We start from the raw sequence: 115,343 nt of genomic DNA on the forward strand, positions 1-115,343 counted from the left end.
ACCCGGGGGTCAACTCGCGGTCGAAGAAGGTGGTGGCCTGTTCCCGGGCGGTGCGCATGGCCGTGTCCACCGGGGTGGACCCGGTGGTCGGGGCGGGCACTGCGGGAAAGGGGACCATATTTCAATAGTAGGCTGTTCGGCCTTGGTGGGGCTATATCCGGGTGGTTATAAAAGGCTGACCATTCGCTGTGAGAATAGGCCGATCGTCCATTGTGGATAACCGTTGGAGTGTCGCACTTATGTGCTAGGCCAATCCCCACCTTTGTGCTCGCTGCCGCTTTCTCGTCGCAGACATGGACCAGCCGCGACACCCCCGCCGTTGACCACAGTCCTGGGGGCGCACCCACCCTCGCTGCTGCTTTCGCCACCCACCTAGACCAGCCGTGACACGCCCCGCCGTTGACCACAGACCCTGGGGCCGCTTCATCGGTGTGACCGGGTGCCCCGAACGCCACCGCGTGCCCCGGTCAGGTCAGAGGGACGTGGATTCCCTGACCGGGGCACATCCCCGCCAGCGAACTAGACCACGCCGAAGACGAAGCCCCCGGGGGAGTCGATGTCGTCGCCGAACAGGAACTGCCGGGCCGACAGCACGAACTCCTCACGGCTCATGACGCCGTCCCCGTCGGTGTCCACGTGCGCGAACCGCTCACGGGCATCGTCCTCCCGGGCGCCCAGGGCCTTGGCGTACACGAGGAATTCGCCCTGGCTGATGGTGCCGTCGCCGTCCCCATCCAGTAGGTCGAAGACGGCCTCCGCGACGGCCTCGGCCGTGTTCGACCGGCTCCGGTCCTCCGACGCCTCCTGCATGGCGGCCACGAACTGGTCCCGGTCCAGGCGCACCTCGGCGGAGGTCCGCACCAGCATGCCCCACAGGGACTCGTACGCCTCCTGAACCGCCAGGGCCTGGGGCTCCGACCCCTCCAGGCCGTAGCCGGACAGGTACCGGTTCACGAGCCTCTGGTAGTCGACCCAGGTCACGGCCTGGTCCCGGTTGGTGTCCAGCGCGTCGAAGAGATCTCCGAACCTGGCGGCGATCTGCGGGTCGTTGCTCACGGGGGCCTCCTGTGCGAATGGGGCGGGCCTCTCCCTCCCCGTGACGTCAGAGTCCCGGCCGGAGCAAAAGGTTCCCTGTTCGCCGGGGTGTTCACGCTGGTGGGGGACAAAGGCACGCGAATCGCACCCCGGGGGGCCTGGGGTGGCCGACCCAGCCGAGACGAGCGGACGCCCCCGTAACCGACGTCGCGGTACGGGGGCGTCCCTGGTCCCTGGTCTGGTTCGGTCGGTCAGGAGGTGAGGACGGACTCGATCTGGCCCATGGCCTCCTGCATGCCCTCGGCCATGCCCATGTTGAGCATCTGCTCCATCGCCTCATGGGTCGGGAACGTGGTGCGCAGGGTCATCCGTGAACCGTCGCCGTGCTCCTCGACGTCCAGCCGCATGGTGCCCGCCGGCATGTCCCCGAGGTCGCCCGGGGTCTCCCCGAAACCGTCCGTGAATTCGAGCGAACGCGGTGCGTCCACCCTCTCGATCAGCCACCAGCCGTGGTGCTGGTCGCCCTCGGGGCCGGTCATGAAGTAGGTGACGGCGCCCCCGGGCGTGAGCTCGTGCCGGACCACCGTCGCCGGGTAGGTCGGCGGCCCCCACCAGCGCTCCAGCTGGCGCGGGTCCGACCACAGCTCCCAGGTCCGCTCCACGGTGGAGGGCAGGTCGCAGGTGACCGTGAGGGTCAGGTTCTCGAAGTCCTTGTCAACACTGGTGACAGCCATCGGTGGTTCCCTTCGTGATGGTTCCCCGCGCCTCGCCGGTTCGCGTGCTACGCCCCGGGAGCCTCGGTGACCAGCAGGGCCATGCGGTCCATGCGCCCGATCCACAGCTCCTCGATCCGGTCGAGGGCCGCGCGGGCCCGGCGCAGGGCGTCGGGTTCGGTGCGCACGAGCTGTTCCCTGCCTCGCTGGTGCTTGGTGACCAGACCGGCTCTCTCCAGCACCGCGACGTGCTTCTGCACCGCCGCGAAGCTCATCGGGTAGTCGTCGGCCAACCGCGTCACCGACAGTCCCCCCTCCACCGAACGGTGGAGGATGTCGCGGCGCGTGGCGTCCGACAGGGCGTGGAACACCAGGTCCACGCGCTCGTCCTCGTTGGACGCACTGTGTACAACCATGTGGTTTCAGGTTAGTTCGCACTCCGCTCCGGCGACAAGGGGTGACGAGGTCAAGTCCTGTTTGTCCAGGTTCTAAGGTCGAACCTGACAACGACGTCTAGGAGAAGGACGACTGATGGACGCACGCGCCTACATCGAGGCCCACCGGGACGAGTTCCTCACCTCCCTCAAGGAGTGGCTGGCGATCCCCTCGATCTCCGCGGACCCCGAGCGCCACGACAACGTGCGCCGTTCGGCCCGCTGGCTGGCCGACCACCTCACCTCCACCGGGTTCCCCACTGTGGAGGTCTGGGAGACCCCCGGCCTGCCCGCCGTGTTCGCGGAGTGGCCAGCCGCCGACCCGGCCGCGCCCACCGTGCTCGTCTACGGCCACCACGACGTGCAGCCGGTCGACCCCCTCGACGAGTGGGAGACCGAGCCCTTCGTCCCCACCGAACGCGGAACCTCCCTGTACGCGCGCGGCGCCTCCGACGACAAGGGCCAGGTCCTCTTCCACGCCCTCGGCGTGAGCGCGGCCCTCGCCGCCTCCGGCGAACAGGCCCCGCCGGTCACCATCAAGCTCCTCGTCGAGGGTGAGGAGGAGTCCGGCTCCGTCCACTTCGCCGACCTCATGAAGGCCAACCGCGAGCGCCTGGCCTGCGATGTCGCCGTCATCTCCGACACCACCATGTGGGCCCCGGACACCCCCTCCATGTGCGTGGGCATGCGCGGCGTCACCGACGTCGAGATCAGCCTGCACGGCCCCGAGCGCGACCTCCACAGCGGCTCCTTCGGCGGAGCTGTCCCCAACCCGCTCAAGATCATGAGCGACCTGCTCTCGGGACTGCACGACGCCGACAACCGCGTCGCCGTTCCCGGCTTCTACGACGGTGTCGTCGAGGCCAGCGCGGAGGAGCGCGAACTCATCGCCCGCCTGCCCTTCGACGAGCAGGAGTGGCTCGCCACCGCCGCCTCCACCGCCGCGCGCGGCGAGCAGGGGTACAGCACCCTGGAGCGCGTCTGGCTCCGGCCCACCGCCGAGATCAACGGCATGTGGGGCGGCCACACCGGCGCTGGCGGCAAGACCATCGTCCCCCGCTCCGCCCACGCCAAGATCAGCTTCCGCCTCGTCCCCGGGCAGGAGCCCCTGGAGATCCAGGACCGCGTCCGCGCCTACGTGGAGGCCGCAACTCCCGAGGGCGTCCGCGCTGAGCTGGAGTTCGGCGGCCCCGGCGTGCGCGCCTGCGCCTCCGACCTCTCCTCCACCGCCCTGAAGGCCGCCCGCTCCGCCATGGGACGCGCCTTCGGCAAGGAGGTCCTCTTCACCCGTGAGGGTGGCAGCGGCCCCGAGGCCGACATCGCCGACATCCTCGAGGCGCCGCTGGTGTTCTTGGCCGTGGGCCTCAACGAGGACCGCATCCACGCCCCCAACGAGAAGGTCGAGACGCCCCTCCTGCTGAAGGGCGCCGAGAGCGCCGCGTACCTGTGGGAGGAGCTCGGCGCCGCCAGGGACGCCTGAGCCCGCACGCGGCGGTTCCGCGCCCGCCGTTCGCGGCCGCCGCAGCCAGGGCGGCGGCCGCGCGTGTTTGCCCAACGGGAGTGCACGGGACCCCGGAAGGCGTTACACCTGGTGGATGACCACCACGTCGGAAGGTCCCATGGAAACCGAAGCCACACCCCTGCTCGCCCGATCGACCGTCGACCCCGCCGGACACCGCCGGGGCGACGACGCCTGGCTGGCCGCAGCCTGGGCCGACGCCCGCACCCGGGTCCTGGTACTGGAGGGCGGTGAACCCGGCAGCTACGGCTGGCAGGCGCTCATGGCCAAGCAGTCCCGCGCCCTGGTCACCACCGGGCAGACCCGGGAACTGGTCCTGACCGACCCCCACCACGCGCCCCCGGGCGAGCGCTACCTCCTGGGCAGCGACGGAGACCGCGCCTACTTCGCCGTGCGCTCCCACCAGGAGCTGGAGCCCAACCCCGTGGCCGAACCCGCGTCACTGCGGGAGGTCGGCGCGATCCTCAGCGACCACGACACCGGCCTGTTCACCCGGGCGATCGCCCTCGCCAACTGGAACGCCAGCCACGGCTTCTGCCCCCGATGCGGCTCCCGCACGCGCATCGAGAAGGCGGGACACGTCCGCGTCTGCGAGGAGGAGGGAACCGAGCAGTTCCCCCGCATGGACCCGGCCGTGATCATGCTGGTGCACCGCGAACGCGACGGCCAGGAGGAGTGCCTGCTCGGCAACAACCCCCACTGGGACGCCCGCCGCTTCTCCGTGCTGGCCGGGTTCGTCGACGCCGGGGAGTCCCTCGAACAGGCGGTGATCCGCGAGGTCGCGGAGGAGGCGGGCGTGGTCGTCGAGTCGCCCCGCTACGTGTCCTCGCAGCCGTGGCCGTTTCCGCGGAGCCTCATGATGGGCTACACCGCGCGCGCCGTGGGGGAGACCGAGCGCACCGACGACGAGATCGCCGAGACCCGCTGGTTCAGCCGGGCGGCGCTGGCCGAGGCCGTGCACGCGGAGGAGGTCAGCCTCCCCGGACGGGTGTCCATCGCCCGCACGCTGATCGAGCACTGGTACGGAGCGGAGCTTCCCGGAGGCTGGTGAACAGCGGGGACGTGACCGCCACCGCCCCCACCGGCCCCCGGGCGCCATAGTCCGCCGCCCGCGGAGCGGACCGGAACCGCGGGCCGTCCGTCCCCCCCCGCGCCGGACGCCCGCGGCACACACTCGGGTCCCGTTCCGCCGGGACCCGTCCACCCGGGCCGATTCACCCGGAAACGTTCAACCGGACCCCGTGGTCAGCTCGTCCGGAAGGACGGTCAGCGGACTCGTGCTGCTGTCCACCACGTCCTGGGCCAGGTCGGCGACCTTCCTGCCACGCGACCTGGCCGAGGAGCGCAGTCTTTCGAACGCCTCGCGAGGCGGCATCGTGTGCCGCTCCGCCAGGACCCCGATGGCCTGCTCCACCACGACCCGCGAGTGCAGGGCGTGCTCCAGCTGCGTGATCGTGTGCCGCAGCCGCTCCACTTCGGAAGCCCCCTCCGGGGCCCGTCCGGGCGCCTGGGTGCGAGGACGCCCGGTTCCCGCCTCGGAGGTGAGGAGATCCGCCAGGACCATGGCGCTGACCAGGTCAGGCGCCTCGTGCCCGTGCTGCTCGGTGCCCACGCGCCACCCGCTCGGGGTGCGTCGTACCACTTCGACGGTCACCGTGTCGGTGACCGCTATGTCATGAGGCCTCATATCGTCCCCCACTCAACACTCCCCGTCATCGTCCGCGCTACGGTGCCGACCTCGCCGCCGTACGGAACTCGGGGGTGTCCGCCCCCTGGGGGAGGGGGTCCCGCCGCGCGGACCGCACCAGGGCGGCCCGCGCCGTTCGTCCTCAGGACAGCTCGGCCAACTTCTTCTTCACCTGAGCGAGCGACGGGTTGGTCATCGCGGTCTCGTCGCTGAAGACCACCGTCGGGACCGTCTGGTTCCCGTTGTTGACCTTCATGACGTACTCCGCGGCCTCCGGATTCTCCTCGATGTTCACCTCGCGCACCGCGATGCCCTCACGGGAGAGCTGGCTCTTGAGGCGCTTGCAGTACCCGCACCAGGGGGTGCTGTACATCGTGAATCGTTCGGTGCCCGTACTCGTCATCTCGCTCACGTCTTCCTGGTCGACGGTCATGTTTGGGGATCGGTACCCCCATTCCAACACCAAGGGGGTCCCGCCGCTTCCCATGACCGTGCGACACAACGTGGGACGCCTCACAGGGCCTCCTGGTTCTGGAATGTGTGGCCCGGACTGTTCCCGCAGCTCGCGGGATCGGTGCCGCGGCCGACACCCGCACCCGGCCCATCCGCTCCCGGTGACGACCGATACTTGAGAGACTGTGCGCCCACGGCGAGTCAGCCGCCCCGGCGGACGCAGCCTCCCCAACCAGATTCAGGAGCACCATGGACCCCGACCGCGTCCTGGAGGGACTGGACCCGGAACAGACCGAGGCGGCGCGCGCCCTGCGCGGACCCGTGTGCATCCTCGCCGGTGCCGGGACGGGGAAGACCAGGGCCATCACCCACCGGATCGCGCACGCCGTCGCCGGCGGGGTCGTCTCCGAACAGCAGATCCTCGCGGTCACCTTCACCGCCCGCGCCGCCGGGGAGATGCGCGGTCGGCTCCGCTCCCTGGGCGCCCCCCGGGTCCAGGCCCGCACCTTCCACGCCGCAGCCCTGCGCCAGCTCGGGTTCTTCTGGCCGCAGGTGATCGGCGGGGAGAAGCCCAAGCTCATCGACAGCAAGCTCTCCGTGGTGGCGCGCGCCGCCAACTCGGTGGGACAGCAGCCGGACCGGCTCGGGCTGCGCGACCTCGCCAGCGAGATCGAGTGGGCGAAGGTCACCCAGGTGCGGCCCAGCGACTACGACAAGGCCGTGGCCAAGGCGGGGCGGCAGGCCCCGATGAACGCCGGTGAGGTCGCCCGGGTCTTCGAGGCCTACGAGGAGCTGTGCCGTGAGCACAACCTCCTCGACTTCGAGTCCATGCTCGAACTCACCGCCGGGATGATCACCGAGTACCCGGCCATCGCCCAGCGGGTCCGCGACCAGTACCGGTACTTCGTAGTGGACGAGTTCCAGGACGTCAACCCGCTCCAGAAGCTCCTCCTGGACGCCTGGCTGGGCGACCGCGACGACCTGTGCGTGGTCGGCGACCCCAGCCAGACCATCTACTCGTTCGCGGGGGCCACCCCCAGCTACCTCACCGGGTTCGCCAACCGCTACCCGCACGCCACCGTCGTCCGGCTGGTCCGCGACTACCGCTCCACTCCCCAGGTGGTGAGGGTGGCCAACCACGTCATCGCGCAGGCCCGGGACACCACCTCCGCCAACCACCTCACGCTCCAGGCGCAGCGCCCCGACGGACCGGACCCGCTGTACCAGGAGTACGACGACGAGCCCGCCGAGGCCACCGGGGTCGCCCGCAAGATCAGCGTCCTCCTGGAGGACGGCACCCCGGCCAGCCAGATCGCGGTGCTGGTGCGCACCAACTCCCAGTCGGCCTCCTACGAGCAGGCGCTGGCGGACGAGGGCGTCCCGTTCACGGTGCGCGGCACCACCCGCTTCTTCGAGCGCCCCGAGATCAAGCAGGCCGTGCACACGCTGCGCGGAGCCCGGCACGGCGCCGCCGACGAGGTGGCCGAACCCCTCGTCGCGACGGTGCGGAGTCTGCTCTCCCAGATGGGACTCACCGACAGCGCCCCCGAGGGCCGCCAGGCCCGGGAGCGCTGGGAGTCGCTGTCCGCGCTCGCCCAGCTCGCCGAGGACATGGCGGCCACACCCGGCCCCGACGGACGCGCCGCCACCATGGGCGCGTTCGTCGAGGAGCTGGAGACGCGCATGGCCACCGAGCACGCCCCCGGGTTCGAGGGCGTGACCATCGCCTCCCTGCACTCCGCCAAGGGGCTGGAGTGGGACGCCGTCTTCCTCGTGGGCCTCACCGAGGGCATGATCCCGATCATCTACGCCGAGACCGACGAACAGGTGGAGGAGGAGCGCAGGCTCTTCTACGTGGGGGTCACCCGCGCACGCGCACACCTGGCCATGTCCTGGTCGCTCTCGCGCTCCCCGGGCGGCCGCAAGAGCCGCAAGCCCTCCCGCTTCCTCGACGGACTCCGTCCCGCCTCGCCGTCCACCGCCAACCGCCGCGAGCGCCGCAAGGGCGGTGTGGTGCGCTGCCGGGTCTGCTCCAACGTGGTCTCCGACGCCACCGAACGCAAGCTGGGCCGCTGTCTCGACTGCCCCTCCACCTATGACGAGGCACTCCTGGAGCGGCTGCGCGACTGGCGCAAGCGCACCAGCCAGGAGCAGAAGGTGCCCGCCTACGTGATCTTCACCGACGCCACTCTTCTGGCCATCGCCGAGCAGGAACCCTCCAGCGTCTCCCAGCTCACGGCGGTGTCCGGGGTGGGTCCGACCAAGCTGGACCGTTACGGTGAGGCGGTGCTCGCGCTGGTCGCGGGGAGGGAACCGGCGGGGGAGGCCGGTGACGGAGAGGACGAGGATGAGTGAACACGACGCCGAACTCAGGGGCCAGTCGCTGGCCGACCTGCTGAGGGTCCTGGATCTGGAGCGGATCGAGGTCAACATCTTCCGGGGGATCAGCCCGGCGGAGGGACCGCAGCGGGTCTTCGGCGGTCTGGTCGCCGGTCAGGCGCTCGTGGCGGCGGGCCGGACCGTGCCCGCCGAACGTTACGTGCACTCCCTGCACGCCTACTTCATACGGCCCGGAGACCCGACCGTGCCGATCGTGTACGAGGTCGACCGGGTCCGCGACGGGCGTTCGTTCACCACCCGCCGTGTCGTGGCCGTCCAGCACGGCAAGCCGATCTTCACGCTCTCGGCCTCCTTCCACAAGGAGGAGCCCGGGCTGGACCACCAGACCCCCATGCCGGACGTGCCTCCGCCCGAGGACCTGCTCAGCACCCGGGAACGGCTGCGTGAGGCGTTCGGGAAGGTGCCCAACTTCGTGCAGTGGCACCCCATCGAGATGCGTCCGGTGGGCGCGATGTCGTTCGAGGCCGAACGCGACCCCGAGCTGCGCACGGCCACCAACCCGGTGTGGTTCAAGGTGGACGGCGAACTGCCGGACGACCGCCTCACCCAGGTGTGCCTCATGACGTACGCCTCGGACATGACCCTGCTGGACACGGTGCTGCTGCGGCACGGGAGGTCGTTCGCGGGCATAGCCATGGCCAGCCTCGACCACGCGATGTGGTTCCACCGGCCGTTCCGCGCCGACGAGTGGCTGCTGTACGCGCAGGAGTCGCCGACCGCCCAGGGCGCCCGGGGGCTGGCGCGCGGCCTGGTCTACACCCGTGACGGACATCTCGTCTGCTCCGTGGTGCAGGAGGGCATGATCCGCGTCGTGGACGCGGAGGGCTGGTCCTGAAGGAGTTCACGAAGGGCCCGGGAGCAACGCTCCCGGGCCCTTCGCCATTCCCGTCGGGTTCTGGCCGGATGCGGACGTTTTCCCAGGTCAAAAATAGGTTGCCGATCTTTGTGGGCGGCCCGTAGTGTGTACTCGTCGAACCAACCGCTCTCGGTACAGGTGCGAGACCCTGTACCCGACTTCGAAGGAGGTGCCCGATCAAATGACCACCACGGAGATGAACACGATGACCTCGTTGACCCTCGCTTCCGAGGCTGCTTGGCGTCCGTTCCCGACAGGAGTCGTGTCGGGCATCGGCCTGAGCGGTAGCACCATCGGCGGTCGCCTGCGCGCCCAGAACGGCATCCACGCCCTCGGCATGGTCCAGCTCGTTGGATCTGGCTCCGTGCTCCAGGGGACCGGTGTGTCCGGATCCGGTGTCGTCGGCGAACCGCGCCACGAGTCCGAGCCTGCCCTTGATCGCGGCAAGTTCACCGGTGGCGTCATCGAGGCATCGCACGAAACCCCGCGCTATGGCGCATCGGGGGAGTGTCCACGGAAGATTCCGGCCTAGAGCAGCACAGGCCGAGATCCTCGACCGTGGCCGCGGACCCCGACACAGGGGCCGCGGCTTTCTTTGTATCTCCGTTGGCTCTCCGTCCCCCAGGGACGAGGGAGAAGGCGGCGGCATCGCAAGTCCGAGTCCCTCACCGGACCCGTTCCGGTGACTGAACACCGACCGCGTTGTACGAACGATCAAAGATCTTGGAGGGCACCGATGCTCGCGTCGGTCCTGGAAGCGCCCCAGCTGGGCGAGGTCGAAATCCCCTGCCGTATGGAGCCGGACCTGTTCTTCGCGGAGTCCCCCGCGGAGGTCGAGGCGGCCAAGGCGATCTGCGGTTCCTGCCCCATCAGGGAGCAGTGCCTGGCGGACGCACTCGAACGGCGTGAGCCGTGGGGTGTCTGGGGCGGGCAGCTGCTCGTCTCCGGTCAGGTCGTGGCGCGCAAGCGTCCGCGTGGCCGTCCCCGCAAGAACCCCGCCCCGGTAGCGGCCTGAACCACCTCAAGAACCAACGAAACCGAAGGACTCGAAACGATGATGCAGGAACTCATGCAGATGGTGGAGCGGGCCGACGAGGAGCCGCGCGAGCGTCAGATCAGACGTCTGGGAGCCCGACAGCTGCGCGCCCGTCAGCGCGAGGAGCGTCGTGCGGAGCAGGCGATCATGGAAATCGCGTGGTCACGGCTGTGTTGACGGACTGACAGGTGAGTGAACAGACGAGGCCGAAGGGCGCCAGGAGCGCGCCGTTCGGTCTCGTTTGTGTAACCAAAACCACCTGCGGCCCCCGAATCCAGCCCGGGTATGTGCCGTCTCACCAGGCCTGAAGCCCCCTGGTCAGAGGGGAATCCGTGACGGGACCCCGTTTGGCCCCCCGATCGCCCGGGCCGGACACGGCGCGAAAGAAATCACATATCAGGACAACCCACACCTGTTCGTGAGGGCCTCCCTCGGATACCGTAAACATTGTGCCCTCGAACACCAAAGTCGAGGTACGACGCAGTCCTCGTCGCCGCCGCACCGTGTCGGCCTACAGGGACGGGGACACCACGGTCGTCCTCGTGCCCGCGACGTTCTCCCGCGCAGAGGAAAAGCGCTGGGTGGACCAGATGCTGCAAAAGCTCCAGGCCCGCGAGGGCCGGAGGCACCCCGGTGACCGGGAGCTCCAGGAACGCGCGGTGGAACTGGCCGAACGCTACCTGGACGGGACGCACCTGCCCGACAGCGTCCGCTGGGTCGACAACCAGAACTCCCGCTGGGGTTCGTGCACCCCGGACACCCGTACCATCCGTATCTCCCGCCGCGTCGCGGGGATGCCTTCCTGGGTGGTCGACTACGTCCTCGTCCACGAGCTCGCGCACCTGCGCATCCCGCATCACGGCCGCGACTTCTGGGAGCTGGTCCGGCGCTACCCCAAGGCCGACCGCGCCCGCGGCTACCTGGAGGGGTTCAGCGCGGGCAGCCGCTCGGACTGCGACCACGGGGAGCCCTCCGAGGCCCTCGAACCCGACGAGGTCGCCTTCGAGGAGTAGCGGTCCTGCCTCCGTGCCGTAGTGGCTCGGGACTCCCATGCGGTTCCCGTCCGCTCAGCCGCCCGACGCGTCGAGTTCCTGCTCGGCGGCCCTGACGTCGGCCGCGACGCGCACCAGGACGAGGGCGCTCACCACGAGCAGCACCCCGAACACGGCGGCGTAGTAGAGGGTGGTCCCGCCCCACGCGCCGGAGACGGCGGCCCGCCCCAGGACCGCCACCAGCAGCACTCCCATGAACCCGCAGACCAGCTGGCCCAGCCGCAGCGACCGCCGCTTCTGCTCCACTCGGGCGCGTGCGACCTCACGCGGCCCCACCAGCCCCGAGCGTTCGTCGGCCAGGAGCCGCTCGGCGGCCTTGCGGGCCCGTTTGGCCAGCACGACCAGGACCAGCCCGCCCAGGAGCCCCAGCACGGTGATCAGAGACACTGCGAACGCCTCGCAGCGCGCCGGTGGTTCATGGTCTTCCCCGTCTCGTTGTGGCGTCCACGACCGGTCGGCCGTCATCGGACTCGGTACCCACGAAGGAGGCCCGTCCGGAGCCTTCTCCGGGCGGGCCTCCTCGGCGCGGTTCAGTTCGTGGCGGTGGTCCGCCGGTGCGCGCGGACCGCGAGGACGGCGGCGTCGACCAGGGCCCGGACGGAGTCGTCACTGGGCTCGGGCAGGTCGCCCACCGGGAACCAGTCCAGCCCGGCGGACTCGTCCGGGTCGCGCACCAGCACGGCGTCGGCCGGGGCCACCGCCGCGTACTGCACGTCCAGGTGGAAGCTGCCCCCGCCGCACGGCACCGCGTGGCGATCCAGCCGCACCGGCTCCGGCAGCAGGGTCAGCCCCCTGATCCCGGACTCCTCGGTGGCCTCCCGCATGGCGGCGCCGCCCAGGGTGGCGTCCTCGGACTCGCAGTGACCACCGGTCTGCAACCACATCCGGTGGACCCGGTGCAGCACCAGCGCCACCCGGGAACCGTCGTCGGACACGATCGCCGAACTCGCGGTCAGGTGCCCGGGCAGGCACGAGCGCCACATGGCGTCACCGTGGGCGTCGAGGTGGTCGATGTAGGAGCGGCGCAGCTCCTCCTGCCCGGAGTCGGGCGCGGTCCACGCGTCCAGCACCGAGCGCGCGTCGGAGTGCAGACCCACCTACTTGCCGTCCTCGTCGTCGTTGTCGCCGGGCCGGGGCCGCTCGGAGCCGTCCGGGTCGGTCAGCGACGAGATGTCGAAGTCCGTGCCCTCGAACTCGCCGCGTCCGTTCACGAACGCGTCCGGGTCGTCCAGGTCCTCGGCGGTGGGCATCAGGTCCGGGTGGTGCCACACGGCGTCCCGGCCCTCAACGCCCCGGGCCTCCTCCAGCGCGGCCCACAGCGCCCCCGCCTCACGCAGACGGCGCGGGCGCAGCTCCAGGCCGACCAGGGCGGCGAAGGTGTGCTCGGCCGGTCCACCCGTGGCGCGGCGGCGCCGGGTGGTCTCCGCGAGCGCGCCGGACTGCGGCAGCCGCTCGGACACCGCCGAGGACACCACGGTCGCCACCCAGCCCTCGATCAGGGCGAGGGTGGTCTCCAGGCGCTTCAGCGCGGCCTTCTGCTGCGGGGTGTCCTCCGGCTGGAGCAGCCCTTCGGTGCCCATGCCGCCGGACAGGGCCTCCTGGAGTGCTTCGGGGTTGGAGAGGTCGACTTCGCCGAGCTTGTCCTCCAGGCCGCTGACGTCGAACGACATCCCGGCCGCGTACTCCTCGACCAGCCGCGACACGTGGGAACGCAGCCACGGCACGTGCGCGTACAGCCGGTGCACGGCCGCCTCGCGCGCGGCGAGGTAGAGGCGCACCTCGTCCTCGGGGATCTCGAGGCCCTCGCTGAAGCGGGCCACCCCCGAGGGCAGCAGCGCGGCGTTGCCCTCACCGGCGAGCGGAAGACCGATGTCGGTGGTTCCGATCACTTCCTGGGCGAGCTCACCGATGGCCTGACCGGCCTGCTGGCCGACCATCATGCCGCCCATCTGCTGGATCATCCCCAGCAGCGGACCGGCCATGGAAGCCATCTCCTCAGGGAGGTTCTGCCCCATGGCCTGGACCGTCTTGGCGGTCAGCGGGTCGCACAGCTGCGCCCACGAGTCCATCGTCTTCTCGATCCACTCCGACCGGCTCCAGGCCTGGGCGGTCTGGATCCCCGAGGGCAGGTCGGTAGCCTGGTCGAGCCACAGGTCGGCGAGGCGCAGCGCCTCCTCGATCCGTGCGTAGTCGGCGGGCGGCACACTCGGGTCCCCCTTCTGGGACACCGCGTGCCGCGCGATGTTCTTGGCCATGTCCCAGTTGATGCCGGACGTCGAGGACGTCTGGCCGGCCTCCGGCGCACCGGGGGCGGGCTGGGACGACATCATGTCCGCGAACTGGCGGAGCATGTTGGCCATCTGTTGCGGGTCGCCGAACGGGAATCCGTCCGGCATTCCGGGGTTCCCCCCGCCCGGGCCGCCGCTGCCGGCACCCGAGCCGGAGTCGCCTGAACGGCGTCCGGACTCGTCATCGGGATCGTTCGGCATGCTGAAACCGAAAGGCAGGTCGCTCACAATCAGACCTCAGGCAGGATTAGGTTTGGTCTCCACTGTCACGTTAGCTGGGAGTCGCCCGGAGTGAATACCGAAAGCAGCCAGGTTCGCCCACAGCACAGCCCCTCGGATAGGGCGGGCATGGTGGTGGCGGTCACCGGTGCCGCCTCCGGAGTGGGCCGACTCCTCGTGCAACGCCTGGCCACGCCAGAAGGTTCCATCTCCGCTCGTGAGGTCGTGGCGATCGACGACGAGTTCGCCGACCTGCGCGGCGTGACCTGGCGTATCGCCGACGTCCAGGACCCCGGGCTGGTCTCGCGCCTGCACGGGATCGACGTGCTCGTGCACACCGCGGACGACCGCTCCCTGGAGACCCGGCCGTCCTCGCGCCGGGCCCACAACATCCGGGCCGCGCAGACCGTGCTGACGGCCGCCGCCGCGTCGGGCGTCCCCCGTGTCCTCCTCATCACCAGCACCATGGTCTACGGCGCCGCCCCCGACAACCCGGTGCCGCTGCCCGAGAACGCCACCCGCGTCTCGGACAACAGCGAGGGGCTCATGGGCGACTTCGCCGAGGTCGAGGAACTGGCCGAACGCGCCCGCCGGGCCCACCCGGGCCTGAGCGTCACCGTCGTGCGACCGGCGCCGCTCGTCGGCCCCGAACTGGACACCCTCCTCAGCCGCCACTTCTCGGCGCCCCGGCTCCTCACCGTCAAGGGCCACGAACAGCACTGGCAGTTCTGCCACGAGGACGACCTCGCCTCCGCGCTCGCCTACTGCGCCCTGCACGAAGTGACCGGCACCGACGGTGTGGTCGCCGTGGGCAGCGAGGGCTCCCTCACTCAGGGGGAGGTGGAGGAGATCGCCGGGATGAAGCACTTCGAGGTCCCCGCCAACCTCGCCTTCGGGGCCGTCCGCCGCCTGCACCAGGCCCGCATCACCCCGGCCGCCGCGGGTGAGATCAAGTTCCTCGTCTACCCGTGCGTGGTGGACGGCGCGTCCCTACGTGAGGCCGGGTGGAAGCCCGCCCACGACAACGAGTCCGCGCTGGCCGTCCTGCTGGAGTCCAAGAGCGGCAAGCACGCGATCGCCGGACGCAGCCTCGGCCGCAAGGAGGTCACCATCACGGCCGCCGGTGCGGCCGGAGCGGCGGCCGCGGCCATCGGGACCGCCGCCGCCATCCGCCACCTGCGCAAGCGCGGGAAGTCCTGATCCGACCGCTTGATACGGTTTCCAGGTGGAACAGATCACTCTCGCGGCCGTACGCGACACGCCCCTGTCCGTCGACGAGGTCCTGGCGGCCGTGTCCGATCCCAGGGCGGGCGGCACCGCCGTCTTCATCGGCACCGTGCGCGACCACGACCACGGCCGCGACGTCGCGGCCCTGTCCTACTCGGCACACCCCTCCGTCGAGGCGCAGCTGCGCGTCGTCATGGAGAAGGTGCTGAACGACACCACGGCACCGGGCCGACCGGTCGTGCGGATGGCCGCCACGCACCGCGTCGGGGACCTGGAGATCGGGGACCTCGCCGTGGTCGTCGCGGCCTCCGCCGCCCACCGCGAGGAGGCCTTCGCGGCCTGTCGCAGGCTCATCGACGACCTCAAGGCCCAGGTGCCCATCTGGAAGAACCAGGCCTTCGAGGACGGCGGGACGGAGTGGGTCGGCTCGCCCTGAGTCCACCCTCCAGGTCCCGGAGGGCTCTAAGGTGTCAGCATGGTTCGTCGTGTCATGACCCTTGTAGCCGCTCTCGTCCTGCTTGCCGGGCTCGGGTACGGCAGCCTCTTCCTGCCCATGCCCTACCTCGTCGCGGCCCCGGGCGTCACCCTGGACACCCTGGGACAGCAGGAGGGCGGCGAGCCCGTCATCGGTGTCGAGGGCGCCGAGAACTACGAGCACGACGGATCGCTCTCCATGGTGACCGTCCAGTACGCGGGCGGCCCGGACCACCGGCTCAACCTCTTCACCCTCGTGACGGCCTGGCTCTCACCGAGCCAGGCGGTACTGCCCGAGGAACTCCTGTTCCCCGCGGGGCGGTCCCCCGAGGAGGTCACCGAGCGGCAGTCCCTCCAGATGAACGACTCGCAGACCGACGCCACCGCCGCGGCCCTCAACCAGCTCAACATCGACTACGAGGCGATCCCGCTGGTCGCCGACACCGTCCCGGACATGCCCGCAGACGGGGTCGTCGAGCCTGGTGACCGCATCATCGAGGTGGACGGCGAGAAGGTCCCCACGCACACCAGCGGAACCGACACCGAGGAACTCGTGGGCAGCTCCTACGTGGTGGACCGGGTGGGCGACCGCGCCCCCGGCGAACCGGTCGGGCTCGTCCTGGACCGCGACGGCGACGAGGTCGAGGTCGAGATGGAGACCGTCGAGGGTGACGAGGGCACGGCCGCGGTGGGCGTCCTCATCGCCGACGACATGGACTTCCCCGTCGACGTCTCCATCTCCGTGGGCGAGATCGGCGGCCCCAGCGCGGGCATGATGTTCGCCCTCGGGATCATCGACCGGCTCAGCGAGGAGAGCATCACCGGCGGGGCCAGCATCGCCGGTTCCGGCACCATCTCCTCCGACGGCCAGGTCGGCGGGATCAGCGGCATCCCGCAGAAGATGGTCAGCGCCAAGCGCGACGGCGCCGAGTACTTCTTCGTCGCCGCCGACAGCTGCTCCCAGGTCTTCCAGTCCGCCGCCTACGGCGACCTCGACGTCGTCCGGGTCGAGACCCTCACCGACGCCATGGACGCGCTGGACGTCATCCGAGGCGGAGAGGGCGAACTGCCCCGCTGCGAGTAGCAGTGTCTTCTTTGCATCTCCGCTTCGCTTCGATGCGTGTTCGGCGCCTTTGCAGAGGAACCTTCGGCGTCTTCGGTGTGATGGCTCGTTCCTCGCAATCCCACCTCCACCACCTCCAGAACCCTCTCCGGCACCGAACGGGCAACCCCCCGCGGCCGGGGCGTACAGAGAGGAAGCACGCCTGGGGCTGAGGCGAACATGTGGGCATGAGAGGACCCCCGGACCGTGCGGTCCGGGGGTCCTTTCGTACGGGTGGGGGTCAGCTCTCCTTCTGGGGGAGCTCCTCGTCCAGGTCGAGGGTGAGCGCCAGCGCGGAGGTCAGAGCCGGGATCAGGTCCGGGCCGTTGAGCACCTCGGACTCGGTGTCGTGGCTGCGCATCCGCATGGCGCAGTGCCGCGAACCGTCCCGCAGCACGCCCGCGACCATGCGGATCTCCTCGGTCTCCTTGCCGGAGGCGGAGGGGTCCTCACCGGCGGCCAGGGTCTCGTCCGAGCCCTTCACCACCAGGCGCTCCATGACCAGCGCGCACCCGGCCACGCCCTCGGGCCACAGGATGCGCCCCAGCGCCTCCTCCAGCGGCACGTCCGGAGACAGCGCCTCCTGCTCGACCGGGGTCAGCTCGTCGGGGTCGGCCGGGGAGCCGATCCCCAGCAGACCCGCCAGCGCGGGCTCCGCCGCCAGCAGCTCCGAGGTGGGGACCAGGGCGTACAGCCCCAACGGGCGGTCCCACCCCTGCTCGGCGGCGTGGCGTTCCAGGTCCATGACTGCTTCGCGAATGTTCGACACGTTTCCATGGTCGCCGATGTGGGAACCTCGCCGGGCCCGTTCGGCGGCAGTAGGGTCGCACCGTGCCCTCCGGATGCGACTCCGATACCCCAACGATGCAGCCTTGTCACCGGGTGGAGGGCGATTTCGGGAACCTGGCGGCCACCGATTAAGTTTTCTGTAATGAAGGCGCCACACGCGCAACCAACGCACCTACCAAGCCAGAACGAGGGGGAGGCGTGAGCTTCCGATCGCCCGGCGCACCACCTGCGCGTATGCCTCGCCGATCAAGGTTGCTCGCGCCAGTCGCGGCGACCGTGGTCGTCATCATCGCGGGACTGATGTTCGCCGCGAACTTCTGGACCGACTACAAGTGGTTCAGTTCCGTCGGTTACACCTCGGTCTTCCTGACCGAGCTGTGGACCCGAGTCCTGCTCTTCGCCGTCGCGGCGCTCGTGATGGCCGTCATCGTCGGCGCGAGCATCTTCTTCGCCTACCGGGCCCGGCCCGGTATCAGACCGATGAGCCTGGAACAGCAGGGCCTGGACCGCTACCGGCAGTCCATCGACCCGCACCGCAAGCTCTTCTTCTGGATCGCGGTCGGCGCCCTGGCGCTCCTGGCCGGCGCGGCCGCCAGCGGTGACTGGCGCTCCTACCTCCAGTTCGTCAACGGCGTGGACTTCGGGGTGAGTGACCCCGAGTTCGGCATGGACATCGCGTTCTTCGCGTTCACCTACCCGTTCCTGCGCATCCTGCTCGGCTACCTGTACGCGGCCGTCATCCTGGCGTTCATCGCCGCCGTGATCGTGCACTACCTGTACGGCGGGGTCCGCCTCCAGAACGACTCCGGGCAGCGCGCCACCCCCGCCGCCCGGGTGCACCTGTCGGTGCTGCTGGGCCTGTTCGTGCTCCTGCGCGCGGGCTCCTACTGGCTGGACCGCTACGGGCTGGTGTTCTCCGACCGGGGCTACACCTTCGGTGCCTCCTACACGGACGTGAACGCGGTCAAGACGGCCCTGACCATCCTTACGGTCATCTCGGTGATCTGCGCGGTCCTGTTCTTCGCCAACATCGTCTTCAAGAACACGATGATCCCGGTGGCCTCCCTCGGACTGCTCGTTCTGTCCGGCGTGGTCGTCGGCGTCGCCTACCCCGAGATCGTCCAGAACTTCCAGGTCAGGCCGAACGAGCAGCGCCTGGAGAGCCCGTACATCGAGCGCAACATCGAGAGCACGCGCGAGGCGTACGGGATCGCCGACGCCGAGGTGGAGACCTACGACGCCACCACGGAGCTCACGCCGCAGGAGCTGGCGGCCGAGGCCGACACCATCCCCAGCGTGCGACTGGCCGACCCGGCCGTGGTCTCGCAGACCTTCCAGCAGATGCAGCAGGTCCGAGGCTTCTACCAGTTCCCGGACGTGCTGGAGGTGGACCGCTACCCCGACGCCGACGGCAACCTGATCGACACGATCGTCGCCGTTCGTGAACTCGACGGCCCGCCCGCCGACCAGGACAACTGGCTCAACCGGCACCTGATCTACACCCACGGCTTCGGCATGGTCGCCGCCGCGGGCAACCTGATCGACAACGAGGGCCGCCCGGTCTTCACCGAGTACAACATCCCGCCGCGCGGCGAGCTGAGCGAGGTCGCGGGCGAGTACGAGCCGAGGATCTACTACGGCCGCGAAGGCGCCGACTACGTGATCGTCGAGGCCGAGGAGGAGTACGACTACCCGGTCGACCCCGCCTCGGACGAGCCCGACGTCCCCACGCTCGAGGACGCGGTCGACGCCAGCCCGAGCCCGGACGAGGCGCGCGCGCCCTCGGACGGCCAGGACGGCGGCGAGGAGGCCCCGGCCGAGGACGCCGAGGCCACCGAGGAGAACGCCGAGGGGGACCCGGCGGGTGGTTCGCAGGCCTACAACCGCTACGACGGTGACGGCGGCGTGCCGCTGAACAACTTCTTCGACCGCATCCTGTACGCGATCAAGTACCAGGAAACGAGCATCCTGCTCAACAGCGCGATCACGAGCGACTCGCGGATCATCTACGAGCGCGACCCGCTGGACCGCGTCGAGAAGGTCGCCCCGTTCCTCACCGTCGACAGCCGCCCCTACCCGGCGGTCGTGGACGGCAAGGTCGTGTGGATCGTCGACGGCTACACCACCTCGGACGGCTACCCGTACGCCAACCGGGTCGACTTCACCCAGGCGGTGACCGACACCTTCACCGACGGTTCCGCGCAGCAGGTCGGCGCGCTGCCCGGCAACGAGGTCAACTACATCCGCAACTCGGTGAAGGCCACCGTCGACGCCTACGACGGCACCGTCACCCTGTACGGCTGGGACGACGAGGACCCGGTCCTCAAGACCTGGGAGGGCGCCTTCCCGGGCACGGTGGTCGACAAGGACGAGATGAGCGAGGAGCTCATCCAGCACCTGCGCTACCCGGACGACCTGTTCAAGGTGCAGCGCGAGATCATGCGCGAGTACCACGTGACGGACGCCGCGTCCTACTACGGTGGTCAGGACTTCTGGTCGGTTCCCAACGACCCGACCCGGGAGGGCGAGGTCTCCGAGCCGCCCTACCGCCAGACCATCAACTTCCCCGGTTCGGACGAGCCCAGCTTCTCGCTGACCACCACGTTCGTGCCGAACAACCGTGAGAACCTGGCCGCGTTCATGGCGGTGGACAGCAACCCCGAGTCCGAGGAGTACGGGAAGCTGAAGCTGCTGGAGCTGCCCCGGAGCACGGTGATCTTCGGTCCCGGGCAGGTGCAGAACGCGTTCGACTCGGACGCCGACGTGCGTGAGGTCCTGCTCCCGCTGGAGCAGTCCAACGCCGAAGTGACCCGGGGCAACCTGCTGACCCTGCCGTTCGCCGGCGGTCTGCTCTACGTGGAGCCCCTCTACGTGCAGGCCGGTGGCGGCGGAGCGGCGTCCTTCCCGCTGCTCCAGCAGGTCATGGTCGGATTCGGTGAGGAGGTCGCCATCGGCAGCAACCTCCAGGACGCCCTGAACAACCTGTTCGAGGGCGGCGAGGGTCCGCTGCCGGACCCGGACGCCGAGCAGGGCACCGAGGAGGAGGAGACCTCCGAGGCCGGTTCGGGCGACAGCGAGCCCAGCGACCTCACCGAGGCCCTCAACGAGGCCGTGGAGGCCTGGGAGGAGGCCCAGGAGTCCAACGACGAGGCCAACGAGCGCCTGCGTGAGGCTCTTGAGGCCCTTGAGGAGGCCGCGGGCAACTAGTCCGTAGCCGTACCGACCGCCCCTGGGGCGCCGAGTACGACGGGGCGGGACCTTTCGGGTCCCGCCCCGTTCCCGTGTCCGAAGCCCCTGCGGGCCCCGCCGGGCCGCACCGGAACGGGGCACGGGCGGGGCCGCAGGGCGCCCGCGCAGGTCGATTTGGCTTTCCCGCCGGGGCGCGCTAATCTGAAGACACAACGACGCGGGGTGGAGCAGTTCGGTAGCTCGCTGGGCTCATAACCCAGAGGTCGCAGGTTCAAATCCTGTCCCCGCTACCAAGATCGGACCCGGGAGAAATCCCGGGTCCGGTGCTTTTCCCGGCCCATCCGTTCCGGCGGGTGTTTCGGGAAGCGCATATCGGTGGCTTCTTTGGTCGCCAATGTGTGTGCGCGGCGAAAATGCCGGTGCGGACCGCGAGGAAAGCCTGGTAGAGTAGCCACTAGGCCCGGTCGGGAAGCTGACCAGGACTAACGGGTGGATCTCCGATCGGTTTAGCTCCAAAAAACCGATTTGCCACCTGGGGCGAAAAGCCCTAAAGTAGAGATCACAACGACGCGGGGTGGAGCAGTTCGGTAGCTCGCTGGGCTCATAACCCAGAGGTCGCAGGTTCAAATCCTGTCCCCGCTACCAAGATAAAGAAGCGCCGGGTGGAGAAATCCACCCGGCGCTTCTTCGTGTGTCCGCCGCACGGAATCCGAAACGAATGTTCCCCGGTGCCGCCTGGGGAAGGGGCGGCACCGGGGAACGGTTCAGTGGGTGCGGCCCTCCACGAGCACCACCACGCGGTCGGCCCGCTCGGCGACCTTGGCGTCGTGGGTGACCACGACCACCGCGGCGTCGCGCACCCGCGACTGGTCGATCAGCTGGTCCATGATCATGGTGCTGCTGGCGGCGTCCAGAGCGCCCGTGGGTTCGTCGGCGAGGATCAGTGAGGGTTCACGGCTCAGCGCGCGCGCCAGGGCCACACGCTGCTGCTCACCGCCGGACAGCTGGTGCGGCTGGGAGTGGAGGCGGTGCCCCAGCCCCACCGACTCCAGTAGTTCCCTGGAGCGGCTGCGGCGGCGCAGCGCGGGCACTCCGCCGAGCACCATGGGCACGCTCACGTTGGCCAGGGCCGAGCGTCGCTCCAACAGGTGGAACTGCTGGAACACGAACCCGATCCCGTCCCCTCGCAGCCGCGACATGCGGCCCTCGCGCAGCGGGGCGGTCTCCATGCCGTCGAACACGTAGGAGCCGCTGCTGGGCCTGTCCAGCAGCCCCAGGACGTTCAGCAGGGTCGACTTGCCGGAACCGGACTGGCCCATGATGGCCACGACCTCGCCCCGGGAGACATCGAAGGTGCAGTCGTGCAGCACGTCGATCCGGGTGCCCGACACCATGAAGTGCCTGGTGAGGTTCTTCACCTGGAGGAGCGGGGTGGCGGGCGGGCGTGTGTCCACGACCACGGGAGAGGGAGCGTCGGTGGTCATCTAGCCACCGATCCCGTAGAGCTCTTCGTCGAGATCCTCCTCGGACTCGGCTCCGGGGACGTCGAAGCGCGGGTCCAGCGGCACCGGGTCCATGATGGTGTCGCCCACCTCCAGACCCTCGGTGACCTCGACGAGCTGGCCGTCGGACAGGCCCAGGGTGACCTCACGGGGCTCCTCGGTACCGTCCTCGGCCACCACGATCACCTCGCCCTCCTCGGAGGTGCCGCGCACGGCGGTCACCGGGACGACCACGACGTCCTCGGCCTCCCCGGTGCTCACTGACATCTGGCCCCGCACCCCGTCGAACACCTGGAGGTCGGAGGGGACCCGGCAGGACAACTCGGCGCCGCCACCGCCGCCCTCGGTCTCACCCGAGAACTCGTCCTCCGAGCCCTGCTCGGCGGGAGCGCCGCCCTCGGCCGAACCCAGCGAGAGGAACGCGCACTCGGCGGCGGGCGGGCCCTTGTCGATCTTCAGCATGATGTCGTCGGGGTCGTCGTAGAGCCGGTACAGGTCGTTCGCGGGGACCGTGGCCACCGCGCGGAACCGGTCCGGGGCGACGGTCGCCACGGCCGCGCCGGGCTCCAGGACGTCGCCGACCTGCACCTCGCCCATGCCCTTGATCGTCCCGCCGGCGGGCGCGTACAGGGAGACCTCGGTGAAGGCGGGGGCGGCGTCCCCGCCCTCGTCGTCCGAGACCGCGGCGGTCTCGGACGGCACCCTCACGTTGAGGATCGGGGCGCCCTGTTCCACCTCGTCCCCGTCGTTCAGCCACAGGTGGGTGACGGTGCCGCCCCTGGGGGCCTTGAGCGCCTTGCCCGGCTCCGGCCGCACCGTGGCGTCGAGCACCAGCAGGGAGCTGACCGTGCCCAGCTCCACGTCGATCGGCGCGCCGCCGACGTCCACCGCGGCCTCCCCGAGGAACTCCTCGTCCCCGCCGGAACCGCCGAAGCTGGACAACAGGAAATAGCCGGAACCGACCAGGCCGAGTACCAGGGTGACGGCCGCGCCGATGATGATCCACTTCTTCACTTGTGTCTCCTATTCCCGCAGCCCTGCGACGACGGACGCGCGCAGCGCCCGGATCGCGGGGATGATCCCGGCCAAGAGCCCGACGACGGCCGCACTGCCCAGTCCGACCAGGGCGGCGGAGGGCGGAACGGTCATGTTGATGTCGGGTGGCAGCCACATGAGGTTGCCGATGACGACCGCGGCCACGGCGACCAGCAACCAGGACAGGGCCAGGGCGATCAGGCCCGCCACGACCGCGACCACCACAGCTTCCATCACCACGGCCACGAACAGCGTGAACCGGCTCGCCCCGAGTGCCCGGTAGGTGGCCAGCTCCCGGCGCCGCTCCCGGACGGTGACCAGCCCGACGTTGAGGACGCCGAGCAGTCCGGTGGTGAGGGTGATCACCGCGACACCGATCAGCCCGATGGAGAGGTAACCGATCAGTTCGTCGGTCATCTCCGAGTTGTCGGTGCGGTACGCCATCAGGCTGTCCCGGCTGTCGATCCCCCAACGCCAGCTGGCGGAGGCGAGGCGGTCGGTGAACTCCTCTCCGAAGTCCATCTCCTCGGCGGCGGAGTCAGTGGGGTCGATCCGCGCGACGTAGGTGATCTGCGAGGCGGTCGGCTTCTCGGGGGACCAGGAAGGGCCGAAGAGGATCTCCCCGGTGGCGGGCGCGTTCAGGAGGTAGGCGCTGTGCCAGCCCTGCTGGTACACGGAGCTCTGCGTGACGCCGACGATCCGAACGTCCGACCAGCGGCCGTTGCCGAGTTGGACGCCGGCGAAGTCACCCAACTCCTCGGCCAGGGCCTCGTTGACCACCAGCACCGGGGCGCGCGAGTCCAGGTCGGCCTCGGTGAACCACCGGCCCTGGGTCAGGTTGATCCGGCGGATGTCGCCGAGCGCGACGTCCACTCCGATGATGTCGACGTCCCGGAAGACCTGGTCTCCCTGGCGGAGGGGTGGCGGGGACTCGGTCCTGTTGTGGAGCGAGACCTCCAGCCCGCCCGCCCGGCCCAGGTCCTCCTCGAACGCGCGGAGGTCCGTGACCTTGTCGAAGACGGTGACCTCCATGGTCGCCGCGCGTCCGGCGTTGGCCTCTCCGAAGGCGGTGGCGTAGCGCTGGCCGAGTTCGCCCGCGGTGACCACCATGATCAGGGCGCCGACACCGACGACGATGCCCGCGCAGGACAGGATGGTCCGGGCCACGTTGGCTCGGGAACCGGCGAAGGCCAGCACGATCCCAGCAGTGAGGGAACGCAGCATGGAGCCCCTTCCCGTATGTGTCTGTAGGGCCCGGCGCGGCATCGGGCGGCGCCGGGTCGCCCCGCGATTCGCGGGGGTTTCAACAGACCCATCGCCAGTGCCGGGGTTTTCGGTTCATGCCTGAACGAATATTCCCTTGGCCGCTCCCGGCCACGCGGGGTCACCACAGTGACCGCGCTATCCGACCTCGAAACCGTCGCAGGTGATGGGCGCCCCGGTCCCCGCGTCGGACCACACCACCGTGTGGACGCCCGTGGCGAGTTCCTCGGCGCCGTCGAAGGCGTTCGGATAGACCAGGCGCGCCCAGCCGGCGTCGTCCGGCTCGGCCTCGGCGGTCGCGGTCTCCCCGGCCGGGTCGGTGACGGTGGCCGCGACCGGTCCGGAGTGGTCGCCCTCGGAGTCGGACAGGCCGAGTTCCACGGCCTTCTCGTCCTCCACGGTCTCGCGCGGCGCCTCGCTGCGCCAGCCGCCGGGGAGCGCGGGGTCCACGGCGGGGGAGCACGAGTAGCGGGCGGGGTCGAACAGGGTGTCGGGCACGCCGAGCCCCAGCGGGCCCGACGCGGCGGAGTCACGCACGGTGTCGGCGATCATCTCGCTGAGCTGTTGCGGGCTGTGGCCGTGGCTCTGGGCGCACCCCGTGGCCAGGATGAGGACCGCGCCGCACAGCGCGGCAGCGCGGCGCCGGTGGGTTGTCTTGGTCAGCACACAGCGCACGTTACTACTGAAAGTAATCGCGCAGGTGCTTTTCGTGGCCGCTCGGCGGCTATTCCGGACGGCGCAACGGGGTGGGACCCCCGTTGAGCCAGGTGAGCGCCTGGTCGTGGACGGCTCCGTTGGAGCACACCAGGGGGCCGCCGTCCTCGAAGCCGTCGCCGCGCAGGTTGGTGGCGCGGCCACCCGCCTCCTCCAGAATGATCGGCAGCGGGGCCGCGTCCCACAGCGAGAGCTCGGGCTCGGCGGCGATGTCCACGGTGCCCTCGGCGACCATCACGTGGGACCAGAAGTCACCATAGGCACGGGTCCGCCACACGGACCGCGTCAGCCCCAGGAAGGACTCCAGCCGCCCCTGCTCCTCCCACCCGGTCAGCGAGGAGAAACTCAGCGAGGCGTCCGCGAGGTCCTGCACCTTGGAGACCTGGCAGCGGGAGGCCTTGGAGAGGCTGCGCCCGGTCCAGGCGCCGCTGCCCTTGGAGGCCCACCAGCGGCGGTGCAGCGCCGGGGCCGAGACCACGCCCACCACGGGGCGGTCGCCCTCCAGCAGGGCGATGAGAGTGGCCCACACCGGGACGCCGCGCACGTAGTTCTTGGTGCCGTCGATGGGGTCGATGACCCACACGCGGTTGCTGTTGCCGCTCCGGCCGTACTCCTCTCCCACCACCGCGTCGCGCGGGCGGGCGCGGGAGAGCACGCCCCGCAGGGTCTCCTCGACCATGCGGTCGGCCTCGGTCACCGGGGTCAGATCCGGCTTGGTGTCGACAACCAGGTCGAGGGCGCGGAATCGCTTCATCGCGATGTCGTCGGCAGCGTCGGCGAGCACGTGGGCCAGCCGCAGATCATCGTCATAGGACACCATGGCCGGTAACGCTACCCTCCCGGGCACGAACATGCCCAAAGCGGCGCCCCCGGCGTGACCAGAGTGTTAGGGGGAGGGATATCCGGGGGCGCGAATGCGAGGATGGGGGCGTGAGCACAGACATACGGCCCCGGGAGGGCACCGGGGTTCGCGAACGGCTGATGGACGCCGCCCGCGCCGAGGTGCTGGCGGGGCGGTGGGGTGAGCGGCGGATGATCGACGTCGCCGCCACCGCGGGGGTGTCCAGGCAGACCCTCTACAACGTCTTCGGCAGCAAGGAGGGCCTCCTCCAGGCCGTGGTGGTGCGGGAGGTCACCACGCTCCTGGACACCGCCGAGGCGATGCTGGAGGCGGACGGCCACAACCCCGCGCACGCGGTGAGCCGCACCACCCGGATGGTTCTGCTCGCCGCGAGGGACAACCCGCTGCTGCTCGCCTTGGTCACCGGCGACGAACAGCTCCTCCCTGTGCTCACCACGCGGTCGGCGCCGCTCCTGGACGCCCTGCGGGAACGCATCGCCCGGACCCTGGCGGTGCACTGCCCGCAGGTGCTCCCCGACACCGCCGACGCGGTGGCGGACGTCTCCCTGAGACTCACCGTTTCGTACGCGCTCCAGCCCGTTGACCCCGACCAGGCGGCGCGCCGGGTGGAGATGGTCGTGCACGGCATGCTGCCGGTGGACTGCCAGGAGGCGAGGGTGTCGGAACGGCGTGGACGCACCGAACGTGCCGAGGTGCTGCGCGCGTACATGCCCGGGGGAAGGATCACGTCCGTCCCCGTCCGCCGCCCCGACCGGCTCGTCCTCCTCGACCACATCGCTCGGGCCTTCGAACCCGGGGTCCGCTACACCGAGGAGCAGCTCAACGCGGTCCTGCGCGGGTACAGCGCGGACCACGTGGTGTTGCGTCGCAGCCTCGTGGACGAGGGGTTCATGGAGAGCGACAGGACCCACTACTGGCGCTGCGGCGGCACCGTCGACCTCTAAGCTGGACCGCTGCACCAGCCCGACAACCGTCGGTCAGGAGTGGGGGCCGGGCGGGGGAGCGGTGGTGTCGGTGTCCTCGTCGCCCTCGCGGCTGCTGAGCAGCCTGCGCAGCGAGGCCACCCGCTCGGCGTCCACCTCGCCCCGTTCCAGAGCCGCGCCGATGGCGCACTCCGGTGAGTCGGGCTGGTGGGAGCAGGCGGGCGGGCAGTCGGCGGCGATCTCGGCGAGGTCCTGGAACCCGGACACGATCTCCTCGGGGGAGACGTGCGCCAAGCCGAAGCTCCGCACGCCCGGGGTGTCGATGAGCCAGCCGCCCTCGAACCGCAGCGCGAGCGCCGAGGTCGACGTGTGGCGGCCGCGCCCGGTGACGGCGTTCACGTGACCCACGGCGCGGTCCGTGCCCGGGACCAGCCGGTTCACCAGGGTGGACTTGCCCACGCCGGAGGAGCCCACGAACACCGTGGTCCGGTCCGCCAGGCGGGAGCGCAGCTCGTCGAGGTCACCCTCCGGGCTCAGTACCTCGTAGGGAAGCCCGAGCGGCTTGTAGGTGCCCAGCATCTCGTCGGGCGAGGCGAGGTCGGCCTTGGTCAGGCAGAGCAGCGGCTCCAGCCCGGCGTCGTAGGCGGCCACCAGGCAACGGTCAACAAAGCGCGGCTGCGGAGCCGGGTCCGCGAGGGCGCAGACGATGGCGAGCTGGTCGGCGTTGGCCACGATCACGCGCTCGACCGGGTCGGTGTCGTCGGCGGTACGTCTGAGCACGGAGGCGCGCTCGCGCACCCGGACCACGCGGGCCAGGGTGTCGGGTCTGCCGGTCAGGTCCCCGACCACGTCCACGCGGTCGCCGACCACGATCGACCCCCGGCCGAGCTCGCGGGCCTTCATCGCCACCACGGGGACACCGTTCACCAGGCAGCGGTACCGGCCCCGGTCCACCGCTGTGACGAGGCCCTCCACGGCATCCTCGTGCTTGGGGCGCTTACGGGTGCGGGGCTTGGAACCGCCCCGGGCACGCACGCGGATGTCGTCCTCGTCCAGGTGGCGTCCCCCGCCCCGCGTGCGGCTCATGCCAGGACCTCCGACCACAGGCCGGGGAAGTCGGGCAGGGTCTTGCGTGTGGTGGCGATGTTCTCCACCTCCACCCCGGGCACCGCGAGCCCGATCACCGCGCCGGACGTGGCCATCCGGTGGTCGTCGTAGGAGTGGAACACCCCGCCGTGCAGGGGCCGGGGCCGGATGACCAGCCCGTCGGGCAGCTCCTCCACGTCCCCGCCCAGGCGGTTGATCTCGGCGGCCAGCGCGGCGATGCGGTCGGTCTCGTGGCGGCGCAGGTGGGCGATCCCGGTGAGCCGCGAGGGGGAGTCGGCCAGGGCCGCGACGGCGGCGATGGTGGGGGTGAGTTCGCCCACGTCGCGCAGGTCGGCGGTGATCCCGTGGATCTCCCCGGTTCCGCGCAACGTCAGGTCCTCGCCCGAACGGGAGACCTCCCCGCCCATCCGGGTGAACAGGTCGCGCAGGGCGTCGCCGGGCTGGGTCGTGCTCTCCGGCCACCCCTGCACGGTCACCTCACCCTTGCTGACCAGCGCGGCGGCCAGGAAGGGCGCGGCGTTGGAGAGGTCGGGCTCGACGGTGATCTCCGAGGCGCGGATCGGACCGGGCTCCACGAGCCACGAGTTCTCGCCGGTGGTGACCCGCACACCCACGGCGCGCAGCATCTCGACGGTCATGTCCAGGTGCGGCTGGGAGGGGACGGGCGGGCCCTCGTGCCGCACGTGCACGCCCTCGGTGAATCGGGCGCCGCTGAGCAGGAGCGCCGACACGAACTGCGAGGAGCCCGAGGCGTCCAGGGTGACCTCGCCGCCGCGTACGGCACCGGTCCCGTGGATGGTCAGCGGCAGCGCGCCGCGCCCCTGGTCGTCGATGTCGGCGCCGAGGTCGCGCAGCGCCGCGAGCAGCTCGTCCACCGGCCGCTCACGGGCGCGCGGGTCGCCGTCGAAGTGCACGTCGCCGGTGGCCAGCGCGGCCAGCGGCGGCACGAAACGCATGACGGTGCCCGCGTTGCCGACGTCCACGCTGGCCGGACCGTGCGGGGCCACCGGGGTGACGGACAGGTCAGGGACCTCCGGGTCGTCCGAGGTCAGCTCGCTCACCTGGATGCCCAGGGCGCGCAGGGCCCCCACCATGAGCTCGCTGTCCCGGCTCACCAGGGGACGGCGCACGACGCACGGGGTCTCGGAGAGCGCCGCCAGGATCAGCGCCCGGTTGGTGACGGACTTGGAACCGGGCAGGCTGACACGGGCACGCACCGGCTGCCGCGCGACGGGCGCGGGCCAGTGCTCCCCGGCGGGAGTGGCGGGCGAGGTGGACGGCGTGGGCGCGGAGTCAGGCATGGTCCAAGGTTATCGGTCCGGACCCGGGTCCGGAGGAACGAGTGGTCGGCCTGTGGACGGCGCTGAAGGAGGGGCAGGGGGGTAGGTGCGGATGTGGTCGGACGTATCCTGGAATGCGCCATGGTGTATCTGGATCACGCAGCCACGACCGAGGTCCGCCCCGAGGTGATCGCCGATGTGGCGGCGGAACTCGGCTCCCTCGGTAACCCATCGTCCCTGCACGGCCACGGACGGGCCGCTCGGCGTACCGTCGAGGAGTCCCGAGAACGCGTCGCCGAGGCGGTGGGCTCCACCCCGCACGAGGTGGTGTTCACCGCGGGCGGGACCGAGTCGAACAACATCGCGATCAAGGGCCTGTACTGGTCCCGCAACGCCGAGGATCCCGCGCGCAGACGCATCCTCGTCAGCGCCGTCGAACACCACGCCGCGCTCGACCCCGCGCGCTGGATGGCCGACCACCAGGGCGCGGTCCACGAGGAACTGCCCGTGGACGCCCTGGGCCGGGTGGACCCGGAGACCCTGCGCGCGGCGATCGAGCGAGACCCCGCGTCCGTGGCCGTGGTCTCGGTGATGTGGGCCAACAACGAGATCGGCACCGTGCAGCCGGTGCGTGAGCTGGCCGCGGTCGCCGCCGAGTACGGCGTCCCCTTCCACACGGACGCGGTGCAGGCCGTGGGCGCGGTCGAGGTGGACTTCGCGGCCAGCGGCGTGAGCGCGCTGACGCTGAGCGGCCACAAACTGGGCGGACCGGTGGGCAGCGGGGCCCTGGTGGTCGCCCGAGGCCTCGCCCCGACCCCGGTCCTGCACGGCGGCGGTCAGGAGCGCGACATCCGCTCCGGCACGCTGTCGGCCCCGTTCGCGCGCGGCCTCGCGACCGCGGTGCACGCCGCCGTCCAGGGGCGCGAGGAACACGTCAAACACCTCACGGCGCTCCGCGACGAGCTGGAGTCCCGGGTCCGGGACGTCGTGCCCGACGTGGTGGTGAACGGCGACCCGCGGCTGCGGCTTCCGGGGATCGCCCACCTGTCGTTCCCCGGCTGTGAGGGCGACGCCCTGCTCATGTTGCTGGACGCCAGGGGCATCTCCTGCTCCACCGGCTCGGCGTGCTCGGCGGGCGTGGCCCAGCCCAGCCACGTGCTCCTGGCTACCGGGGCCGACCCCGACAGGGCCCTGAGCAGCCTGCGCCTGTCCCTGGGGCGGACCTCCACCGAAGAGGACGTTGACTGTCTGGCCGAGGCGATCGGCCCGGCCGTCGAACGCGCCCGTGCGGCCATGGCCAAGCGGCGGCGCTGAACCCGCCCCCGCAGGACGACGGCGGGGGTGCCACGGGCACCGCCGCCGTCGTCGTCGTGATTGTCCCCGTGACCGGGGGTGTGGGGGTCAGTCCCCGGAACGCTTGATGGTGACGGACTCCAGCACGATGTCACTGGTGGGGCGGTCGCCGCTGTCCGTCTCGACCGTCGAGATCGCCTCCACGACCGCCATCGAGTCCTCGTCGGCGACCTTGCCGAAGATGGTGTGCATGCCGGTCAGATGCGGAGTGGGGGCCACGGTGACGAAGAACTGGGAGCCGTTGGTGTTGGGGCCGGAGTTGGCCATGGCCAGCAGCCCGGGCTCGTCGAAGCCGTGGTCGGACTCGAACTCGTCCTCGAACTGGTAGCCGGGGCCGCCGCGACCGGTTCCGGTCGGGTCGCCGCCCTGGATCATGAAACCGTCGATCACGCGGTGGAACACCGTACCGTCGTAGAACTCGGCCGCCCCCGTCTCCTCGTTCACCGGGCCGTCGCCCTCGGCGAGCTCGACGAAGTTGGTGACGGTCAACGGGGCGTCCGAGGCGAAGAGCTCCACCTCGATGTCGCCCTCACTGGTGTGCAGCGTGGCCCCGTCGACATCGGGGACCTCCACCTCGGCCTTCTGCTCCGTGTCCGGCGCCTCCGGGTCCGGTGACTCCGGCTCGTCGTTCTGGCACGCGGCCGTGGCGAGGAGGGCGGTGGAGGCGAGGATCGCTACCGGCAGGGTCAAGCGGTTCATCGGTTCACTTCCGGGGTCAGGTTCGCGGCGGGGCGGCACACAGGTTACTGCGGACGATCGGAAACCGGTCGCTTGGGCTGGCCCGATCGCCCCGTCCGGGGCACACCAGGGCCTTCGGGGCCGTGGTCAGGACGACGGGCCGATCGGGTCCTCGTCCCCGTCGCGGTCGCGGCTCGCGTCGCCGGAGCCGGACTCCTCCCCGGGGCCGCCGCGCCCGTGCTCGCGCTCCTGACGCTCCCGGGACTCCCGCTCCTGGATCTCCCTCGCGCGGCGGCGCTGCTCCTCAGCGCGCTCACGACAGCGCCGCAAAAACGCCTCGTCCTCCTCCGGGGAGACCGCGCGGGCGCGCCCGGGGTGCTCGTACTCGGGGAAGGGCGGCGGGGGACCCGCCGGGCCCTGGGCAAGCGCGGGGTCCCGGGGCGGGCGGCCCAGCAGGAACCACAGCGCGGCGCCCACCTTGGGCAGGAGCAGGACGATCACCGCCCACACCGGTTTGGGCAGCAGACGGATCCTCGCGGAGTCGGATCCGATGACGTCGAAGAGCACGTACACCCAGAAGACGAGCGACAAGAGGGCGAGGAAGAGGGCGAAGTAGACCAACGGACCTTCCAATCGGGGGAAACACTCGACAGCGCTGGGGCGACATCATCGACTTTGTACTGACTTATCACGGATGGCCGCACCCGCCCGGTCGCTTGACCAGCCGCCCCGAGCCGGGAGAAGGTCGAACCACAGGGGCTGGGGCGTCGCACAGAGGGTACGTCACCACATGTCCCCACAGGTGTCTGCTGACCGGCCGAGAACGGGAGAGGTTATGGACGTGAACACCGCGTTGCCGTCGGCGATGTGGCTCCCCTTCGGGGCGCGGGTGCTGCGGGCCCGCTCCGACCTGGGACTTTCACGCGCCGAACTCGCCAGGAACGTCGGGGTCACCGACGACAAACTCCGCGAGGTCGAGGACGCGCACTGCCGCCCGGCCAGGTCACTGGTCGAACGGGTCGACACGGCGCTGGGCACCGATCACCAGTTGGTCGACGCCTGGGCGATCACCCTCCAGGCCGAGGCCTTCCCGAGCGAGTTCGGCGACATGAGCGAGCTCGGCACGCACGCCGCGCAGCTGTGGGAGCACCAGCCGATGGCGGTCCCCGTCTTCCTGCGCACCCGCGAGTACTCGCGGGCCATCCTCGAACCCCGCCACCCCAACCTCGACCACGAGGAGATCGAGGCGATGGTGGACGACGAGATGGCCGAACGCGCCGCCACCACGGGCCCCGACGGCCCCGCCCTGCGCGTGGTCCTCAACGAGTCCGTGCTCCAGCGGCCCCAGGGAGGCGCCGAGGTCCTCAACGGCCAGCGCGACTTCCTCGCCGACCTCGTCAAGGCGGGCATCGTCAGCCTCGCGGTGATCCCCGAGGAGACCCCGCACCACCCGGGACTGGGCGGCGCGTTCCGGATCATGGAGTTCGCCGACCGCCCCAGCATGGTCTACGCCTTCGCCGCCCAGGGCGGCGAACTCACCGGGGACACCGAGGACGTCGGCCACTGCCGCATGGTGCGCGACTCCATCGAGGAGTCCAGCGTGGACCTCAGCCCCGAGTCCGAACTCCTCACCGCGCGCTGGCCCCAGGAATGACCATTCGTTGGGTGATCGGTCACGGAACGCCCTTGGGAACGTGACCGTGCATGGGCTAGGTTGCCCGCCATGGATATCGCAATCACTTCCGGATACGTGGTTCCCGTCGACGGCGACCCCATCGACGGGGGCACGGTCCTCATCTCCGACGGGAAGATCGCCGCGGTCGGGCCGGCCGCGGACGTCACGGTCCCCGAGGGCGCGGAGATCGTCGACGCGGCGGGCCAGTGGGTCCTGCCCGGCTTCGTCGAGGCCCACGGCCACGTCGGCATCCACGAGGAGACCATCGGCTGGGCCGGCGACGACACCAACGAGATGACCGACCCCAACGGCGCCCGCATGCGTGCGATCGACGCCATCAACCCCGCTGACCAGGGGTTCGCCGACGCCCTGTCCGGGGGTGTCACCAGCTCGGTGATCAAGCCCGGTTCCGGCAACCCCATCGGCGGTCGCACCGTCGCCCTGAAGATGTGGGGCCGCAGCGTCGAGGACCGGCTGCTCAAGGAGCCCGCCAGCGTCAAGAGCGCTCTCGGTGAGAACCCCAAGCGGGTCTACGGCAAGAAGGACACCCTCCCCTCGACCCGGCAGGGCGTGGCCGCGGTCATCCGCGACGCCTTCACCAAGGCCGAGGACTACAGGACCAAGCGGGACCACGCCGCACAGGAGGGCACGCCCTTCGACCGCGACAACACCCTGGAGACCCTCGTCCAGGTGCTCGACGGCGAGGTGCCCTGGTGCCAGCACGTGCACCGCGCCGACGACATGCACACCGCGATGCGCCTTGCCGACGAGTTCGGCTACCGGCTCATCATCAACCACTGCACCGAGGGCCACCTGCTGGCCGACGAGATCGCCGCGCGCGGCATCCCCGTCATCACCGGTCCGCTGATGACCAGCCGCTCCAAGGTGGAGGTGGGCAACCGCACCCTGGCCAACCCGGGCATCCTGGACCGCGCGGGCGTGAAGGTGGCCCTCACCACCGACGCCCCGGTCATCCCGATCGAGTTCCTCGTCTACCAGGCGATCCTGTGCGTCAAGGAGGGCATGGACCGCGACTCCGCGATCCGCGCGCTCACGGTGAACCCCGCCGAGATCATGGGCCTGGACGACCGGGTCGGTTCCCTGCGCCCCGGGCTGGACGCCGACGTCGTGGTGTGGTCCGGCGACCCGCTCGACATCATGAGCCGCGCCCAGCGCGTGTTCGTGGACGGTCGCGAGGTGTACACCTACGACGAGTCGAAGCGCGCCGGGATCGTCGCCGACGCCTACTACCGGGAGTCCTGAGCCGGTCCGGGAAGCGGGACCCACCACCCCGCGCCGGTCCCTCTGAGGTACCTCAGACGTCCCCGCGCCGTGCCCCGCCTCGCCTGAGGCGGGGCACGGCGCCGCTGTCTGGTGAAGTCTCCCGATGTGCCGCCGGGGGCCTTAGCCGGAGTCTGTAACCAGCCGGGAGCAGCAGCCCCGGCGGACACGGACCACCCAGGGGGACACCATGCACCCGGACTTCGCCGCACAGGCCGCCGACCTCTACCGGGCCGAGACCGAACGGGCCGCCCACGAGGAGCGTGCCGCACGCAGGGCGCAGAAGGAGGCGCGCGAGGCCGCGCGGGTGAGCGCCCGCGCCGAACGGGAGAGGGAGCGTGCCGAGCGCGCCCGGGGCTCGGCGACGGACGAACCGTCCCGCGCGGAGTCGCGCCGGAGCGCGGGACGGTGGACCCCCGCCCACGCGACGTAGGCGGGAATCCTCGCGTTGCCAGGTCCCTCGCCGCGGCGGTGAGGCTGGACGGCCCGACCCGTGCGGGCTCCGCTGTCGCGCGGCTCCACGGAGCCTGCCCCGCGGGGCATCATCTGGGGAGGCGGTAGCTCGCACCGGTGACGGCTCCGCCACCGGCCGAGCATCCAGAAACCACTCCCTAGAGCGCGACCCGGCGGAAGGGCAGGTCGCCGACGGGCTCGGTTCCGTACAGCACGGTGACGCCCTCCGCTCCCATCCGGTCCAGGAACCGCTGGAGGTCGCTCTCCGCGGGCGGCGGGGTCAGCACCAGGGGAACCCCGGAGGCGATCGCGGCGGTGAGCACGGACAGGTCCCCGCTGAACGCGTCCAGCGGGGCGTCGGGCGCCACGACCACCGCGAGCCGGTCCCGTTCGCCCAGGTCCCAGGTCTTGGCCAGCTCCTGTCCGGCCGCCACCACCTCGGCGCCGGTGAGGGTGCGTCCGGCGGATTCCAGGGCGGGTTCGGCGGCGTCCACCGGGTAGGCGGGGAAGTGGTCGCCGTGCCCGCGCACCTCCACGGTGTAGTCGGTCACCATCGGCGGGACCTCGCGCAGCGGCAGGCCCAGCGGGTCCAGGGAGGTGCCCACGACCTCCTCTGCGCCGCTGTCCTGCGCGGCCTCCAGACGGTCCGGACCGGCCACCATGACCTCGGGCGCCGCGCCGTTTTCGGAGAGCACCGCGGTGGCCCCCACCGACCAGCAGGACAGCACCCACGCCACTGACTGCCAGTGCGGCGGCAGGGCGAGCGCGATCCGGTCACCCGGTTGCGTACCGAAACCGTCCACGAGCATGTTCGAGGTCTTGGACACCCAGTTGTCGAGGGTGGCCCGGGACAGTTCGATCCGGTCGCCGAGGTCGTCGTGGGAGGTCACGAACGGGCGTGAGGGATCGGAGGAGACGAGGGCGCGCCAGAGTCGCGCGGGAGAGTCGGACATGGCGCCCATGCTAGGCGCTCCCACCGGCCGCTCCAGTGGGCCCGAACCCTCTTTGTCACGGTCCCGCCATGGTTGGGGACGGAGTGTGCGTAGCGCGGGACGAAGTGCCAGAGTTGCTTCATGCGCCCGCTTCCCGGACGGCTCCTCGCCCGTGTGACCGCGCTCCCCGCGATCGCCCTCTCGGCCTGGCTCCTCGTCGCCTTCCCCCTGCTGGTCCTCGGCCAGTTCACCCCGCTGACCGGACTCGTCCTGGGGCTTCCCGCCGTGGTCGCGGCGTGCGCCCTGGTGCCGCGCCTGCTTCCGGACCCACCGGACGAGGAGGAGGTGCCCTGGTGGCCGGTGGTCGCGGTCCTGCTCATCACCGTGGCCTTCGCCGCTGTGCAGATCGCCTACCACGCCGAGGCCCTGGTGATCCGGCGCGATCCGGCCTCGTACGCCATGTACACGGCCTGGATCGCGGAGAACGGCTTCCTGCCCATCCCGACGCAGGCCGAGCTCATCGCGGGGGACGACCCCGCGCTCAGCTACCAGAGCCTCGCCCACTACCAGCGTGACGACGTCATCTGGCCGCAGTTCATGGCCGGGGCGCCGCTGGTGCTGTCGGTCGGGTACTGGCTCGGCGGGCTGGACGGCATGCTCGTGGCCACCCCGGTGCTGGGCGCACTGGGAGTGCTCACCTTCGCCGGGCTCACCGCCCGCCTGGTCGGCGCGCGCTGGGCTCCCCTGGCCGCCCTGATCCTGGCGGTGTGCCTGCCGCAGCAGTGGGTCAGCCGGTTCACCTACAGCGAGCCCCTCGCCCAGATCCTGCTCCTGGGCGGCATGGTGATCGCCTACGACGCCCTGGCCAGCCGCCGCGCCCTCACCGACCGGTGGCGCGCACCGCAGGCACTGGCGCTGGTGGCCGGGCTGGTGTTCGGTCTCGGCGTGCTGGTGCGCATCGACGCCATCCGCGACCTCCTGCCCGTGGTGGGTTTCGTCGGCCTGCTGCTGGTGGCCCGGCGCGGGCAGGCGCTGCCCCTGCTCGCCGGGCTCTGCGTGGGCGTGGCCTACGGGCTGATCGCCGGATACGGCTACTCGCTGCCGTACCTGGAGTACCTGTCCGACTCCCTGAACCCCCTCCTGCTCATCAGCGCCGCCGTCATCGGCGCCACCGTCGCGCTCACCGCCGCCCTGTGGCGTTTCGGGCTGCCGCACACCGAACGGGTGCGCTGGCTGCCCAACGCGATGGCGCTGGCCGCGCTGCTGGTCATGGTGGGCTTCGCCGTGCGCCCGCTGCTCTGGCCGGACTACGGGCACGGCAGCGACTTCACCGACCAGTGGGTGGCCTCGGTCCAGGAGATCGAGGGGCTGCCGATCGAGGGCAGCCGCACCTACTACGACATGAGCCTGTACTGGGTGGGCTGGTACGTGGGCCTCGGCGCCGTCCTGTTCGCCTCCCTGGGTGTGGCCCTGGTCCTGCGGCGCCTCACCCAGCGGCGCGACCTCCAGTGGCTCTTGCCCGCCATGCTGCTCGTGTGGACGGTCACCACCACGCTGCTGCGACCGGCCATCACCCCGGACCACCCCTGGGCCAGCAGGCGCCTGATCGTGCTGGTGATCCCGGCGTTCGTACTGTTCGCGGTGTGGTTCCTGGCCTGGTTGACCCGCTACTGCGAGAACTCCGTGCGCCACTCCCGGACCACCTCGATGGTCCGGTCGCTCCCCGCCGTGGTGGCCGCCGGGGCTGCGGTCGCCCTCCTCGGGCCCGGTGTGGTCACCTCCGCGTGGGGGATCATGGGGTACCGGCAGGACGTGGGCACGGTGGCGGCCACAGAGGAACTCTGCGCGTCACTGCCACCCGACGCCTCGGTCGTCGTGGTTGACTCCGGGATGGCGGGCAACTACATGCCGCTGCTGCGCAACGTCTGCGGTGTGCCCACCGCCGCCCTGGACGAGGCCTCTCCAGAGGCCGTCGACAGGGTCGTGCACGCCGTGCACCAGCGGGGCCGCGACGCCGTTCTGGCCGCCTCGCACTGGGAGCAGCTCGACGAGCTCACCGACTCCGAGGTGGAACCCGAACGGCACTTCCACGTCGTCGCCCAGATGGACCCGAGTACCCTCATGGAGCCCCCGACCGGACACTGGACCTTCAACGGCAGCGTGTGGACAGCCGTCCTGCCCGCCACGAACGATCCGGCGTGAGACCGCCCCCCTCCCGACCACCCCGCTGAGAAGGACCATGAGCCACCCAGACGCCCAGGACCGAGCCCCGGAGCACGACGCCCCGCCGGTTCGGGTCACGATCGTCCTCCCCTGCTACAACGAGGAGGAGCACGTCGTCGACGAGATCAAACGGATCTGCTCGTCGATGGACGCCTCCGGGTACGGGTACGAGCTGCTCGCCGTGGACGACGCCTCCACCGACGACACCCTGAACAGGCTGCGCGAGGTGGAGGGACTCTTCCCCCACATGAGGGTCGTCCCCTTCGGGCACAACGGCGGCGCGGGCACCGTGCGGCGGATCGGCAGCCAGCGGGCGCGCGGCGAGTTCGTGGCGTGGACCGACGCCGACATGAGCTACCCCAACGAGCGCATCCCCGAGCTCGTCGCCATGCTGGACAACGACCCCGAGATCGACCAGGTCGTGGGGGCGCGCACCCAGGAGATGGGATCGCACAAGGCGCTGCGCGTCCCCGCCAAGTGGATGATCCGCAAGGTCGCCGAACGCCTGACCAACACCCGCATCCCCGACCTCAACTCCGGTCTCCGGGTGTTCCGCAGGGACGTCGCCCGTCCCTACCTCAGGCTGCTGCCGCCGGGGTTCTCCTGCGTCACCACCATCACGCTGGCGTTCCTGTCCAACCAGCACCCCCTCAGGTACGTGCCCATCGAGTACGCCAAGCGGGCGGGCACGTCCAAGTTCCACTTCGTGCGTGACGCCTACCGGTACATCCTCCAGGTGCTGCGCATGGTCATGTACTTCAACCCGCTCAAGGTCCTGATGCCACCCGCCCTGTGGCTGCTGGGGATCGGCACGGCCAAGTTCGTCTACGACCAGGTCCGCAATCCGCTCTACATGCCCAACAACACCGTCATGATCCTCATGACCGGGCTGATCATCGCGGCGATCGCGCTCCTGGCCGACCTCATCGTCCGTTCGAGGGAGCACCCGTGACCGGACGCATCACCCTCGTGGGCCCCGCGCACCCCTACAAGGGCGGCGGGGCCCGGCACACCACCGAGCTCGCGCACCGGCTGAGCGCCCTCGGCCACGAAACGGGCATCGAGTCGTGGCGGGCGCAGTACCCGGCGGCGCTCTACCCGGGCACGCAGACCATCACGGACCCCGAGGGGAAGCCCTACCCGGACACCCGCCACGATCTGGCCTGGTACCGGCCGGACGGCTGGTGGCGCACCGGGAGGCGACTCGCGGACGAGAACGACCTGGTGGTACTCACCCTCTTCTCGCCGGTGCAGGTACCCGCCTACCTCGGCGTCCTCGCCGGGATCCGGTCCCGGCGCGGTTCGGGGACCCGTGTGGTGGCGCTGTGCCACAACGTCCTGCCGCACGAGCGCCGAGCGGTGGACGTGTCCCTGGTCCGGGCGCTGCTGCGCCGCGTGGACGGGGTCCTCACCCACTCGGCCGAACAGGGCCGTCTCGCCGAGGGACTGCTCGGCCCGGCCCGACCTCGGCCCGTCGTCGCGGAGATGCCGCCGCACCTTCCGGAGACCGGGGGAGCACCCGCCGATGGTGCCTCCGAGGAGAGACGCCACCTGCTGTTCTTCGGGATCGTGCGCCCGTACAAGGGCGTGGACGTGCTGCTGCGCGCGCTGGCCGAGGGGGCACCCGACGACGTCACCCTGACCGTGGCCGGTGAGTTCTGGGGAGGCTCCAGTGAACTGGCCGACCTGACCGAGGAGTTGGGGCTGACCGGCCGGGTCCGGTTCCGTGAGGGATACGTGCCCGCTGACGAACTGCCCGAGCTGCTCGCCGGGGCCGACGCCCTGGTGCTGCCCTACCGATCCGCGACCGCCACCCAGAACGTGTGGCTGGCGCACGAGCACGGGCTGCCCGTGATCGCCACCCGGGCGGGCACCCTGGCCGACCACGTGCGCGACGGCGTGGACGGCCTGCTCTGCGAACCGGGGGACACGGCCGACCTCGCCCGCGCGCTGACCGCCTTCTACGAGCCCGGCGTGCCCGCGCGGCTCAGAGCGGGGGTCCGGCCGGTGGAGGCCGAACCGTACTGGAGGGCCTACACCGACCGGCTGCTGTCGGCCTGACCTCAGGAGGCCCGGCGGCGCAGGTGGAGCACGGCGGGCACCAGCAGGCAGACGGCGCCGAGCACACCCACGCCCAGCACGATCCACGGCAGGTACTCGCGCAGGTCGGAGGTATCGTCGCCGGTCGCGCGCTGTTCTTCCAACTCGTGCTCGGTGCCCACCTGGATGCTGCTCACCGGGGTCGCCGCGTTCACCGTGCAGTCGCCGAACCCGGGCAGGGCGAAGGTCTCGGTGGCCACGCGCACCTCGTAGAAGCCCAGCGGGGGCTCCCAGTCCTCCCAGGCCAGGGTGGGCGGATCGTCACCGGTCAGCAGCCTGCCGTCGCTGCCGGAGAGGCTGGCGGTGAGCGTTCCGGCCCGCTCGGCTGCGGACGCCATGTCGTCGGTGCTGATTCCCGGGAGGGGCTCGGGGTTGGGCGCCACGACGAGTTCGAGGTCGGTCGTGGCCTCCTCGTCGGTCTCCTCCTCGGGCTCGAGCTCGGCGGCCAGGGTCAGGGAGAGCTCGGGCTCACCGTCGGAGGAGCCGCTCACCACGGGGAAGAGCTGCCCGACCACGGTGAGGGTGCCGGCGCCCTGGTCACAGGAGACGTCAGCGGGCCTGACGTACGCGTGGGAGGGGCCTTCGGGCGAGGGCTCGGCCGCGCCGAGGGTGGCCGGTGCCAGTACGAGGGTCACGGCGAGGGCGGACAGGACACGTGGGAAGCGGGGGGCCCAGTTCATACGGCATGAGCATAGGCCGCACCCGAGCAAAAAAGAAGGTTTCTTTCCTGTTTTGTTGTGCGAGCGTCCCCGCCGCCAGGCGGGCCGAGTTCCTCCCGGGAACAGGGACCGGCCGTGCCCCCGCCCAGTGCACGACTCTCACCGCGGGGGACCTGACCCGAGATCCTCTTCGAAGTCGGAGCCGGGACGCGCCGTCGTGCTTGCTTCCGGGCCCGGCCCCGACCCGGATCTCGGTCCGGGCTCGGTCTGCGGGGGCTTGGAAAGCAGGAGCGACAACCCCGCCCAACCCACGTCCGCCACCGTCATCACCAGCCGCGACAGCACCGCCACCACCAGGGCCGCACCCGCGTCCACCACCGGGGCCAGCGCCACCACCAGCACCACCTCGCGCACCCCCAGTCCTGCGGGCGCGAACACCACCAGCAGGCCCAGGGTCCAGGCCAGCGCGTAGGCCCCCACCGCCGGACCCACCGATCTCAGCGCCTCGCCGCCCACGGCCCAGGTCAGCAACCACACGTGCGCGCCCAACGGCACCCACGCCACCAGGGTCCAGGCCACCGACGCCGCGACCGAACGCCCACCGATCACCAGCGGACCGGCGTCCGCCACCTCACGGAACCTCGCGAACGGTCGCGCGGCCAACCGCACACCCCACCCCAAGACCCTCGGGTGCAGGCAGGCCAACAGCACCGGCGCGGCCGCCAGCGCCCACCACCACCGTCGGGCCGCCTCGGCGGAGGACAACGGCAGGGCCACCGCCGCGACCGCCAGGCTCACGGCCACCGTCACGGCGATCGCCAGGAGGGTGGCCGCCGCCCCGCGCGACCTCGGAACCCGCCAGTCGCGGGCCAGTTCCACCTGGGCCACGAACGCCCACACCGACCCGGGCAGGTACTTGCCGAGCTGGCCCACGAACATCACCCGGGCGGCCGCCGCCCTCGGCAACGACGACCCCAGCCCGGCCAGCAGGGACCGCCACGCCATCATCTGCGCGGCGAGCCCCAGCATCCCGGCCAGGACCGCGGCGGGCAGTACCCAGAGGGGGAGTTCGGAGACGGCGGTCCGCGCCTGCGTCCAGTTGGCGTACAGGGCGGCGGCCGCGCACGCGCACACCAGCGCGAGCAGGGCCAGGCGCACCCAGGAGTTCCGTCGAAGCCGAGTCAGCACCCCCCAAGCCTATGCCGGACGCGCGGGGCGCTCCCGGTTGTCCACAGGCCGGATCCGGGCGCGGTCACCGGGTGGCGCCCGAGACCCGGTACCGCCGGACGCGTAGGCTGAGCCGTTATGAGTGGTGCGAACGACCCAGCCCCCATTCCCACACCGACGGCGTCCGCCATGCGCAGGGCCCTGGCCCGCGCCCGGGACGGCAAGACCCTCGACGTCACCGAGGCCGAGGTGCTGCTGCACGCCCGGGACGAGGACCTCGACCAACTCCTGGAGTACGCGGGACGGGCCCGCGACGCGGGCCTGGAGGCGGCGGGCCGTCCCGGCGTCATCACCTACAGCCGCAAGGTCTTCGTCCCCCTGACCCGCCTGTGCCGCGACCGCTGTCACTACTGCACCTTCGCCACGGTCCCCGGCCGCCTCGACGCCCCCTTCATGTCCCCGGACGAGGTCCTGGAGATCGCCCGCGAGGGCGCCGCCATGGGCTGCAAGGAAGTCCTCATCACCCTGGGGGACCGGCCCGAGGACCGCTGGAAGCAGGCCGCCGAGTGGCTCAACTCGCGCGGCTACGACGACACCCTCTCCTACGTGCGCGCCATGGCGATCATGGTCCTGGAGGAGACCGGGCTGCTTCCGCACCTCAACCCCGGCGTGCTGACCTGGTCCGACCTCCAGCGGCTCAAGCCCGTCGCCCCCTCCATGGGGATGATGCTGGAGACCACCTCGCGGCGGCTGTTCACCGAGAAGGGGCAGCCCCACTACGGCAGCCCCGACAAGGACCCCGTCGTACGCCTGCGCGCCTTGGAGGACGCCGGGCGTTCCAGCGTTCCCTTCACCACCGGCATCCTGCTCGGGATCGGCGAGACGGTCGCCGACCGCGCCGAGTCCATCTTCGCGATGCGCGGGGTCTCCCGCCGCTACGGCGGCGTCCAGGAGGTCATCGTGCAGAACTTCCGGGCCAAGCCGGACACGGCGATGATGCACCGCCCCGACGCCGAACGCGACATGATGGCCGCCACCATCGCCGTCACCCGCCTCGTCATGGGCCCCAAGGCCCACGTCCAGGCGCCGCCCAACCTCATCGGCGCGGACCAGGGCGGTGTGGACGAGTACGAGCTGATGATCCGCGCGGGCATCGACGACTGGGGCGGGGTCTCCCCGCTCACCGCGGACCACGTCAACCCCGAGCGCCCCTGGCCGCAGATCGACGACCTCGCCGCCCGCACCGCCGCCCGGGGCTTCACCCTGCGGGAACGCCTCACCGTGTACCCGGAGTACATCCGGGCGGGCGAACCCTGGGTCGACCCGCGCCTGCGCGAGCACGTCCACGCGCTCGTGGACCCGGAGACCGGCCTGGCCCGTGAGGACGCGCCCCTGGTGGGACGCCCCTGGCAGGAGCCCGAAGCGGTTCTGACCTCGTCGGGCCGCACCGACCTGCACACGGAGATCGACTCCGAGGGCCGCACCGGCGACCGGCGCGGCGACTTCGACGCGGTCTACGGAGACTGGGACGAACTCGCCCCGGGAGTGGACCGCGAGGGGGCCACACCCCGACGCCTGGACCCCGAGATCGCCGCCGCCCTGCGCAGCGCCGAAAGCGACCCCGCCGGGCTCAGTGACGCCGAGGCGCTGGCCCTGCTGCACGCCGACGGCGACGCCCTGGACGCGCTCACCGGCCTCGCAGACCGGGTCCGCCGCGACACCGTCGGCGACGACGTCACCTACGTGGTGACCAGGAACATCAACTTCACCAACGTCTGCTACACCGGCTGCCGGTTCTGCGCCTTCGCTCAGCGCCGCACCGACGCGGACGCCTACACGCTGTCCCTGGACCAGGTGGCCGACCGCGCCGAGGAGGCCTGGAAGGCCGGTGCCACCGAGGTGTGCATGCAGGGCGGCATCCACCCCGACCTGCCCGGGACCGCGTACTTCGACATCACCAGGGCCGTCCGTGAACGCGTCCCGGACATGCACGTCCACGCCTTCAGCCCGATGGAGGTGGTCAACGGCGCGGCCCGCACCAACCTGCCGGTGCGCGAGTGGCTGACCCGTGCCCGGGAAGCCGGACTGGGGTCGGTCCCGGGGACCGCCGCCGAGATCCTCGACGACGAGGTCCGGTGGGTGCTCACCAAGGGCAAGCTCCCCGCCAGCGAGTGGATCGAGGTCATCACCAACGCCCACGACCTGGGCATCCCCACCACGTCCACGATGATGTACGGGCACGTGGACTCCCCGCACCACTGGGTGGCGCACATCAAGCTGCTGCGCTCACTCCAGGAACGGTCGATGGAGCGCAACGGCAGGCCCGGCTTCACGGAGTTCGTGCCGCTGCCGTTCGTGCACACCAACGCGCCGATCTACCTCGCCGGGCTCGCCCGCACGGGACCGACCGTCCGGGAGAACCGCGCGGTGCACGCGCTGGCCCGTCTCCTCCTGCACGGGAGCATCGACAACATCCAGGGCTCCTGGGTCAAGCTCGCCGAGGACACCTTCCGCCAGCTGCTGCGCGGCGGCGTCAACGACGTCGGCGGCACCCTCATGGAGGAGACCATCAGCCGCATGGCCGGTTCCGGCCAGGGTTCGTACAAGACGATCAGCGACATCAAGGCACTCGTCGAGCCCACGGGCCGCCCGGTCCGCCAGCGCACCACCACCTACGGCGCGGTCCCGGAGGAGCGCCGCCGCGTCGCCGAGGCCAGCGACGGGGTGGCGCCCAGCATCCTGCGCCCCCGTCTCCCTCTGGCCTGACCGGGAACAAGGAGGGGCGGGGCGCCGGAGACCGCGTCCCGCCCCTCCTTCGTCAGCTCCTACGGCGCCCCAAAGCGGTGAGGACCGCCCCGGTCACGGCGCCGCCCACACCGAAGGCCAGAAGGGCGGGAGCGGCCCGGCGCAGCTGGAAGCGGGGCCGAGTGTCGGGGCGTGGGGGTACGTGCCGCGGAGCGGGGATGGGGGCCTCGGCCACCGCGGCCCCGAAGGCCTCGTCGAGGATCTGGTTGAACCTCGCCTCGGCCCTGCTCCCCGGCGCTGACAGACGGCTGACCCGAGCCTGGGCCCAGTAGTCCCGCCCGACCTCGCCCCGGAACATCTCCATGGCGTTGGCGCGGAGCCGGTTCTCCGGTGTCGCCCCGGCCCGGAACGAGGTACCCCACTGCGTGACGATCATGTTCGTGTACATGAGCTGCTTGCGGGCCCTGGCGTCATCGGCGCCGTCCACCGGACCCCAGCACTCGTCGAGGTCGGGGTCGGCCATGGCCATGCGTAGCAGGTCGCCCATGGCCTGACGGCGGCTCTCGTCCGCCGCCCTGCGCAGTTCACGAGCCTGGTAGACGAGGGTCACGATCACACCGAGGAGCGCGAGCACCGCGATCAACGCGGAGATCGCCCCGTAGGTCTGGCCGATGAGACTCAGTCGCTCCCACTCCTTGTTCGTCCCGCCGAAGACGCGCAACCCCAACGGCGAGACGAGGGTCAGCGCGGCTCCGGCGAGCACCACCAGTACGACGATGACCGTTGGGAGGACTCTCGCGGCACCCCGGTCAGCGGCTGACGGCGGAACGGATCCGTTCCGGACGGCCGGCGGAGGGGATGTGCGGATGGACCTCCCTGCGGTAGAAGTCGAGAAGGGGTTCGGACCTTCGGTAGAGCCCGGCGATGACCTCGGAGAGGCCTCGGGCGAGCTCCGGGTCGTCGATCCGCTTGGCTCCGACGGGCGCCCAGCGTTCGTCGTAGCGAACCTGGTAGACGACCTCCCCTCCGTAGACCACGAGTTCCGGGAGGGGGGTCTCCCGCTCGAACTCCCTGACCTGTTCGGCATCCAGAACACCGATCTCGTACCCGCTTTCGACGAAAACGCGGTGGCTCAACATCTCCCACCGAAGATACGGGGTCATGGGGGTCTCGACGATTCGGACCCGGCGGAGGGTCACTCCCTGTCGGGCGTAGCTCCGCCGCTGGCGTTCCAGGTCCGGGCGCTCATTCTCGAAAATCTCGGCCACTCGGGCCCAGTCACCCTCCAGGTAGGCGTCCCAGGCCGGGTCGCCGTCCTCGTGGAAGACCTGCGACCGCTCCAGTTTCCAGGAGTCCCCGCTGATGTCCGGGTCGGCTCGGACACTCGCCGCGTCCGCGTGGTAGGCCCGACGGTCCAACACGCGTCCAGTGGCAGAGCGGAGGCTTTGGAAGAGAGTGTGGTCAGGCATCGGTGATGTCCTTCTTGGCGGATCGGAGCATGCTCCCCGGGATCACCACGAGGCGCTCGTCGCTCCCGACCCTGAGGTCCGCCGGAAGCCGGTCGCGGAAGAGCTCGGTCGCGTCGCGACCGACCACGGCCACGTCGCCGTTGTCGAGCTCCCAGATCTCCGGGCAGTCGTCGTTGATCCTGCTCGCCTTGAGTTCCGCTGCGGTCTTGCCCAGACGCCTCGCGAAGCGTGCTGAGGGGTCGACCTCCCAGAGACGTTCCATGGGTTTCCTTTCAGGCCTGGGGGCGGGGGATTAGATGTGCCCAGGGAAATCCTGATTATGCCGCGATCGAGTGGATGGCAGAAACCGGCCAACAGCATCTTTGTCACAGCACTCTACGTGTTCAACCGGGTGCTCTTGAGCTTTCCGCAGGAACACTCGGGAGAGTTTTACCCGAGGGGCCCCGTGGCGCCTCTGGTGGGTATCGCGAACGCTCTGACCTCGGGTGAGGTGGGATTACGGAGAGGACTCGAACTGCACATGCTTCTGCGTGTGCATTTGTTCCGGAGTCTCGTGATTTGTGTCCTCATTGGAGCTGGGGTATTTCCACTCTTACCAGGACCTGTGTGTTAGGTTCCCATTCCTCTGGGTTTGGGTCCGGGCAACGAAGGAGGGGCGGGACGCCGGGGGGATGGCGTCCCGCCCCTTTTTTCTCGGGGCGGCCCGTCGGGGATGGGAGTGAGGCGACGGGGCGCTGACCGCGGGGTGGGAGTAACCCCGCGGGGTCGGGGTTACTGGAGTCGGGCCGAGATGGTGTTCGCGAAGTCGTAGTTGTTGGTGGCGTCCCAGTTGATGGACCAGGTCATCACGCCGCCGATCTGCCCGTACGGGGTGTCGGGGGAGAAGGAGCCGCAGTCGCTGCCGGTCTCGAGGCAGTCCAGGGCGGAGACGATGCCGCTGGGCGCCAGGTAGCCGCCTCCGGCGGCGGAGGGGACGGCGGGCAGGCCCAGGCCGACCTGGTCGGGGCTCAGGCCCATCTCCAGCTGGATGCAGGCCAGCGCGGCGACGAAGTCGCTCGTGCCCTGCTGGTACACGCTGTCGTCACAACCGAGCATGGAACCCGAGTTGTAGTACTGCATGTTCACGATGGTGAGGATGTCGGAGATGTTGCTGGCCAGCTGGTAGTACCCGGCGCTGGGGCTCTGGAAGTCGATGGTCTGGGGGGCCATCGCGATGATGAGCTCGGACCCGGCCTGGCCGCTGAGGTCCTGGAGGGCGCTCGTCATGTGCTCGGCGTCGATGCCGTGCTCCAGGTCGATGTCCACGCCGTCGAACCCGTAGTCCTGCATGAGTTCGTAGGTGGTGTCGGCGAAGTTCTGCGCCTGGGTGGGGTTGGTGACGTCCACGTGGCCGAGCTCGCCGCCCACGGAGATGATCACCTTGCGGCCCTCGGCCTGGATGGCGGCGATGTCCTCGCGGAACTCCGCGTCGGTGTAACCGTTGAGCTCGTCGCTGGCCAGGTTGAAGGTGATGCCGCCGTCGAGCTCGGGATGGTTGTCGGCGAAGGCCACCGCCACGAGGTTGTACTCGCTGGGGATGTCGGACAGCGGCATCACGGTGGAGCCGTTGTCGAAGTTGTGCCAGTAGCCGGTGAGCCACTGGCTGGTCTGTTGGGTCTCGACCGTTTCGGGGGTGGTTGAGGCCTGTGCGGGTTCCGGGGCCAGTGCGCCGCCTGAGGTGACGAACGCGGTGGCCGCCGCGGCGAGGCCGCTGAGGATCGCGAGCCTGGTGTTCCGGGTGTTGAGCATGGGGAGTGCTCCTTTCGCCGAGCGGGGTGACGAAGGCGTGCTCTGTGAGCCGGTAATTGTTAGGAAACTTTAAAGTTACGGTCCGCGACAGTCAACGGAAACGGTTAGGAAAGTTTGTGGTTTTCTTGGGCACCCGGTACCAGTCACATTCCGTAGTGACCGCTCCCGCTGTCCCGAATGTCCAGGTCACGCGCGAGCTTCGTGAACACGTCGTAGTCGATGTCCCCCGAGCGGTACAGGGACATGAGGGAGTCACGGCGGGCCTGGTTGATCTGGGCCAGCGTCTCCCTGCGGTCCCGGGCGTCCTCCTTGACCTGGGCCAGGTCGGTTCCGTCCCCGTCCAGCAGCCCCTTCACGTGCCCGATCCGCTTGCTGAACCGATCGCGCATGGCGTCCGCTGACTTGTCGTCCAGATCACCCTCGGTGAGCATCTCGTCCACCTTGCGCACGGCCGCGCAGTCCATCTCGTACTCCGCGCGCAGGAACTCCTTGTGTCGGGTGCCCTCGTCGGTCAGTCCCAACTTGCGCAGCAGCCACGGAAGTGTCGTGCCCTGACCCACGAGCGTGCCCATCACGACCACGCCCGCGATGAAGATCAGCGCGCCCCGCTCCGTGAACTCCTGCCCTTGCAGGGTCGCGGGCAACGACAGCGCGATCGCCAGGGACACCGCCCCGCGCATCCCGCTCCAGCCGATCGCCACGCGCTCACGGAAGCTCGACACGTCCAGTTCGGATCTGGTCAGGAAGCGTTGCACTGACGTCAGGATCAACATCAGCACCATGCGCAACACCATCGCGGTGACCATCACCACCAGCGCCACCGCCAGCAACTGGACGAACGCGAAGTTCTCCCGCACCGCCCGCACCACGGAGTCCAGCTGCAACCCCAGGAGCACGAACAGCATCGCCTCCAGCAGGCTCACCAGGGTCCGCCAGACGGTCTGGCCGCTCACCCTCACCCGGGGCGGCAACAGCCCCTCACCGTGGGTGCCCAGGTAGAACCCGGCCACCACGGCCGACAGGACCCCGGAGAACCCCGACATCTCGGAGGGGATGTAGGCCACGAAGGGAGTAATGAGCACCGTCATCAACTGGAGGGAGGGGTCCCGGATACGACTGCGCCCCCACGCGATCACCACCGCGACCACCACGCCGTAGAGCAGCCCGCCCAGCACCACCTTGCCCAGCTCCAGGACGGCGTCCCCCGGCGTGAGCGGTCGCATCATGGCGGTGATGGCCAGACTGAACAGGGTCAGCGCGACCCCGTCGTTGATCAGGGACTCACCCTCGAGGATGGTCAGCACCCGGCGCGGGGTGCCCGCCCTCTTGAGGATCGCCGAGGCCGCCACCGCGTCGGTCGGGGCGATCGCCGCGCCCAGCGCGATCGCGGCGGGCCAGCCCGCGTCGGGGATCAGCAGGTGGATGACGGCGGCCAGACCGAACGCCGTCGCCAGCGTCATCCCCACCGACATCACGATGATGGGCCGCGCCAGGTCCCGCATGTCCCTGGGAGAGGAGAAGAACGCCGCGTTGTAGATCAACGGCGGCAGGAACACCAGGAGGATGACCTCCGGTGCGATGGACATCGAGTTCATCCACGGCACCACCCCGAGGAGCATGCCGAGCATCACCAGGACCACCGCGCCCGGAATCCTGATCCGCCCGGCGACCAGCTGGCCCACGATGACCGCGATCACCACGACCAGCGTGGCGATCACGTAGTGCTCGACGGACATCCCGGCTCCCTCCGACGGCCCAGCCCCCGCCCCAGCATGCCGGGGCGGGGACGGGCCGCGACGGAGGACGCGCCGCCGACGACCCCGGGGTCAGCGCACCACCATGAAGGCGTCCGGGTCCCGGGGCGGACGGTCCTTGGGCGCCTCGGCCGCATAGCCCACGGCCACCGCGCCCATCGGACGCCAGTCCTCGGGTACGTCCAGGACCTCCCGCACCACGTCGGCGCAGAACATCGTGGAGGAGATCCACGCCGAGCCCAGGCCCTCCATGGCCAGGCCCACCAGCAGGCTCTGCACCCCCGCGCCCATGGCCACGAGGAACATCGACCGCTCGGCGTCGGCGCGACGCTCGTCCGGATACGGGTGGGCCCCGTCCGCGACCAGGAACGGCACCACCAGGCTGGGCGCGCCGCGCAGCACGTCGCCGCGCCTGGTCCGCCTCGCGATCTGCTCCTCCGTGAACCCGTCGCCGCGCAGGTCCTCCACCCAGGCCCCGAGCATCGCGTCGAGCAGCCGCTGACGGGTCTGCGCGGACTCCACCAGGACGAACCGCCAGGGAGTGGTGTGGTGCGGCGCCGGGGCGGTCACGGCGGTGGCCACCGCACGGCGCACCAGGGAGGGATCCACCGGCTGTTCGGTGAAGGAGCGCACGGTCCGCCGGGCCGCCACCACGTCCCGGGAGCCGTAGCGGAACAGGTCGTCGTCGGCGGGGCGGATCAGTACCGCCGCCCCGGGGCCGTCCTCCTCGGTGACCAGGTCGCCCAGGCCCGAGACCACGGCCACCGGTACCCCGGCGGTCTTGCCCTTGACCAGCTCACCGGCGGCGGCGACCTCGTCGGCCACCGCGTTGATCGTGGCCTCCATGACGTTGCCCTGGGCGTCGGTGGTGCCGCGCAGGTCCTGGATCGCGGTGATCCCGGCCGCGCCGATGGCCACGTCGGTCTGGCCCATGCGCCAGGGACGGCCGAACGTGTCCGAGACCACCACGCCCACGCGTACGCCCAGGAGTACGGCCAGGCGGGCACGCAGGGCGCGCGCCGAGGCGTCGGAGTCCTCGGGAAGCAGGAGCACGGTGCCGGGAGCGACGTTCGAGGCGTCCACTCCGGCGGCGGCCATGACCAGGCCCGACCGGTGCTGCGCGATCCGGATGTGGCCCATCCGCGCCACCACCCGCTCGGTCTCGGCGTCGATCGCCGCCTCCCGGTCGTCACCCGGCTGGGAACGCCCCTCGGCCTTGCTCACGATCTTGGAGGTGACCACCAGGACGTCGCCGTCCACCAGCGGTTGGCCGGAAGCGGCCACGGCCCCGGCGATCAGCGCGGCGAGGTCGTCGCCCGCGCGCACCTCGGGGATGCCGGGAAGCCCGCGGACCCGCAGCTCGCCCACCCTTGGTTGCGACTCTTGGCCGCGCTCCGAGCGCGTCGGGACGGTCACCGGTTCCGCTCCCCTCGCGCGGACAGCTCGACGGCCAGGTCCACGGCGGCGCGGGCGAGCGCCTCGGTGGACTCCGGGTCGCTCATGTACAGCGGGCGGGACCGCACCTCCACACCGTCCACCTTGGTGTCGGCGTCGGCCTCGTCCACCAGCCAGCCGTCCAGCAGGTCGGAGCCGAGGTGGTCGGCGACCGCGCCCGCGCTGGTCTCCACGCCGATGGCGCTCAGGCAGGCGTCCGCCATCCCGCGCACGGGGGCGCCGCCGATGATCGGTGAGACGCCCACCACGGTCTTGCCCACCATGGCCTCACGGATGCCCTCGATGTTGAGGACGGAGCCCACGCTCACCACGGGGTTGGACGGCGGGATGATCACGGCGTCGGCGTTGCGGATGGCGCGGATCACGCCGGGGGCGGGCTTGGCCTTCTCGGCGCCCATGCTGATGATCTGCTCGGCGGGCAGCGCGGCCCGGTGCCTGATCCACCACTCCTGGAAGTGGATGGCCCGGCGCCCCTCCTCGTCGTTGACGATCACGTGCGTCTCGACCTGGTCGTCGGTCATCGGGATGAGTCGTACTCCCGGTTGCCAGCGGTCGCACAGGGCCGTGGTGATGGCGGAGAGGGGGTACCCGGCGGCGATCATCTGGGCCCGGACGATGTGGGTGGCGGTGTCGCGGTCACCCAGCCCGAACCAGGTGGGCTTCATGCCGTAGGCCGCCAGCTCCTCCTTGACCGTGAAGGTCTCGTCGGTACGGCCCCAGCCCTGCTCCTCGTTGATCCCGCCGCCGAGGGTGTACATGACGGTGTCCAGATCCGGGCAGATCCGGAGACCGAAGAGGGTGATGTCGTCACCGGTGTTGCCGATGACGGTGATCTGGTGGTCTGTGGCCTGGTCGGACTCGGTCGCGGCGCCGATTCCCAGTGTGGCCTTGAGGCCACGGAGGAAGCGCGCGCCGCCGATACCGCCAGCCGGTACGACTATCCGCATGCGTCCAAGTCTGGCAGGCTGGGGGCGAGTATGGGTCGTCTGCCCCTCCGTGGGTACGATCCAGCGTGACCCTTCCGGTACCGACGGTGTGTGAACCATCGGACGGTGGTCGCCATCCCACTTCATCGGCCCCGCGTTCGCTGTCCCCATGTCTCTCGAGCGCGCCCTGGCCGATTCACCCGACAGCCCGACGATATGCCAAGCTTCCTCCGACGCGACGGCGAAGCAGCAGAGGGGAACCTCTCTTGAACAACGAAACACTCGACCGCCTGCGCCTGCCCGGGGCCTGGGTCCTGCTCGGTGCCCTGGGCGTCCACATGCTCGCCGGGCTCATCTCGGTGATCATCAGCTCCAGCGCACAGGGCTACAGCTTCCCGCTGGCGATGGTGGCGAACGGTGGCGACTTCTTCGGATTCACCGTCACTCTCCTGCTCGTGGTCGTGGTCGGCCTGGTGCTGACCAGCGAGCGGACCCGCCCCAACTCCTTCCCCGTGATCCTGACCTCGATGATCCTGGTCGGTGTCGGTCTGCTCTTCTGCCTGATCGCGTTGATCAGCGGCTTCATCGACATCCGTCCGGGTGAGGGCGGCATGGCGTTCGCCGGGTTCCTGGGCCGTGCGGCCCAGGGTGCGGTGCTGGGCTTCTTCGGGTTCTACCTGATCAAGATCTTCAACGACCCGACCGTGGTGCCCCGGGCGCAGCCGCAGCAGCAGATGTACAACCAGCAGCCGTTCCCGCCCGCGACCGGCGCGCAGCAGTCCTTCGCTCCGGCGGGCTACCCGTCCACCGACCCGGCCGTCGCCCAGCAGCAGGCCTACGGTTACGACGCCGCCGCCCAGCAGCAGGCCGCGTACGGTCAGGATGCCGCCGCTCAGCAGCAGGCCGCCTACGGTTACGACGTCGCGGGTCAGCAGGCCGCCTATGGTCAGGACGCCGCCGCTCAGCAGCAGGCGTACGGGACCGGCGCCCAGCAGGCCTACGGTCAGGACGCCGCTGCCCAGCAGCAGGCCGCCTACGGCTATGACGCCTCGGGTCAGCAGGCCGCCTATGGTCAGGACGCTGCCGCTCAGCAGCAGGCGTACGGGACCGGCGCCCAGCAGGCCTACGGTCAGGACGCCGCTGCGCAGCAGCAGGCCGCCTACGGCTATGACGCCTCGGGTCAGCAGGCCGCCTACGGTCAGGACGCCGCGGCCCAGCAGCAGGCCTACGGTTACGACACCTCCGGTCAGCCGCAGGCGTACAACTATGACGCCTCGGGTCAGCAGGCCGCCTACGGCCAGGACGCCGCCGCTCAGCAGCAGGCGTACGGGACCGGAGCCCAGCAGGCCTACGGCCAGGCCTACGACCCGTCGCAGTACGCGCCGCAGCCCGCCGTGGACCAGCAGGCCCAGGACGCCATCGCCAACGGCTGGTACCAGGACCAGGGCCAGCAGGGGCAGGAAGCCCAGGCCGAGCCCGGAGTTGAACCATTCTTTAACTCCGGGGAGAAGAGTGGGGCCGAGGCGGCCGACCAGAGCGGCGGCGCCTACGGCAACCAGTACGGCTCCGGCTCCGGATACGGCTCTGACCAGCAAGGACAGGGCGGAACCGACGGCCAGCAGAACTGGTACGGCAACGACGGCCAGCGCTGAACCGACTCGGTTCGCCACGCTCTCCACGCCTTGGGAAGGTACGTGAATTGCGTGGTAATCCACAAGACGGACATCGCGGGCCTGCCGTTGGAGGCGGGTTACATGATATTCAGTGGATTACCACGCAGCGCGCTTGACTCACAGTGATGCGCGCGCGTGTAATTCCAATGTGGGATTTTCGCCCGACCCGGGGGACGAAAAGGGTCGGGGACATCTATTGGGGGGCAACAGGAGGTGCGCATGAGCGAGGTCATCCCGCTGGCGCACGGCTCGGACGAAGATCTGGGCTGGCAGGAACGTGCCCTGTGCGCGCAGACCGACCCGGAGGCGTTCTTCCCCGAGAAGGGCGGCTCGACCCGGGAGGCTAAGAAGGTCTGCCAGTCGTGCGAGGTACGTGCGGAGTGCCTGGAATACGCGCTGGAGCACGACGAACGCTTCGGCATCTGGGGGGGACTCTCCGAGCGCGAGCGCCGAAGGCTGAAGAAGGCCGCCGGGGGAGATTTCGATTTCCTGGCGGACATGCTGTAGGGGTACGCGTCACGGCGCGTCCGGGCCACGAGCCCGGGCGCGCCTTTTTCATGTTTCATACCCTTCGGGCCCTTGGACAGGATTGGTCCGGCAGGTCCGCTGGGTGTCGAATGCGCCACTATGGGAGACCCTCGCGTCCCCGACCAAAATGATCCGTAATGGTGCGGGGTGGCGTATCGTGATGTCCCGCGTTCGCGTCCGCGAACCGCCCCGGCGCGCACAGGCGCCCACCGACCGTCCCGGTCGGCACATCCCGGGCCCGCGCACGGGCCCGCCCCTTCTCCCGGAGAGAACCGACCACAGCCGTGCTTGACCTGGATTCCGCCCGCCACGTCGTCACCGCGGTCATCGTGTCCCACGACGGCTCACGATGGCTGCCGGAAACCCTGTCCGCGCTCCGTGCCCAGACCCGCGCCGTACAGCGGGTCGTGGCCGCCGACACGGGCAGCACCGACGGCAGCCCCGACGTCCTCGCCGACCACCTCCCGGCCGACGCCGTCATCGACCTGCCCGCCCGCACCGGCTACGGCGACGCCGTCAAGGCCGCGCTGGACCTGCCCAGGTCCACCACCGAGGTGCACGGGTTCGAGGACGACGCCACCGAGTGGATCTGGCTGATCCACGACGACCTCACCCCGGAGAAGGACGCCCTCGAACACCTGCTCGCCGCCGCCGAACAGGACCCCCGCAGCGCGGTCCTCGGGCCCAAGCTGCGCGACTGGTTCGATCGCCGCCTCCTCGTTGAGGCGGGCGTCACCATCGACGGCGCGGGCCGCCGCGAGACCGGCCTGGAACAGCGCGAGTTCGACCACGGCCAGCACGACGGCACCCGCCAGGTCCTGGCGGTCTCCAGCGCGGGCATGCTGGTCCGCCGCGACGTGTGGGAACGCCTCGGCGGGTTCGACCCGGCGCTCCCGCTGTTTCGCGACGACATCGACTTCTGCTGGCGCGTGGGCGGGGCCGGGCTCCGGGTGCGCCTGGTCACCGACGCCGTCGCCTACCACGCGGAGGCCTCCGCACGCCGCCGCAGGCGGATCACCGCCACCCGCAACCACCCCCGCCGTGTGGACCGCAGGCACGCCGTGTTCGTGCTGCTCGCCAACCTGCCCGTCGGCGGCATGGTGTTCGCGTTGCTGCGCAACTCCGTCGGCTCGCTGCTGCGCGTGGTCATGTACCTGCTCATCAAACAACCGGCCAACGCGCTGGACGAGGCGGCCGCGATCACCCTCGTCTACGGCCGGCCGTTCCGCCTGGCCCGGGCCCGGTTCCGTCGCCGCCGCGACCGCCGCCGCACCTACAGCGCCATCCGGCCGTTCCTGGCCCGGGGGGTGGCCATGCGGCAGTTCGCCGACGCGGTCACCGGGATCCTCACCGGGGAGCGGATGACCGACACCGCGGGGCGGCACCAGGCGGTGACCGCGCCACCGGGCGAGGAGGACGACGGCCCCGCCGACGACTCCACGTCCTTCCTGCGGCGCGTGGTCCTCCAACCGGGGGTCCTGCTGGTCATCGGCCTGACCGTGGTGACGATCATCGCCGAACGCTCCCTCCTCCTCGGCGGGATGCTCGCGGGCGGGGCCCTGCCGCCGGTCACCGGCAACGCCCTCGACCTGTGGAACCTCTACCTGGCGGGACACCCGGACAGCGGCGTGGGCTCGTCCGGTGCCGTTCCGCCCTACGTCGGGTTCCTCGCACTGCTGTCCACCCTCACTTTCGGCCAGCCGTGGATCGCCGTCATGGTGATCCTCCTCGGCTGCGTCCCACTCGCCGGACTCACCTCCTACCTGCTCGCCCGTGAGGTACTGCGCTTTCGCCCGGCGCGCCTGTGGATGGCGGGGGCCTACGCCCTGCTCCCCATGGCCACCGGAGCCGTCGCGCAGGGAAGGCTGGGCACCGCCCTCGTCCACGCGCTGCTGCCGATCCTCGGCCTGCTGCTGGTCCGCCTGGTCTCGATGCCGCCCAAACCCTCGCGCAGGGCCGCCTGGGGGCTGGGCCTCGCGCTCACGGTGGCCACCGCGTTCGTGCCCATTGTCTGGCTGCTGTGCCTGGTCACCGGGGTTCTGGTCGCGGTCGCCTTCGGGCACCTCGGCCGCCGGATCTTCGTCAGCGTGGCCATCAGCCTGGGCACGCCCGCCGTGCTCCTCATGCCGTGGACCCTCGAACTCCTGCGGCACCCCAGCCTGTGGCTGCTGGAGGCGGGGCTGCACCGACCCGAGCTGTCCAACCCCGGGGCGACCCCCACCGAACTGCTCATGCTGTCCCCGGGAGGCCCCGGAACGCCCCCGTTCTGGGTGACCGCCGGTTTCATCGCCGCGGCCCTGTGCTCCTTGCTGCTGCTCCGCAACCGCATGCTGGTCGCGGCGGGCTGGAGCCTGGCCCTGTTCGGGATGCTCGTCGCCGTCCTGACCAGCAGGATCGTCATCGAACCCTACTTCGGTGGCCCGCCCGCGCAGGTCTGGCCCGGCGTCGCCCTGTCCTTCGCGTCCACCGCCGTCCTCCTGACGGCCGCCACCGCCGCCCGCGCCTTCGGGAACATGATCCGCCACGGAGGCCTGCGGAGGTACTTCGCTCTGGCCGTGGCCCTGCTCGCGCTGGCCACGCCGGTGTCGGCCGCGGCCCTGTGGATGTGGGAGGGAGTGGACGGGCCGGTCACCGCGAACGCGCCCCGCTCCGTGCCCGGGGCCCTGGAGAGCGTGAGCTCCGACGGCACCGAACCCCGCACGGTCATCGTCACCCCCGCCGAGGACGGCAGCGTCGACTACGTGGTGGTCCGGGGCCGCGAACCCCGGCTGGGGGAGGAGCGCATCGTCCCCGAACCCGCCAACCGCGCGGCCATGGACCAGGCCGTCGCCGAACTCGCGGCCGGCCAGGGCAGCGACCAGCTGGTGGCCCTGCTCGACCACGGCATCCAGTACGTGCTCTACCCCCGGCCGGAACTCGGCGGGCCCGCCGACGCCACCATGGTCGACACCCTCGACGGCACCCCGGGGCTCGGAAGGCAGTCGCTGTCCAACCACTACGGCCTCTGGCGGATCGCCGAACCCACCGGCGTGCTGCGCGTGGTCTCCGAGGACGGTCTCGAAGCCGAGGCCCTCCGGGTGGAGGGCTCCGCCGACCACCTCACCGCCGAGATCGGTGGAGGCCACACCGGTCGCAGCCTCGCCCTCGCCGAACCCGCTGACGGCGGGTGGCGGGCCACGCTGGACGGCGCCGACCTCACACCCGTCGAGACCGAGAACGGGACGCAGGCCTGGGCCCTCCCAGTGCACGGTGGCGAACTCCGGGTGTGGCACACCGACCTCGTGCACACCGCCTGGCGGATCACCCAGGGGGTGCTGCTGCTGATCGTGGCGGTGCTCGCGGCTCCGGGCGTGCGCACGGAGGAGGAGCGCCGACTCATCGAGGCCACCCCGATGCCCCGACCCCGTCGTCCCCGCCGCACCGGGAGGGCCCGCCGCGCGGCCCCGGAGAACGCGAGTGTCCAGGAGGAGAACCCGGAACCCGACCCCGGGCCGACCACCACCGGGTCCATCCCCGTCGTCCGAGGCAAGCGCCGGGGGACGAGGGGCACACGGAGGGCCGGAACCCGCCGGGCCTCCGGCAGGCGCCGCACCGAGGACGAGGGGTAGGACATGCGACTGATCGTGGAGAACCGGTTCGCCCTGTTCGGGCTGGTCGCGTTGGCGCTGCTCGCCCTGTTCGGGGTGGCGTTCGTGATCCGGCCGGTCAACGCCGAGCTCGGCGTGTCCGAGCCCGACACCGTGCGCCCGGACCTGGCCGCACGGGTCTGCCCGGCGCCCCACGAGTCGTCCGACGACGCCGACAGCTCGGTGGCGGCCTTCGCACCCCGGGTCAGCCGCGACGACGAGGGCGAACTGCGGGCCGTCCCCCTGGCCGAGGTGGACGAAGGCGGCGCCGGCGCCCAGACGCTCGGTGAGGAGCTCACCGAGCCCGGCCGGGTCTGGCGCACCGACACCGGGGACGCCACGCGGCCCACCGCCCTGCACGCCGAGGGCGCCCTCGCGTCCGGGCTCGACTCGGCGCAGACCACCGTCTCCGACGACGCCATCACCGAGGTCCGCTGCGCCGCGCCGTCGATCGGCACCTGGTTCGCCCTGCCCGGCGCCGACGACCCCGATGACGTCGACCTGGAGACCCTCACCGTGCACCTGGCCAACCCGGAGGACTTCCGGGCGACGGTCAGCGTCGACATCTACACCATGGAGGGCCCCTCCTACTCCCCGGAGAGCCGGGGCATCCACCTCGGGCCGGGGGAGTCGACCGAGCTCGACGTCACCGAACTGATCCAGAACACCGGATCGCTCGGTGTCCACGTGCGGACCAGCACCGGCCGCGTCGCCGCCTCGCTGCTCGCCGAACACTCCTCCGGCAACAGCGACTGGGTTCCGCCCACCCGCTCGCCCGACGAAGAGCACGTGATCCCCGGAGTGCCCGGGGGAGAGGGGACCCGCCGCCTGTTCGTGGCCGCCCCCGGCGACGAGCCCGTCGAGGCCCGCGTGCGCGTGGTGACCGAGGAGCCCAACGACACCGACGACGAGCCCCTCGTCCTGAACGTCCCCCCGGCCGCGTCCTCCTGGCTGACCCTGGAGAGCGCCCTCTCCGAGGCTCCCGGAACGGTCGTCGTCGAGGCCGACGGACCCGTCGTCGCCGGGGTGATCGCGGAGGCCGTCGACGGCAAGAAGGTCGTCGAGACCGCCTACACCGCCGCCGTCGACCCCCTCACCGGGCCCCTCGACACCACCGCTGTCATCCCGGACATGCCCGAGGACATCGACATGGAACTGGTCCTGGGCGCTCTCGACGAGGACGCCAGGGTCGTGGCCACCCCGATCGCCGCCGACGGGAGCATGGGCGACGCCGTCCGCGCCGAGGTCGCCGCCGGAACCACCCACGTCCTCGGCACGGACACCGACGGCTGGGGGGTTCCCTCGGGGGCTGACCCCGAGGACGGTTACGCGGTCCGCCTGGAGCTGCTGGAGGGCTCCGGCCCGGTCTACGCCGCGCGCGTGCTGCGCTCGGGGGACGCTCTCAGCGTCCTGCCCGTCACCCCCGCGCCGGTGTCGGTCCAACTCCCCGTGGTCCGGAACAGCATGACCGGCATCGTCCCCTGACCCTGCCTTCTCCGAAACCACTCAAAGCACGGAAACACTCTCGGGGTCGACCCTTTCACGGTCGGCCCCGAGTCTTCCATTCGTGACCTGTCCGAATTCTCCCAGGCCCAGTCGGGGCGGTGGCAGTGCGTCACGGAAACGTCCGGAACAGCCAATCGGCGTCTGCCATACTTGGCCCGGATCTGAGCCGGACGCGTCGGGAGGTTTTCGTGGGTGAATCGTTGACCGGGGACTTTGGTCCTCCGTGCGCGGATGTGGATCCCGTCGCCAGCGATATCGCGCCGAGTTCCGATTCACCGTCGCCCCCGGAGAAGGAGACCGAATCCGGCATCCCGGAGGTTTCGGAGGGCGCGGCCCAACCCACGGAGGTGGTCGAGGTTCCCGCCGATTCCCACGCGGCGGAAGCGTCGCACGGGGGAGTGGTGGCGGCCGTCGGCGGCCTGGAGGAGCAGGTGCGGAGATTCCACGTCCGCAGTGAGACCCAGGAACAGATCATCCGGCAGATGCAGGGGCGGATCGAGCAACTCCAGGGGGACCAGGTCCAGGCCCTGCTCAAGCCCGTGCTCCGCAGGTTCGCGGGACTGCACGCCCAGGCGGCCGAGGCAGCGGAGCGGGCGCGTGAACGAGGGGAGAAGGCCGAGAAGGACTTCGATTTCTTCATGGACGCCATTGAGGAGTCGCTCGGCCTCATCGACGTCGAATCCGTGGCCGCCGCGCCTTCCGCCGAGTTCGACCCCGCGAAACACCACGCGGCACGCGTCGTCCCCACCAGCGACGCCGAAATGGACAAGCGCGTCCATCGCGTCCTCCGCCAGGGATTCACCTATGTCGACGCTGGCCGGGTGTTCCTCCCGGCACAGGTGAGCGTTTACCGGTATCAGCCGCCTCAGTAGGGTGCTGCCGTCATGGTGAACCGGCGCGGACACTGACCGCGAACGGTCCCAGAGCGGTGCCATACGACCAATTCCCAAGAAGGAGTCCCACGTTGAGTGACAGCGTGTACGGAATCGACCTGGGTACGACGTACTCCGCTATTGCTCGGATCAATGATCTCGGGCAGGCCGAAGTCGTCCCCAACTTCGACAGCAACCCGACAACCCCCTCGGTGGTCTATTTCGAGGGTGCGAACAACATCGTCGTCGGTGAGGAGGCCAAGCGTGTGCAGCGGTCGGCCCCCGACCACGCCTGCTCGCTGATCAAGCGCCACATGGGTACCCCCTACCCCCTCGACTTCCACGGCGAGAGGTACACGCCGGAGAGCGTGTCCGCGCTGATCCTCAAGGAACTGGTGAACACGGCCAACAGCGAGAGCCAGCAGGACGTCAACAGGGTGGTCATCACCGTCCCCGCCTATTTCGGGGTCAAGGAGAAGGAGGCCACCCGGCAGGCCGGGCAGATCGCCGGACTGGAGGTGGTCGGCATCGTGACCGAGCCGGTGGCCGCCGCGCTCTCGCTCGGAATCCGCGGTGAGAGCGCGGAGACCGTCCTGGTCTACGACCTCGGCGGCGGCACCTTCGACACCACGGTCATGCGGGCGGAGGCGGGCCGGGTCGAGGTCGTCGCCGTCGACGGGAACAAGACCCTGGGCGGAGCGGACTGGGACACCGCGCTCTCCCAGCTGATCGTGGAGAAGTTCGTCGAGGCGGCCGGTCTGGGCGACGACGACCCCCTGCTGGACGAGGAGTTCGAGGCCGAACTGCTGGGTCAGGTCGAGGAGACCAAGAGGTCCCTGACCAAGCGGGAGAAGGCGACCGTCCGCTGCCGCTACGAGGACAGGGACGAGAAGGTCGAGGTCACGCGGGACGAGTTCGACGCCGCCACACGCCACCTGGTCGGGCAGACCCTGGAGATCGCCCAGCGGACCGTGGACACCGCCGAGCGGAAGACGCCGGGGCTGACGATCGACCGGGTGCTCTTGGTCGGCGGTTCGGCCAAGATGCCCATGATCGAGACCGCGCTGCGCGACCAGCTCGGCTGGGACCCGGCCCGTAGCGACTTCGACCTCGCTGTCGCCAAGGGCGCCGCCATCTACGGGCAGGCCGCCGTGGACGAGGTCCTGTCCACTGACGGCACCGAGGTGGCGGTGGCGGCCGACGCCGAGCAGAAGTACTTCCTCGGCGGCGCCAAGGCCCTCAGCGTCACCAACGTCCTCTCGCGCGGTCTCGGCGTCCGCTTCCACGACGTGGATAAGGACGAGGCCTTCATCAGCTTCCTCGTGCACGCCAACGACTCCATTCCCGTGCGACTCGACCCCATCACGGCCCGGACCATCGTGGACAACCAGAGCGAGGTCGAGATCGGGCTCTACGAGCAGGGCGGTGAACTCGAGTCGCGGTCCCCGGAGGACAACCAGCTCCTCCAGGAGAAGTCGCTGGAGATCCCGCTCATGCCCAGGAAGTCGCCGATCGAGATCACCCTCACGGTGACCGCCGAGGGGCTGGCCCGGGTCACGGCCTTCGAGCCCACCGGTAACCGGACCATCGACGTCGAGGCACAGGTCTCGGTCCTCTCGCAGGACGAGGTCGAGCAGGCGGCCAAGCAGGTCTCCGGCCTCGCGCTGCGTTCCTGACAAGGCCGGGCCGGAGGCACTGGAGGCAAGGGTGGCGTTGGACGCCAAGCAGTACAGGAAGTCGGTCCTCGTCCCGCTGGAGAAGGACAAGGACCGGATGGCGGTGCTCCAGCAGGCCATCCGGGACCTCCAGGGGACGGACGGGGCCACCGCTCTGGCCCGGCTGGACATGGCCGAGCTGTTCGCCGTGGAACCCTCGATGGCCGGGGCGGAACTGGAGAAGCACCTCGGCAGTGTCGAGGCGGCGTTCAACAGCCCCATCGTCAAGAACAAACGCTCCGCGCAGCTGCTGAAGAAGCTGCTGGAGCTGATGCGGCAGGCCGACGTGGCGGTCACCGACCCCGCCTTCTGGTCCGGGATGGCCAAGGCGCGGACCAGCGCCATGCGGACGCGGCTGGACGGGTTCGCCCGGGCGGTGGCACAGGAGCACCCGCTGAAGGTGGTGCTGTCCGACCAGGTCACCGAGCTGGCCTCCAGTACCGGCCTGACGGGTGTGGCCAGGAGCGACCTGGTCGACGCGCTCTCGGCACACGGGGTGCGGATCACCGACGACTTCGAGGTCCCCAGGGTCAGGGTGCCCCCGGCGGTACGCGTGGTGACCGACTTCCCCGAGTTCCGGACCCTGGTGGACGTGGTGACCCGGCCCGAGCAGCATGAGGGGATCCGGGTCGTCGACGAGCTCTCCCGTGGCGAGCCCGCACGGGTCCTTGGCCCGGACGACGTGGCCCGGGCCAAGGAACTGCTGCAACGGCAGGAGGCCCGGGTCGAGGAGGGCGCCCGCCAGGCGGCCCAGAACGGGCTGGCGGCCCTGGCCGAGTGCGCCTCGCCCGCCGAGCTGCACGCGCTGGCCCTGTGCTCCCTCGCCGAGGCGGTCGAGCGCCTGCTGCGTCGTGGTCTGCCGCGGGTCACCGTGCACGAGAAGCTGTGCGAGTGGGGCGTGGACCACACCGACGCGGCGCGGTTGGTCACCAAACTGTCCGCCTCCACGAAGGTCCTCAGCCCGAACGACGTCGCCGACCGGTTGGCCGTCGGGGCCCTGGGTGAGGCGCGCAGACTGCTCGACAGCCTTCCCGGGCCGGAGCGCGAGGAGAGCGTCGAACGGGAGCGTCTGGCGAAGCGGGTCGAGGTCGCCGAGCGGAAGAAGAACCAGAGCGTCGCGCGCTACGAGACCGCGGTCAGGTCCGGGGACTACGCGGCCGCCGCGGCGGCCCTGCGGGAGGCCCTGGCCGTGGACACCCGCGACGAGGAGCTGCGCAGGCGGCTCCAGGGGCTGCCTCCCCCGCCCCCCGCGAACCTGTCGTTGAGGGCGGACGGCCAGGCTCTCGTGGTGTCCTGGAGCGCGGACGGGGAGGGAACGGCCCGCTACGCGGTGGTGCGGGCGGCCGACGGCGTCCCCGCCAATCCCCAGGACGGCGAGCTTCTCGCGAACGGCTTCACGGGCACGCTCTTCCGCGATGAGAGGCCCCCGGTCGGTACCCGGGTGCGTTATTCGGTGTTCGCCACCCGCGACGGTGCCCTCTACTCGGCCCCGGCCACGGACACCTGTGAGGTCCTACCCGCACCGTTCGACCTGGGGGCCTCCTCCGGTTCCTCACGGGTGTCGCTCTCGTGGGGGGTGCCGCCCGAGGCCCTCGGCGCGGTCGTGACCCAGACGGCCCCGGACGGGAGCCAGAGGACGCACCGTCCCACGACACCCGGCCGGATGACCGTCACCGGGCTGACTCTGGGTACCAGGTACCGGTTCTCCGTCGCCGCCGTCTACCTGACGGAGGGCGGCCAGCGGCGGGAGTCGGCCACCGTCAGCACCTACGCGACACCGCGGGGCTCCATCCAGGCTGTGGAGGACCTGCGGATCGAGTCGACCCCGGAGGCCCACCGGGCCAGTTGGCCGACCGTCACCGGCTACTCGGTCGAGCTGTGGGCCCTGCCGGTCAGCGCGCGGGTCGAGTCCGGAACCCGGCTCACCCAGGCCGGTCTCTCCGGCATGCGCGGCCGACGGCTGACCCTGCGCCCGGGAGGGGAGAGCGGCGGGCGTACCACGTGCGAGTTCGATTCACTTCCGGAGGTCAACCTCCTGGTCCCCGTGACCGTGGACGGTGACGGCGGACTGGTCGGCACCGCCCAGATCACCGGTTCGGCTCCGCAGGTGAGGACACCGACCGTCGAGAGGCTGGGCGACGAGCTCCGGCTGTCCTGGGAGTGGCCCGAGGGCGACCACCTGATCGAGGTCGGCTGGAAGGCGGGCGGTCAGCAAACCACCCGCAGGGTTTCCCGAACCGTCTACAACGACGGCGGCGGGGTCCGCATCCCGGACGCGGACTCGGTCAGCGACATCACCCTGGCCACCGTGGTGCGGACCGGAGACCGGGAATGGGCGTCCGCGTCCCTCGCTGTCGCGTTGAGCGGACCCACGCCCAAGGTGCGCTACTCCCTGGAGGTCAGGCGCTCCTGGATGGGCGGGAAGGGGACCGTCAGGGTGACCGCCCAGTCCCCGGAGTACCGGGGGCGGATCCTGGTCCTCACGGTCCTCAAGGAAGCGAAGTTCATGCCGGGTGGCGCCTCGGACGGAACCGTGATGGACCGCCGCGAACTGGACTTCACCGACCAGAGTTCCCTCTCCTTCGAACTCAAGCTGGGAAAGGTCGCCACCCCGTTCTGGGTGCGGCTCTTCGTCGAACCGGGCAGTGGCGCCCGGTTGCAGGATCCCCCGACAAGCCAGATGCGAGGCTGAGCGCAGTGCTCTTCACAACGACGGCCCCGTGCCCGTACTGCTACACCGAGATCAACCCCCGGAAGCTGGCCTACCGGTGCTCGGGGCGGCACGCGGCCGGCAGGACCCCCTGCGAGAAGAAGGCCGACCCGGCTCGCGGCAGGCACTTCAACGACACCAACGGGTACTGGCCCGTCATCGGGTCGGAGAAGCCCGGCAAGCTCCTGGGCGGGGTCCCCAAACCCGGCCTCTCCGGCAACTGTGAGAACTGCGGGTCCGAGCCCGGGCCGCCGGTGTGCCCGGAGTGCCATTCGCTCCTGCCCTCCGAATACGGTGCCGACTCCGCCCTCTTCGGCATGGTCGGTGTCCGAGGGGCGGGCAAGACCGTCATGCTCTCGATCCTGGACGCCGAACTCCAGACCTCCGTCGCCGACCGCTTCGACGCTGCCATCGACGCCCCGGGCGGCAAGTCCGGGCTCACTCGGGACCTGCGGGTCTACCACCAGCTCATGAGCGAGGGGAGCGGGACCGTTCCCGGGCAGACCCAGGAGAACCGCACCGGCAGGAAGGAACCCGCGGTCTACTCCTGGCGGTACACGAAGAAGGGACCGTTGGGGACCTCCCGGACCGCCTCCACGGTCTTCTCCTTCTACGACAACGCGGGTGAGGACTTCGCGACCACCGACGCGGCCATGACCCAGCGCTACCTGGGTGCCACCTCCGGGGTCATCCTGCTGCTGGATCCCTTCGGTTTCCCGGAGAACCACAAACGGGCGGTGGACAAGGGGGCGGGTTACATGGAGACCGGCCCGGAGGAGGTGATCGACGCCATCACCGCCGTCCTGCGCGCCACGGGGAACGTCAAGCGGACGAAGAAGATCAAGCAGCCCATCGCGGTGGTGGTGTCCAAGATCGACGCCTTCTTCGACCAGATCGAGGAGGACCACCCGCTGCGCAGCCCCTCGTCGAAGCGGCCGGTGTTCGACGAGTCCGAGGGACAGACCGTGCACGACCACGTGGGCCTGCTGATCCAGCAGTGGGGAGGAGCCGGACTCCTCCGCAAACTCGAGCACAACTACACCTCATTCCGGCTCTTCGGAGCCTCCGCCCTGGGCGCCGAACCGGACTACGCCTCCCAGCGCGTGAACCAGCGCGGCCTGTTGCCCCATCGCATCGCCGAACCGCTGCTCTGGCTCATGGCGATGCGCGGTTTCCTTCCGTCGACGGGAGCGTGAGATGGCCTTCGAGACAGCGACCTACACCGACGTCATGGCGGGTGAGGCTGTCGACGGCGTCGACGGCTTCAACTTCCAGGCGGTCTCCCCGGGAGTGACCGGGGTGGACCAGCAGCGCATCCGGGAGGGGCTGCTCCACCGGGTGGTCCCCTCCTGGGACCTGGGCCACGACGCGCTCGACCACCCGCCCACGTGCGCCTTCGAGGTCCGGGACGGGCGCAGCTACCTCTCCCGGGGCAGGTCCTCCGGCATCACCAACAGCGGCCGTCCCGGCAACCAGGTCACCCAGGTCATCACCACCTCCGACCCGGACGACTTCATCCCCTACCGTCCCGCCCAGCTCTACGGGGCCCTCCAGTGGACCCTGGAGAAGGCACCCGGACCCGACCCCGACCCGTGGGTGACCCCCTTGGAGGTCCGCCCCGAGTTCGAGGTGGACGCCCTCCAGGAAATGGTCACCGGCGACGCGTGGGCGACGCGGGTTCTCCCGCACTACCTGACGATGATCGACGCGGCCCTCGGGCCCACACCGACCAAGGCGGTGCTGCTGCACACCGACCTCGACGAGGTGATGCGCTGGATCGCGCTGGGCACGCTCTTCATGGAGGCCGAACGCGCCCGAACCCTCAACTTCCGGGCGTTGGTGGACGATCCGTGGCGTGTCGACGCCCTCCTGGTGGGGGTCAGCCCCGAGTTCGGCGGGGGCGACCTCGGTTCCGCCCATGTCCTGGACCTGGCGAACCGCACGGTTCCCGACATCGAGCCGAGCGACGTGGCACGGGCTCGGGCCGAACTGTTCACCGGACACGACGCCGCCGACGCCCTGACCGCCGTGGAGGTCGCGCGGCGCTGGGAGACGGTGCTCGGCCCGCAACTGGCCAACGACGCCGCCCGACTGGTCGCTGTACCCGACCCCGAGACCGACGGGGCCCGTGCGTGGCGTACCGCGGTCTCGGCGATCGAGCGGTTGGCGCGGGCCGGGCTGGAGGACGACCTGGCCCTGTACGGGGAGGAACTGGGTGAGGCCGCCGTCACCTACGGACCGACCACGGCGGAGGAGTTCGCCCTGGCGGGACGGGCCGTTCGGCACGCGCACGACCTCGGGCTGGACGAGGTGGCTCGCGCCGTCCTCCTGCCGGTGCTCGAGGCGCTCACCGCCGTTCCCGCGCTCGCCGGTTCCTTCGCCCGGGAGCTCTCCGGGGCGCGGGTTCCCGTGGAGTGGGAGTCGGAGGAGGAGCGTTCGGCGGCCGGAGGGTTCCTGGACGCCGTGCTCGCCGCGGCCCCGACGGAAAGCCTGCCCGACCTTTTCGGAGCGGCCGGAGCGATCGGCGCCCCGGTGACGGAGGAGGCCCGCGCGGCCGCCGCCGAGACCCTCTCAGGGCTGTGGCTCACCGACCCGGGACTAGGCCGGGACAGGTGGCGGCTGTGGCTCGGCGGCCCGGAGGTGGCGGCGGCCACCGCACGGCGCCTCGCAAACGCGTTCCACGCGAACGAGGGCTGGGCGGTCGACGCGCTGATCCGTGGGGACTGGGACTTCCTCGTGTGGGAGACCGACAGCTCCGACTTGCGCGGCTGGATCCAGGCCGGGAGGATCAGTCGTCTGCCCCTCGCCGAACGCCGTGAGCGGATCGCCACCTCCCTGCTGATCCCAGCGGAGGCGTGGCAACTGGCCCTTGGCGGCTCCGAGGTGCGGGACGACCCCGCACTGTGGGCGTCGTGGGTCCACCGTCACGGCTTCACCAACTCCCTGCTGTCCAAACTGAGGTCGGCGGTGAGGGAGGCCCTGTCGCCCGCCCCGGGATCCGAGGCGGAGAAGGTTGACTGGGGTCCGCTTCTGGAGGCTCTCAGAGATGCCCCCTTGAACGAACTCGCCCAATGGTCCGAGGACTATCTCCGGGCGCGGGGGACCCTCGAGGCCGCGCGGGCGAAGAGCCGAGACGAAGCGGACCTGACCCTCGACACGGACCTGCTCAAGCTCCGGCCGATGGCCCCCCTCCTGCTGGACGACATCGGGCGTGAGCTCCTGCGCTCCCAGGGCCAGGCCACGGTCGGTCAGGACGGGGACGATCGGGAGAGGGCCGAGAGCGAGACGGCCTCTCGTGACGGAGCCGATCGAGAGAGGCGGGACAGGCTCGCCCTGGCGGTCGTCCCATGGGGGCCGGCGGCGATACGGGTCCACCTGCAACGCGAGGCGGACCGGAGCCGGGACCCGCGCGTGGTCGACCGGGCCCTGCGGCTGCTCTCCGATCCCGACCGGAAGGTGTCCGAGGCGGCCGACGCCGCGCTGACGGGGATCGCCCATTCGCAGCCTGACCTGATCCGCGAGGTCAGGGGCAGGTTCCGGTTCCGCAGTGAACTGGACAGGTACCTCAGGGGACGGCCGGTCGGATCGGGAGACCGGCGCAGGACGAACCATCCGTTCGGCTGGGGGAGGGGGAAGTAGATGCCGCAGCTCATACTGATCCTGCTCCTGATCGGCCTGGCGATCGCCGCCGTGATCATCGTGATCTACCTGGTCATCATGATCGTCTGGACGCTCGTCGCCCTCGTCCTTCGGATCGTCGCGTGGGTATTCGTCCTCTGGCTCGGATCCTCCCTGGTGGGCCTGGTCGGCGGTGTCGTCCGGGGTGTGGTCCTGCCCCCGTTCGTCCTGGCGGGCAGGGAGGAGGAGCAACCCGGGATCGCCACACCCGAGGCGGTGAAGGCGGGACGGGTGCTCGGTGCGGCGCCCCGTGGTCAGGCCAGCTGGGACTACGCCTGGCCGATCTACGTCCCCTACCAGGCCAAGCGGGACGCCAACGCCGTCCTGGCGGCGGCGAAGCGGATCAGTCGCGACGCCTTTCGCTCCGCGTTCGACTCGTGGATCCTCGGGGCTCTGCTTCTGCCGGTCGTCACCGGATATGCCTTGGGCCTGTGGGTGTCGGTCCTGACCTGGTACTTGCTGATGCGTCTCCTCGGCGGGGTCGTGCACCTCGTCCAGACGCTCGGGGTCAGGGTGTACCGCTGGTCCGGTCACCTGGCCCAGCGGCGCAGGAAGGCCGAGCTCCGCTGCGTCAAGTGCTACCGGGTCACGCTGACGCCGAGCTACCGGTGCGCCAACCCCGATTGCACGGCGATCCACCGCGATGTCCGTCCGGGCCCCCTGGGTGTCTCCCATCGGCGGTGCGGATGCGGAACCCGTATCCCGGTCACGGTCAGTAGGGCGGCCCGCCAGCTGACCGCTCTCTGCCCCCTCTGCGATGAGGACGCTCCGGAGGGAAGCGGTACTCGGCGGGTCCTGCCGGTGCCGGTCATCGGAGCCGTCAGCGCGGGCAAGACCCAGTTTCTGACCGCCGGTGTGGTCGAACTGGCCCACCAGGTCGAGTCGCTCTCGGGCACGCTCACCCCGATCTCCCCGGGAGCCGAGGACTTCGTTCGGGCCGCCGCCACCGCCGTCGCCAACGGTCGGAGGGTGGCCAAGACGGCCTGGGACGACCGCCCCGAGGGGGTTCCGCTCATGCTGTCGGTGCGGGGGCGCGAGGCCGAGGTCCACTTCATGGACGCGGCGGGGGAGAACTTCGTCGACTGGGACCGGTCGGGCTCCCTGGGCTACCTCGACACAACCGACACCCTGCTGTTCATCCTCGATCCCCTGGCCCTTCCCGCAGTGCGCGAGCGGCTTCGGCGGGCCAACGAGGGGGACACGGTCCCGCTCGCCCAGGGCGATCAGGAGGACGCCTACGCCAGCGTGGTCGACCGGCTCCGGGCGTCGAGAGTGCCGTTGGACGCCAAACGCCTGGCGGTCGTCCTGACCAAGCTCGACGTGCTCCAGCGGATCCCGGACACCGACGGACCCGACCCCGAGGAGCGCGACTCGGTCCGGGAGTGGCTGAGGGCCAACGGGGCGCGCGGTCTTGTTCGGCGCATTGACCAGGACGACTTCCGGAACGTCGGCTACTTCGCGGTGAACTCGCTCGGGGCCCGGGACGGCTCCGACCCGTCCCACCCCGTCCGGGTCTTCGACTGGGTGCTGCGCTCGGCCGACCCGAGGCTGGCCGTGGTGTCGGCGCGAACATCCGGGACGGAAGAGGAGGGGAAGGCCGCGTGAACGGCATGAGGGACGGTATCCCGCTGGTCTACCGGACGTTCCGCAACTCGTGGACGGTCCTGCACGTCCTGCTCGTGCTCGTCGGCGTGGGCGCGCTGGTCTGGTGGTGGCGGGAGGGCAACCTCGTGATGCTGCTGACGGCCTTCCTCGAAGGCCTGCTCACCATCCAGAGGAACGTCGGTGGTCTGGTCCCCTGGCCGTGGAGTGGCTGGTAGGCAGCCGCCCGCAGGCAACCCCCACCGGCTCGTGGGGCGGGGGCTGGTGGGGTGGATGTGGGTAGTGAGGGGAGAGGGATCGGCTGGAGGGGGAGTCATGGTGGAGATGGACCTGGTGTCGCTGGGTGACGACCGGTGGACGCTGACGGTGGAACGGAACCTGGGGTACCCGTCGGAGGCGGTGTGGCGGGCCATCACAGAGCCCGAAGGGCTCAGCCGTTGGTACCCGATGGCGGTCGAGCGACTGGACCTGAGGGTCGGCGGGGAGATCGCCTTCCGGGACGAGGAGGGCGGGGAGACGACGGCCGTGGTCACGGAGGTCGAACCGCTGCGGGTGTTCGGCTTCCGGGAGTTCGATCCGGAGACGGGAGAGCACCAGCTGCGCCTCACCCTGGAGGGTGACGGCCGACTGGTGCTGGCTCACACGTTCACGGGCAGGGAGTGGGCGGAGCGCACCACGGTGGGGTGGCGCGCCTGCCTGAACGAGCTGGAGAACTCCCTGAGGTGATCAGTTCTCCGGGTCGACGGACTCGGGTTCGACTCCGAGGAGGTTGGCCACTTCCTCCACGACGGCCTCGTGGACCAGGAGGGCCAGTTCCTCGGGGTCCTTGGTCCGGATCTCCACGGGACGCCGGTAGACGATGATCCGGGCCCGGCCGGCGGGGTCGCTCTCCAGGCGGGAGAAGGGGATCGCCTCGGCGAGGTCGCCGTGGAGCGGAACCGGGGGAACGTCCTCCACGAGGAAGTCGACGTTCGCCAGCTCACGCGCCCACAGGCGTTCCAGGCGTTCGACGGCGTCGAGGACGAGATCGTCGAAGGCCTGCGCTCGGCTCCGGGAGACGGGCAGGTCAGACGGCACGAGAGGACCGCGGATGCCTCGACCCCGGCGGTCCCGGCGCCGCACTCTGTCTGGTTGGCCACTGGAAAGGCGCACTCGTCGCACACTTCGAGACTAAGCCATCACGGGCGCTGCGCGAAGTCCCGGCGCCTGGGAAGAATCGGGACGCCGACCCACCGGGTCAAGAACAGTCGCCCAAAAACTGTGCAGGTCATGGGACGATGCTGGCGTGTCCCTCGGTAAAGGCATACAGTCAAACGCTGTGAGCCATGTTCGACGCTGTTCCCGCACCGCGTGCAGGCAGCCCGCCGTATTCACGCTCACGTACGTCTACGCCGACTCCACCGCCGTCCTCGGTCCGCTCGCCGCCTACGTGGAACCGCACTGTTACGACCTGTGTGCGATCCACGCCGAACGGTTGACCGCGCCGCGTGGCTGGGAGGTCGTTCGGCTTCCGGTCGAGACGTCGGGAGGAGGTCCCGGCAGTGACGACCTGGAGGCCCTGGCCGACGCCGTACGTGAGGCGGCGCGGCCGCCCGCGCGCCAAGAGCCGTCCCCCGGTGAGCCCGTGGGGGAGGGGCACGAGACGTTGCGCCGGGGTCACCTGCGCGTGGTCAAGTCCGACCGGGGCGAGCAACGCCCGCCACACCACCCGAACGGCTGACCCGGTCCGCTCTTGCTAGTTTTGTACGGCGCTCGAACAACGGGGCGCTGGACCGAATTCGTCGCAGGATCGACCTGGCCGGAGCAGACGTGGCTGACCTCGGAAGCATCTTCAAGGCATACGACGTACGCGGTGTGATTCCGGACACCTTCAACTCCGACATCGCCCATGCGATCGGTGCCGCCTTCGCCCGGGTGGCCGGCGGACCCGCGGTCGTGGTCTCCCACGACATGCGCCCGTCCTCGCCCGAACTCGCCCGGGCCTTCGCGGACGGCGTCACCTCCCAGGGCGTGGACGTGGTCTTCGCCGGGCTCGGCTCCACCGACCTCCTGTACTACGGTTCCGGCTCCCTGGACCTGCCCGGCGCCATGTTCACCGCCAGCCACAACCCGGCCGAGTACAACGGCATCAAGATGTGCCGCGCCGGGGCCGCGCCGATCAGCGCCGAGACCGGCCTGGCCGACGTGCGCGGGCTCGCCGAGGACTTCCTGTCCGGCGCGAAGGACCCGGACGCCCACGAGGGGCCGAAGGGCACCGTCACCGAGCGGGATCTGCTTCCCGGGTACGCCGACTACCTGCGCGAGCTCGTCGACCTCTCCGGTTCCCGCCCGCTCAAGGTCGTCGTGGACGCGGGCAACGGCATGGGGGGCCTGACCGTCCCGGCCGTCCTGGAACAGGGCCTGCCGTTGGAGGTCGTCCCCCTGTTCTTCGAACTGGACGGCACCTTCCCCAACCACCCGGCCAACCCGCTGGACCCGGACAACCTGGTGGACCTCCAGGCCAGGGTCCGTGAGACCGGTGCCGACCTCGGCCTGGCCTTCGACGGCGACGCCGACCGCTGCTTCGTGATCGACGAGCGCGGCGAACCCGTCTCCCCGTCCGCGGTCACCGCGCTGGTCGCCTCCCAGGAGCTCAAGCGCGAGCCCGGCGGCACCATCATCCACAACCTCATCACCTCGGCGGCGGTCCCCGAGATCGTCACCGAGCGCGGCGGCAAGCCCGTCCGCACCCGGGTCGGCCACTCCTTCATCAAGGCGACCATGGCCGAGACCGGTGCGATCTTCGGCGGGGAGCACTCCGCCCACTACTACTTCCGGGACTTCTGGAAGGCCGACACGGGTATGCTCGCGGCCATGCACGTCCTGCGTGTCCTGGGCGCGGACGAGCGTCCGCTCTCGCGGATCACGCAGGAGTACTCCCGGTACGCGGCCTCGGGAGAGGTCAACTCCAGGGTCGCCGATGCCGCTGGTCGCATGGCCGCGGTGCGCGCGGCGTTCGTGGGCAGGGACGGGGTGACCGTCGACGAGCTCGACGGCCTCAGCGTCACCCTGCCGGACGGCGCGTGGTTCAACCTGCGCGCCTCCAACACCGAGCCGCTGCTGCGACTCAACGTCGAGGCCCCTGACGACTCCGCCGTGACGCGCCTGCGCGACGAGGTCCTGGCCCTCGTCCGCAACTAGCCCGCGCCGACACGGCCACCACACGAGGAACGAGAACCATGAGCACGAAGATCGACGGCTGGCTGCTGGAGATCCTGGCCTGCCCGAAGAGCCAGGCCCCGCTCCGCCACGACCCGGAGACCGACGAACTGGTCTGCGACGAGAGCGGCCTGGCCTACCCCATCCGCGACGGGATCCCGGTCCTGCTGGTGGACGAGGCGCGCACGCTCTCCTGAACGGCGGGAAAAGGTTGGGTGGGCGACGGAACGATCCCGGCGTTTCGGTAGTCATATCCGGTACGCCCGGGTGAGGGGACACCGTCGGGGCCGCGGCTGACCGCGGCCCCGCCCGGCGTCCCGTGCCCGTTAACCTGATGCTGCGCCCCCGCTCAGCCCACCTCCGGAGGACATCGATGCCCGGTCCCGAGTCGCTACTGCCGAGCGACCCCTCTTCGTTCGGCGCCTACAGCGTGACCGGACGTCTCGGGAAGGGCGGCCAGGGGGTCGTCTACCTCGCCGAGGACGGCAACGGCGACGAGTACGCGGTCAAGGTCCTCAACGACCAGTGGTCCGCCGACGCCGACCTGCGCAAGCGGTTCGAGAAGGAGGTGCGGGCCGCCCAGCGGGTCGCGTCCTTCTGCACGGCGGCGATCATCGACGCCCAGCTCGACAGCGAACCGCCCTACGTGGTCAGCGAGTTCGTGCCGGGCAAGGACCTCCAGGAGACGGTGGCCAAGGGCAAGGCGGTGCGCGGCGCCGCGCTCCAGCGCCTGGCCGTCTCCACCGCGACGGCGCTCGTGGCCATCCACAAGGCGGGGATCGTCCACCGCGACTTCAAGCCCGGGAACGTGCTGCTGGGCCCGGACGGGCCGCGGGTGATCGACTTCGGTATCGCCCGGGTCGACGACGGCACCGCCACGATGACCAACTCGATCGTCGGTACGCCCTCCTACATGGCGCCGGAACAGATCGAGGGCCGCGGGATCACCGACAAGTGCGACATCTTCGCCTGGGGCTGTGTGATCGCGTTCTCCTCGACCGGGCGCGCGCCGTTCGGATCCGACACCGTCCCGGCGGTCGTGCACCGCGTGGTGAGCGCTCCGCCGGACCTGGACGGGGTCGACGAGGCGCTGCGGCCGATCGTGGAGTCCTGCCTCGACAAGGACCCGAACCGCCGCCCGAACGCCCAGACCCTGCTCATGCGGCTGCTCGGCCACGACGCTCCGGCCCACCCCTCGAACAGCGCAGACGACGCCCTCCAGCAAGGCGAACGGGTGGCCCAGACCGGAATGCTCAACGGCAACCAGCTGCCGCCCGTGCAGTACCCGCAGACCGGCGGACAACCGGGCATGGGTCACCCGCCCGGCGTGTCCGACCCGCGCCCGTTCGGCGCGCACCCGGGGACCTCCAACCCCCGCCCGGGGCAGGTCGGCCACCCGATGAGCTCGGACCCGAGGCAGGGTGGGTTCGCGGCACACCCGGGCATGTCCAACCCGAGGCCGGGCGTGCCGGGGCCGCACCACCAGCCGCACGCCGTGCAGCAGGGCGCCAACCCGATGATGACCGGGGCGGCCAACCCGAACCAGACCTACACGCAGCGCCAGCAGCCGCACCAGCAGCCGAGCCAGCAGGACTCGATCCTCCAGCAGGGCTGGGTGATCCCGGCGGTGCTGGTCACCATCATCATCCTGTTGCTGATCCTGCTGATCCTGGGCCTCAGCGGCTGACGACAGGGTCCTACTCCGAGCTCAACCCCGGGTGAGCTCGTCGACGGCGCGCGACACCGCCTCGTCCACGAGGTCCCGCACCTGCGGCCAGCGGTCGTCCACGCAGTCCGTGGGCAGCACGGTGACGCTCTCGCTCCGGGACATCTCCAGCGCCCGCCGAACCCCCGCAGGGGTGACCAGGCGCGCGTTCGCCGTCACAGCCAGCACCCCCGAGGGCGGGCTGCCGACGTCCCGCACCACCACGTACAGGGCCATCGAAGCCCCGTCCGCGACCAGTTCCAGGCAGGTCCACCAGTGCGCGGCGGTCCCGCCCCGGCCGCCGTCGCCCGAGGTCACCGTCGCGGTCGCCGCCGGGTCCAGGGCGCTCAGCAGGAGCGCGACCGAGCCGCGCCGGGACCGCACGTGGTCCAGGACCCGGCGGCGCGTCACGGCGGTCAGCGGGGGGACGGGCCGACCCGTCGGGGCCACCGTCTCCGGATCCCACGCGAGTTCGTCGCGCAGGGCCCCGGTGACCAGCCGCGCCACGTGGGAGACCAGGGGCGCGAGCTCATCCTCGGGGTCGCGCTTGTCCACCGGGGCGGGCGGAGGGGTGCCGGGGTCCAGGAGCAGCGGGGGCAGGTCGGCCCGCTGGAGGACCCGCGAGGCCAGCACCCAGGGCAGGGCCCAGGTCGCCCCGCCGCCGTCCGGCTCCTCCCCGGAGGCCTCGGCCGCCACCCGCACGCACTCGGCGTAGGTGTGCGCGGCCCGCACCACAGGGTGGGCGGGGACGGCCGCGGCACGGGCCAGACGGAGCGTGTGTTCGGTGGACAGCGCGGTCCGGAGCGGGCGCAACGGAGGGCCCTCGTGCGCGTTGCCCCGGCGCTCCTCTCCGGCGGGGAGTTCGGCCACCCGCCCGGCAAGGGCGGCGACGTGGGGCCCGGTGATGGGTTCTCCGGACCCGGGCTCGCCATGGAGGAGCAGGTCGGTGAGGTCGGGTCCGCCGCCCCACTCCCGGACGCGGTCCCGCGTCAGTTCCCGTCGCGCGGCCCCGTGTTGCCGGTGGGGCCGGTCCTGGCGCCAGTTGGCCCAGACGTTCCGGAGGAGGTCGACGTCCCTGAGGTCTTCGCGCACGCGCTCGGGGAGTGTCTCCCAGGCCGTGTCGCCGAGTTGGCTGTCCACGGTGTCATCCGTAGCCCGTGGACTCTTTGCCAAAACATGCCGAACGCCAGGTGCGGGTGTCCAGTGACGGCCGTGGTCCCGGGTCAACCGGAGTTGTTGTCGCGCGTCCCGGTACCGGTGGGCGTGGGCCGTCGGGAGTGCAGCAGGCGCATGGCCTTCTCCTTCTCGAAGTCCAGGGCGCGGGTGGGGGCGGCGGCCAGCCTGCCCAGGCGTTCGCCGTGCGCGCGCACCCGGGCCAGCACCTCGGGTTCGGCCAGGACCCGCAGCGCGAAGGCGAGCGCGGCGGGAGGGATGTCGAACTCGCGTTCCAGTTCCAGCCCACCCGCGATCGTGCGCAGGTCGTCGTCCGTGAACCGGCGGTGTCGGTGTCCCCGCCCGGTGGGCTGTTCCTGGGTGCGGGGGAGCAGGCCGAGACCCTCTCGGTAGCGCAGCATGCGGGCGGTGCTGCCGACCCGTTCGGCTGCCGCGGAGATGGGGACCGGTGCGTCCTGCGGTCCGTGCGCTGTGGGGTCGTCGTCGAGGGCGGCCATGGAGGTGACCCTAACCCAACACCGGAGCCACATCGCGCAATTCTGACATCTCTGTGTGAGGTTTGTGTGCGGAGGGTGGTCGCGGGCCTAGAATCGGGTGGCAACCATGACTTGACGAGTGAGGAACGCATGGCTTTCGACTTCAAGGTCGCCGATCTCTCCCTGGCCGAGTTCGGCCGCGACGAGATCCGTCTCGCCGAGCACGAGATGCCCGGCCTCATGGCCACCCGCGCCGAGTTCGGCGACAGCAAGCCCCTCACGGGCGCCCGCATCATGGGCTCCCTGCACATGACGGTGCAGACCGCCGTCCTCATCGAGACGCTCATCGCCCTGGGCGCCGAGGTCCGCTGGGTCTCCTGCAACATCTTCTCCACCCAGGACCACGCCGCCGCCGCCGTGGTGGTCGGCCCCGACGGCACCGTCGACGACCCCAAGGGCGTCCCCGTCTTCGCCTGGAAGGGCGAGACGCTGGAGGAGTACTGGTGGTGCACCGAGCAGGCCCTCACCTGGCCCGGCGCCGAGGGCCCCAACATGATCCTGGACGACGGCGGCGACGCCACCATGCTCGTCCACAAGGGCGCCGAGTTCGAGAAGGCCGGCGCCGTCCCGGACCCCTCGACGGCTGACAGCGAGGAGTTCGAGGTCGTCCTGACCCTCCTCCAGGAGAGCCTCAAGAAGGACTCCACCAAGTGGACCACCATCGCCAAGGACATCAAGGGCGTCACGGAGGAGACCACCACCGGTGTGCTCCGCCTCTACGAGATGCAGCGTGACGGCAGCCTGTCCTTCCCGGCGATCAACGTCAACGACTCCGTCACCAAGAGCAAGTTCGACAACAAGTACGGCATTCGCCACTCGCTGCCGGACGGCATCATGCGCGCCACCGACGTCCTCATCGGCGGCAAGGTCGCCGTGATCTGCGGTTACGGCGACGTCGGCAAGGGATCGGCCGAGGCGCTGCGCGGGCAGGGCGCCCGCGTCATCGTCACCGAGATCGACCCGATCAACGCCCTCCAGGCGGCCATGGACGGGTTCCAGGTCACCACGCTGGAGGACGTGCTGGAGGTCGGTGACATCTTCGTCACCACCACCGGCAACTTCAACGTGATCATGGCCGACCAGATCCTGCGCATGAAGCACCAGGCGATCGTCGGCAACGTCGGCCACTTCGACAACGAGATCGACATGGCCGGCCTGGCGAAGGTCCCCGGGATCACCAAGAAGGAGATCAAGCCGCAGGTCCACGAGTGGACCCAGGAGAACGGCAAGTCCGTCCTGGTGCTCTCCGAGGGCCGTCTGCTGAACCTGGGCAACGCCACCGGGCACCCCAGCTTCGTGATGTCCAACAGCTTCACCAACCAGGTCATCGCGCAGATCGAGCTGTTCACCAAGCCCGACGAGTACCCGACCGACGTGTACACGCTGCCGAAGATCCTCGACGAGAAGGTCGCCCGTCTGCACCTGGACGCGCTCGGCGTCAAGCTGACCGAGCTCACCAAGGAGCAGGCCGCCTACATCGGCGTGGACGTGGCCGGGCCGTTCAAGCCCAACCACTACCGCTACTAGGGGCGAGTCGTTCCACAGATGACTCCTCCCTCACACGAGGTGGCGGACCTCGGCCTCGCGAAGGCCGGGGTCCGCCGTGTGGCGTGGGCCGAACGCTCCATGCCGGTCCTGCGCAGCGTCCGCGCCCGGTTCGCCGAGGAACGTCCGCTCGACGGGCTCCGGGTGGCCGCCTGCCTGCACGTCACCGCCGAGACCGCCAACCTGCTCCGCGTCCTGCGCGCGGGCGGGGCACAGGTGTGGCTGGCCGCCTCCAACCCGCTGTCCACGCAGGACGACACCGCTGCCGCCCTGGTCGCTGAGTACGGGGTCGCCGTGCACGCGTGGGCGGGCATGGACACCGCCGCCTACGACCGCAACCTGGTCACCGTCCTGGAGTCCCGGCCGCACCTGCTGCTGGACGACGGCTGCGACCTGGTCAACACCGCGCACGTGGGCCGTCCCGAGCTGCTGGAGGGGGTCCTCGGCGGTTGCGAGCAGACCACCACCGGCGTGATCCGGCTGCGCAGGATGAGCGCGGAGGGCGAACTCCGGCTGCCGATGGTCGCGGTCAACGACACCCGCACCAAGCGGATGTTCGACAACCGGTACGGCACCGGGCAGTCGACCGTGGACGGGGTCCTGCGCGCCACCAACACGCTCCTGGCCGGGCGGACCGTCGTCGTGGCCGGGTTCGGCTACTGCGGGCGGGGCCTGGCCGAGAGGTTCCGGGGCATGGGCTCCAACGTGGTCGTCACCGAGGTGGACCCGGTCAAGGCGCTGGACGCCGTGATGCAGGGGTACACGGTCGCCACCATGGAGACGGCCGCCCCGGTCGGGGACGTGTTCGTCACCGCCACCGGGAACCGCGACGTGATCCGCCGTGAACACCTGGAGGTGATGCGCGACGGGGCGATCCTGGCCAACTCGGGCCACTTCGACCTGGAGATCGACCTCAACGCGCTGGAGTCGCTGTCCGTCACCGTGGACCGCGGCGTGCGCGAGCAGGCCGACGAGTACGAGTTCGCCGACGGCCGCAGGCTCCTGCTGCTCTCCGAGGGGAGGCTGGTCAACCTGGGCGCCGCCGAGGGCCACCCTGCCGCCGTCATGGACATGTCGTTCGCCGTTCAGGCGCTCACCACCGAGTGGCTGGCCAGGGAGCACGCCACCCTCGCCCCCGGAGTGGTGGAGGTGCCGGAGGAGACCGACAACGAGGTGGCGCGTCTGGAACTCGCCGCCCTGGGGGTGGGCATCGACGTCCTCACCCCCGACCAGGAGGCCTACCTCAGTTCCTGGCGCCCCTGACCCCGCCCGGCCTGGCCGGGGTTCATGGCTTCCAGGCTGCGCCGACGGCGCTCGGCCAGCACGGCGGCGAGGAAGTACGGCGGGGTGGTGCCCAGTGGTGGGAGCGGGCTGATCTGCGAGGCAACCGAGTCGGCGAGCTGGATGCCCATCTCGTGGCGGGTGTGCTCGGCCAGTTCGGCGTAGCGCAGGACGTACTGGCGCGCGGCGTTGGCGGTCTCCGGGGACAGGCGCGACAGTTCGGTGGTCGCGGCCCAGGCGGCCAGGTGCGGCGGCATGGGGATGGCCACGTCGCGGCGGCCGCCGGTGCGCTCCTCCACCACCATGGTCCCGGCCACGAAGTCGCCGACCCTGCGGCCGTCCCGGTTGAGCATCGAGGTGATCAGGGCGATCACACCCATGGTCATCCACAGTTCGACGAACCCGGAGAGCGCACGGGCCAGGGCCTGCCGGAAGCGTTCGGGGGAGCCGTCGGTGCCCACCACCCGCAGTCCCAGGGCCATCTTGCCCAGGGAGCGACCGCGTGAGATCGACTCGAACGCGGTGGGGTAGCCGACGATGACGAGGATGGTCGAGGCCAGCGAGAGCGCGCTGGTCGCGGCGAAGTCGACGCTCACCGCGACCCAGTTGACGATCAGGCTCAGGGCGATCAGTGTGATGACCTGCACGAGGAAGTCGATGGCGATCGCCGCCGCGCGCGTGGCGAACCCGGCGGGGCGCAGTTCGAGCACCACCGCGTCACCCGTGACCAGCGGCGTCACGCCGTACACGTTGTCACGGGTCTCGCCACCACCGGGATAGGACACCAGTGCACGCTCCCTTACCGGGTGTCTGAAACCGTCTCCCTGACACTACCCGCCAGCGCGCGGCCGTGTTCTCACCCGTCTCGGAGGCGGTGACCGAATCCAGTAATGTCCCTTACGTGGATATCGACGTGTTCGCCGCCGCGCACGCCCAGGAGTGGGAACGACTGGACGAACTGGTGCGTCGGCGCCGTTCGCTCACAGGTGAGGAGATCGACGAACTCGTCGAGCTCTACCAGAGGGTGTCGACCCACCTGTCGGTGGTGCGCTCCTCCGGGCACGACCCGGAACTGGCCGGTCGGCTGACCTCGCAGGTGGCCCGGGCCCGGTCCGCGGTCACCGGTTCGCACGCGTCCTCGTGGACCGACGTCACCGGGTTCTTCACCCGGGTGTTCCCGGCCGTGCTCTACCGGCTGCGCTGGTGGTGGATCGGTGTGACCGCCGGAACCCTCGCCGTGGCGACGGTCACCGGGGTGTGGATCGCCACCAACCCGGAGGTCCTGGCGGCCCTGGGCACCCCCGAGTCCATCGCGCGCTACGTCGAGCACGACTTCGCCAACTACTACGTGGAGAACCCGGCGGGTTCCTTCGCGGCCCAGGTGTGGACCAACAACGCCTGGGTGGCGGCGCAGGCGATCATCTTCGGAGTCGCCTTCGGCCTGCCCACCATCGGTGTGCTGTTCCTCAACGCCGTCAACCTCGGGATGGCCGGGGGCATGATGTTCGCGATGGGGCGCGGCGACGTGTTCTTCGCGCTGATCCTCCCGCACGGCCTGTTGGAGATGACGGCCGTGTTCGTCGCCGGCGGGGTGGGCCTGAAGATCGGCTGGTCGCTGATCTCCCCGGGTGAGCGGACCCGTCTGCGGGCCCTCGGCGAGGAGGCCCGCGCGGCCATCGCGGTGGTCCTGGGCCTGGTGGTGGTGCTGTTCATCTCGGGGTTGATCGAGGGCCTGGTCACCGGGTGGATCACCAACACGTGGATCGCCATCGGCATCGGTGTGGTCGCGGAGGTCCTGTTCTTCGTCTACGTGTTCACGGTGGGCAAGAGGGCCTACCAAGAGGGCGTGTCCGGCGACATCGAGGACGCCCCGGCCGCCCTCCCGGTGGCGGGCTAGCCGGAGGCGGAGTTTCCCGCGTTCCGTGGTTCCGGACGGGGTACCCCGTCCAGCCGTTCACGGACCAGCTGGGTCTGGGGGTGGTCCTCCCCCAGGACCCGGCGGCGGGTCTCCAGGACCGAGAGGAAGTGCGTCCGGGCGACGGAGGGCCGACCACGGCGCAGCGCGAGCAGGCCGAGCTTGTAGGTGGCGTTCATGGTGAGCCGGTGCTCGCGGCCCAGAAGGCGCTCGCGGGTCCGCTCGACCTCCCGGAACAGCTCCTCCGCCGCACTGAGGTCGCCCTCGTGCATCGCGGCGTAGCCCAGGGCGTCCATCGAGGCCAGCGTCTCGACGGCCTCCGGGCCCTGGATCCGCAGCCTCGTCCGGAGGATCTCCTCGTGCTGTTCCCGGGCGGAGGCCCAGTCGTCCCGCATCCCGGCCACCAGGGCGATCTGGTGTCGGGTGTCCAGAGTCCGGGGGTGTTCTGCGCCCAGGGCCCTCCTTCGGTCCTCCAACAGGGCCGAGTACTCTCGCTCCGCCTCGGAGACGTGCTCCTGGAAGAGCAGCCCCTCGGCGATCAGGTGCCGGGCCTGGAGGGTGAGGGGGTGATCGGGACCGAGCGCCTCCTCAGCGGTGCGCCGAGCGGCGCCCGCGACGCCCTCCGCCTCCGCGAACTGCCCCAGCTGGATGTGGGCGGTGGCCTCCGCGAGGCCCGTCTCCGCCAGGAAGGCGGGACCGAGGACCGACACGCGGGAGGCCAGGGCGTTGAGCGCGGCGAAGGCACCCAGCTCGAACCACGGGTCCTCGTCGACCTGACCGGCGAGGAGTTCCGCGACCCCGACGACCAGGCGCGTGTCGTCCGCGCCGAGTCGCGCACGGACCGTCTCCGAGACCAGCGGGTGCAGTCGCAGCCCGACCTCTTCGTGGCGTTGGTCGACCTCGACCAGCCCGTGGACCACCAGGGCGTTCACCGTTCGGGCGAAGGCCGCCTCGTCCAAGGGCTCCTCTGAGGGGGCCAGGACGTGGCCGAGCAGCCCGGAGAGCGGCAGCCTGCGCAGCGGCACGGTCCGACCGCGCGGGCCGAGCAGAGCCAGGGCCCGCAGCACGGCCTCGGCGTGCGGGTCGCGTTCACCCACCATGCGCAGGGACAGCTCCCACACGCCGGAGAGCAGGCGGCGTTCACCGTCCTCACCGGTCACCAGTGGTGCGGAGAGTTCGTCGAGCCGAGCGAGGTCCTCGTCCAGGTGCGCCAGCAGGGAGTTCGGGTCGGGGAAGAGGACCCCGTGGGTGGCGAGGATGCGCCCCGCCAGGAAGAGGGCGAGCGGAACCCCGCCGAGGCGCGCGGCCAGCTCCTCCGCTCCGGGCAGTTCCCGCTCTCCCGCGTGGTCGACGAGCGCGTTCACCGCGTCCCGACCTTGGAGGGAGCCGACTCGGTGCACCGTCGCGGGCGCCCACAGCGCGGGGTCGTCCACTCGGCTGGTGACCAGGACGAACCCGCCCGGGCTGGACCGCATCCAGCCGCGCTGCTCGCCCGGGCGGTTCTCCGGGTCCAACAGCTCCGGCTGGTCGGCGTTGTCGATCACCAACAGCCAGGGACGCGGAGAGGCGTCCAGGTGTCGCCAGACCCAGCGCGCGGCCTGGCGGGGAGCCGTCCTGAACCGGTCGGCCTCCTCACGGGTGCCGCCGAGTTCCACGGCGACCTCCAGCATGCTCGGCAGGATCGTGTCCGGGCGCACCCAGAACACCGTCCACCCCTCCGTGCGGGCGTGCTCGGCGAGGGCGGCCGCCACGGTGGTCTTGCCGAACCCGCCGGGCCCGGTGAGCACGTGCGGAACCGCGTCCCCGCCGTGCATGCCCTCGCGCAGGGTCGTCAGCAGGTCGTGGCGCCCGCGTACGGCCGTGGCGGGGCGCGGGGGGTCGAGGGAGACGTCGGGCACCGGGGCGGCCGCCGGGGCGGCGTTCACGGTGACGCCACCGTGGATGTCCCGGGCCTGGACCAGGTGCCCGTACACGGGTCCGTCGGCGCGGTTGCGGGCTTCGGGGGGAGGGGCCATGGGGCACATACTGCACGAAGGGGGACCCCTGGCGCAGCAGCACGTGTCTCGTCCGGGGGCTAGAGGGTCCGGAGGAGCCCGGGCAGGGCGCCGCCCTCGGTCGCGGAGCGGCCCACACCCACGCCGACCGCACCCGCGCGCAGGTACTCGGCGGCGTTGCGGGCGTTGACCCCGCCCGTGGCCACCACCCGCAGCTCCGGGAACGGGCCCGCCATCGCGGACACCCACGCGGGGCCGAGCACGTTGGCCGGGAAGGCCTTCACCGTCGTCACGCCCAGCCGGAGTGCGCGGCCCGCCTCGGTGGGCGAGGACACCCCGGGGAGGAAGGGCACGCCCAGACGGTCGGCCTCCGCGACGGTGTCCGGGTCGAGCCCCGGGGCCACCCCGAACTCCGCTCCCGCGTCCACCGCGCGACGCAACCGTTCCGGGGTGGTCACCGTTCCGGCGCCCACGGGGAGCCGTCCCTCGGCCGCACGGACCACCGCCTCCAGGGCGGGCAGCCCGGAGGGGCTCTCCTGGGTGACTTCCACCAGTCGCACCCCGGCGCCCCACGCGGTCCGGGCGGCGGCGACCGCCTCGTCGGGGGCGACCCCCCGAAGGATCAGGACCAGGGGCACGGGGGAGAGCCCCGCGCCGAAGAAGTCGGCCCAGCGGGGGATCGAGCCCCTCCCGGCGTCGTCGTTCGTGGTCATCGTTGGCTCCAACCCAGTTCTTCGCTGATGGCCCTCGCCGTGGAGGTGAGGTCCTCGGTGTACGCGAGCAGCCCCGGCCGGTCCAGGACCATGCTCGGAGCGGACACGGAGATCGCCGCGGCCACCCGTCCGGCGGCGTCGAAGACGGGCGCGGACACGCAGTGGATGAACTCCTCGTGCTCGAAGTCGTCCAGGGCCCACCCCTGGCGAGCGGTGCTGTCGAGCGCCTCGTCGAGCGCCTGCCTGTCGGTGAGGGTGTTCGGCGTGAAGCGCGGGTAGGGGTCCGCCCCGAGCAGAGCGTCGCGCTCTCCGGCGGACATGTAGGCGAGGAGGACCTTGCCGATCCCGGTGGCGTGCAGCGGCGCCAGCGCGCCGATGTGGGAGTACATCCGCACCGCCTGGCGCGACTCCACCTTGTCCAGGTACATCACCTGGTGGCCCTCGAGCACGCCGAGGTGGATGGTCTGGCCGCAGGCCTCGCCCAGCGCGGCGAGGTGCCGGGCGGCGCCGGCACGGATGTCGAGCCCGTCCAGCGCGGCGGCCGCCAGGGCGGCCATCCGGGGCCCCAGCCGATAGGCGCCGTCGTCCGCGCGCCGCACGAACCGTTCCTCCTCCAGGGAGCGCAGGAGGCGCAGCGAGGTGGTGCGGTGCACGTCGAGGCGGCGGCCGAGCTCGCTGATGGTGCTGGGGCCCTCGGCCAGCTCCACGAGGATGCGCAGGGCTCGTTCGACACTGTTGGACACCGGTGGTTCTCCCCTTGGTCGGCAGGGGTCTGGCCCCTGGTGTGGTCGGAGGTGGTTCCGGACCTGACGGCCCTCACCGGGTGGCGGGACTCCCCTCCGGCGGAGGCGGGATGTCGCCGGGGAGGCCGAGCACCACCCCGGCCAGTCTGGCGCCTTCGGCCAGGCAGTCGGGCAGGGGCGCCTCGTCCAGCAGGCGGTCGAGGAACCCGGCGGCGAAGGCGTCCCCGGCCCCGACGGGTTCGACGACCTCAACCCTGGGAGCGGGTTCGAACCAGGTCCGTCCGTCGCGGACCGCGGTGGCACCCCGTGCGCCCTGCTTGACGACGAGGATGTCGGGGCCGGTGTCCGGTCCGGTCAGGTGCCGGACCAGTTCGGGCAGGGTCGGCACCCCCCACAGCGCCTGGGCCTCGTCGAGACCGCAGAACACCACGTCAGCGCGGCGGGCCAGGTCCAGCAGCAGCCCGGCGTTGTCCTCGCCGTGCAGCGCGGGGCGGTAGTTCACGTCGAAGCAGCGCAGCGTGGTGGGGGGAGCCTGCTCGACCAGCTCGTGGACCAGGCCTTCGGCCGTGTCGGACAGGGCGGCGGTGATCCCCGTCGTGTGCACCAGGCGGGGCCGCCACCGCCAGACCTCGGCCGCGTCACCCCGGTGCAGCGTGGAGGCGGCCGACCCCGCGCGCCAGTAGCGCACCCGTGTGCCATCGGGGCCGGGTTCCTTCATGTAGAGCCCGGTGGAGCGCGCGCGGTCCTCGCGGACCAGGCAGCGCACGCCGACCCCGGTCAGGCGTTCGCGCACGTGCCGTCCGAACACGTCGCGGCCCAGGGCGCTGCGCCAGCCCACGGCCCGTCCGGCGCGGGCGAGGTGGACCGCGACGTTGGACTCCGCGCCGCCGACCTCGGTGCGGAAGCGGGGTGGGGTGCTCCCGTGCGGTTCGGGGACGAGCAGCCCCATCGTCTCGCCCACGCACACCGCGTCGAGCGGGGGGAGGGGCGCGTCCTGGGAGCTCGCGGGGGAGGGCGGCGGTGGTACCTCGTTCCGTCGCTGCGTGCTCACTCACGACCTCCGGTTCGTCTGGTGACTGGCGTCATGGGGTGTATTGACCTGCGTCACCGGCAAATGCTATTCAATATGTTGTTTATTGCGCAACAGTGTTGCGCAGGATGCAGCATAAGGAGGTGGCTTGAGTGTGGGACCTGTTGTTGCGCGGAGGCCGCGTCGTCGATCCGGCCTGCGGGCGTGACGCGACGGCCGACATCGCCGTACGCGGCGGACGGATCGCCGAGGTCGCAGCCGACCTGCCGGCGGAACGGGCCGCGAGGGTCGTGGACGTCCGGGGGAAGCTGGTGCTTCCCGGCCTGGTGGACGCGCACACCCACGTGCTGCACGGCTCCACGTACTGGGGCGTCGACCCGGAACCGATCGCCTGGCGTACCGGCGTCACGACCTGGATCGACGCGGGCTCCGCCGGTGCCTACGGCCTGGAGGGGCTGCGCCGCTCCGTGGTCGAGCCCGCGCCCTTCCGTGTGAAGGCCCTGGTCAACGTCTCCGGGATCGGGTTGGTCGGCCGCACCGGCGAGCACCACGTCCTGGAGAACCTCGACGTCGACGCCGCGACCGCCGTTGCGGCGCGCCACGGCGACCTGGTCTGCGGCGTCAAGGCGCGCATGGACAGCCACACCGTGGGCACGCACGGGCTGGAGCCGCTCCGCAGGGCCGTGGCCCTGGCACGGCGCCTGGAGCGTCCGCTCATGGTGCACATCGGTTACGGTCCGCCCGACCTCGCCGACATCGCGCCCCTGCTCACCGAGGGCGACGTCGTCACCCACTGCGCCACCGGCGTCGCCACCGACCTGCTCGTCAACGGCCGCGCCTCCGACACCCTGCTGCGCCTGCGCGACTCCGGTGTGCTCTTCGACCTCGGCCACGGCTCCGGTGCCTTCGACTTCGACGTGCTCGAAGCCGAGCTGGCAGCCGGGCTGGTCCCGATCGTCTCCACCGACCTCCACATTCGCTCGGTGTACGGCCCCGCGTTCGACCTGCCGACGGTCATGGGCAAGGCCCTGGCCGCAGGGATGGACCTGACCGACGTGGTGGCCGCCGTGACCCACCGCCCCGCGCACACCTTCGGCCTGCCCGCCGGGACGCTGCGCGCGGGCGAGGCCGCCGACATCGCCGTGTTCGACGCCGAAGAGGGACGCTTCCCGGTCGTCGACGTCCACGGCGGCACACGCGAGGCCCCGCTGCGCCTGACCAACACCGCGACCTACGCCGACGGGCGCCTGCTCACACCGCGCGCCGCGGAACCACCGCCGGACTGGGTCCCCCTGAGCGAGGCCCAGCAGAGCGCCGAGGAACACCGCCAGGAGCAGGTCCGCTCCGCGGTCCGCCGCCTGGACCGCCCCGAGGACTTCGACGAGCCCTTCCCCCGCCCAGCCGCCACGGACCGGACCTGAGAGCCGGACACGACGGGAGCGCACCTTGACCGAGACCACCCCACCCCCACCCGCGGACCCCCGCCCCGCACGGACCGGCCCCGCCACCGGCGGCGGGCTGCCCGCCGCGCGACTGGCCGAACTCGACCGAGCGCCGGTCGAGGCGCGGTCCCTGCCGGACAGCCCCACCACGGTGGAGCGCGTCCGCGCCGCCGAGCTGCATCTGAGTGACCTCTGGCTGCCCGCCGTCACCCTGGACGAGGCCGCGCTCACCCACAACCTCGACCGCTTCGCCCGCTGGTGCGCCGAGCGGGGCGTCGACCTCGCCCCGCACGCCAAGACCACGATGGCCCCCGGACTGTGGTCGGCGCAGCTGGAGCGGGGCGCCTGGGGCCTGACCGCGGCCACCGTCGCCCAGGCACGGGTGATGCGCCGTTTCGGAGTGCCCCGGGTCCTGATCGCCAACGAGGTCGTGGAGCCGGAGCAGCTGGCGTGGCTCGCCGAGGCCCTGGACGACCCCGGGTTCGATCCGCTGTGCCTGGTGGACTCCACCGCAGGGGTCCGCCTCATGGAACACGCCCTGGCCGGGGCCGCTCGTCCGCTCCCGGTCCTGGTGGAGCTGGGGGTGGCCGGGCGCCGCACGGGCGTCCGGGACATGGGCCAGGCCCTGAGTCTGGCCCGTTCGGTCGCGGCCAGCCCCGCGCTCACCCTCGTCGGCGTCGAGGCCTTCGAGGGGGTGTTCCCGCAGCGCCGCGACGACGACTCGCCGGACCGCGTGCGCGCCTGGCTGGACCGCCTGTACGACTTCGCCCGCCGGGCGGACGCGGAGGGCCTGTTCGACGGCGCCGTGGAGGTGATCGTCACCGCGGGTGGCAGCAGCTACCCCGACCTGGTCTCCGACGCCCTCGCCGAGCCCCCGGAGCTCTCGCGGCCGATCCGCAGGATCGTGCGGTCCGGCTGCTACCTGGCCCACGACGACCTGTTCATGGAGCGGGCGTCCCCGCTGCGGTCCGCCGCCGACGACGACCCCCTGCGCCCCGCGCTGAGCTGCCACGCGCGGGTCCTGTCCCGGCCCGAACCGGGCCGGGCGCTGCTGGGGGTCGGCAAGCGGGACGTGTCGTTCGACGTCGACCTGCCCGTCCCCCGCGCGGTCCTGCGCGACGGGGAGCGCATTCCCCTCACGGACCGCGCACGGGTGGTCGAGCTCAACGACCACCACGCGTTCCTCGACCTCAGCGGCCCCGCCGAGGAGGCTCTGCGCGTCGGTGACGTGGTCGAGCTCGGCCTGTCCCACGCCTGCACGGTGTTCGACAAGTGGCCGCTCATCCCCGTCCTGGACGGCGAAGGCCGGGTCGTGGACGCCGTGCGCACACTGTTCTGAACCGGTCCGGCACCAAACCGGCACCACCCAACCCAAGGAGGACCCTTGTCCGAGAAGAAGATCGTCAACACCCCGGACGCCGCGCCGCCCGGCGGCCCCTACTCCCACGCGGTCGTCGCGGGGGACTTCGTGTACCTCGCGGGGGCGACGCCGCACCGCACCGACGGGTCGGTGGTCGAGGGCACGTTCCTGGAGCAGGCGCGGGCCACGTTCGACAACCTGGCCACCGTCGCGGCGGCCGCGGGCGCCGACCTGTCCGAAGCCGTCCAGGCCCGGGTCTACCTGCGCGACCTGGACGACTTCCAGGCGATGAACGGCGTCTTCGCGGAGTACTTCGGCGACAGGGCGCCGGTGCGCACCACCATCCAGGCGGACCTGCCCGGCTTCGCCATCGAGGTCGACGCGGTGCTGTACCACCCGGTCGGCTGACCCCGGGGCCGTCCGAGCCCTGACCCCGCCGTGCGGCCCGGTCCCCGGGTCCGGGCCGCACGTACCCACCCATCCCGATCCCCACCCCCCGCTCCCCGCCCCACCCCCTCAACCCCCGTCACCCCGGAGGTTCGCCATGAGCCAGTCCCATGTGATCTACCTATCGGCCCTGCTCGCCTCCGTGCTGCTGATGGTCGCCATCAGCTGGTGGGTCGCCCGGCGCACCAAGGACGGGGAGGACTTCCTCCTCGCCGGACGCGGTCTGGGCACCCCGTTGGTCATGGGCAGCACCCTCGCCACCCTGGTCGGCACCGGATCCAGCCTGGGCGCGGTCGGTTTCGCCTATCAGAACGGCTGGGCCGGGACCCTGTACGGGGTGGGCGGAGCGGCCGGAGTCCTCCTCCTGCTGTGGCTCTTCTCCGACGTGCGCGAGAAGGGGTTCATGACCTTCCCGGAGGAGATGAGCTACTACTTCGGCGCCAGCCGCGCGATCAAGGGGGTGGTGGCCGTCCTGCTGTTCCTGGCCTCGGTGGGCTGGCTGGGCGCGCACATCATGGGCGGGGCCATGTACCTGTCCTTCCTCACTGACATGGACCAGAACACGGCCAAGGTGGTCATCGCCCTGGGCTTCGGGGTGTACACGATCGTCGGGGGCTACCTGGCGGTGGTCATCACCGACGCCATCCAGGGCACCATCCTCTTCCTCGGCTTCACCGTCCTCGCCGTCCTGGCCCTGGTGAGTGTCGGCGGACTCGACGGACTCAGTGAGGGCTCCTCCGAGGAGGCGCTCTCCCTGTTCGGCTACGAGGCCCTGGGCCCGGTGCCCGCGATCTCCCTCGCCGTGGTCATCGCCGTCGGTGTGCTGGCCACCCCCTCGTACCGCCAGCGGATCTACGCGGCCGTCGACGTGCGGACCGTTCGGCGCAGCTTCCTCCTCGCCGGCGTCCTCTTCGCGGCCTTCTCGATCCTTCCAGCGATCGCGGGGATGTCGGCCCACACCCTCGAACCCGCCCTGGACAACCCGGACATGGCGTTCCCGTACCTTGTCACCACCCTGTTCCCGGTGTGGCTGGGCGCGTTCCTGCTCGTCGCCGGACTGTCGGCCACGATGTCCTCGGGTGACTCGGACGCCATCGTGAGCGTCACCATCCTGGTCCGCGACATCTCCCAACTGCTCACCGGAAGGCTCCCCGACCCGAGAAACCTGGTCCGCTACTCGAGGTGGGGACTGACCGCGGTGATGGGTCTCGCTCTCGTGTTCTCCCTCATGGCCACGACCCTGATCGGGTACATCACGCTGATGATCTCCACGGTGCTCACCGGCCTGCTGGTGGCGTCGCTCCTGGGCAAGTTCTGGCCCCGCGCGACCTGGCAGGGCGGGATCGCCGCGATGCTGGGCGGATCGGTGGCCGCCCTGGTCGTCAACAACGTCGCCTCGTTCACCGCCTTCTGGGGCAACGCCGTGATCCCGTCGCTGGCGGTGGCCCTGGTCGCCGGGGTGGTCGTCAGCCTGGTGACCCCGCGGTCCACCGTCTCCAAGGAGGAGGCCCTGCGGCGGCTGACCGAGGAGCGGTCCGCCCTCGAGGTCGGCGCCAAGCTGCGGGGCAGTGCGAACGAGGACGCCTGACCCCGGATCACGAAGGGGGCCACCACCGCGCCCGGTGGTGGCCCCCTTGTCGGTCCGTCGCTACAGCCGCCCCTGGGCCTTCAGGTTGATGTAGGCGTCCGCGAGCGCCGGAGCGATCTGCTCGGGACCCGCGTCCACCACCTCGGCGCCCATCCGGCGCAGCTCCCTGCTGATCCGGTGCCGCTCACTCAGGGTCCGCTCGGCCGACGCCGCCCGGTACAGGGCCTCGGGGCTGCCCCGGCCCGCGGCCATCTCCTCGACCTCCGGGTCCCTGATCCCCGCCACCAGCAGCAGGTGGTGAGCGGACAGCAGCGGCAGCCTCGGCAGCAGCCCCTCCTCAAGCGAGGTCGCGTCGAGGTCGGTCAGCAGCACCACGAGCCTGCGCGCCCGCCCCTGGGTGAGCACAGAGCTCACCAGGGCGGCCGGGTCCGACTCCACGAGCGTGGGCTCCAGCGGGGCCATGGCCTCCACGACCCGGTTGACCTGGCTGCCCTTGCCCGAGGCCCGGACCTGGGCGCGCACGGTGCGGTCGTGGGCCATGAAGTCCACCCGGTCGCCCGCCTTGCCCGCCAGAGCCGTCAACAGCAGCGCGGCGTCCATCGCGTGGTCCAGACGGGGGGTGTCGCCCACCCGACCGGCCGAGGTGCGACCGGTGTCCAGCACGACGAGGATGCGCCGGTCCCGCTCGGGCCGCCAGGTCCGCACCACCACGCCGTCGTTGCGCGCGGTGGCCCGCCAGTCGATGGAGCGCACGTCGTCGCCGGGCACGTAGTCGCGCAGGGAGTCGAACTCGCTGCCCTGGCCGCGCACCATCGCCGTGTGCTGTCCCTCCAGCTCGCGAAGCCGGGACAGCTTGCCGGGCAGGTGCCTGCGGCTGTGGAAGGGCGGCAGCGTCCGCACGGTCCAGGGGGCAGTGAGCGTGCGCTGCCGCCCGGCCAGCCCCAGTGGGCCGACGCTGCGCACGGTCACTCCGGCGGCGCGGGCGTCACCCCGGCGCGTGGGCGTGAGCGTGGTCCGCACACGGCGCCGCTCCCCGGGACCCACCAGCAGCGGCTGGGCCCTGGGAGAGGAATGCGCGCTCGGCTGCCAGGCGTCGCGGACCCTGCCGCGCAGCCGCCGCCGGGTCGGGTTGGCCACCGTCACGAACACCTCGGCCGTCTCGCCCAGGCGCAGCGTGGTGTCGCCCTCCCGGGACAGCCGCAGCCGCCCCGGCCCGGTCGCCAGCAGCACGTCCAGAACGATCAGCAGCACCACCAGGCCCGCCGAGACGTAGGTGACGATCCCGCCGATGTCGCCGGAGATCGCCACCGCGCCCGCCGCGACGAGCGCCAGCAGAGCGGCCCGGCCGGTGACCACCATCAGCGCGGCACCGGGACGGAGGACAGCACGCCGTCGAGGATGCCGTCGGCGGTGGCTCCCTCCAGTTCGGCCTCCGGGCGCAGACCGATCCGGTGCCGCAGGGTGCCCTTGGCCAGGGCCTTGACGTCGTCGGGGGTCACGTAGTCGCGGCCGGACAGCCACGCCCACGCCCGGCTCGTGCGCAGCAGCGCGGTGGCGCCACGGGGGGAGGCGCCCAGCTGGAGCGAGGGGGAGTAACGGGTGGCCCGGCACAGGTCGACGATGTAGCCGAGGACCTCGGGCGCGATCCGCACCTGCGCCACGGAGGCGCGTGCGGCGTGCAGCTCGGCGGCCCCGGCCACGGCGGTCACCCCGGCGGCGGTCAGGTCGCTCGGATCGAACCCGGCGGCGTGCCGGCCCAGCATGGCCACCTCGGCGTTGCGCTCGGGCAGCGGAACGGTCACCTTGAGCAGGAACCGGTCCAGCTGCGCTTCGGGGAGCGGATAGGTGCCCTCGTACTCGACCGGGTTCTGGGTGGCCGCCACCATGAACGGGTCCGGCAGCGAGACCGGCCGCCCCTCGACGGTGACCTGCCGCTCCTCCATGGCCTCCAACAGGGAGGCCTGGGTCTTGGGCGGCGTCCGGTTGATCTCGTCGGCCAGCAGCAGGTTGGTGAAGACCGGGCCCTTCATGAACTCGAACTTCGCCGTGTGCTGGTCGTAGACGAGCGAACCCGTCACGTCGCCCGGCATCAGGTCCGGGGTGAACTGCACCCGCTTGTGGTCCAGCGACAGGGCCTGCGAGACCGTGCGCACCAGCAGCGTCTTGGCGACACCCGGCACGCCCTCCAGCAGTACGTGGCCACGGCACAGCAGTGCCACGACCAGACCGGTCACCGTCTCGTCCTGGCCCACGACCGCCTTGGCCACCTCGCGGCGCAGGGCGGTCAGCGCCGCCCGGGCCTCGTCGGCGGAGGGCAGTGCCTCGGGTGTGAAGGCGCTCACGTGCCGTCTACCTCTCTCGATACCTCAGTGGTCAGTTCTCGTCCGGGGCGCGATGGCGCGGGGCTCACCGCAGTGCCTCGGAGAGTCGGTCAAGCTCCTCGGCCAGCCGCAGCATGGCCGAGTCGTCGGCCGTGTACGGGTCGGGTCCGGCCGGGTACAGCAACGGCCCGACGGACTGGGGGTCGGCCCCGCTCCGCTCGGCCACGGCGGCCACCACGGCGTCCGGGCCGGCCTCAGCGTGCAGGCCGAGCCTCGGTACCGACCGCTCCAGGAAACCCCCGCGCAGCGCCGCGACCGCGCGGTCGCGCGCCTGCCGGGACTGGTACAGCCCGGCGCGGCCCTCGGTGGTCTCCGCGGCCCGGACCACGACCGGGAGCGCCTCGGGGACCAGCGCGCCCATCCGCCGCCCCCGCCAGAGGGCGAACAGCAGCAGGGCCAGCGCCAGCGGAACCAGCGACCAGCGCAGACCCGCCGGGACCAGTTCCCACAGGCTGGCGCCTCCGACCTCCTGCGGCGGGTCCGGCCGCAGCCACACCACGTGCTCCGCGTCGACCAGGTTGAGCATCAGCGCCGCGTTGCCCGCCGAGTCGATGTCGCGGTTGGTGAGCGGGGCGCCGGTGCCCAGGACCGTCGTCGTGGAGCCGTCGGGCCTGGCCACTTGGAGCACCGAGAACCCGCCCTCGGACGGGTAGCAGCCCAGGGCCTCGACTCCGGATTCGGCGGAGTAGAGCTCACCGGTCACCCCGGCGTCCCCCGCGAGGGTGGCGTCGGGCAGCGCGCAGTCGGGCGCGAGGTTGGCGTCGCCGTGGGCCCTCCCGGTCACGTCCGCGCCGGGCGCGAAGGTGGTGAGGGAACGCAGGGACGGCTGTACCAGGAAGGTGTCGGTCTCCAGCTCGGCGAGCGCGTCCAGCTCCTCGGGGAGCAGCCGGTGGTCGAGCATGAGCAGCAGGACGGTGTCGTCCCCGGACCGCTCCACGGACCGGACGGCCGCGTCGGAGGTGCGGGCGACGGAGACGTCGGAGTCCTCGTCGAGCAACTGCGCCAGCGCGCGTGAACCGTGGGGTTCGGGGCTGCCGGGCTCCAGGTAGCCGGACGGGAACTGTTCCTCACCCAGTGACAGCAGGACGGCGGCCACGACCAGCACGGTGATGACGGCGATCGGCAGCCGGCTGGCACGCCACAGGCGTCCGGCGGCTGGTCGGGGAGTGACCGGTCCCGGTGCGGTGGTCGTCATCGGGCCCCTTCGTCGTCGAGTACGGGGCGGGCCGCGCTCAGCCGTACGTCCAGTTCACGCATGGTGCGGGCGGACTCGGTCGTGGCGACGCGGTCGCCGTAGACCACGTCGTTGAAGAGGCGGGCGCCCTCGTCCAGTCCTTGGGCCTCACCGGGCAGCGACCGGGCGGCCTCGGCGGCCAGCTCGGTGGCGGTCCGTCCGGGACGCGGTGCGACGATCGCCCGGTCCTCCAGGTCCACGCTGATGGCACGCAGCCGCTCCGTCACGGCTTCGGAGAAGTCGCCCCGCGCCTCAGCCTGGTCGGACAGCGAGCGGTGGTCGGCGGCGGTGCGCACCGCGCCCTCGTGCAGGGGAGGTTCCGCCCCTCGGTTGCGGGAGGGGCGCAGGTAGACGATCAGGGCGATCACCAGGACCGCCACCACCAGCAGCACGAGGGCCAGGAGCCATCCGCCGGGGATGACCCCCTCGCCCGCGGAGGCCAGGCGGTCCAGGAGCTCACCCAGCCAGTTGAGGAACCGGTCGAGGAGGGAGGGCTCGCTCTTGCCGTAGAGGGGGTCGGACAGCTCCTCGATGGCGCGGCGCCGACCCTCCTCCCCGGTCACGTCGGTGGGTGCGACGAGCGGGGCCCTCACGCCCGGTACCCCGGAAGGTAGACCTCCGCGCCGACCGGCTGCCCCCGCTGGGCGATCTGGTGCAGCTGGAGGTCCAGACCCTCGCGGCGCATCCGCAGGTCGATGTACAGCAGCGTGGTGACACCGGCCACGAAGGGCAGCGTGAGGGCGTAGATCAGCACGGTGGCGACGTAGTTGACGACGCCCGCCAGGACCGGGCCGAAGGTCTCGACCTCGAACAGGAAGGGCATGACGAGGCCGACCGGTCCGGCCAGGATCAGGTTGACCACCAGCACGATCAGCGCGCTGAGCAGCCAGTAGCCGAGGGTGCGCCACCAGGCGCCCTGGGAGATCCGCCACGAGCGGGCGATGGCCTGGCCGGGGCCCAGCCGCTCCAGCACGACCAACGGCATGGCGTAGTAGAGGCGCACCCAGATCCACAGGGCGGGGGCGCCGATCACCAGCGCCGCCACGAGCATGATGAGGAACCCGATGATGATCCCGACCACGGGGTCCGCCATGCCGAAGCCCGTGATGAGGCCGATGAAGAGGGCCACGAAGAAGGCGATGAAGGCGACGACGCCGATGACGACCTGGATGGCCAGCCTGATGAAGGCCAGACCGATGATGGAGCCGATCTGTCCGCGAACGGAGGCCCAGGCCTGCTCGATGGTGAGCCGGTAGCCCAGCACCGCCATACCGACGACACCGGAGAGCATGCCGATCAGGATCGCTCCGCCGACCATGACGACGAGGCTGCCGAGGAAGCTCAGCATCGTGGCCATCGGCGAGGTCGCGAACATCGGGTCGTCCGGGTCGAACGCCTCCGGGTCCGCCATGATCTCGTCGAACATGTTCAGGGACGCCAGGGAGTCGCCCGTCGCCCAGGTCGCCGCGACACTGCCGATGATCGACGCGGCCGCCATGACGATCAGCGACAGCAGGAAGGTGGTTCGGGGGTTCTGGCGGACGTAGCTGAACGCACCGTTGAAGACGTCGCCGAGCGACATCGGCCGGAGCGCCACCACGCCCGGCTTGATGGGTGCCGGGCGGGGGGCGTTCGGGTCCTGCCCGTGGGCGGCGTGACCGGTGGGGGCGCCCTGGCCGGGGGGACCGTATCCGGGCGGGGGCCCGTACCCCGGGGGCGGGTTTCCGTGACCGGGCGGTGGACCATGGCCCTGCTGGCCGTACCCGGGCGGGGGGCCGTACCCGGGGGGCGGCGCGTACCCGGGCTGTGGGCCGTAGCCGGGCTGCTGGCCGTATCCCGGAGGCGGCGCGTAACCCGGAGGGGTTCCCTGGCCCGGCTGCTGCGGGTGCGCCTGCCCGTACCCCGGGGGAGTGCCCTGCCCGGGAGGGGTGCCGTATCCCGGGGTCGGCCCCTGCTCGGGGGGAGCGAAGCCGGGGGGACCGTGACCGGGCCGCGGTCCCGGAGGCGTGGGCGTGGAACCACCCTCACCGGGTGCGGCGGGGCCCTGTCCCGGAGCGGACCAACCACCCGACCCGGTGTCTCCAGAATCGGGCGACCCCTGTCCTCCGGAAACGTCCGGGGCGTCCCCCGGCCTCTCCCGGTGGTCGTCCTCCTGGCTCATCTGCCCGCCCTCCGTGAGGTTCGGTTACTGCGCGCGAGCGTTTTCGCGCCAATTCTGACGTGTTGGAAACCAACCTACCGGCCGGTTCCACCGCTTCTCAGTGCGCTTGCAGTGTGTCGTAGGCAACCCACGCACTTCATTCCTTTTGTATGCTTTCTGTTACCAACCGGCCAAGTCACGAAGCTTTCCGGGCCTTCCTTGCCAGGGATGACGCCGCCGGTGACCGAATACGGTCCAAAAGGGCCCAACACCGCTGACCGCTCCTCCAACAGTGTCCGAAGCTGGCAAGGTTGGGGGACGAAACGCGGTCCCCAGTCGGGGATCGTTCCCCGACGCGGGGATCACGGGCACCGACCACTGACGCCGCTTGAGTGTTCCAGGAGAGAGGAGTAGGCGCCGGTATCCCCTCCGCCCCGAGGCGGTGGCGGACCCTGGCGCCGGACACACCGATGAAGGGACGTGTACTGGTTGTCGACGACGACCTCGCCCTCGCCGAGATGCTGGGCATCGTGTTGCGCGGTGAAGGGTTCGAGCCCTCGTTCGTCCACGACGGCGACAAGGCCCTCGAGGCCTTCCGCGAGACCAAGCCCGACCTGGTCCTCCTCGACCTGATGCTGCCCGGGGCCGACGGGATCGACGTGTGCCGTCAGATCCGCGCCGAGTCCGGGGTTCCCATCGTCATGCTCACCGCCAAGAGCGACACCGTCGACGTCGTCCTCGGCCTGGAGTCGGGGGCCGACGACTACATCGTCAAGCCCTTCAAGCCCAAGGAGCTCGTGGCCCGCGTGCGCGTGCGCCTGCGGCGCACCGAGGAGCCCGCGCCCGAGGTCCTCCAGATCGGGGACATCACCATCGACGTCGCCGGGCACGCCGTGCGCCGCGACGGCGAGCAGATCAGCCTCACCCCGCTGGAGTTCGACCTGCTGGTCGCCCTGGCCCGCAAGCCGCGCCAGGTCTTCACCCGCGAGGTCCTGCTGGAGCAGGTCTGGGGCTACCGCCACGCCGCTGACACGCGCCTGGTCAACGTGCACGTGCAGCGCCTGCGCGCCAAGATCGAGAAGGACCCGGAGCACCCCGAGGTCGTCGTGACCGTCCGCGGCGTCGGCTACAAGGCCGGGACCGCCTGACCCGCTCGGGACCCACATGACCGCGTCCGAACCCGAGGAGGGGAGGGGAGCCGACTCCGAGGGGGAGCGGTCCGCCCCTCCCTCCGGCCTGCCCGAGAGCGGCGGCTGGCGGGAGAACAACACGGGCCTGACCCGTGCCTACCTCCTCGCCCAGCGTGCGGCCCGCGCGCTGGTGCGCGGGGTGCACACCAACTGGCGCCGCTCCCTGCACCTGCGGGTGATCAGCACGACCCTGGTCCTGTCGTTGCTGGTCATGGCGGGGCTGGGGTACGTGCTCATCTCCGAGGTGCGCAGCGGTCTGCTGGACGCCAAGACCAACGCCGCGGTCAACGACCACCGCGCGGGGCTCAGCTACGCGCTCGCGGAGCTCCAGGAGAACGAGATCGGTGACCGCAACCGTCTCCTGAACAACGTCGCCAGCGAGCTGACCAGCCGCAGCGGCGACACCGGTCTCTACAGCGTCTTCATCCTGCCGTCGGTGAGCGACGAACTCGGCTGGGCCACCGGCGAGGGCAGCGTCCCGCCGCGGCTGGTGGAGCAGGTCCGCCAGTCCGAGGTGTTCGACCAGCAGTACCACACGTACACGCGCATCGACATGGAGGACGGTTCGGTCGAACCGGCCCTGGTCGTGGGCGCGCAGATCAACCAGGCCTACGAGCTCTACTACATCTTCCCGCTCCAGCACGAACAGGAGATCCTGGACCTGGTGCAGGGGACGGTCGCCCTGGTCGCGGTCCTGCTGGTGATCCTTCTCGGGCTGATCGCGTTCATGATCACCCGGCAGGTGGTCACACCGGTCCGCTCCGCCGCGCAGTCGGCCGAACGCCTGGCGGCCGGGGACCTCACCGAGCGCATGACGGTGCAGGGCGAGGACGACCTCGCCCGGCTCGCGATGTCCTTCAACGACATGGCGGGAAACCTCCAGGAGAAGATCCAGGAACTGGAGGAGCTGTCCAAGCTCCAGCGCCAGTTCGTCTCCGACGTCTCGCACGAGCTCCGGACGCCGCTCACCACCATCCGTATGGCCGGTGACCTCCTGTTCGACGACCGCGAGGAGCTGGACGTCTCCCACCGCCGGTCCGTGGAGCTGCTCCAGAGCCAGGTGGAACGGTTCGAGGAGCTTCTCGCCGACCTGCTGGAGATCAGCCGCCACGACGCCGGGGCCGCCACCCTGGGCATCGAGTCGGCGGACATCCGGGACTCCGTCATGAAGGCGGTGGGCGACGCCGAGCAGATCGCGGAGCGCCGGGGCATCAAGGTGATCCTGCGCCTGCCCGCGGACCCGGTGGTCGCCGAGTTCGACACCCGGCGGATCAACCGCATCCTGCGCAACCTGGTGGTCAACGCCATCGAGCACAGCGAGGGACGCGACGTGGTGGTGGCCGCCGCGGGCGACCGCGACGCCGTCGCCGTGGCCGTGCGCGACTACGGAGTGGGTCTCAAGGAGGGGGAGGAGCACCTGTGCTTCGACCGCTTCTGGCGGGCCGACTACTCGCGGGTGCGCACGACCGGCGGGACCGGTCTGGGCCTGTCCATCGCCAAGGAGGACGCCACCCTGCACGGCGGCTGGCTCCAGGCCTGGGGCCTGCCCGGACAGGGCTCCCAGTTCCGGCTCTCCCTGCCCCGCCAGTCCGGCGCCGAGCTGCGCGGTTCACCGCTGCCGCTGGTGCCGCCGGAGATCGCGCTGGGCCGCAACTACCCGCCCTTCGGTGACAAGGACGGCGCAAACGGGACCGAGGACGTGCGGGCTCCGGACCGGGGCCGGTTCGGGCCCGACGAGGAGGAGGCGCTGTGAGCGACGTGGAGCGCCCGGGACGACTGGCCCGGGCCGCGCGGTCCATCGCGGCCGGAACTCTCGCCTGTGTGTCCCTGGCGGCCTGTGCGAGCGTTCCCATGACCGGCCCCGTGGTCCCGAGTGAGGGCGGAGACGGCTCCGGTGACCCCTACGGCGGCTACGTGCGGCTCCTGCCCGCCGGTCCGCAGCCCGGGGTCGAGCCCGAGGGGCTGATCGACGGGTTCCTCAAGGACCTCGGCAGCTTCGAGGAGGACCACAAGGCCGCCCGCAGCTACATGCTCCCCGAGCAGAGCGAGGAGTGGACCCCGGACGCCGCAGTCCGGGTCTTCTCCGACCTCGACGCCGTGGACATGGACTCCGAGGTCTCCTCGGACGGCCTCAGCGCCACCGTGCGCATCCGCAGCAACGAGATCGCCAGCATCGACGAGAGCGGCAAGTACGTTCCGGCCGAGACGGGAACCATGCTGGAGGAGACGTTCACCCTCGCCAAGGAGGGAGACGACCCCGAGGGCGAGTGGCGCATCCAGGACCTGCCGGACGAGATCATCCTCAGCCAGCTGGACGTGGAGCGCACCTACCGCCCGTTCAACCTCTACTTCTTCAACCCGGCGGGGACGGCCCTGGTCCCGGACCCGGTGTACCTGCCCGTGAGCACCGACCAGCTGGCCGAACGCCTGCTGCGCAAACTCATCGGCGGCCCCACCGACTGGCTGGCCCCGGCCGTGCTGTCCGCCTTCCCCGAGGGGACCGCGCCCCGGCTGGAGATCGACGCCGAACGCGCGGTCATCAACATCAACGGCCAGAACGAGGCCGACGAGTACGGCATGGGCGCCCAGATCGCCTGGACCCTGCGCCAGCTCCCCGAGATCCAGGAGTTCACCCTCAGGATCAACGGCGAGGAGGTGAGCTTCCCGCAGTCCGACGGCGACAGCTCCGACCGCCCCCGCCCGGGCAGCGACTACTGGTCGAGGGTGAGCCCCGGGGCCACCTTCTCCGGTGTCCACGCCTACTACACGCACGAGGGCCAGCTGTGGTCGGCGGCCGACTGGGACGCCGACAACTTCAACGACGCCGAGCGGGTCGCCGGCCCCCTGGGCGCGGGCGAGGTCCGGCTCGACCGGTTCGCGGTCTCGCTGGACGAGAGCACCATCGCGGGCATCACCCTGGGCGGCCGCGAGGTGGTCACCAGCTTCGCCAGCCCCGGCGCCCAGACCCAGGAGGTGCTCAGCGACGGCGTGTTCACCGAACTGTCCTGGGACGTGAACGGCGACCTCTGGGTGGTCGAGGAGACCGGCGACGGGAGCCGTCCCGACGACGAGGACGACGAAGAGGACGCGCCCCGCGCCGACGAGGAACCCGGAACCCAGGGCTCGGCCGAGGAGGACCCGCCCGCACCCGGGGACACCGCGCTGTGGTTGCTCCGCGACGGGGACGAGGTGGTTCAGGCCGAGGTCAGGGGCCTGCGGGACCAGTCGCTCGTGCACTTCAGGATCTCCCGGGACGGTGCCCGCGCCGCCGTGGTCACCGAACGCGACGGAGAGCGCTCGCTCCAGGTCGGCCGGGTGGTGGAGAACGAGGACGGCCAGGTGTCCGTCGGCGCCTTCATCAGCCTCGCCGACCAGGAACTCGAGGACATCACCAGCATCGCCTGGCGTTCGAGCGACCAGCTGGTCGTCCTGGGCAGCCGGGACGGCGGCACCACGCAGGCCCTGTTCGTCTCCCTGGACGGCGGGACGCCCGCCGCCAGCGCGGGAGCCCCGGTCGCCGGGATGATCTCCATCTCCGGCGCCCCCGGCCAGCCGCTGCTCGCGGGGTCGGACGACGGCAACATCTGGGTGTCCAACGACCCCCTGAACTGGCAGAACGTGGTGGAGGGCGGCTCGCCCACCTTCCCGGGCTGAGCGCTTCCGGCTCGGTTGTCCACAGGCCGCGATCCCGCACTGGCGCCCGGGGCCCGCGCCGCACAAGCTGGAAGCATGAACCCCACCGGTGCCCCTCGCGGGCGGCGATGGCTCGGCGCGCTCCTGCGGGCGCTCCGGCTGGTCGCCGCCCTCCTCGACCCCCTCACGGAACTCGTGCAGCGCCGGGACTGCGCGGGGTGCTCCGGCCCCGGCGACCCCCTGTGTGCCGCCTGTCGCGCTCAACTCGACCACCGGCCGCACCGGGCGCGCGGACGAGAACGCTGTCCGCCGGTCTGGGCCGTCGGTCCGTACGCGGGACGGCACCGCCGGATCCTGCTCGCCCTCAAGCACGGAGGCGAACGCCGTCTGACGCGGTTCCTGGGGGAGCGGATGGCCGTCGCCTACCGCGCCTCGGGCTGGGCGGCCCCGGACACGCTCCTGGTGCCGGTACCGGCGCGCGGGGGAGCGTCCCCCGGGCGGAACCCCGTCCTGGGGCTGGCGGGCGCCTGCGCTCACGAGGTGGGTCCCACCGGCACGGCCGGGGTGGCACCGGTGCTCCGCTACCGGCGCCGAGCCCGCCCCCAGGTGGGCTTGTGCCGCGCGGACCGCGTGAGCAACCGGGTGGACGTCTTCACCGCCGAGCCCCGGAAGCCCGGTGGGCCGTGGAGGGGGTGGCGGCGCCGGGTGGGCCGGCGCCGGACGGAACGGCACGGTGTGCCCGGCCCCAGGGCCGAGCGTCATCCGACGAACGGACCACGCGAGGCTTCACCGGACGACGTGTCCACCGCGGCGGTCCGGAACGCGGTTGGGGGTCCGCCCCCGGTGGCGAAGGGTGCCCGAACGGGTGGCCTGACGGCGGAACCCCGGAAGCCCGGTGGGCTGTGGAGGGCGTGGTGGCGCCGGAACCGCTCGGGAGAGCCCCCGGAACGTGCGGACGGGCCGGTGGGCGGGCGCGGGGACGTTCGCGGGCGTCGGGTGGTCGTGGTGGACGACGTGCTCACCACGGGGGCGACGGTGGAGGAGGCGACCCGGGCGCTGCGCGCCGAGGGTGCGAGGGTGGTGGGCGCCCTGGTGTTCGCGGAACGTGACCGGGTTCCGGACCGTCCCGGTTCGGGATTGGGGAGCAGGTCGGAAAGAAGGTTTTACAAACCCCCGTGATCGGGCGAAACATGCCTGTTCGCAAGGGTTTGCGGCGCTTGTCGACCGCTTGGTACCCCGTTCGCTACCTGACATCCGCGCTGGGACAGGTTACGGTCCAGGTATGGCACCCGTCCGGGTCCGTGGTTGCGCCGGATACTCAGAGCTCCCCGGAACACCGTGGAGCCCATCCGGCAAGCCGATGCCAGGCGCAGGCGAAACGGCCCACGTAAGGCGACTTTTCGTCGACCGATCACGGTGCGCCTTAGAGGTAAGCCCTGCCCCGCTGAGGGTCCCGATGTCCCTCATGACCGGGAGAAGAGCAGTAGTCGCGTACAAGAGCGGCGACACTCTCAGCAGGCGGATGTGGGGACGAAGACCAGGTCGGCCGGACGGGTGGCATACCGACGTTGGGGGGTCCGTCGTGCCCGGGGTGCAGACCCCGGGGGCGCGGGCCCTCACACGGTTCCCCACGGTCCGACAACGCCTCGGCCCTCTCCCTCCCGGAGCTTCCCGGGCCCTGTCCGACCTGCCCGGTGTTCGCCATCTGGTGGGTGACTCACCCCAATCGAGTCTCATGTCTTCTTTTCCCTCCCAGAGGTCCCGGCCAATCGTGTCCCTGGGGCGCGTGATGACCCTGCCTCTGATGGGTATACGCATTCCCAACCGAGCGGTGTCCCTCCAGAGAACGGGGCACGAACGGAAGGAGGGCTGACGCGTCACACCCTCCCCGCCGTGGGAGGGGAGCAGAGCCAGCCTGGCCGTCGCCTTCACGGCGGCCACGCGATGAAGGGGGTCCTATGGACATCATCGTCAAAGGTCGACGCACTGGTGTGAGTGAGAAGTTCCGACAGCACGTCGAGAACAAGCTCGACAGGCTCTCCAAGTGGGAGCGCAAGGGCATGAGCGTCGATGTGGAGGTGTCCCAGGAGCGCAACCCCAAGCTCGCTGACGTCCGCGAGCGGGTTGAACTGACCATCCACTCCGACGGCCCGGTCATCCGGAGCGAGGCCGCGTCCGTGGACCGTCACGGCGCTCTCGACCTCGCGATCGACAAGATCGAGGCCCGCCTCCGCAAGTCCGCGGACCGCCGTAAGGTGCACCGCGGCCACCACACTCCCGTCTCCGTCGCGGCCGCGACGGCCGACCTCCCCGGGGATCTGCCCTCATCCGTCCAGACGGTCACCAAGGCTCCCCCGGCCCAGCGAGGTGACGACGACGCGATCGACGGCGTCGAACTCGACGGACGGTTCTCCGACGAGTTCGTGGAACTCGACACCCAGGGGGACACCCCCGTCGTCGTGCGGGAGAAGTTCCACCAGGCCAAGCCGATGAGCATCGACCAGGCGTTGATGGAGATGGAACTCGTCGGACACGACTTCTACCTCTTCCACGACGAGGTCAAGGACACCCCGAGCGTCGTCTACCGCCGCAAGGGCTTCGACTACGGAGTCCTGCGCCTGGTGGACTAGTCCACACGGCCCTCGTCCCCGACACCCCCGCACGGAGGTGCATCGAACAGACGTCGCGGCGGGCCCGAGCGGCCCGCCGCGACGTGTGCTTTGTCAGGCCCTCCGCGGGTGCTTGATGCGGCGGAGCGGGGTCCCGTGCGGCTCCTCCGGCTCCAGCCGCGGCGGATCCAGCACCACGTCACTGAGGATGTCGAACACGCCCGCCACCACCGCCGCGGCGATCATCAGGACCGCTCCCACGACCAACAGCGGTACCGACCCGCCCAGGACCAGTGCCAGACCGCCGAGGCCGAACCCCACCACGGCGAGGCCGACGCACACCCACGACGCCGCGCTGCCCCGGTGTCCGTTGGTCGGGGCCAGCGAACCGCCCTGGCGCTGGAACCCCCGGATGTGCCCGTTGCGGTCCTGCTCCTCCTCCGTGGGGCGGTGCAGCTCCCACGCGAGCCCGGGGTCCTCCTCGTCACGGGGACCGAGCACGGAGGGGCGCCGCCCGTGGAGGAACTCGTCCACGGCGTCGTCCGGGGTCCTCGAAAGTCGGGGAGTGGCTGGTGCCTCTGTGGGTTCACGCTCTCTTCTGGTTCGCATGGTGATCCCCCTGGGAACACGGTCGCGTTCGGTGAGAATTCGCCCGAACCGACCTCAGGGCTCGGCCGAAACCACCGCTCTCTCCCTTTGAACTACCCGGAACAATGCACGACTCTGCACGAATGATCATGAAAAAGGCGGGAACATCCAAGCCCGTCCTGCTCGTTTGTCCAGAGGACGGGAAGCGGTTCCGGGTCCTCTAGGATGTAGGCCCGAGGACCCAGGATTGACCCCTGACCTCCGTGGCCATGGGAAGCGGTCAGCGGGCCTAGATCTGACTCTCCACCCCCTCGGTGGAGCCAACCGCGATCTGCGAGGAGCGCATAGGAAGTGCCAGGCATACTCGACAAGCTCCTGCGCGCGGGTGAAGGTAAGATCCTGCGCCGGCTCAAGAAGTTGAAGGACCAGGTCAACGCCCTTGAGGACGACTACGTCGACCTTTCGGACGACGAACTGCGCGACCTGACCAAGGAGTACAAGGAGCGCTATGAGGAGGGGGAGTCCCTCGACGACCTCCTCCCCGAGGCCTTCGCGACCGTCCGTGAGGCGGCCAAGCGCACCCTGGGCCAGCGCCCCTTCGACGTGCAGATCATGGGCGCGGCCGCCCTGCACCTGGGCAACATCGCCGAGATGAAGACCGGTGAGGGCAAGACCCTGACCGGAAGCCTCGCGGTGTACCTGAACGCCCTCGCGGGCAAGGGCGCGCACGTCATCACCACCAACGACTACCTCGCGCGACGCGACGCCCAGAACCTGGGCCGGATCTTCCACTTCCTCGGACTGGAGGTCGGCGTCGTCGGCCCCCAGATGACCGCCGAGGCGCGCCGCAAGGCCTACCAGGCCGACATCACGTACGGAACGAACAACGAGTTCGGTTTCGACTACCTGCGCGACAACATGGCGCTCTCGCTCAAGGACACCGTCCAGCGGGACCACTTCTTCGCCCTGGTCGACGAGGTCGACTCCATCCTCATCGACGAGGCGCGCACCCCGCTGATCATCAGCGGTCCCTCCGAGCAGAACTCGCGCTGGTACGCCGAGTTCGCGAAGATCGCGCCGCGCCTGAAGAAGGACGACGACTACGAGGTCGACGAGAAGAAGCGCACCGTGGGTATCACCGAGTCCGGTGTGGCCAAGGTGGAGGACTGGCTGGGGATCGACAACCTCTACGAGGCCGTCAACACCCCGCTGATCAGCTTCCTCAACAACTCCCTCAAGGCGAAGGAGCTGTACCGCAAGGACAAGGAGTACATCGTCAAGGACGGTGAGGTCCTCATCGTCGACGAGTTCACCGGTCGCGTCCTGGCGGGTCGCCGCTACAACGAGGGCATGCACCAGGCCATCGAGGCCAAGGAGCGCGTCAAGATCAAGGACGAGAACCAGACTCTCGCCAAGGTCACGCTCCAGAACTACTTCCGCCTCTACGAGAAGCTGTCCGGCATGACCGGTACCGCCCAGACCGAGGCGGCGGAGTTCACGCAGACCTACAGCGTCGGCGTGGTGCCGATCCCGACCAACAAGCCGATGGTCCGCGAGGACGTCAAGGACGTCGTCTACAAGCACGAGGACGCCAAGTTCCAGGCCGTGGCCGAGGACATCGCCGAGCGCCACGAGGAGGGACGTCCGGTCCTGGTCGGTACGACCAGCGTCGAGAAGTCCGAGCTCCTCTCCCGGATGCTCAAGCGCGAGGGCGTCCCGCACGAGGTCCTCAACGCCAAGAACCACGCTCGTGAGGCGTCGATCATCGCCCGCGCGGGCAAGCTCGCCTCCGTCACCGTGGCCACCAACATGGCTGGTCGCGGTACCGACATCATGCTGGGCGGCAACCCCGACTTCCTCGCCGACGAGGAGCTCCAGGCCCGCGGCCTGAGCCCCCTCGAGACCCCGGAGGAGTACGAGGCGGCCTGGCCCGAGGCGCTGGAGAAGGCCACCGCGGAGTTCGAGGCGGAGCACGAGAAGGTCGTCGAGGCCGGCGGTCTCTACGTGCTCGGCACCGAGCGCCACGAGTCGCGCCGCATCGACAACCAGCTCCGGGGCCGTTCGGGCCGTCAGGGTGACCCGGGCATGTCCCGCTTCTACCTGTCGCTCCAGGACGACCTGCTGCGTCTGTTCAACTCCAGTCGTCTGGAGGTGTTCATGAACCAGCTGAACATCCCCGACGACCAGCCGATCGAGTCCGGCATGGTGAGCAAGGCGATCGCCTCCGCCCAGGGCCAGGTCGAGACGCAGAACTTCGAGATCCGCAAGAACGTCCTCAAGTACGACGAGGTCCTGAACCGTCAGCGCAAGGTCATCTACGCCGAGCGCCGCAAGGTGCTGGAGGGCCAGGACCTGCGCGACCAGGTCATCGAGATGCTGGAGGAGGTCCTGCGCGGCTACGTCGTGGAGGAGACCGCCCAGGGCGACCCGGACGACTGGGACCTCGACAAGCTCTGGCGGGCGTTCAAGCAGGTCTACCCGATCAGCTTCACGGTCGACGAGTTCATCGAGGAGAACGGCGACCTCCACACCCTGACCAGCGAACTCATCGCCACGCAGGTGGTCGAGGACGCCAAGGCCGCCTACGACGCCCGCGAGGCGGAGCTGGGCGAGGAGGCCATGCGTGAGGTCGAGCGCCGCGTCATCCTCCAGGTCATGGACCGCAAGTGGCGTGAGCACCTCTACGAGATGGACTATCTCCAGGAGGGCATCGGCCTGCGCGCGATGGCCCAGCGCAACCCGCTGATCGAGTTCCAGCGCGAGGGCTTCGACATGTTCCAGCAGATGCTGGAGGCGATCAAGGAGGAGTCGGTCGGCTTCCTCTTCAACGTCGAGGTCCAGGTCCGCAAGAAGGAGGAGCCCGCCCTGACGGCGGCCGCCGCCGCGCAGACCGCCTCCGCCGTCGGTGGTTCCTCCGGTGCCACCGCCGTGGCCACGGCCGTCGACGAGGACGTGGAGGCCGCCAGGGCCGACGCTCCCGAGGAGGAGGCCGAGCCCGCCGAGGACGTGGTGGTCCCCGGTTTCGGTGAGGACCAGCCGAACAAGCTCCAGTACTCCGCGCCGAGCGAGGACGGCACCGTCGAGCGGCACAGCGAGACGGTGGACAACGAGTACGCGGGCACCGCCCGTAACTCGCCCTGCCCCTGCGGCTCCGGCAAGAAGTACAAGAAGTGCCACGGTGACCCCACGGCCAGGTAACTGCTGAGGGGCACCAGAGAACACGCGTGTGGGCGCGGCTCCCGAGGGGGCCGCGCCCACACGCGTCACCGCCCGCTGTTGATCCGGGCGGCCCGTCGTGTCAGGTGGGCCCGTTCGGCGAGGTCGGGGGCGTCCAGGGCGGCCTGCGCGTACAGTCGCGCCGCCCGCCGGAGGTCGCCGCTCCGCTCATACAGGTGCGCGGCCACGGCCCGGTACCGGGGCAGCGACTCGTCCAGCTCACCGAGGGCGGCCAGTCCCGCCCCCGGCCCCTCCGCCTCGCCCACGGCGACGGCCCGGTTCAGCCGGGCCACCGGGTTGCCGCTCAGGCGCACGAGTTCGTCGTACCACTCCACGATCTGCGGCCAGTCCGTCTCCTCGGCGGTACGCGCGTCCGCGTGCAGTGCGGCTATGGCGGCCTGGGCCTGGTACTCGCCCAGGCGGTCGCGCGCCAGCGCGCCCTGGAGCACGCGGACCCCCTCGGCGACGGCCCGGGTGTCCCACAGGGAGCGGTCCTGCTCGGCGAGCGGTACCAGGTCCCCGTCCGGGGTGGTTCGCGCGGGGCGCCGGGCGTGGTGGATCAGCATGAGGGCGAGCAGACCGGCGGCCTCGGGATGGTCGACCACGGCGTTGAGCTGCCTCGTGAGCCGAATGGCCTCGGCGGCGAGGTCGACGTCCCCCGAGTAGCCCTCGTTGAAGACCAGGTAGAGCACCCGGAGCACGGTTCGGACGTCTCCCGGACGGTCGAACCGCGCGCCGGCCACGGTGCGCTTGGCACGGCTGACACGCTGCGCCATGGTGGCCTCGGGAACCAGGTAGGCGCGGGCGATCTGCCGGGTGGTCAGTCCGCCCACCGCGCGCAGTGTGAGCGCCACCGCCGACGACGGGGTCAGCGACGGGTGGGCGCACAGGAAGTAGAGCCTGAGCGTGTCGTCCACCGCCCGCGCGGCCCCGGTCTCCGGCTCCTCCTCCACGACCTCCTCGCGTCTGCGGCGAGCGGCGTCGGCGCGGGTGGCGTCCAGGAACCTGCGCCAGGCGACGGTGACCAGCCATCCCTTGGGGTCGCGGGGCGGGTCGGAGGGCCAGACCCGCACCGCCTCCACCAGCGCGTCCTGGACGGCGTCCTCGGCCGACGCGAAGTCGGCACCCCGTCGGACGAGCAGACCGGTCACCTCGGGGGTGAGGCCCCGGAGCAGGGCCTCGTCCACGTCGGCTGCCACGCGCAGCTCACTCCTCGATGGTGTGCGAGGCGCCCAGGAACGGACGCAGCTCCAGCCACTCGTGGATGGGCCTTCCCCCGGCCCCGGGAGCGGCCGACAGCTCACCGGCCAGTTCCAGCGCGCGGTCGTAGTCGTCGACGTCGATCACCATCCAGCCCGCGATGACGTCCTTGGTCTCGGGGAAGGGGCCGTCGGTGACGGGAGGGTGTCCCTCCCCGTCGTAGCGGACGAAGGTCCCCTCCGGGGCGAGCGCCTGGGAGTCCACGTACTCACCGGTCTCCTCCAGGCGGGCCGCGAAGTCGTTCATGTACTTCACGTGCGCCGAGACCTCCTCGGGCGTCCACTGGTCCATGGGGACGTCGTTCACGGAGGCCGGGGCGCCTCGGTAGTGCTTGAGCAGCAGGTACTTGGCCATGGTCCCTCTCCTTGGTGCGGTGCGACCCATTGTGGTCGCGTTCACACCGGGGACGGAGCCGGGCGCGCGTTCTCGACACTGCCGCCGGATTCTTTACCGGGACCTGGAACACCGGCGGCCCGGCACCGCGTGTGTGCGGTACCGGGCCGTGTGCGCCAGGGTGTGGCCCGAGGCCAACGGAGCGCGTGAGAATGCTGTGGCTCAGGAGGTCTGGGTGACCTTGTTGAGGCCGCGCGGGACGTCGGGGTTGTAGCCGAGACGGCGGGCGAGGTGCTCGGTGAGCAGCTGGGCGGGGACGATGAGGTTCATCGGGGAGACCCACTCGGGAACGTCCGGGACCGACACGGACACGTCGCTCGCGGCGGCGAGGGCCGAACCCCCGCCGAAGCCGAACACCGGGGCGCCGGCGGAGCGGACCCGCTCGGCGAGGGCCACCGTGCCCTCCAGGGTGGGGCCGTTGGGCGCGGCCACCAGCAGGGCGGGAGTGCGCGGGTCCACGACGGCGATCGGCCCGTGCTGGAGGTCCGCGTAGGACAGCCCCATGGCGTGCAGGTAGCAGGCCTCCTTGAGCTTGAGCGCGGCCTCCAGCGCGGTGGAGAAGGCCATGCCGCGACCGGAGACCACCGCGCCCTGCACGGCCACCATCCGCTCCACGATCTCCTCGAGGGAGTCCGTGGGGGCCGCGAGGGTCTGCTCGATGCCGTCCGGCACCAGCTCCAGCTCCCCGGCGTCCAGCTTCGCGCCCAGTCCCAGGGCCAGGACCGCGAGGGCGGCCAGCTGGGTGTTGTAGGTCTTGGTGGCGGGGACGGCCAGCTCACTCCCGGCCCGGGTGACCAGGGCGACGTCGGCCTCGGTGGCCAGCGGGGAGTCCGCGCCGTTGGTGACACCGACGGTCCGGGCGCCGCAGTCGGCCGCCCAGCGCATGGTCTCGACGATCTCCTCGGTCCTGCCGGACTGGGAGATGGCCACGGCGAGGACGTCGGACAGGTCGATCCGAGCGCCGTAGGCGGTGGCGATGGAGGGGGAGCCCAGCGTGGCCAGGCGGCCGGTGTGCGCCTGGAGGAGGTAGCTGCCGTAGACCGCGGCGTTGTCCGAGGAGCCCCGAGCGATGAACAGGACGTGCTTGGTGGCGCGGCCGAGCGCCTCGATCTCCCCGCGCAGGGGCAAGAGCTCGGCGAAGGTGCGGCGCAGGGCCTCGGGCTGGTCGGCGATCTCGGAGCGCATCACGCTCGTCGTGGTGGTCATGCGGAGCCTTCCGGTGGGGACGTGCGGTCCTGGACGTACGCCGGGGGCCGCGTCGGTCGCTCGTGGACGGCCCCGGACGAGGTCTCTGGCCAGCCACGATGCTGGTTCACACCGCGTGGCACAAGGAGGATTGACACGCGGGTCGAGCTATGGTCTAGTCCGGACTATACCAGTCAGATCCCGGCATGACCCGGCAAGTGTCACGAGTCCGGGCGGATGCCGCGCTAAGGTCGAACGCCGACCACCGGACCACCCGACCCGCCGACCGAGAAGGCCACTCGCTCCATGCCGATCGACGCCAGCAACCCCCTGCCGAAGTACGTCCAACTCCGCGATCTGCTCCTGGACTGGATCACCGCGGCCGGGCTGGGCGTGGACGACATGGTCCCCTCCGAACGCGAGCTCAGCTCCACCTACGGCCTCTCCCGCATGACCGTGCGCCAGACCATCGACCTCCTGGTCGCCGAGGGCCGCCTGTACCGGGTCCCCGGCAAGGGCACCTTCGTGGCCCGGCCCAAGATCGAGATGTCCCTCGTCCTGGCCTCCTTCAGCGAGGACATGCGGGCCCGGGGCTTCGAGCCGGGAGCGCGGGAGCTGATCCGCCAGGTCATCCCGGCCAGCGGCCACACCGCGCGCATGCTCGACATCGCCCCCGGCACCCTCGTCCACCACATCGAGCGCATGCGTACCGCCGACGACGAGCCCATGGCGGTCGAGCGCTCCAACATTCCGGCGGCCATGGTTCCCGGCCTGGAGGACCACGATCTGGCCGAACGATCCCTCTATGAGGTCCTGGAAAACGAGTTCGACATCCTGTTGGATTCCGGTGAGCAGACCATCGAGGCCGGGATCTGCGACTCGGCCGACTCCCGTCTCCTTGGCCTACCCGCCGGAAGCCCGGTGCTGATCATGCAGCGCCGGAGCTTCGCCAAGGGACAGTGCGTGGAACTCGCCCTGTCCACCTACCGTGCCGACCGCTACCAGCTGCACTCCCGTCTGGACCCGCGGAGGCACGGAGACTGACGTCTCGCGCCCACGGGGCGCGCGTCCGAGAGGGAGGACCCCCCACCATGTCGGACCCCACCCCAGAGAAGAAGGACCCGGACCGGACCGGGTCCCCCGCACGCAAACGCGGTTCCACCGCCCTGGCGGTGCTCCAGCGGCTCGGCCGCAGCCTGATGATGCCCATCGCGGTCCTTCCCGCCGCCGCGATCCTGCTCCGCCTCGGCCAGGACGACCTGCTCGGCGCGGAGGGCCTGGCGGGAATCGACGGTATGGGCTGGATGCAGCCGGTCTCGGGTGCCGTGGGCACCGCCGGCGAGGCGATCTTCGAGGCCCTTCCGCTGCTGTTCGCGATCGGTGTGGCCATCGGCTTCGCCAAGCGCGCGGACGGTTCGACCGCCCTGGCGGCCGTGGTCGGCTACCTGGTGTTCGACCGCGTGGCCACCTGGACGATGGTGACCTTCGACGGCCCCACCGGTGACATCGGCTCCCGGCTGGTCACCTATCCGCTGGAGACCGATCCGGTGACCAGGGAACCGGTCGCCGATCCGGAAGCGGTCAACGCCGTCGTCCCGATGATCGACCACGCGGTCAAGAACCCCACCGACGTGCTCGGCGGGATCGCGGTGGGCCTGGTCGCCGCCGTGTTGTGGCAGCGCTACCACCGGATCAAACTGCCCACCTGGCTCGGCTTCTTCGGCGGCCGCCGCTTCGTCCCCATCGTCACGGCCCTGGCCGGGCTGGGCATGGGCGTGGTGCTCGGCCTGGTCTGGCCGATCGTCGGCATGTGGATCCAGAACCTGGGCGAGGCCCTCATCGGCGCGGGCGCCCTCGGCGCCGGGCTCTACGGGATCGTCAACCGCATCCTGTTGCCGATGGGTCTGCACCACGTGGTGAACTCGTTCGTCTGGTTCGTCTCCGGCACCTACACCGACGGGGACGGTGTGGTCTCGCACGGGGAGATCACCCGCTACTTCGCGGGGGACCCGGAGGCGGGCAGCATGCTGTCCGGGTTCTTCCCGGTGCTGATGTTCGGTCTGCCGGGTGCCGCGCTCGCGATGTGGCTGACCGCCTCCAAGGCCCGGCGCGTGCAGATCGGTTCGATCATGATCCCCGCGGCGCTCACCGCCTTCGTCACGGGCATCACGGAGCCGGTGGAGTTCGCCTTCATCTTCGTCGCTCCGGTGCTGTTCGGGGTGCACATCGTGCTCACCGGCGTCTCCCTGGCGGTGATGAACCTGCTCGACGTCCAGTTGGGCTTCGGGTTCTCGGCGGGGCTGATCGACCTGCTGCTGAACGCCACGAAGAGCAACACCGAGGGGTTGGGCGTCCTGCTGCTGTTCGGGGCCGTCTACTTCCTGGTCTACTTCGGGATCTTCTACGTGCTGATCAGCCGGTTCAACTTCCCCACCCCGGGACGCGAGCCCGATCCGGACGAGCCCGGAGCCCCGCAGCACACCGCCCCGGCCACGGCGGACGGCACGACCGAACCCGGTCCGGACACCCCGAGCGGCGCAGACCCCGACCGCTCCGGCTGAGCGGCCCGCCCCCGGCGACGATCGACCACCGCGCCGACCCTGGCGTGTGAGGCACGCCACCTCTAAGCTCGGCTCAGACCCCCCGGGTCACGTGATCCCGGGTAGAGCACGGAGGGCACATGTCGGACAAGGCAACGGCGATCGTCGCCGGTTTGGGCGGCGCGGCCAACATCGAGGACATCGAGGCCTGCATCACGCGGCTGCGCACCGAGGTCAGCGACCCCGCGCTGGTTCGGGAGGCCGACCTTCGGGCGGCGGGCGCGCACGGCGTCCTGGTCTCGGGCAACGTCGTCCAGGTGGTGGTCGGTCCGGAGGCGGACTCCCTCACGGATGACATCCAGGACCTGCTCGAATAGCCGCTGGAGCGGGTTCCGGAAAGTCAGGCCTTTGTGCTCTTTTGGCCGCCCCTTTTCCGGGTTAAGTCCCTCTCCCGGGGAAGACCTCCCCCATGTCAGACCTGAACGGTGCGCTGCGCGTACTCTCGCCCGTCTCCGGAACGGCCCTGTCCCTGGACACGGTGCCCGACCCGGTCTTCTCCCAGAGCATGGTCGGCCCCGGCGTGGCCGTCCACCCCGAACCGGGACAGGAGGGCGGCCAGGAGTCCCAACACGAGGCGGTCGCCCCGATCGCCGGGACCCTGGTCAAGCTCCACCCCCACGCCTACGTGGTCATGGCCGCGGACAACCGGCGCGGTGTCCTCGTCCACCTGGGCATCGACACCGTGCAGCTCGCGGGGGAGGGGTTCACCCTCCTCGCGGAGGAGGGCACGGAAGTGGAGGCTGGTACCCCGGTGATCCGCTGGTCGCCCGGAGCGGTGGCCGCCGCGGGCAAGCCCTCGGTGGTGCCGGTGGTGGCCCTGGACGGCGAGCCGGGCTCGCTCTCCGAGCTGGCCGCGGGAGCCGTCGAACCGGGGGAGGCCCTGTTCGTCTGGGAGTGACGCTCCACGTTCGACCCCCCGCCACGGCGGGGTGCGTCCTGCCCGCTCCGGGGAACGGGTAGTCTCCGGCCGCAACCAGCGATCCGGTGGAGAAGAAGTCCCTATGAGACCGTCCGTTCCACGCGCCCTGGCCCCGGCCTGCGTGGCCCTCACCCTGATCACCACAGCCTGCACCACTCCCGAGGAGGTGGACACCTCGCCCGAGAACGACGACCCCAGCGCCGAGGCCACGGCCGAGCCCTTCGAGCCGGTCCTGGCCCCGCAGCTGCTCGCCGACATGGACCTGGACGACAAGATCGGCCAGCTCCTGGTCCTGACCGCGCAGGGCACCACGGCCGCCGACAACGCCGCGCAGATCGAGGCGCACCGCCCCGGCGGCGTCATCTACTTCGACGCCAACCTGAACGACGGCGAGCAGATCGCACAGATGTCGGCGGGCATGCAGGACCAGGCCGCCGAAGTGGGGCAGGGCGTCCCCCTGTTCGTCAGCATCGACCAGGAACAGGGCCTCGTGGTGCGCATGCCCGTGGGCACCTTGTTCCCCGACGCCATGGCGGTCGGCGCCACCCGTGACACCGACCTCGCCGCCCTGCGGGCGTCGACCACGGCGGACGAACTCCTCGCGGTCGGCGTCAACATGAACTACGCGCCCGACGCCGACGTCAACACCGACCCCAACAACCCGGTCATCGGCATCCGCTCCTTCGGCTCCGACCCGGAACTGGTGTCCGAGATGGTGCTGGCCGAGTCCGACGCCTACTCCGAGCACGGCGTCGTCCCGGTCATCAAGCACTTCCCCGGACACGGCGACACCGACGTCGACAGCCACACCGGCCTGCCCGTGATCGACCTGCCCCGTGACCGCTGGGAGGCCGAGCACCTGCCGCCGTTCCGGGCGGCGGTGGACGCGGGCGTCGACGCCATCATGACCGCGCACGTGTTGATGCCGCAGCTGGACCCGGGCGAGGACCCGGCCACCCTGTCGCCGGTGATCATCGACGGGATCCTGCGCGACGAGCTCGGCTACGACGGGGTGGTCACCACGGACGCCCTCAACATGGAGGGCGTGCGCCAGACCCATGCCGACGGTGAGGTCGCCGTCCGCGTGGTGGAGGCCGGGGTGGACCAGCTCCTCATGCCGCCGGACCCGGGCGCCGCTGTCGCCGCGATCCGCGAGGCGGTCGAGAGCGGTCGGCTCACCGAGGAGCGCATCGACCAGTCCGTGCTGCGCATCCTCACGCTCAAGGAGAAGCGCGGCGTCCTGGAACGCGAGTCCGCTGACCCGGCCGAGGCCGACGCGGCCATGGAGAACCCCGAGCACGCCGAGGCCGCGCAGCGGGTGGCCGACGCCTCCGTCACCCTCGTCCGGAACGAGGCGGACCTCCTGCCGCTGGACGCGGGCACCCGCGTGCGCGTCCAGGGTGAGGGAGCCGACCGGATCGCCCCGGCGCTGACCGACGCCGGTCTGGAGGTCGTGGACGGCGGCGAGGACGTGCTCGTGGTCGGCACCCGGAACGCGCGGAGCTCCGAGGAGCAGCGCGGCATGGTGGCCGCGGGGCGCTCCCAGGGCACCCCCGTGGTCGTGGTCGCCCAGGGCGGGCCCTACGACCTGGAGGCCT

The 115,343-nt window shown here is 70.9% G+C and carries 99 protein-coding genes, 2 tRNA genes and 2 pseudogenes (1 of these 103 running past the window's edge); 58 read left to right on the top strand and 45 right to left on the bottom strand.

What is annotated here, in order from left to right:
- Positions 1-519: 519 nt before the first annotated feature.
- From BDW27_RS15350 to BDW27_RS15360, 3 genes are all read right to left on the bottom strand, one after another.
- Positions 520-1,056: an EF-hand domain-containing protein gene (locus BDW27_RS15350; RefSeq protein ID WP_110049832.1), complete on the bottom strand. Its 537-nt coding sequence runs from the start codon at positions 1,054-1,056 to the stop codon at positions 520-522.
- Positions 1,057-1,286: 230 nt separating this feature from the next.
- Positions 1,287-1,769, bottom strand: a complete 483-nt coding sequence (locus BDW27_RS15355; RefSeq protein ID WP_110049834.1) for an SRPBCC domain-containing protein — start codon at positions 1,767-1,769, stop codon at positions 1,287-1,289.
- 47 nt (positions 1,770-1,816) lie between these two features.
- Positions 1,817-2,164, bottom strand: a complete 348-nt coding sequence (locus BDW27_RS15360) for a helix-turn-helix transcriptional regulator (protein WP_110049836.1) — start codon at positions 2,162-2,164, stop codon at positions 1,817-1,819.
- 115 nt (positions 2,165-2,279) lie between these two features.
- Here BDW27_RS15360 and BDW27_RS15365 point away from each other — a divergent pair, with 115 nt between their 5' ends.
- Entirely contained in the window at positions 2,280-3,662 is a 1,383-nt protein-coding gene (locus BDW27_RS15365) for a dipeptidase (protein WP_110049838.1), read from the top strand.
- Between the two features lie 139 nt (positions 3,663-3,801).
- The gene (gene nudC, locus BDW27_RS15370) at positions 3,802-4,752 is read left to right on the top strand and encodes an NAD(+) diphosphatase (RefSeq protein ID WP_049572266.1); all 951 of its coding nucleotides are present in this window, start codon (positions 3,802-3,804) and stop codon (positions 4,750-4,752) included.
- Positions 4,753-4,929: 177 nt separating this feature from the next.
- Here nudC and BDW27_RS15375 read toward each other — a convergent pair whose 3' ends face one another.
- Positions 4,930-5,388, bottom strand: coding sequence for an ANTAR domain-containing response regulator (locus BDW27_RS15375; RefSeq protein ID WP_051061231.1), 459 nt, complete (start codon positions 5,386-5,388; stop codon positions 4,930-4,932).
- A gap of 142 nt (positions 5,389-5,530) precedes the next feature.
- A complete protein-coding gene (locus tag BDW27_RS15380) occupies positions 5,531-5,821 on the bottom strand; it encodes a mycoredoxin (RefSeq protein WP_017542395.1) in 291 nt (96 codons plus the stop codon).
- A 269-nt stretch (positions 5,822-6,090) separates the two neighbouring features.
- Here BDW27_RS15380 and BDW27_RS15385 point away from each other — a divergent pair, with 269 nt between their 5' ends.
- The 6 genes from BDW27_RS15385 (at position 6,091) to BDW27_RS15405 (ending at position 11,146) form a co-directional block, all read left to right on the top strand.
- The gene (locus BDW27_RS15385) at positions 6,091-8,196 is read left to right on the top strand and encodes an ATP-dependent DNA helicase UvrD2 (RefSeq protein ID WP_110049839.1); all 2,106 of its coding nucleotides are present in this window, start codon (positions 6,091-6,093) and stop codon (positions 8,194-8,196) included.
- On the top strand, positions 8,189-9,076 hold the full coding sequence (gene tesB / locus BDW27_RS15390; protein WP_110049841.1) for an acyl-CoA thioesterase II: 888 nt from the start codon (positions 8,189-8,191) through the stop codon (positions 9,074-9,076). Before BDW27_RS15385 ends, tesB begins: the two co-directional genes overlap by 8 nt.
- 202 nt (positions 9,077-9,278) lie before the next feature.
- Complete coding sequence (locus BDW27_RS15395) at positions 9,279-9,629, top strand: hypothetical protein (RefSeq protein ID WP_110049843.1); 351 nt, start codon at positions 9,279-9,281, stop codon at positions 9,627-9,629.
- A 204-nt stretch (positions 9,630-9,833) separates the two neighbouring features.
- The gene (locus BDW27_RS15400) at positions 9,834-10,112 is read left to right on the top strand and encodes a WhiB family transcriptional regulator (protein WP_017542399.1); all 279 of its coding nucleotides are present in this window, start codon (positions 9,834-9,836) and stop codon (positions 10,110-10,112) included.
- 39 nt (positions 10,113-10,151) lie between these two features.
- Positions 10,152-10,310, top strand: a complete 159-nt coding sequence (locus BDW27_RS27505) for a hypothetical protein (protein WP_017542400.1) — start codon at positions 10,152-10,154, stop codon at positions 10,308-10,310.
- Positions 10,311-10,582: 272 nt separating this feature from the next.
- Complete coding sequence (locus BDW27_RS15405) at positions 10,583-11,146, top strand: M48 family metallopeptidase (RefSeq protein WP_110049844.1); 564 nt, start codon at positions 10,583-10,585, stop codon at positions 11,144-11,146.
- A 54-nt stretch (positions 11,147-11,200) separates the two neighbouring features.
- Here the strand turns inward: BDW27_RS15405 and BDW27_RS15410 are convergent, their stop codons facing one another.
- From BDW27_RS15410 to BDW27_RS15420, 3 genes are all read right to left on the bottom strand, one after another.
- Positions 11,201-11,572 (bottom strand): hypothetical protein, encoded by a 372-nt coding sequence (locus tag BDW27_RS15410; protein WP_110049846.1) that lies wholly within the window; start codon positions 11,570-11,572, stop codon positions 11,201-11,203.
- 143 nt (positions 11,573-11,715) lie between these two features.
- Positions 11,716-12,282 (bottom strand): NUDIX hydrolase, encoded by a 567-nt coding sequence (locus BDW27_RS15415; protein WP_017542403.1) that lies wholly within the window; start codon positions 12,280-12,282, stop codon positions 11,716-11,718.
- Positions 12,283-13,701: a zinc-dependent metalloprotease gene (locus tag BDW27_RS15420; protein WP_026128879.1), complete on the bottom strand. Its 1,419-nt coding sequence runs from the start codon at positions 13,699-13,701 to the stop codon at positions 12,283-12,285.
- A gap of 123 nt (positions 13,702-13,824) precedes the next feature.
- On the opposite strand from BDW27_RS15420, the gene BDW27_RS15425 reads away from it, so the two are divergent.
- Genes BDW27_RS15425 through BDW27_RS15435 form a run of 3 tightly spaced genes read left to right on the top strand, consistent with a single transcriptional unit; the run spans position 13,825 to position 16,477 of the window.
- Positions 13,825-14,892: an NAD-dependent epimerase/dehydratase family protein gene (locus BDW27_RS15425; RefSeq protein ID WP_110050156.1), complete on the top strand. Its 1,068-nt coding sequence runs from the start codon at positions 13,825-13,827 to the stop codon at positions 14,890-14,892.
- Between the two features lie 25 nt (positions 14,893-14,917).
- Positions 14,918-15,355: a molybdenum cofactor biosynthesis protein MoaE gene (locus BDW27_RS15430; RefSeq protein ID WP_049572243.1), complete on the top strand. Its 438-nt coding sequence runs from the start codon at positions 14,918-14,920 to the stop codon at positions 15,353-15,355.
- A 54-nt stretch (positions 15,356-15,409) separates the two neighbouring features.
- Positions 15,410-16,477 (top strand): PDZ domain-containing protein, encoded by a 1,068-nt coding sequence (locus tag BDW27_RS15435; RefSeq protein WP_110049848.1) that lies wholly within the window; start codon positions 15,410-15,412, stop codon positions 16,475-16,477.
- 259 nt (positions 16,478-16,736) lie between these two features.
- Here the strand turns inward: BDW27_RS15435 and BDW27_RS15440 are convergent, their stop codons facing one another.
- Positions 16,737-17,264 (bottom strand): PPA1309 family protein, encoded by a 528-nt coding sequence (locus BDW27_RS15440; protein ID WP_233515773.1) that lies wholly within the window; start codon positions 17,262-17,264, stop codon positions 16,737-16,739.
- Positions 17,265-17,518: 254 nt separating this feature from the next.
- Between BDW27_RS15440 and BDW27_RS15445 the strand changes: the two genes are divergently transcribed.
- From BDW27_RS15445 to BDW27_RS15455, 3 genes are all read left to right on the top strand, one after another.
- Positions 17,519-20,491: a UPF0182 family protein gene (locus BDW27_RS15445; protein ID WP_255421492.1), complete on the top strand. Its 2,973-nt coding sequence runs from the start codon at positions 17,519-17,521 to the stop codon at positions 20,489-20,491.
- 198 nt (positions 20,492-20,689) lie between these two features.
- A tRNA-Met gene (locus BDW27_RS15450) sits at positions 20,690-20,766 on the top strand.
- 275 nt (positions 20,767-21,041) lie between these two features.
- Positions 21,042-21,118: transfer RNA gene (locus tag BDW27_RS15455), tRNA-Met, on the top strand.
- Between the two features lie 119 nt (positions 21,119-21,237).
- Here BDW27_RS15455 and BDW27_RS15460 read toward each other — a convergent pair.
- The 5 genes from BDW27_RS15460 to hisN all read right to left on the bottom strand — a co-directional run bounded on the left by BDW27_RS15460 (position 21,238) and on the right by hisN (position 25,807).
- On the bottom strand, positions 21,238-21,957 hold the full coding sequence (locus tag BDW27_RS15460; RefSeq protein WP_110049852.1) for an ABC transporter ATP-binding protein: 720 nt from the start codon (positions 21,955-21,957) through the stop codon (positions 21,238-21,240).
- Positions 21,958-22,989 carry an efflux RND transporter periplasmic adaptor subunit gene (locus tag BDW27_RS15465; RefSeq protein ID WP_110049854.1) on the bottom strand — a complete coding sequence of 344 codons (1,032 nt, stop codon included), beginning with the start codon at positions 22,987-22,989 and terminating at the stop codon, positions 21,958-21,960.
- A 9-nt stretch (positions 22,990-22,998) separates the two neighbouring features.
- Positions 22,999-24,234 carry an ABC transporter permease gene (locus BDW27_RS15470; RefSeq protein WP_110049855.1) on the bottom strand — a complete coding sequence of 412 codons (1,236 nt, stop codon included), beginning with the start codon at positions 24,232-24,234 and terminating at the stop codon, positions 22,999-23,001.
- Positions 24,235-24,411: 177 nt separating this feature from the next.
- Positions 24,412-24,939, bottom strand: coding sequence for a hypothetical protein (locus BDW27_RS15475; RefSeq protein ID WP_110050158.1), 528 nt, complete (start codon positions 24,937-24,939; stop codon positions 24,412-24,414).
- Positions 24,940-24,997: 58 nt separating this feature from the next.
- Positions 24,998-25,807 carry a histidinol-phosphatase gene (hisN, locus tag BDW27_RS15480; protein ID WP_017542414.1) on the bottom strand — a complete coding sequence of 270 codons (810 nt, stop codon included), beginning with the start codon at positions 25,805-25,807 and terminating at the stop codon, positions 24,998-25,000.
- Between the two features lie 161 nt (positions 25,808-25,968).
- Here hisN and BDW27_RS15485 point away from each other — a divergent pair.
- A pseudogene (locus tag BDW27_RS15485) lies at positions 25,969-26,487 on the top strand (TetR family transcriptional regulator); the annotation flags it as partial.
- Positions 26,488-26,580: 93 nt separating this feature from the next.
- Positions 26,581-26,793, top strand: a pseudogene (locus BDW27_RS27510) (DUF2087 domain-containing protein); the annotation flags it as partial.
- 33 nt (positions 26,794-26,826) lie between these two features.
- Here the strand turns inward: BDW27_RS27510 and rsgA are convergent.
- Positions 26,827-27,858: a ribosome small subunit-dependent GTPase A gene (gene rsgA / locus BDW27_RS15490; protein ID WP_017542416.1), complete on the bottom strand. Its 1,032-nt coding sequence runs from the start codon at positions 27,856-27,858 to the stop codon at positions 26,827-26,829.
- Positions 27,855-29,180, bottom strand: a complete 1,326-nt coding sequence (gene aroA, locus BDW27_RS15495; protein WP_026128881.1) for a 3-phosphoshikimate 1-carboxyvinyltransferase — start codon at positions 29,178-29,180, stop codon at positions 27,855-27,857. The genes rsgA and aroA overlap by 4 nt, the downstream gene beginning before the upstream one ends.
- A 120-nt stretch (positions 29,181-29,300) precedes the next feature.
- Between aroA and BDW27_RS15500 the strand changes: the two genes are divergently transcribed.
- Positions 29,301-30,473, top strand: a complete 1,173-nt coding sequence (locus BDW27_RS15500; RefSeq protein WP_110049857.1) for a cysteine desulfurase family protein — start codon at positions 29,301-29,303, stop codon at positions 30,471-30,473.
- Between the two features lie 87 nt (positions 30,474-30,560).
- Here the strand turns inward: BDW27_RS15500 and BDW27_RS15505 are convergent, their stop codons facing one another.
- Both BDW27_RS15505 and BDW27_RS15510 read right to left on the bottom strand, forming a co-directional pair.
- Complete coding sequence (locus BDW27_RS15505; protein WP_017542419.1) at positions 30,561-31,211, bottom strand: peptidylprolyl isomerase; 651 nt, start codon at positions 31,209-31,211, stop codon at positions 30,561-30,563.
- A 126-nt stretch (positions 31,212-31,337) separates the two neighbouring features.
- On the bottom strand, positions 31,338-31,811 hold the full coding sequence (locus BDW27_RS15510; RefSeq protein WP_017542420.1) for a PLD nuclease N-terminal domain-containing protein: 474 nt from the start codon (positions 31,809-31,811) through the stop codon (positions 31,338-31,340).
- A 214-nt stretch (positions 31,812-32,025) separates the two neighbouring features.
- Here BDW27_RS15510 and BDW27_RS15515 point away from each other — a divergent pair, with 214 nt between their 5' ends.
- The 3 genes from BDW27_RS15515 (at position 32,026) to BDW27_RS15525 (ending at position 34,579) form a co-directional block, all read left to right on the top strand.
- Positions 32,026-32,844, top strand: coding sequence for a helix-turn-helix transcriptional regulator (locus tag BDW27_RS15515; protein ID WP_110049859.1), 819 nt, complete (start codon positions 32,026-32,028; stop codon positions 32,842-32,844).
- A gap of 69 nt (positions 32,845-32,913) precedes the next feature.
- The gene (locus tag BDW27_RS15520; RefSeq protein ID WP_110049860.1) at positions 32,914-34,128 is read left to right on the top strand and encodes an amidohydrolase; all 1,215 of its coding nucleotides are present in this window, start codon (positions 32,914-32,916) and stop codon (positions 34,126-34,128) included.
- Positions 34,129-34,336: 208 nt separating this feature from the next.
- The gene (locus BDW27_RS15525; protein WP_017542423.1) at positions 34,337-34,579 is read left to right on the top strand and encodes a hypothetical protein; all 243 of its coding nucleotides are present in this window, start codon (positions 34,337-34,339) and stop codon (positions 34,577-34,579) included.
- A gap of 178 nt (positions 34,580-34,757) precedes the next feature.
- Here the strand turns inward: BDW27_RS15525 and BDW27_RS15530 are convergent, their stop codons facing one another.
- Positions 34,758-35,561: a TIGR03089 family protein gene (locus tag BDW27_RS15530; RefSeq protein WP_199560667.1), complete on the bottom strand. Its 804-nt coding sequence runs from the start codon at positions 35,559-35,561 to the stop codon at positions 34,758-34,760.
- A 111-nt stretch (positions 35,562-35,672) separates the two neighbouring features.
- On the opposite strand from BDW27_RS15530, the gene BDW27_RS15535 reads away from it, so the two are divergent.
- The 3 genes from BDW27_RS15535 to BDW27_RS15545 are packed head-to-tail and all read left to right on the top strand — an operon-like array spanning position 35,673 to position 39,815.
- On the top strand, positions 35,673-37,733 hold the full coding sequence (locus BDW27_RS15535) for a hypothetical protein (protein ID WP_110049862.1): 2,061 nt from the start codon (positions 35,673-35,675) through the stop codon (positions 37,731-37,733).
- Positions 37,734-37,770: 37 nt separating this feature from the next.
- Entirely contained in the window at positions 37,771-38,706 is a 936-nt protein-coding gene (locus BDW27_RS15540; protein WP_110049864.1) for a glycosyltransferase family 2 protein, read from the top strand.
- A complete protein-coding gene (locus tag BDW27_RS15545; protein ID WP_110049865.1) occupies positions 38,703-39,815 on the top strand; it encodes a glycosyltransferase family 4 protein in 1,113 nt (370 codons plus the stop codon). Before BDW27_RS15540 ends, BDW27_RS15545 begins: the two co-directional genes overlap by 4 nt.
- A gap of 2 nt (positions 39,816-39,817) precedes the next feature.
- Here the strand turns inward: BDW27_RS15545 and BDW27_RS15550 are convergent, their stop codons facing one another.
- Positions 39,818-40,534: a hypothetical protein gene (locus tag BDW27_RS15550; protein WP_110049867.1), complete on the bottom strand. Its 717-nt coding sequence runs from the start codon at positions 40,532-40,534 to the stop codon at positions 39,818-39,820.
- A gap of 138 nt (positions 40,535-40,672) precedes the next feature.
- Positions 40,673-41,701 (bottom strand): lysylphosphatidylglycerol synthase domain-containing protein, encoded by a 1,029-nt coding sequence (locus BDW27_RS15555; protein WP_110049869.1) that lies wholly within the window; start codon positions 41,699-41,701, stop codon positions 40,673-40,675.
- Positions 41,702-41,818: 117 nt separating this feature from the next.
- Between BDW27_RS15555 and BDW27_RS15560 the strand changes: the two genes are divergently transcribed.
- A complete protein-coding gene (locus BDW27_RS15560) occupies positions 41,819-44,446 on the top strand; it encodes a bifunctional FO biosynthesis protein CofGH (protein WP_083927427.1) in 2,628 nt (875 codons plus the stop codon).
- A 52-nt stretch (positions 44,447-44,498) separates the two neighbouring features.
- On the opposite strand, the gene BDW27_RS15565 is transcribed toward BDW27_RS15560, so the two are convergent.
- From BDW27_RS15565 to cofD, 7 genes are all read right to left on the bottom strand, one after another.
- On the bottom strand, positions 44,499-45,191 hold the full coding sequence (locus tag BDW27_RS15565; RefSeq protein ID WP_110049870.1) for a DUF6082 family protein: 693 nt from the start codon (positions 45,189-45,191) through the stop codon (positions 44,499-44,501).
- A gap of 43 nt (positions 45,192-45,234) precedes the next feature.
- Complete coding sequence (locus BDW27_RS15570; protein WP_146223267.1) at positions 45,235-45,846, bottom strand: DUF6879 family protein; 612 nt, start codon at positions 45,844-45,846, stop codon at positions 45,235-45,237.
- A gap of 40 nt (positions 45,847-45,886) precedes the next feature.
- Positions 45,887-46,156 carry a hypothetical protein gene (locus tag BDW27_RS15575; RefSeq protein ID WP_110049874.1) on the bottom strand — a complete coding sequence of 90 codons (270 nt, stop codon included), beginning with the start codon at positions 46,154-46,156 and terminating at the stop codon, positions 45,887-45,889.
- Between the two features lie 509 nt (positions 46,157-46,665).
- Positions 46,666-47,682: a chitinase gene (locus BDW27_RS15580; protein WP_017542431.1), complete on the bottom strand. Its 1,017-nt coding sequence runs from the start codon at positions 47,680-47,682 to the stop codon at positions 46,666-46,668.
- A gap of 143 nt (positions 47,683-47,825) precedes the next feature.
- The gene (locus BDW27_RS15585; protein ID WP_110049875.1) at positions 47,826-49,418 is read right to left on the bottom strand and encodes a Na+/H+ antiporter; all 1,593 of its coding nucleotides are present in this window, start codon (positions 49,416-49,418) and stop codon (positions 47,826-47,828) included.
- Positions 49,419-49,508: 90 nt separating this feature from the next.
- Positions 49,509-50,852 (bottom strand): coenzyme F420-0:L-glutamate ligase, encoded by a 1,344-nt coding sequence (locus BDW27_RS15590; RefSeq protein ID WP_370446514.1) that lies wholly within the window; start codon positions 50,850-50,852, stop codon positions 49,509-49,511.
- The gene (gene cofD / locus BDW27_RS15595) at positions 50,849-51,838 is read right to left on the bottom strand and encodes a 2-phospho-L-lactate transferase (RefSeq protein ID WP_110049879.1); all 990 of its coding nucleotides are present in this window, start codon (positions 51,836-51,838) and stop codon (positions 50,849-50,851) included. Before cofD ends, BDW27_RS15590 begins: the two co-directional genes overlap by 4 nt.
- A 245-nt stretch (positions 51,839-52,083) precedes the next feature.
- Here cofD and BDW27_RS15600 point away from each other — a divergent pair, with 245 nt between their 5' ends.
- The 12 genes from BDW27_RS15600 (at position 52,084) to BDW27_RS15655 (ending at position 70,453) form a co-directional block, all read left to right on the top strand.
- Positions 52,084-53,469, top strand: coding sequence for a hypothetical protein (locus BDW27_RS15600; protein WP_110049881.1), 1,386 nt, complete (start codon positions 52,084-52,086; stop codon positions 53,467-53,469).
- 240 nt (positions 53,470-53,709) lie between these two features.
- Complete coding sequence (locus BDW27_RS15605) at positions 53,710-53,997, top strand: WhiB family transcriptional regulator (RefSeq protein WP_014908913.1); 288 nt, start codon at positions 53,710-53,712, stop codon at positions 53,995-53,997.
- Positions 53,998-54,302: 305 nt separating this feature from the next.
- A complete protein-coding gene (locus BDW27_RS15610) occupies positions 54,303-57,626 on the top strand; it encodes a glycosyltransferase family 2 protein (RefSeq protein WP_110049883.1) in 3,324 nt (1,107 codons plus the stop codon).
- A 3-nt stretch (positions 57,627-57,629) separates the two neighbouring features.
- Positions 57,630-59,129, top strand: coding sequence for a DUF5719 family protein (locus BDW27_RS15615; protein WP_110049884.1), 1,500 nt, complete (start codon positions 57,630-57,632; stop codon positions 59,127-59,129).
- 368 nt (positions 59,130-59,497) lie between these two features.
- Entirely contained in the window at positions 59,498-60,022 is a 525-nt protein-coding gene (gene grpE, locus BDW27_RS15620) for a nucleotide exchange factor GrpE (protein WP_233515774.1), read from the top strand.
- Positions 60,023-60,114: 92 nt separating this feature from the next.
- The gene (locus tag BDW27_RS15625; protein ID WP_110049886.1) at positions 60,115-61,698 is read left to right on the top strand and encodes an Hsp70 family protein; all 1,584 of its coding nucleotides are present in this window, start codon (positions 60,115-60,117) and stop codon (positions 61,696-61,698) included.
- 31 nt (positions 61,699-61,729) lie between these two features.
- Positions 61,730-64,429: a hypothetical protein gene (locus tag BDW27_RS15630; protein WP_110049888.1), complete on the top strand. Its 2,700-nt coding sequence runs from the start codon at positions 61,730-61,732 to the stop codon at positions 64,427-64,429.
- A gap of 5 nt (positions 64,430-64,434) precedes the next feature.
- Positions 64,435-65,643 carry a hypothetical protein gene (locus BDW27_RS15635; RefSeq protein ID WP_110049889.1) on the top strand — a complete coding sequence of 403 codons (1,209 nt, stop codon included), beginning with the start codon at positions 64,435-64,437 and terminating at the stop codon, positions 65,641-65,643.
- Position 65,644: 1 nt separating this feature from the next.
- Positions 65,645-68,086: a hypothetical protein gene (locus tag BDW27_RS15640; protein WP_110049891.1), complete on the top strand. Its 2,442-nt coding sequence runs from the start codon at positions 65,645-65,647 to the stop codon at positions 68,084-68,086.
- Positions 68,087-69,730 carry a hypothetical protein gene (locus tag BDW27_RS15645; RefSeq protein ID WP_110049893.1) on the top strand — a complete coding sequence of 548 codons (1,644 nt, stop codon included), beginning with the start codon at positions 68,087-68,089 and terminating at the stop codon, positions 69,728-69,730.
- A 5-nt stretch (positions 69,731-69,735) separates the two neighbouring features.
- Positions 69,736-69,945 (top strand): hypothetical protein, encoded by a 210-nt coding sequence (locus BDW27_RS15650; protein WP_040692952.1) that lies wholly within the window; start codon positions 69,736-69,738, stop codon positions 69,943-69,945.
- Between the two features lie 97 nt (positions 69,946-70,042).
- Positions 70,043-70,453 (top strand): SRPBCC domain-containing protein, encoded by a 411-nt coding sequence (locus BDW27_RS15655; RefSeq protein WP_110049894.1) that lies wholly within the window; start codon positions 70,043-70,045, stop codon positions 70,451-70,453.
- Here BDW27_RS15655 and BDW27_RS15660 read toward each other — a convergent pair whose 3' ends face one another.
- Positions 70,454-70,849: a metallopeptidase family protein gene (locus BDW27_RS15660; RefSeq protein ID WP_026128887.1), complete on the bottom strand. Its 396-nt coding sequence runs from the start codon at positions 70,847-70,849 to the stop codon at positions 70,454-70,456.
- 196 nt (positions 70,850-71,045) lie between these two features.
- Here BDW27_RS15660 and BDW27_RS15665 point away from each other — a divergent pair, with 196 nt between their 5' ends.
- The 4 genes from BDW27_RS15665 (at position 71,046) to BDW27_RS15680 (ending at position 74,612) form a co-directional block, all read left to right on the top strand.
- Positions 71,046-71,447 carry a DUF3499 domain-containing protein gene (locus tag BDW27_RS15665; protein ID WP_017542446.1) on the top strand — a complete coding sequence of 134 codons (402 nt, stop codon included), beginning with the start codon at positions 71,046-71,048 and terminating at the stop codon, positions 71,445-71,447.
- A gap of 89 nt (positions 71,448-71,536) precedes the next feature.
- Positions 71,537-72,907 (top strand): phosphomannomutase/phosphoglucomutase, encoded by a 1,371-nt coding sequence (locus BDW27_RS15670; RefSeq protein ID WP_110049896.1) that lies wholly within the window; start codon positions 71,537-71,539, stop codon positions 72,905-72,907.
- Between the two features lie 38 nt (positions 72,908-72,945).
- Positions 72,946-73,122, top strand: coding sequence for a Trm112 family protein (locus BDW27_RS15675; RefSeq protein ID WP_017542448.1), 177 nt, complete (start codon positions 72,946-72,948; stop codon positions 73,120-73,122).
- A 176-nt stretch (positions 73,123-73,298) separates the two neighbouring features.
- Positions 73,299-74,612, top strand: coding sequence for a serine/threonine-protein kinase (locus BDW27_RS15680; protein WP_110049898.1), 1,314 nt, complete (start codon positions 73,299-73,301; stop codon positions 74,610-74,612).
- Positions 74,613-74,633: 21 nt separating this feature from the next.
- On the opposite strand, the gene BDW27_RS15685 is transcribed toward BDW27_RS15680, so the two are convergent.
- Both BDW27_RS15685 and BDW27_RS15690 read right to left on the bottom strand, forming a co-directional pair.
- Complete coding sequence (locus BDW27_RS15685) at positions 74,634-75,770, bottom strand: hypothetical protein (protein ID WP_110049900.1); 1,137 nt, start codon at positions 75,768-75,770, stop codon at positions 74,634-74,636.
- 83 nt (positions 75,771-75,853) lie between these two features.
- The gene (locus tag BDW27_RS15690; RefSeq protein ID WP_017542450.1) at positions 75,854-76,300 is read right to left on the bottom strand and encodes a MerR family transcriptional regulator; all 447 of its coding nucleotides are present in this window, start codon (positions 76,298-76,300) and stop codon (positions 75,854-75,856) included.
- A gap of 129 nt (positions 76,301-76,429) precedes the next feature.
- On the opposite strand from BDW27_RS15690, the gene ahcY (BDW27_RS15695) reads away from it, so the two are divergent.
- A complete protein-coding gene (ahcY, locus tag BDW27_RS15695) occupies positions 76,430-77,866 on the top strand; it encodes an adenosylhomocysteinase (protein ID WP_110049902.1) in 1,437 nt (478 codons plus the stop codon).
- Between the two features lie 18 nt (positions 77,867-77,884).
- Positions 77,885-79,147 carry an adenosylhomocysteinase gene (ahcY, locus tag BDW27_RS15700; RefSeq protein WP_110049903.1) on the top strand — a complete coding sequence of 421 codons (1,263 nt, stop codon included), beginning with the start codon at positions 77,885-77,887 and terminating at the stop codon, positions 79,145-79,147.
- Here the strand turns inward: ahcY (BDW27_RS15700) and BDW27_RS15705 are convergent.
- The gene (locus BDW27_RS15705; RefSeq protein ID WP_017542453.1) at positions 79,123-79,950 is read right to left on the bottom strand and encodes an RDD family protein; all 828 of its coding nucleotides are present in this window, start codon (positions 79,948-79,950) and stop codon (positions 79,123-79,125) included. The two genes, ahcY (BDW27_RS15700) and BDW27_RS15705, sit on opposite strands and share 25 nt — an antisense overlap.
- Before the next feature lie 116 nt (positions 79,951-80,066).
- Here BDW27_RS15705 and BDW27_RS15710 point away from each other — a divergent pair, with 116 nt between their 5' ends.
- On the top strand, positions 80,067-81,062 hold the full coding sequence (locus BDW27_RS15710) for a stage II sporulation protein M (protein ID WP_110049905.1): 996 nt from the start codon (positions 80,067-80,069) through the stop codon (positions 81,060-81,062).
- Here the strand turns inward: BDW27_RS15710 and BDW27_RS15715 are convergent.
- From BDW27_RS15715 to BDW27_RS15730, 4 genes are all read right to left on the bottom strand, one after another.
- Positions 81,059-83,095: a tetratricopeptide repeat protein gene (locus BDW27_RS15715; protein WP_110049907.1), complete on the bottom strand. Its 2,037-nt coding sequence runs from the start codon at positions 83,093-83,095 to the stop codon at positions 81,059-81,061. The genes BDW27_RS15710 and BDW27_RS15715 overlap by 4 nt on opposite strands.
- Before the next feature lie 59 nt (positions 83,096-83,154).
- The gene (locus tag BDW27_RS15720; protein ID WP_110049908.1) at positions 83,155-83,787 is read right to left on the bottom strand and encodes a bifunctional 4-hydroxy-2-oxoglutarate aldolase/2-dehydro-3-deoxy-phosphogluconate aldolase; all 633 of its coding nucleotides are present in this window, start codon (positions 83,785-83,787) and stop codon (positions 83,155-83,157) included.
- A complete protein-coding gene (locus tag BDW27_RS15725) occupies positions 83,784-84,530 on the bottom strand; it encodes an IclR family transcriptional regulator (protein WP_110049910.1) in 747 nt (248 codons plus the stop codon). The genes BDW27_RS15720 and BDW27_RS15725 overlap by 4 nt, the downstream gene beginning before the upstream one ends.
- A gap of 73 nt (positions 84,531-84,603) precedes the next feature.
- Complete coding sequence (locus BDW27_RS15730) at positions 84,604-85,491, bottom strand: sugar kinase (protein ID WP_199560677.1); 888 nt, start codon at positions 85,489-85,491, stop codon at positions 84,604-84,606.
- 221 nt (positions 85,492-85,712) lie between these two features.
- On the opposite strand from BDW27_RS15730, the gene BDW27_RS15735 reads away from it, so the two are divergent.
- The 4 genes from BDW27_RS15735 to BDW27_RS15750 all read left to right on the top strand — a co-directional run bounded on the left by BDW27_RS15735 (position 85,713) and on the right by BDW27_RS15750 (position 90,397).
- Complete coding sequence (locus tag BDW27_RS15735; protein ID WP_110049914.1) at positions 85,713-86,981, top strand: amidohydrolase family protein; 1,269 nt, start codon at positions 85,713-85,715, stop codon at positions 86,979-86,981.
- Positions 86,982-87,006: 25 nt separating this feature from the next.
- Positions 87,007-88,341 (top strand): alanine racemase, encoded by a 1,335-nt coding sequence (locus BDW27_RS15740; protein ID WP_110049915.1) that lies wholly within the window; start codon positions 87,007-87,009, stop codon positions 88,339-88,341.
- Between the two features lie 45 nt (positions 88,342-88,386).
- A complete protein-coding gene (locus BDW27_RS15745; RefSeq protein WP_017542461.1) occupies positions 88,387-88,770 on the top strand; it encodes a RidA family protein in 384 nt (127 codons plus the stop codon).
- A gap of 136 nt (positions 88,771-88,906) precedes the next feature.
- Complete coding sequence (locus tag BDW27_RS15750) at positions 88,907-90,397, top strand: sodium:solute symporter family protein (RefSeq protein WP_110049917.1); 1,491 nt, start codon at positions 88,907-88,909, stop codon at positions 90,395-90,397.
- A 60-nt stretch (positions 90,398-90,457) separates the two neighbouring features.
- Here BDW27_RS15750 and BDW27_RS15755 read toward each other — a convergent pair whose 3' ends face one another.
- From BDW27_RS15755 to BDW27_RS27800, 5 genes are all read right to left on the bottom strand, one after another.
- On the bottom strand, positions 90,458-91,756 hold the full coding sequence (locus tag BDW27_RS15755) for a DUF58 domain-containing protein (RefSeq protein WP_110049918.1): 1,299 nt from the start codon (positions 91,754-91,756) through the stop codon (positions 90,458-90,460).
- Positions 91,756-92,739 carry a MoxR family ATPase gene (locus BDW27_RS15760; protein WP_017542464.1) on the bottom strand — a complete coding sequence of 328 codons (984 nt, stop codon included), beginning with the start codon at positions 92,737-92,739 and terminating at the stop codon, positions 91,756-91,758. The genes BDW27_RS15755 and BDW27_RS15760 overlap by 1 nt, the downstream gene beginning before the upstream one ends.
- A 64-nt stretch (positions 92,740-92,803) precedes the next feature.
- The gene (locus BDW27_RS15765) at positions 92,804-93,973 is read right to left on the bottom strand and encodes a DUF4350 domain-containing protein (RefSeq protein ID WP_110049920.1); all 1,170 of its coding nucleotides are present in this window, start codon (positions 93,971-93,973) and stop codon (positions 92,804-92,806) included.
- The gene (locus tag BDW27_RS15770; RefSeq protein WP_110049921.1) at positions 93,970-94,605 is read right to left on the bottom strand and encodes a DUF4129 domain-containing protein; all 636 of its coding nucleotides are present in this window, start codon (positions 94,603-94,605) and stop codon (positions 93,970-93,972) included. Before BDW27_RS15770 ends, BDW27_RS15765 begins: the two co-directional genes overlap by 4 nt.
- Positions 94,602-95,612, bottom strand: a complete 1,011-nt coding sequence (locus BDW27_RS27800) for a glycerophosphoryl diester phosphodiesterase membrane domain-containing protein (protein ID WP_233515775.1) — start codon at positions 95,610-95,612, stop codon at positions 94,602-94,604. Before BDW27_RS27800 ends, BDW27_RS15770 begins: the two co-directional genes overlap by 4 nt.
- Positions 95,613-96,622: 1,010 nt before the next feature.
- On the opposite strand from BDW27_RS27800, the gene mtrA reads away from it, so the two are divergent.
- The 5 genes from mtrA to hpf all read left to right on the top strand — a co-directional run bounded on the left by mtrA (position 96,623) and on the right by hpf (position 103,605).
- On the top strand, positions 96,623-97,300 hold the full coding sequence (gene mtrA, locus BDW27_RS15780; protein WP_014908694.1) for an MtrAB system response regulator MtrA: 678 nt from the start codon (positions 96,623-96,625) through the stop codon (positions 97,298-97,300).
- Between the two features lie 16 nt (positions 97,301-97,316).
- Positions 97,317-99,095: an MtrAB system histidine kinase MtrB gene (gene mtrB / locus BDW27_RS15785; protein ID WP_110049925.1), complete on the top strand. Its 1,779-nt coding sequence runs from the start codon at positions 97,317-97,319 to the stop codon at positions 99,093-99,095.
- Positions 99,092-100,996 carry an LpqB family beta-propeller domain-containing protein gene (locus tag BDW27_RS15790; protein ID WP_110049927.1) on the top strand — a complete coding sequence of 635 codons (1,905 nt, stop codon included), beginning with the start codon at positions 99,092-99,094 and terminating at the stop codon, positions 100,994-100,996. Before mtrB ends, BDW27_RS15790 begins: the two co-directional genes overlap by 4 nt.
- Positions 100,997-101,071: 75 nt before the next feature.
- Positions 101,072-102,154 carry a phosphoribosyltransferase family protein gene (locus tag BDW27_RS27805; protein ID WP_233515776.1) on the top strand — a complete coding sequence of 361 codons (1,083 nt, stop codon included), beginning with the start codon at positions 101,072-101,074 and terminating at the stop codon, positions 102,152-102,154.
- Between the two features lie 779 nt (positions 102,155-102,933).
- Positions 102,934-103,605, top strand: a complete 672-nt coding sequence (gene hpf / locus BDW27_RS15800; protein WP_110049928.1) for a ribosome hibernation-promoting factor, HPF/YfiA family — start codon at positions 102,934-102,936, stop codon at positions 103,603-103,605.
- Positions 103,606-103,698: 93 nt separating this feature from the next.
- Here hpf and BDW27_RS15805 read toward each other — a convergent pair whose 3' ends face one another.
- Positions 103,699-104,118 carry a hypothetical protein gene (locus tag BDW27_RS15805; protein WP_370446516.1) on the bottom strand — a complete coding sequence of 140 codons (420 nt, stop codon included), beginning with the start codon at positions 104,116-104,118 and terminating at the stop codon, positions 103,699-103,701.
- A 405-nt stretch (positions 104,119-104,523) separates the two neighbouring features.
- On the opposite strand from BDW27_RS15805, the gene secA reads away from it, so the two are divergent.
- Complete coding sequence (gene secA / locus BDW27_RS15810) at positions 104,524-107,370, top strand: preprotein translocase subunit SecA (RefSeq protein ID WP_110049932.1); 2,847 nt, start codon at positions 104,524-104,526, stop codon at positions 107,368-107,370.
- A gap of 65 nt (positions 107,371-107,435) precedes the next feature.
- Here secA and BDW27_RS15815 read toward each other — a convergent pair whose 3' ends face one another.
- The 3 genes from BDW27_RS15815 to BDW27_RS15825 all read right to left on the bottom strand — a co-directional run bounded on the left by BDW27_RS15815 (position 107,436) and on the right by BDW27_RS15825 (position 110,247).
- The gene (locus BDW27_RS15815) at positions 107,436-108,575 is read right to left on the bottom strand and encodes an RNA polymerase sigma factor (RefSeq protein WP_110050163.1); all 1,140 of its coding nucleotides are present in this window, start codon (positions 108,573-108,575) and stop codon (positions 107,436-107,438) included.
- A 19-nt stretch (positions 108,576-108,594) separates the two neighbouring features.
- Positions 108,595-109,002 (bottom strand): YciI family protein, encoded by a 408-nt coding sequence (locus BDW27_RS15820; protein WP_110049933.1) that lies wholly within the window; start codon positions 109,000-109,002, stop codon positions 108,595-108,597.
- A 201-nt stretch (positions 109,003-109,203) separates the two neighbouring features.
- Entirely contained in the window at positions 109,204-110,247 is a 1,044-nt protein-coding gene (locus tag BDW27_RS15825) for an SIS domain-containing protein (protein ID WP_110049935.1), read from the bottom strand.
- Between the two features lie 285 nt (positions 110,248-110,532).
- Here BDW27_RS15825 and BDW27_RS15830 point away from each other — a divergent pair, with 285 nt between their 5' ends.
- The 5 genes from BDW27_RS15830 to BDW27_RS15850 all read left to right on the top strand — a co-directional run.
- A complete protein-coding gene (locus tag BDW27_RS15830; RefSeq protein WP_017542475.1) occupies positions 110,533-111,270 on the top strand; it encodes a GntR family transcriptional regulator in 738 nt (245 codons plus the stop codon).
- Positions 111,271-111,317: 47 nt separating this feature from the next.
- Entirely contained in the window at positions 111,318-112,787 is a 1,470-nt protein-coding gene (locus BDW27_RS15835) for a PTS transporter subunit EIIC (protein WP_110049937.1), read from the top strand.
- Between the two features lie 119 nt (positions 112,788-112,906).
- Positions 112,907-113,143, top strand: a complete 237-nt coding sequence (locus BDW27_RS15840; RefSeq protein ID WP_110049939.1) for a glucose PTS transporter subunit EIIB — start codon at positions 112,907-112,909, stop codon at positions 113,141-113,143.
- A gap of 92 nt (positions 113,144-113,235) precedes the next feature.
- On the top strand, positions 113,236-113,724 hold the full coding sequence (locus BDW27_RS15845; RefSeq protein WP_110049940.1) for a PTS glucose transporter subunit IIA: 489 nt from the start codon (positions 113,236-113,238) through the stop codon (positions 113,722-113,724).
- Between the two features lie 103 nt (positions 113,725-113,827).
- Positions 113,828-115,343: the 5' portion of a glycoside hydrolase family 3 protein gene (locus BDW27_RS15850; protein WP_110049942.1), read on the top strand. The gene runs 158 nt beyond the window's last position; the window shows 1,516 of its 1,674 coding nt (coding positions 1-1,516); its start codon is at positions 113,828-113,830; its stop codon lies off the right edge, out of view.

Origin of the sequence: Nocardiopsis sp. L17-MgMaSL7, from assembly GCF_003182025.1 — a bacterium.
Taxonomy (GTDB): Bacteria; Actinomycetota; Actinomycetes; order Streptosporangiales; family Streptosporangiaceae; genus Nocardiopsis; species Nocardiopsis prasina.

Bases quoted from the DNA above. Each gene is read 5' to 3' on its own strand.
- mtrB (WP_110049925.1), top strand. From the start codon at position 97,317: ATGACCGCGTCCGAACCCGAGGAGGGGAGGGGAGCCGACTCCGAGGGG.
- BDW27_RS15445 (WP_255421492.1), top strand. From the start codon at position 17,519: ATGCCTCGCCGATCAAGGTTGCTCGCGCCAGTCGCGGCGACCGTGGTC.
- BDW27_RS15550 (WP_110049867.1), bottom strand. From the start codon at position 40,534: ATGAACTGGGCCCCCCGCTTCCCACGTGTCCTGTCCGCCCTCGCCGTG.
- aroA (WP_026128881.1), bottom strand. From the start codon at position 29,180: ATGCCTGACTCCGCGCCCACGCCGTCCACCTCGCCCGCCACTCCCGCC.
- BDW27_RS15830 (WP_017542475.1), top strand. From the start codon at position 110,533: ATGCCGATCGACGCCAGCAACCCCCTGCCGAAGTACGTCCAACTCCGC.
- BDW27_RS15655 (WP_110049894.1), top strand. From the start codon at position 70,043: ATGGTGGAGATGGACCTGGTGTCGCTGGGTGACGACCGGTGGACGCTG.
- BDW27_RS15505 (WP_017542419.1), bottom strand. From the start codon at position 31,211: ATGAACCGCTTGACCCTGCCGGTAGCGATCCTCGCCTCCACCGCCCTC.
- BDW27_RS15560 (WP_083927427.1), top strand. From the start codon at position 41,819: ATGAGTGGTGCGAACGACCCAGCCCCCATTCCCACACCGACGGCGTCC.
- BDW27_RS15470 (WP_110049855.1), bottom strand. From the start codon at position 24,234: ATGCTGCGTTCCCTCACTGCTGGGATCGTGCTGGCCTTCGCCGGTTCC.
- BDW27_RS15575 (WP_110049874.1), bottom strand. From the start codon at position 46,156: ATGGAACGTCTCTGGGAGGTCGACCCCTCAGCACGCTTCGCGAGGCGT.
- BDW27_RS15750 (WP_110049917.1), top strand. From the start codon at position 88,907: ATGAGCCAGTCCCATGTGATCTACCTATCGGCCCTGCTCGCCTCCGTG.
- BDW27_RS15720 (WP_110049908.1), bottom strand. From the start codon at position 83,787: ATGACCACGAACGACGACGCCGGGAGGGGCTCGATCCCCCGCTGGGCC.
- ahcY (WP_110049903.1), top strand. From the start codon at position 77,885: ATGACTCCTCCCTCACACGAGGTGGCGGACCTCGGCCTCGCGAAGGCC.
- nudC (WP_049572266.1), top strand. From the start codon at position 3,802: ATGGAAACCGAAGCCACACCCCTGCTCGCCCGATCGACCGTCGACCCC.
- cofD (WP_110049879.1), bottom strand. From the start codon at position 51,838: ATGCGGATAGTCGTACCGGCTGGCGGTATCGGCGGCGCGCGCTTCCTC.
- BDW27_RS15360 (WP_110049836.1), bottom strand. From the start codon at position 2,164: ATGGTTGTACACAGTGCGTCCAACGAGGACGAGCGCGTGGACCTGGTG.
- BDW27_RS27805 (WP_233515776.1), top strand. From the start codon at position 101,072: ATGAACCCCACCGGTGCCCCTCGCGGGCGGCGATGGCTCGGCGCGCTC.
- tesB (WP_110049841.1), top strand. From the start codon at position 8,189: ATGAGTGAACACGACGCCGAACTCAGGGGCCAGTCGCTGGCCGACCTG.
- BDW27_RS15435 (WP_110049848.1), top strand. From the start codon at position 15,410: ATGACCCTTGTAGCCGCTCTCGTCCTGCTTGCCGGGCTCGGGTACGGC.
- rsgA (WP_017542416.1), bottom strand. From the start codon at position 27,858: ATGAGCCGCACGCGGGGCGGGGGACGCCACCTGGACGAGGACGACATC.
- BDW27_RS15755 (WP_110049918.1), bottom strand. From the start codon at position 91,756: ATGGTGGTCACCGGCCGGGCCGCTCTGCTGGCGCTCGTCGCGGCGGGC.
- BDW27_RS15520 (WP_110049860.1), top strand. From the start codon at position 32,914: ATGGATATCGCAATCACTTCCGGATACGTGGTTCCCGTCGACGGCGAC.
- BDW27_RS15535 (WP_110049862.1), top strand. From the start codon at position 35,673: ATGCGCCCGCTTCCCGGACGGCTCCTCGCCCGTGTGACCGCGCTCCCC.
- BDW27_RS15355 (WP_110049834.1), bottom strand. From the start codon at position 1,769: ATGGCTGTCACCAGTGTTGACAAGGACTTCGAGAACCTGACCCTCACG.
- BDW27_RS15375 (WP_051061231.1), bottom strand. From the start codon at position 5,388: ATGAGGCCTCATGACATAGCGGTCACCGACACGGTGACCGTCGAAGTG.
- BDW27_RS15675 (WP_017542448.1), top strand. From the start codon at position 72,946: ATGAGCACGAAGATCGACGGCTGGCTGCTGGAGATCCTGGCCTGCCCG.
- BDW27_RS15765 (WP_110049920.1), bottom strand. From the start codon at position 93,973: ATGACGACCACCGCACCGGGACCGGTCACTCCCCGACCAGCCGCCGGA.
- ahcY (WP_110049902.1), top strand. From the start codon at position 76,430: ATGGCTTTCGACTTCAAGGTCGCCGATCTCTCCCTGGCCGAGTTCGGC.
- BDW27_RS27505 (WP_017542400.1), top strand. From the start codon at position 10,152: ATGATGCAGGAACTCATGCAGATGGTGGAGCGGGCCGACGAGGAGCCG.
- BDW27_RS15395 (WP_110049843.1), top strand. From the start codon at position 9,279: ATGACCACCACGGAGATGAACACGATGACCTCGTTGACCCTCGCTTCC.
- BDW27_RS15500 (WP_110049857.1), top strand. From the start codon at position 29,301: ATGGTGTATCTGGATCACGCAGCCACGACCGAGGTCCGCCCCGAGGTG.
- BDW27_RS15540 (WP_110049864.1), top strand. From the start codon at position 37,771: ATGAGCCACCCAGACGCCCAGGACCGAGCCCCGGAGCACGACGCCCCG.
- BDW27_RS15585 (WP_110049875.1), bottom strand. From the start codon at position 49,418: ATGTCCGTCGAGCACTACGTGATCGCCACGCTGGTCGTGGTGATCGCG.
- BDW27_RS15530 (WP_199560667.1), bottom strand. From the start codon at position 35,561: ATGGGCGCCATGTCCGACTCTCCCGCGCGACTCTGGCGCGCCCTCGTC.
- BDW27_RS15380 (WP_017542395.1), bottom strand. From the start codon at position 5,821: ATGACCGTCGACCAGGAAGACGTGAGCGAGATGACGAGTACGGGCACC.
- BDW27_RS15515 (WP_110049859.1), top strand. From the start codon at position 32,026: ATGGACGTGAACACCGCGTTGCCGTCGGCGATGTGGCTCCCCTTCGGG.
- BDW27_RS15645 (WP_110049893.1), top strand. From the start codon at position 68,087: ATGCCGCAGCTCATACTGATCCTGCTCCTGATCGGCCTGGCGATCGCC.
- BDW27_RS15525 (WP_017542423.1), top strand. From the start codon at position 34,337: ATGCACCCGGACTTCGCCGCACAGGCCGCCGACCTCTACCGGGCCGAG.
- BDW27_RS15820 (WP_110049933.1), bottom strand. From the start codon at position 109,002: ATGGCCAAGTACCTGCTGCTCAAGCACTACCGAGGCGCCCCGGCCTCC.
- BDW27_RS15605 (WP_014908913.1), top strand. From the start codon at position 53,710: ATGAGCGAGGTCATCCCGCTGGCGCACGGCTCGGACGAAGATCTGGGC.
- BDW27_RS15365 (WP_110049838.1), top strand. From the start codon at position 2,280: ATGGACGCACGCGCCTACATCGAGGCCCACCGGGACGAGTTCCTCACC.
- BDW27_RS15690 (WP_017542450.1), bottom strand. From the start codon at position 76,300: ATGGCCGCCCTCGACGACGACCCCACAGCGCACGGACCGCAGGACGCA.
- BDW27_RS15460 (WP_110049852.1), bottom strand. From the start codon at position 21,957: ATGACCACCGACGCTCCCTCTCCCGTGGTCGTGGACACACGCCCGCCC.
- BDW27_RS15385 (WP_110049839.1), top strand. From the start codon at position 6,091: ATGGACCCCGACCGCGTCCTGGAGGGACTGGACCCGGAACAGACCGAG.
- BDW27_RS15835 (WP_110049937.1), top strand. From the start codon at position 111,318: ATGTCGGACCCCACCCCAGAGAAGAAGGACCCGGACCGGACCGGGTCC.
- BDW27_RS15580 (WP_017542431.1), bottom strand. From the start codon at position 47,682: ATGCTCAACACCCGGAACACCAGGCTCGCGATCCTCAGCGGCCTCGCC.
- BDW27_RS15840 (WP_110049939.1), top strand. From the start codon at position 112,907: ATGTCGGACAAGGCAACGGCGATCGTCGCCGGTTTGGGCGGCGCGGCC.
- BDW27_RS15615 (WP_110049884.1), top strand. From the start codon at position 57,630: ATGCGACTGATCGTGGAGAACCGGTTCGCCCTGTTCGGGCTGGTCGCG.
- hisN (WP_017542414.1), bottom strand. From the start codon at position 25,807: ATGGTGTCCTATGACGATGATCTGCGGCTGGCCCACGTGCTCGCCGAC.
- BDW27_RS15640 (WP_110049891.1), top strand. From the start codon at position 65,645: ATGGCCTTCGAGACAGCGACCTACACCGACGTCATGGCGGGTGAGGCT.
- BDW27_RS15400 (WP_017542399.1), top strand. From the start codon at position 9,834: ATGCTCGCGTCGGTCCTGGAAGCGCCCCAGCTGGGCGAGGTCGAAATC.
- BDW27_RS15680 (WP_110049898.1), top strand. From the start codon at position 73,299: ATGCCCGGTCCCGAGTCGCTACTGCCGAGCGACCCCTCTTCGTTCGGC.
- hpf (WP_110049928.1), top strand. From the start codon at position 102,934: ATGGACATCATCGTCAAAGGTCGACGCACTGGTGTGAGTGAGAAGTTC.
- BDW27_RS15715 (WP_110049907.1), bottom strand. From the start codon at position 83,095: ATGGCCCCTCCCCCCGAAGCCCGCAACCGCGCCGACGGACCCGTGTAC.
- BDW27_RS15845 (WP_110049940.1), top strand. From the start codon at position 113,236: ATGTCAGACCTGAACGGTGCGCTGCGCGTACTCTCGCCCGTCTCCGGA.
- BDW27_RS15650 (WP_040692952.1), top strand. From the start codon at position 69,736: ATGAGGGACGGTATCCCGCTGGTCTACCGGACGTTCCGCAACTCGTGG.
- mtrA (WP_014908694.1), top strand. From the start codon at position 96,623: ATGAAGGGACGTGTACTGGTTGTCGACGACGACCTCGCCCTCGCCGAG.
- BDW27_RS15825 (WP_110049935.1), bottom strand. From the start codon at position 110,247: ATGACCACCACGACGAGCGTGATGCGCTCCGAGATCGCCGACCAGCCC.